Source organism: Gordonia gummivorans (genome assembly GCF_022513585.1).
GTDB lineage: Bacteria > Actinomycetota > Actinomycetes > Mycobacteriales > Mycobacteriaceae > Gordonia.
Map to the genome: position 1 here is coordinate 1 of NZ_JAKWBF010000023.1, position 96565 is coordinate 96565.

Annotated in this window: 65 protein-coding genes and 3 pseudogenes; 33 read left to right on the plus strand and 35 right to left on the minus strand. The window is 66.8% G+C overall.

Annotated elements, in window-relative coordinates:
- Positions 1-212 precede the first annotated feature (212 nt).
- Together MKW15_RS16645 and MKW15_RS16650 are read right to left on the minus strand one after the other, a co-directional pair.
- The gene (locus MKW15_RS16645) at positions 213-818 is read right to left on the minus strand and encodes a DUF1851 domain-containing protein (protein ID WP_240860185.1); all 606 of its coding nucleotides are present in this window, start codon (positions 816-818) and stop codon (positions 213-215) included.
- Positions 819-826: 8 nt separating this feature from the next.
- Complete coding sequence (locus MKW15_RS16650; protein WP_240860187.1) at positions 827-5026, minus strand: RHS repeat-associated core domain-containing protein; 4200 nt, start codon at positions 5024-5026, stop codon at positions 827-829.
- On the opposite strand from MKW15_RS16650, the gene MKW15_RS16655 reads away from it, so the two are divergent.
- The 6 genes and pseudogenes from MKW15_RS16655 to MKW15_RS16680 all read left to right on the plus strand — a co-directional run bounded on the left by MKW15_RS16655 (position 5013) and on the right by MKW15_RS16680 (position 10498).
- The gene (locus MKW15_RS16655) at positions 5013-5318 is read left to right on the plus strand and encodes a hypothetical protein (protein ID WP_240860189.1); all 306 of its coding nucleotides are present in this window, start codon (positions 5013-5015) and stop codon (positions 5316-5318) included. The genes MKW15_RS16650 and MKW15_RS16655 overlap by 14 nt on opposite strands.
- Before the next feature lie 20 nt (positions 5319-5338).
- Complete coding sequence (locus MKW15_RS16660) at positions 5339-6712, plus strand: LLM class flavin-dependent oxidoreductase (RefSeq protein ID WP_240860191.1); 1374 nt, start codon at positions 5339-5341, stop codon at positions 6710-6712.
- Between the two features lie 128 nt (positions 6713-6840).
- Complete coding sequence (locus MKW15_RS16665; protein ID WP_240860193.1) at positions 6841-7899, plus strand: FecCD family ABC transporter permease; 1059 nt, start codon at positions 6841-6843, stop codon at positions 7897-7899.
- Positions 7896-8951: pseudogene (locus MKW15_RS16670) on the plus strand (FecCD family ABC transporter permease); the annotation flags it as partial. The gene MKW15_RS16665 and the pseudogene MKW15_RS16670, both read left to right, overlap by 4 nt.
- Before the next feature lie 127 nt (positions 8952-9078).
- Positions 9079-9327 carry an ATP-binding cassette domain-containing protein gene (locus MKW15_RS24685; RefSeq protein WP_374247447.1) on the plus strand — a complete coding sequence of 83 codons (249 nt, stop codon included), beginning with the start codon at positions 9079-9081 and terminating at the stop codon, positions 9325-9327.
- 118 nt (positions 9328-9445) lie between these two features.
- Positions 9446-10498 (plus strand): alpha/beta fold hydrolase, encoded by a 1053-nt coding sequence (locus MKW15_RS16680; RefSeq protein WP_240860195.1) that lies wholly within the window; start codon positions 9446-9448, stop codon positions 10496-10498.
- Between the two features lie 182 nt (positions 10499-10680).
- On the opposite strand, the gene truA is transcribed toward MKW15_RS16680, so the two are convergent.
- The 8 genes from truA to infA form a co-directional block, all read right to left on the minus strand.
- A complete protein-coding gene (truA, locus tag MKW15_RS16685) occupies positions 10681-11589 on the minus strand; it encodes a tRNA pseudouridine(38-40) synthase TruA (protein WP_374247444.1) in 909 nt (302 codons plus the stop codon).
- 22 nt (positions 11590-11611) lie between these two features.
- Positions 11612-12268 carry a 50S ribosomal protein L17 gene (gene rplQ, locus MKW15_RS16690; protein ID WP_240860197.1) on the minus strand — a complete coding sequence of 219 codons (657 nt, stop codon included), beginning with the start codon at positions 12266-12268 and terminating at the stop codon, positions 11612-11614.
- 60 nt (positions 12269-12328) lie between these two features.
- Positions 12329-13381: a DNA-directed RNA polymerase subunit alpha gene (locus tag MKW15_RS16695; protein ID WP_240860199.1), complete on the minus strand. Its 1053-nt coding sequence runs from the start codon at positions 13379-13381 to the stop codon at positions 12329-12331.
- Between the two features lie 93 nt (positions 13382-13474).
- Positions 13475-14080 carry a 30S ribosomal protein S4 gene (gene rpsD / locus MKW15_RS16700; protein WP_240860201.1) on the minus strand — a complete coding sequence of 202 codons (606 nt, stop codon included), beginning with the start codon at positions 14078-14080 and terminating at the stop codon, positions 13475-13477.
- A 22-nt stretch (positions 14081-14102) separates the two neighbouring features.
- On the minus strand, positions 14103-14510 hold the full coding sequence (rpsK, locus tag MKW15_RS16705) for a 30S ribosomal protein S11 (RefSeq protein WP_124710627.1): 408 nt from the start codon (positions 14508-14510) through the stop codon (positions 14103-14105).
- A complete protein-coding gene (gene rpsM / locus MKW15_RS16710) occupies positions 14510-14878 on the minus strand; it encodes a 30S ribosomal protein S13 (RefSeq protein ID WP_006338093.1) in 369 nt (122 codons plus the stop codon). Before rpsM ends, rpsK begins: the two co-directional genes overlap by 1 nt.
- 197 nt (positions 14879-15075) lie before the next feature.
- Positions 15076-15189 carry a 50S ribosomal protein L36 gene (gene rpmJ, locus MKW15_RS16715; RefSeq protein WP_005207978.1) on the minus strand — a complete coding sequence of 38 codons (114 nt, stop codon included), beginning with the start codon at positions 15187-15189 and terminating at the stop codon, positions 15076-15078.
- Between the two features lie 77 nt (positions 15190-15266).
- Positions 15267-15488, minus strand: coding sequence for a translation initiation factor IF-1 (infA, locus tag MKW15_RS16720; RefSeq protein ID WP_005170487.1), 222 nt, complete (start codon positions 15486-15488; stop codon positions 15267-15269).
- A gap of 1103 nt (positions 15489-16591) precedes the next feature.
- On the opposite strand from infA, the pseudogene MKW15_RS24730 reads away from it, so the two are divergent.
- The 3 genes and pseudogenes from MKW15_RS24730 to MKW15_RS16730 all read left to right on the plus strand — a co-directional run.
- A pseudogene (locus MKW15_RS24730) lies at positions 16592-16996 on the plus strand (variant leucine-rich repeat-containing protein); the annotation flags it as partial.
- Between the two features lie 325 nt (positions 16997-17321).
- Positions 17322-17711: a phage holin family protein gene (locus tag MKW15_RS16725; RefSeq protein WP_240860203.1), complete on the plus strand. Its 390-nt coding sequence runs from the start codon at positions 17322-17324 to the stop codon at positions 17709-17711.
- Positions 17708-18418, plus strand: a complete 711-nt coding sequence (locus tag MKW15_RS16730; protein WP_240860204.1) for an SIMPL domain-containing protein — start codon at positions 17708-17710, stop codon at positions 18416-18418. The genes MKW15_RS16725 and MKW15_RS16730 overlap by 4 nt, the downstream gene beginning before the upstream one ends.
- Here MKW15_RS16730 and MKW15_RS16735 read toward each other — a convergent pair.
- Both MKW15_RS16735 and MKW15_RS16740 read right to left on the minus strand, forming a co-directional pair.
- Positions 18403-19257 (minus strand): LLM class F420-dependent oxidoreductase, encoded by an 855-nt coding sequence (locus MKW15_RS16735; RefSeq protein ID WP_240860205.1) that lies wholly within the window; start codon positions 19255-19257, stop codon positions 18403-18405. The genes MKW15_RS16730 and MKW15_RS16735 overlap by 16 nt on opposite strands.
- Positions 19258-19285: 28 nt before the next feature.
- Positions 19286-21085, minus strand: coding sequence for a hypothetical protein (locus MKW15_RS16740; RefSeq protein ID WP_240860206.1), 1800 nt, complete (start codon positions 21083-21085; stop codon positions 19286-19288).
- Between the two features lie 44 nt (positions 21086-21129).
- Here MKW15_RS16740 and dtd point away from each other — a divergent pair, with 44 nt between their 5' ends.
- Together dtd and fdhD are read left to right on the plus strand one after the other, a co-directional pair.
- A complete protein-coding gene (dtd, locus tag MKW15_RS16745) occupies positions 21130-21582 on the plus strand; it encodes a D-aminoacyl-tRNA deacylase (protein ID WP_240860207.1) in 453 nt (150 codons plus the stop codon).
- 57 nt (positions 21583-21639) lie between these two features.
- Positions 21640-22527: a formate dehydrogenase accessory sulfurtransferase FdhD gene (gene fdhD, locus MKW15_RS16750; protein ID WP_240860208.1), complete on the plus strand. Its 888-nt coding sequence runs from the start codon at positions 21640-21642 to the stop codon at positions 22525-22527.
- On the opposite strand, the gene MKW15_RS16755 is transcribed toward fdhD, so the two are convergent.
- From MKW15_RS16755 to MKW15_RS16805, 11 genes are all read right to left on the minus strand, one after another.
- Positions 22478-24595 (minus strand): bifunctional lysylphosphatidylglycerol flippase/synthetase MprF, encoded by a 2118-nt coding sequence (locus tag MKW15_RS16755; protein ID WP_240860209.1) that lies wholly within the window; start codon positions 24593-24595, stop codon positions 22478-22480. The genes fdhD and MKW15_RS16755 overlap by 50 nt on opposite strands.
- A 98-nt stretch (positions 24596-24693) precedes the next feature.
- Positions 24694-25488 carry a type I methionyl aminopeptidase gene (gene map, locus MKW15_RS16760; RefSeq protein WP_240860210.1) on the minus strand — a complete coding sequence of 265 codons (795 nt, stop codon included), beginning with the start codon at positions 25486-25488 and terminating at the stop codon, positions 24694-24696.
- Positions 25489-25510: 22 nt separating this feature from the next.
- Positions 25511-26065: an adenylate kinase gene (locus tag MKW15_RS16765; RefSeq protein ID WP_240860212.1), complete on the minus strand. Its 555-nt coding sequence runs from the start codon at positions 26063-26065 to the stop codon at positions 25511-25513.
- Positions 26062-27387, minus strand: a complete 1326-nt coding sequence (gene secY / locus MKW15_RS16770; RefSeq protein WP_240860214.1) for a preprotein translocase subunit SecY — start codon at positions 27385-27387, stop codon at positions 26062-26064. The genes MKW15_RS16765 and secY overlap by 4 nt, the downstream gene beginning before the upstream one ends.
- A 183-nt stretch (positions 27388-27570) precedes the next feature.
- Positions 27571-28011 (minus strand): 50S ribosomal protein L15, encoded by a 441-nt coding sequence (gene rplO / locus MKW15_RS16775; RefSeq protein WP_240860216.1) that lies wholly within the window; start codon positions 28009-28011, stop codon positions 27571-27573.
- A gap of 2 nt (positions 28012-28013) precedes the next feature.
- Complete coding sequence (gene rpmD, locus MKW15_RS16780) at positions 28014-28196, minus strand: 50S ribosomal protein L30 (protein ID WP_012835380.1); 183 nt, start codon at positions 28194-28196, stop codon at positions 28014-28016.
- A gap of 5 nt (positions 28197-28201) precedes the next feature.
- On the minus strand, positions 28202-28849 hold the full coding sequence (gene rpsE / locus MKW15_RS16785) for a 30S ribosomal protein S5 (protein ID WP_240860218.1): 648 nt from the start codon (positions 28847-28849) through the stop codon (positions 28202-28204).
- Between the two features lie 46 nt (positions 28850-28895).
- A complete protein-coding gene (gene rplR / locus MKW15_RS16790; RefSeq protein ID WP_240860221.1) occupies positions 28896-29300 on the minus strand; it encodes a 50S ribosomal protein L18 in 405 nt (134 codons plus the stop codon).
- A 3-nt stretch (positions 29301-29303) separates the two neighbouring features.
- The gene (gene rplF / locus MKW15_RS16795) at positions 29304-29840 is read right to left on the minus strand and encodes a 50S ribosomal protein L6 (RefSeq protein ID WP_240860223.1); all 537 of its coding nucleotides are present in this window, start codon (positions 29838-29840) and stop codon (positions 29304-29306) included.
- Between the two features lie 17 nt (positions 29841-29857).
- The gene (gene rpsH / locus MKW15_RS16800; protein WP_004023571.1) at positions 29858-30256 is read right to left on the minus strand and encodes a 30S ribosomal protein S8; all 399 of its coding nucleotides are present in this window, start codon (positions 30254-30256) and stop codon (positions 29858-29860) included.
- Positions 30257-30530: 274 nt separating this feature from the next.
- Positions 30531-31181 (minus strand): TetR family transcriptional regulator, encoded by a 651-nt coding sequence (locus MKW15_RS16805; RefSeq protein WP_012835384.1) that lies wholly within the window; start codon positions 31179-31181, stop codon positions 30531-30533.
- 54 nt (positions 31182-31235) lie between these two features.
- Between MKW15_RS16805 and MKW15_RS16810 the strand changes: the two genes are divergently transcribed.
- Positions 31236-32093 carry a class I SAM-dependent methyltransferase gene (locus tag MKW15_RS16810; protein WP_240860225.1) on the plus strand — a complete coding sequence of 286 codons (858 nt, stop codon included), beginning with the start codon at positions 31236-31238 and terminating at the stop codon, positions 32091-32093.
- On the opposite strand, the pseudogene MKW15_RS16815 reads toward MKW15_RS16810, so the two are convergent.
- Positions 32057-32720 (minus strand): annotated as a pseudogene (locus tag MKW15_RS16815) (hypothetical protein). The gene MKW15_RS16810 and the pseudogene MKW15_RS16815 sit on opposite strands and share 37 nt — an antisense overlap.
- A 127-nt stretch (positions 32721-32847) precedes the next feature.
- On the opposite strand from MKW15_RS16815, the gene MKW15_RS16820 reads away from it, so the two are divergent.
- The 10 genes from MKW15_RS16820 to MKW15_RS16865 all read left to right on the plus strand — a co-directional run bounded on the left by MKW15_RS16820 (position 32848) and on the right by MKW15_RS16865 (position 49399).
- Positions 32848-33609 (plus strand): DUF2127 domain-containing protein, encoded by a 762-nt coding sequence (locus MKW15_RS16820; RefSeq protein WP_240860226.1) that lies wholly within the window; start codon positions 32848-32850, stop codon positions 33607-33609.
- Positions 33610-33652: 43 nt separating this feature from the next.
- A complete protein-coding gene (locus tag MKW15_RS16825; RefSeq protein ID WP_240860227.1) occupies positions 33653-33985 on the plus strand; it encodes a cupin domain-containing protein in 333 nt (110 codons plus the stop codon).
- 177 nt (positions 33986-34162) lie between these two features.
- Positions 34163-35236, plus strand: a complete 1074-nt coding sequence (locus MKW15_RS16830; protein WP_240860230.1) for an endonuclease domain-containing protein — start codon at positions 34163-34165, stop codon at positions 35234-35236.
- Positions 35218-35856 carry a MarR family transcriptional regulator gene (locus MKW15_RS16835; RefSeq protein WP_240860232.1) on the plus strand — a complete coding sequence of 213 codons (639 nt, stop codon included), beginning with the start codon at positions 35218-35220 and terminating at the stop codon, positions 35854-35856. The genes MKW15_RS16830 and MKW15_RS16835 overlap by 19 nt, the downstream gene beginning before the upstream one ends.
- Complete coding sequence (locus MKW15_RS16840) at positions 35856-38990, plus strand: helicase HerA domain-containing protein (RefSeq protein ID WP_240860234.1); 3135 nt, start codon at positions 35856-35858, stop codon at positions 38988-38990. Before MKW15_RS16835 ends, MKW15_RS16840 begins: the two co-directional genes overlap by 1 nt.
- Before the next feature lie 34 nt (positions 38991-39024).
- Positions 39025-40077: a PQQ-dependent sugar dehydrogenase gene (locus MKW15_RS16845; RefSeq protein WP_374247448.1), complete on the plus strand. Its 1053-nt coding sequence runs from the start codon at positions 39025-39027 to the stop codon at positions 40075-40077.
- Between the two features lie 57 nt (positions 40078-40134).
- A complete protein-coding gene (locus MKW15_RS16850; protein WP_240860238.1) occupies positions 40135-40710 on the plus strand; it encodes a DUF4262 domain-containing protein in 576 nt (191 codons plus the stop codon).
- Between the two features lie 218 nt (positions 40711-40928).
- Positions 40929-46940 carry a beta strand repeat-containing protein gene (locus tag MKW15_RS16855; RefSeq protein ID WP_240860239.1) on the plus strand — a complete coding sequence of 2004 codons (6012 nt, stop codon included), beginning with the start codon at positions 40929-40931 and terminating at the stop codon, positions 46938-46940.
- An 80-nt stretch (positions 46941-47020) separates the two neighbouring features.
- Positions 47021-47629: a DUF4262 domain-containing protein gene (locus MKW15_RS16860; RefSeq protein WP_240860241.1), complete on the plus strand. Its 609-nt coding sequence runs from the start codon at positions 47021-47023 to the stop codon at positions 47627-47629.
- Between the two features lie 447 nt (positions 47630-48076).
- Entirely contained in the window at positions 48077-49399 is a 1323-nt protein-coding gene (locus tag MKW15_RS16865; RefSeq protein ID WP_240860242.1) for an HNH endonuclease, read from the plus strand.
- Positions 49400-49586: 187 nt separating this feature from the next.
- On the opposite strand, the gene MKW15_RS16870 is transcribed toward MKW15_RS16865, so the two are convergent.
- Genes MKW15_RS16870 through rplN form a run of 4 tightly spaced genes read right to left on the minus strand, consistent with a single transcriptional unit; the run spans position 49587 to position 51044 of the window.
- Positions 49587-49772 (minus strand): type Z 30S ribosomal protein S14, encoded by a 186-nt coding sequence (locus MKW15_RS16870; protein ID WP_004019490.1) that lies wholly within the window; start codon positions 49770-49772, stop codon positions 49587-49589.
- A 1-nt stretch (position 49773) separates the two neighbouring features.
- On the minus strand, positions 49774-50355 hold the full coding sequence (gene rplE / locus MKW15_RS16875; RefSeq protein WP_055475154.1) for a 50S ribosomal protein L5: 582 nt from the start codon (positions 50353-50355) through the stop codon (positions 49774-49776).
- Position 50356: 1 nt separating this feature from the next.
- Positions 50357-50674 (minus strand): 50S ribosomal protein L24, encoded by a 318-nt coding sequence (gene rplX / locus MKW15_RS16880; protein ID WP_005197643.1) that lies wholly within the window; start codon positions 50672-50674, stop codon positions 50357-50359.
- 1 nt (position 50675) lies between these two features.
- Positions 50676-51044 carry a 50S ribosomal protein L14 gene (gene rplN, locus MKW15_RS16885; protein ID WP_004019493.1) on the minus strand — a complete coding sequence of 123 codons (369 nt, stop codon included), beginning with the start codon at positions 51042-51044 and terminating at the stop codon, positions 50676-50678.
- A 604-nt stretch (positions 51045-51648) separates the two neighbouring features.
- Between rplN and MKW15_RS16890 the strand changes: the two genes are divergently transcribed.
- The 7 genes from MKW15_RS16890 (at position 51649) to MKW15_RS16920 (ending at position 70629) form a co-directional block, all read left to right on the plus strand.
- Positions 51649-65514, plus strand: a complete 13866-nt coding sequence (locus tag MKW15_RS16890; RefSeq protein WP_240860244.1) for a non-ribosomal peptide synthetase — start codon at positions 51649-51651, stop codon at positions 65512-65514.
- Positions 65511-65768 (plus strand): MbtH family protein, encoded by a 258-nt coding sequence (locus MKW15_RS16895; protein ID WP_137809561.1) that lies wholly within the window; start codon positions 65511-65513, stop codon positions 65766-65768. The genes MKW15_RS16890 and MKW15_RS16895 overlap by 4 nt, the downstream gene beginning before the upstream one ends.
- Positions 65746-67014 carry an ABC transporter ATP-binding protein gene (locus MKW15_RS16900; RefSeq protein WP_137809560.1) on the plus strand — a complete coding sequence of 423 codons (1269 nt, stop codon included), beginning with the start codon at positions 65746-65748 and terminating at the stop codon, positions 67012-67014. The genes MKW15_RS16895 and MKW15_RS16900 overlap by 23 nt, the downstream gene beginning before the upstream one ends.
- Positions 67004-67786, plus strand: a complete 783-nt coding sequence (locus MKW15_RS16905; RefSeq protein WP_058252001.1) for an ABC transporter permease — start codon at positions 67004-67006, stop codon at positions 67784-67786. Before MKW15_RS16900 ends, MKW15_RS16905 begins: the two co-directional genes overlap by 11 nt.
- 91 nt (positions 67787-67877) lie before the next feature.
- Positions 67878-68486: an ECF RNA polymerase sigma factor SigK gene (gene sigK, locus MKW15_RS16910; protein ID WP_068972012.1), complete on the plus strand. Its 609-nt coding sequence runs from the start codon at positions 67878-67880 to the stop codon at positions 68484-68486.
- A 7-nt stretch (positions 68487-68493) separates the two neighbouring features.
- A complete protein-coding gene (locus tag MKW15_RS16915) occupies positions 68494-69435 on the plus strand; it encodes an anti-sigma factor (protein WP_137809559.1) in 942 nt (313 codons plus the stop codon).
- A 144-nt stretch (positions 69436-69579) separates the two neighbouring features.
- Positions 69580-70629 (plus strand): alpha/beta hydrolase, encoded by a 1050-nt coding sequence (locus MKW15_RS16920; protein ID WP_374247445.1) that lies wholly within the window; start codon positions 69580-69582, stop codon positions 70627-70629.
- Positions 70630-70654: 25 nt separating this feature from the next.
- Here the strand turns inward: MKW15_RS16920 and MKW15_RS16925 are convergent, their stop codons facing one another.
- Together MKW15_RS16925 and MKW15_RS16930 are read right to left on the minus strand one after the other, a co-directional pair.
- Positions 70655-71005 (minus strand): response regulator transcription factor, encoded by a 351-nt coding sequence (locus MKW15_RS16925; protein ID WP_374100826.1) that lies wholly within the window; start codon positions 71003-71005, stop codon positions 70655-70657.
- A 135-nt stretch (positions 71006-71140) separates the two neighbouring features.
- Positions 71141-71815, minus strand: coding sequence for a helix-turn-helix transcriptional regulator (locus MKW15_RS16930; protein WP_240860255.1), 675 nt, complete (start codon positions 71813-71815; stop codon positions 71141-71143).
- 378 nt (positions 71816-72193) lie between these two features.
- Between MKW15_RS16930 and MKW15_RS16935 the strand changes: the two genes are divergently transcribed.
- Both MKW15_RS16935 and MKW15_RS16940 read left to right on the plus strand, forming a co-directional pair.
- Positions 72194-72949 (plus strand): acetoacetate decarboxylase family protein, encoded by a 756-nt coding sequence (locus MKW15_RS16935; protein WP_058252004.1) that lies wholly within the window; start codon positions 72194-72196, stop codon positions 72947-72949.
- 56 nt (positions 72950-73005) lie between these two features.
- Positions 73006-74022 carry a pirin family protein gene (locus MKW15_RS16940; protein WP_240860246.1) on the plus strand — a complete coding sequence of 339 codons (1017 nt, stop codon included), beginning with the start codon at positions 73006-73008 and terminating at the stop codon, positions 74020-74022.
- Positions 74023-74029: 7 nt separating this feature from the next.
- On the opposite strand, the gene MKW15_RS16945 is transcribed toward MKW15_RS16940, so the two are convergent.
- Entirely contained in the window at positions 74030-74698 is a 669-nt protein-coding gene (locus MKW15_RS16945) for a CE1759 family FMN reductase (protein ID WP_226513844.1), read from the minus strand.
- Positions 74695-75795 carry an LLM class flavin-dependent oxidoreductase gene (locus MKW15_RS16950; RefSeq protein ID WP_226513845.1) on the minus strand — a complete coding sequence of 367 codons (1101 nt, stop codon included), beginning with the start codon at positions 75793-75795 and terminating at the stop codon, positions 74695-74697. Before MKW15_RS16950 ends, MKW15_RS16945 begins: the two co-directional genes overlap by 4 nt.
- A 132-nt stretch (positions 75796-75927) precedes the next feature.
- Here MKW15_RS16950 and MKW15_RS16955 point away from each other — a divergent pair, with 132 nt between their 5' ends.
- Both MKW15_RS16955 and MKW15_RS16960 read left to right on the plus strand, forming a co-directional pair.
- Positions 75928-76461, plus strand: a complete 534-nt coding sequence (locus tag MKW15_RS16955; RefSeq protein ID WP_226513846.1) for a DUF4878 domain-containing protein — start codon at positions 75928-75930, stop codon at positions 76459-76461.
- 183 nt (positions 76462-76644) lie between these two features.
- Positions 76645-77208 (plus strand): DUF4190 domain-containing protein, encoded by a 564-nt coding sequence (locus tag MKW15_RS16960; RefSeq protein WP_226513847.1) that lies wholly within the window; start codon positions 76645-76647, stop codon positions 77206-77208.
- 62 nt (positions 77209-77270) lie between these two features.
- Here MKW15_RS16960 and MKW15_RS16965 read toward each other — a convergent pair whose 3' ends face one another.
- The 3 genes from MKW15_RS16965 to MKW15_RS16975 all read right to left on the minus strand — a co-directional run.
- Complete coding sequence (locus MKW15_RS16965) at positions 77271-77582, minus strand: hypothetical protein (RefSeq protein WP_226513848.1); 312 nt, start codon at positions 77580-77582, stop codon at positions 77271-77273.
- A 282-nt stretch (positions 77583-77864) separates the two neighbouring features.
- Complete coding sequence (locus tag MKW15_RS16970; RefSeq protein ID WP_226513849.1) at positions 77865-78092, minus strand: MbtH family protein; 228 nt, start codon at positions 78090-78092, stop codon at positions 77865-77867.
- An 88-nt stretch (positions 78093-78180) separates the two neighbouring features.
- Positions 78181-96565, minus strand: an 18385-nt coding sequence (locus MKW15_RS16975; protein WP_374247446.1) for an amino acid adenylation domain-containing protein, incomplete at its 5' end; no start/stop codon positions are given.

A 96565-nucleotide genomic window follows, 5' to 3' on the forward strand; every position in this document is an offset into this window, starting at 1 on the left:
CGCCCGACCCGTCTTCGACAACCAATCCGGCAACGAATCATCCAACTTCTCCCGGAACTGATCAGCCTCCGGACCCAGATACTCCGACGTCTGCCCTTCCAGCCCCCGGATCAGACGCTCCGCACTGAAACAATCCTCGGCGAAATCCAGATACTCCCGCCCACACGCAGTATACGAACTCTGACGCTACGGAAATAGCCCATCACGGGCTCTCAACTATCAGCCTCGCCAATCGAGAATCGCACCGAGGCACCCGGATCCACTTGACGCAGCTGCTGTGAAATTTGCGACGCCAATCCCCAATGCACACTTAGGTCGGTCAGCTCCAGATTACTCACGACCAACTCCCCACCCAACTCGAAGGGAACAATCATAGAAGCGCAACTCATCCAGTCCAATTTCGTCCCGGTGTGGACTCGCCACTCGTTATAGAGGTCGAGCTCCAACACCTCAGAACCCATGTCCGGCAGCACCTTGTCGAAAAGATCCCTCAGATCACCCGGCACTTCGAATTCGCCCTCTCCCGGATCCAGAAAGGTCACACCGCCGCCATCATCGAGGGCTCGCGTGTCCCAAGCCCAGAAACGCCCCAACCAATCGCCGCCAACAATCTCGACGTGGCTCGCCAATGCTCGATCTGACTGCGCGACAATATCGCCAACTGCTTGAGATTCTGTCCGCGTGTAGATGCGGAAAAGCCCACCTTCAAGGACAAGACCGCCGAAGTTTTCCGCTACGCTTATCGGACTGTCGTACCGCAGACTGGCGTCAGCAGAAATGCCAGAGCTGCATCGGAACTTCTGGAGAAGTCTTTTCATGTCGCTCCCTACGAAATCGCGATAGTCCCAATTCTTGTTCCATTAGGTAGATTCTTTGTTTGGTGATAAATCTGCGAGCCTAGACTCCGGTTGACAGATCGATCCAGGCCCCACATATTTCCCGAGACGTCCTTACCTCCAAGTTGAAGATCCACGACATGGTCGATGTCCAAGTCATCTGCAACTTTGTTCTTGTTTCTAAAGAGCGACGTCGCGTTCGATCTCTTCACCGGATCCGATTTTACGAGATCTGCGCTATTCAGTTTATCAACCTTCGCGTCGGCCGCTGCCCGCTGCGACGGCGTCCACTCATCTTTGTACTGCAGATTGATATCGACTGGGTTGTCACCACGGCCGTTCACCTGACATGCCAACCCTAGCGGGTCGATCCAGGTGTGGGGGTTGTGGACGTAGGCGGTGGCGTTGGTGGGGTTGGGTGTGATGCCGAGGGGATCGGGGCTGGTGTAGGTGGTGGTGGCCGGGTTGTAGTAGCGGAAACGGTTGTAGTGCAGGCCGGTTTCGGGGTCGTGTTGCTGGCCGGCGAAGCGGAGGTCGGTGCCGGCTCCGGTCCACTGGGTGTGGCCCCACAGGGTGGTGGTGGCATACCCGGCCAGCGTGCCGAAGTCGGGGTCGAGGAGTTCGGTGGGCGCCCCGGCCAGATCGGCGATGATGGCGTAGAACTCGGTGTCGATCCGGTGTTGCGACCAGCCAGCCGCCCCCGGCGGTGTCGGCCCGGCACCCGGGCCGGTGGGTGGGTGGCCGGTCGGCGGGTGGCCGGTCGGGGGCTGGGGGGTGTGGTGGATGACGTGTTGGGCCAACGGTGCCCCGGTGGTGGGGTGGTAGTCATAGAGCCAGCTCGTGGATGCCCCGGCCGGAATCGGTCCTCGGGGGGTGTGGGCGGTGTTGGTGTGCACGATCAGCTCGGGCCCGTCCCACCAGAACTCGACCGTATCGAGCAGGGTCTGATCCCGGTGGTGATGGGTTTTGCTGATCCGCCGTCCGAACGGGTCATAGCGGTAGCGCCACACGCTGCCATCGGCGGTGTGCACGCTACGGATCTGCCCGCGGTCGGTGTAGGTGAATCGGGTGATGTCCGGTTTCCGCGACAGCCGGGTCCGGGTCCGTTCGACCATCTGCCCCGCGGGGTCGTAGCGGTAGCGTTCCCGCCCGGCCCGCGTGATCAGCGTGCCCGTCGCGGCCACCCGATCCGAGCCCTCCACCGGGGCCGGCCCCGACACCGGTGAGGACGCCACCCCCGCAGCCGGGGCAGCGGCGGTCGAGGCCGTCAACACCCCCGCCGGTGAATACGCATACGATTCGGTACCCGCCACACCAGTACGGCCGCCGGAATTGCCGCTGCCTGTAGCGGTGGGGGTGATGGTGGTGACGCGGCCGGTGCGGTCGAGCCCGAACCGCCGCGACCCACGCAACCGGTCATCCACGCCGGTCACGTAGCCATCGGCGCGGTAGGTCCATTCCCGCCCGGCCAGCACCGGCCCCGACACACCCACCCCGGAAGCCCCCACGCCACCGGCGCCACCACCGGGGGTTGCGGGGGTGAGCGAGTGGACGGTGTGGCCGGTCAACCGCGACCGCGCATCCCAGCGTGACGACACCACGTTGCGCCCGACCCGGTAGCCGGTTTCGCGGCCCACCACGTCGTAATCGAACACGAACGACCGCCCACCACCACCAAGCGCAGGGTCAGTGGCCGTGGACATCTCCACGATGCGGCCGGTGTCATCCCACCGGTAACCAGTGCTCCACACCCCCACACCGGCCAGGTCGGGCATACCGGCCGGGTCGGGCACGCCGGCCGGGTTGGGGAGTCCGGCCGGGTTGGGGAGTGCGGGTACGGTGCGAGACACCCGTTGCCCCAGTTGGTCGAATCGTGACCGTACGGTGCGGCCGTTGATGGTTTCCGCGATCACCCGGCCGGCGTCGTCGCGTTCGAAACGCACCCGCGCATCCGGGTTGACCGCGTCGACGAGTTCACCGGCAGCGTTGTAGCCGAACACGGTGGAGCCATCGGTGTCGGCGTGCTCTTCTATCAACCGGCCCGCCACATCAAACACCCGGGAAATGGTGCGGCCCAACCCGTCGGTGGTCGCTACCGCCCGCCCCATCGTGTCGAGCACGAACTCGGTGCGGGACTGGTTGTAGTCGGTTTCAACGACCACCCGCGAATCCCGGTCATAGACAAACGACCACGACAGCCCATCGGGGTTGGTTATCACCATCGGATCGAACACCGTGGAAAACCGTTGCGTCAGCACCCCACCCTGCGCATCGGTATGAGATCGGGCATGCCCGTAAGCCACATAGTCGGTGCGGGTCTGGTTACCGGCCTCATCGACCACCACCGTCTGATGGCCCTCACCGTCATAGGTGTAGTGCCGGTCGGTGCCATCCGGGAAATGCTCCGCCCGCAGCCAGCCCTCCGGCGTCCAGTCCCGCCGGGTCACCTGCCCGCCCGGATCCATCACCGCCACCGGATCACCGAACACGTTGCGGGTGATCGTCCACACCCGTCCCGCTGCGTCGATGGTACGCACCACCCGACCCGCATCATCACACTCGATGTCGGTGACCCCACCGCGGGCATCAACAATCCGGGACAACACCGCACCCGAGGCCCGCACATCCCACCCGTAGCTGGTGCGTGCCCCGCCCGGATCGGTCACCGCGGCCACCGTGCCCACCGCATCGATCTCCACCTCGGTGACCCGTCCCGCCGCATCGATCTGCCGGGCCGGTACCCCCCACCCACCGAACTCGGTGCGCAGCACCCCACCATCGGGCAGTTCGGTGGCCGTCACACACCCGAACTCATCCATCGTGTACCCCAGGCGGGAACCATCCGGACGGGTCCACGACACCAACGCATGCCGACGATCACGCACATAATCAGTAACGGCGCCCTGCGGCGAGATCACCCGCCACACATCCCCCTCCATGGTGTGGCGATACACCCACGGCCGCACCTGCCCCACCAACGCGTCATCGGCGACCAGCACCGCATCCACGGCCGGGTCCGTGGCCCAGTCGACCGGGTTGTCGCGATCAGCCACCCCCGCCCGGCCGCCACTGCCCAGACCGGCCGCCACCACACCACCAGCCCGCAACGCCTCGACAAGCGGCAGAGACACCAACCGATCCAGGCGCTCCTGCACGCGGGTGTCGCCCTCCCCGACAGCCAGTTCGGTCGCGGTCTCCACCATCACCACCACACCACCACCGGCCGGGGCATCACCACCGCAATCCGCGCTGTAGACAAACGCATTCGCCAACATGCCGTGCGTGCCCACCGCCGCGATCACCCGGCCCGCAGCATCGTAACGGTAGAAATAGCCGACACCCTCACGATCGGTCAACGACACCAACCGGCCGGCCACGTCATAGCCATACCGAAACGATTTGCCGCTCGAGTTGCTCACCCCCACCAGGCGGGCATCCACGTCATACTCATAGCCACACACCACCACCGGCGACCCACCAACACCATCAGCGTCGCCATCGCCCGCACCGTCATCGCCCGCACTGCCGGTGACCGACAGCCCGGTCACCCGACCCACCAACGGATCACACGCCACCGCCACCCGCGCACCACCCGAATGCGCCAACGATGCCGGCAACCCCGTGCGCGGGTCATAGCCCACCTCGATCCGATGACCGGTGTGATGCACGATCGCGGTCACCCCCACCGTGATCACCGCACCCCCCACCCCCGCCAACGACGACCCCGCCCACACACCCGCCCGACCACCATCAGCCGCGTCCGCACCGGCCGCGCCCGCACCAGCCGCCTCCGGGTCCCCAGATGCCGCATCGGGACGGCCGGTGCTCACCGCAACATCCACCGCACCACCAGAACTGGTGACCGAAAACTCATACGTCACACCGTCGGGCACATTACGGATGCGGTAGGCGCCATCAACAAACGACAACGGCATCGACCCGAACTCCGCCAACACCTCGCCCCCGTCGACCGGATGCGGATACACCACCACCTGGCCCTCATCACCGACGAACACCACCCCGGTCTCATCGATCTCCACCCGCATGTCGAACACACTGCACCAGCCCGCACCAAACGCGCGGCCCTGCCCATACGCCGACGAATACTCCCGCCGCACCACCAGCGGCAGCACCCCACCAATCACCAGATCAGTCCACTCATCCACCATCGCACCGGTGGCCACATCCACCGGATGCCCCGCCCGCGTGCACTGCGACGACCGCCGCGCCGCGGTCTGCGCCCCCCGCTCCGCAGCCTCCTTCCCCGCCTTGGCCGCCATCGTCATCGGCGGCACCGCGCTGTCGGGCGGTGTCGGGAGCGTCGGACGCACCGTCCTCGGCGTACTCATCCTGACCGTACTGTCCAACGGCCTCAACCAGATCGGCGCCGCCGACTACACCCAGACCATCATCAAGGGTCTCGTCATCGTTGTCGCGGCCGTGTTCACCATGGCCTCGCAGCGCAAACTCATCGTCAAGTAACACCACGTCAGGAGACAACCATGACCAAGCCACTGCGCTTCTCCGCGTTCGTGATGAACACGACTTCCCACATTCTGCAGGGCCTTTGGCGCACCCCCGACGCCCAGCAGACCGACTTCAACTCCCTCGAGCACTGGGTCGGGCTGGCCAAGGAACTCGAGCGCGGCAAGTTCGACTTCATCTTCTTCGCCGACGTCGTCGGACTCTACGGGGACTACGACGGCGGCTATCGCAAGTACGTCGAAGCAGGCCTGCAGATCCCCAGCAACGACCCGTCGGTGATCGCGTCGGCCATCGCCTACAACACCACCGACCTCGGCATCGCCATCACGAGTTCCGTACTGCAAGAGCATCCGTTCAACTTCGCGCGCAAGATCTCCACGCTCGATCACGCGTCCAACGGACGTATCGCCTGGAACATCGTGACCAACGGACTGTCCAACGCGTCACGAAATTTCGGGTACGACGACCTCGAAGAGCACGACGAACGCTACGTGTGGGCCAACGAATACGCCGACGTGGTCTACAAACTGTGGGAAGGGTCGTGGGACGACGACGCCCTTCTGCAGGACAAACAGCGGGGACTGCACGGAGATCCGGACAAGGTGCACAAGATCTTTCACGAGGGCAAGCGCTACCGCGTGGAGGGACCACACCTCGTCGCGCCGTCCCCGCAACGGACACCGGTCCTCTTCCAGGCCGGATCATCCACCGCCGGTCGCGAATTCGCAGCACGCAATGCCGAGGCGCAGTTCATCATCTCCCCGAGCCCCGAGGCCGCCAAGATCCTGGTCGACGACACGCGCGGCCGGTTGCCATCGTATGGCCGTGATCCGCACGACCTCACGTTCTTCCAGGGCCTGCATTTCGTCATCGGCAGCACCGAGGAGGAGGCGCGCCGCAAGGAGGCCGAGCTCGAGGAGAACATCGACCTCGACGCGATGATCGCCCACCTGTCCGGCGCCATCGGCATCGACTTCGGCAGCCACCCGCTCGACACACCGCTCGGCGCCATCGAGACCGAGGGCATCCGCAGCGTCATCGACTGGGTGCGGGAATCCGTCGACGGACGTGAGGCGACGATCGAAGATCTCGGCAGGCTGCAGGGCCGCAATTCACGCGTCGTCGGCACACCCGAACAGATCGCCGACGAACTGCAACGGTGGCGCGATGCCGGAGTCGACGGCATCAACGTCGTCAACGCGACCATTCCCGGCAGCTACACCGACTTCATCGACCATGTGACTCCCGTGCTGCAGCAGCGTGGTCTGGCGCAGACCGAATACGCGCCGGGGACAACACGCGCGAAACTGTTCGGTGGCGACCGACTCAACGACCGGCATCCCGCAGCCCAGTACCGAGGAGCGTTCACGCAGGTCCCGAGCACCGTGTAGGCGTCGCAGCGTGCTCTGATCCCGTTGGTGCCGCGTACTGATGTGACGAAAGTGACGCACTGACAGGTGTGCCTAACCTACACTGGCGAGGGCACCTGACCATGCGAGCGAGCAGTGCGGAGGCGCCTTTGACCGTCGGCACGGCGGAGTCCGCCACACCCTCTGAGTCCGCGGATCCCACGCCGCCGTGGTGGAAGACCATGTCGCGCTTCGGCATTCTGCTGATTCTCGTCGCACTGCTGGCGGTTCTGGTGCTCGTCGGGTTCTTCGTGGGGTCGGGCGATTACACCATCGCCGACGCCTGGAACGCGCTGTGGAACACCGGCGACCCGACGACCCTCGAGGTCATTCGCAACAACCGGGTACCTCGGACTATCCTCGCGGCACTCGTCGGCGCAGCGCTCGGTGCGGCCGGCGCGATCATGCAGGGCCTGACCCGCAATCCGCTCGCCGATCCAGGCATCCTGGGCGTCAACTCCGGCGCGTACTTCGCCATGATCGTCGGCACGGTCGCCTTCGGCATCTACTCCACCAGCGGATACGTCGTATGCGCGATGATCGGCGCCTTTCTGGCCGCAACGCTCGTCTACTTCGTCGGGTCGCGCGGCGTCAGCGGCGCGAGCCCGGAGAAACTGGTGCTCACCGGTGTCGCGGCTGGGTCGATCTTCAGCGGCATCGGCTTCGGACTCACCATGATCAACCCGAAGTCCTTCGACGCGGTCCGCTCCTGGCAGGTCGGCACACTCGACGGACGCAACTGGTCTCAGGTCGACATCGTATGGATCCCGATCTGCGTCGGCGTGCTGGCCGCCATGTTCCTGATCCCCTACCTGAACGGGCTGGCCCTCGGCGACGACTGGGCGCTCGCGCTCGGCATCCCGGTCGGACGGGTCCGGCTGGCCGGATTCGTCATCGTCACTGTCCTGTGCGGCGCGGCCACCGCCGCGGTCGGGCCGATCACCTTCGTCGGGCTGATGGTGCCGCAGGCCGTGCGCATCCTGTTTGGCCCGGACAACAAGTGGCTGCTGCCGGTGAGTGTGGTCGTCGGACCCATCGTGATGGTCGGCTCGGATCTGCTGGCGCGCGTGCTCACTCCGAGCGAACTGCCTGTCGGGATGGTGACCGCATTCATCGGTGCGCCCGTACTCATCGCACTGGTCCGGCGCAAGCGGGTGTCGGAACTATGACCCTCACCCGCGAACCCGAACACAGCGCCGCGTCGGACACCGCACGCTGGCCACGCCGGATCAGGTTCGTACGGTTCGGCGGCATCAGCCTCAAGGTGGATCTGGCCGCGCTGGCGATCTCGGTGGTCGTCGTCGTGCTGGCGCTCGCGGTCGGCGTGTGGTCGCTGGGTGTGAGCACGACGTCGAGCCCACGCGTCGGGTTCGTCGAAACACTGCAGGTCCTCGCCGGTCAGGTGTCGGGACGCTCGGCGGATCTCGTGGCGGCGGCGCTACCCGCCGTCGTCGTGGCGCTGCTCGGTGGTGCGGCACTCGCGTTGTCGGGCGCCATCTTTCAGACCATCACCCGAAATCCGCTGGGCAGCCCCGACATCATCGGCTTCACCACCGGCGCCAACACCGGCGCATTGATTGCCATGCTGCAACTGCATCTCGGTGTCAGCGCCGCCACCATCGGCGCGATGATCGGCGCGCTGGCAACCGCGTTCGCCGTGTGGTTCCTCGGCATGCGCGGCGGGACAAGCGGATACCGGTTCGTGGTGGTCGGCATCGGCATCAACGCCATGCTCGTCGCGTTCAACGGCTACCTGATCTCGGTGGCGAACGTGCAGAACGCCGCCTCGGCGGCAGCGTGGGGCATGGGCAATCTGCGCGACCTGACGATGAAAGACACCATCCCGCTGATCGTTTCGCTGATCATCCTGGTGCCGCTGCTGACGGTGGTCGCACCGCGGATGCGGATGTTCGAACTCGGCTCAGACTCGGCACGCAGCAAAGGTGTCGACATCGACCGCACGCAGATCTACCTGCTGCTTCTCGGCGTCGGATTCGCCGCGGTCATCACCGCGGTCGCCGGTCCGATCGCCTTCGTCGCGCTGGTCGCACCGCAACTCGCCGCCCGACTCTCCCCCAGTCCCGGTATCCCACTGGTGGCCTCGGCTGCGGTCGGTGCCGCCCTGCTGGTCAGCTGCGATGCCATCGCCCGCACCATCCTGGCGCCGGATGTGCAACTGCCCGTGGGCGTCGTCACCACGTCGGTCGGCGGGATCTATCTGCTCGGACTGCTCTTCGTCCAGTCACGGAAGGCGACGCATGACCGATGCCCTCACCGGCAGACTGACCGGGTCCGGACTCGAGGTCGGCTACGACGAGCACACCATCTTGTCGGATCTGGACGTCGTGATGCCCGACGGTTCGTTCACCGTCATCGTCGGGCCCAATGCGTGCGGGAAGTCGACGCTGCTGCGCACGTTGTCGCGACTGCTGGCACCGAACGCGGGCGAGGTGGTGCTCGACGGGATATCGAACGGATTCATCGACCCCAGCCTAGCGTCGAACTGGGCTGGTCTCGGCTCTCACCTGGGCCGACGCGGTCGACAGCGAGAAATTCATCTCGAGTACACGGCAGCGTCGAACTCGGTGTCGCGTTAACTCGATGCAACATGTTGGGCGAATCGTCCCATGGTGGGGTTTACTCGGGGGTAAGGGCGACGCGGTGCGCGCCCGTACAGCCCTGTTCACGACGTCGTGAAGACCGAGGAGATCAACCGTGCCGACCAAGCCCTCGGGTCCGGTGTTGCGTCCCGTCAGTGACACGGACGTGCGCATCGAGTACCACACCATCCACGGATACCGCCGCGCCTACCGCATTGCGGGCAGCGGACCGGCGCTGCTGCTGATCCACGGGATCGGGGACAACTCGTCGACCTGGAACGAGGTAATCCCCATCCTCGCCCAGCACTACACGGTGATCGCGCCGGATCTGCTCGGCCACGGGAAGTCCGACAAGCCGCGCGCCGACTACTCGGTCCCCGCCTTCGCGAACGGTATGCGCGACCTCCTCGTCGTGCTGGGCCACTCGAAGGTCACCGTGGTCGGGCATTCGCTCGGCGGCGGCGTTGCCATGCAGTTCTGCTACCAGTTCCCGCGGTTCGTCGAGCGGCTGGTGCTCGTCGCCGCCGGAGGGGTCACACGCGAGGTCAATCCCGCACTGCGCTTCATCTCACTGCCGGTGGTACATCAGCTGCTGTCGGTGCTGCGGGTACCCGGCGTGATCCCCGGGCTCAAGCTGGCGGCCAAGGGGGTGGTCGAGGCGCCGCTGCCGTCGTTCGTCCCGAATGCGGCTTCCCCCAAACACCTCCTCATCGACCACGAGGACATGATGCGGGTGCTCGGCGACCTGGCCGATCCCAAGTCGTATGCGGCGTTCTTGCGAACGTTGCGCGCGGTCGTCGACTGGCGTGGGCAGTCGGTCACCATGCTGGACCGCTGCTATCTCACCGAACGGCTGCCGGTGCTGATCGTCTGGGGCGACGAGGATTCGGTGATCCCCTACCACCACGGCGAACTCGCGCACGCCGCGATTCCCCACTCGGACTTCGAAACCTTCGTCGGTTCAGGACATTTCCCGTTCCACGACGACCCGGAACGCTTCTGCCGCATCGTCATCGACTTCATGCAGCGCAACGAACCCGTGGTGTTCGACCCGCTCAACTGGCGGCACCTCATGACCGAGGGGCAGCGGCTCGACGAGTTCGTCGGGGACGACGAGACGGTCGAAGAAGTACTCGAGGCCATCGAGGACGAACGCAACGCCACCTGATTCGACGCGTGAGGCAACGGCCCGACGGCGAGCAGGCGGGCCATGGTGTGCCCAGATCCGAAAACCGCCGCTGATTTCCGCGCGGGGGTGTGCCGACGTTGCCATAGTGTCGACGGCGGCTTTGTCTCGGGCGGAAATCTGGGGCAGATTTCAGATGCGGTGGCCACAGCGCCGCATAGAGGTCACGCGCCGCAGCAGCCGCCGGCGCCGGTGTCGGTACGCACATCTCGGGTGATCGCATTGCGGGCGGCGAGTTCGGAATCATCCGGGTAATCGACGCCCACGAGGCACAGACCCCGCGCCTCGGCGACCGGAACCTTGCTGCTGCGTTCGGTTTCCGCGAGCAGTCCGCGGCACCAGTCGACGTCACGCCGACCATCCCCGACACTGGCGACCGCACCCACGAGCGACCGCACCATCGACCAGCAGAACGCGTCGGCGCTCACCTGGCCGACGAGCACCCCGTCGGCCTGCCGTGTCCACGAGAATCGCTGGAGGTCGCGGATCGTCGTCGCACCTTCCCGGCGACGACAGAACGCGGCAAAGTCGTTGAGCCCCAACAATGATGCCGACGCGGCGTTCATCGCGTCGACGTCGAGCGGCCGACGCCAGGCCGCGGTGATACGCGAGACGACCGGCTCGGCACCCCATCGTGCGTCGGTCAGCCGGTACTCGTAGTGCCGACGCAACGCGGAGAATCGGGCGTCGAAATCGGCACTGACGGTGGCGATCTCCTTGACGCGGACGTCGTTTGGCAGCATCTTGGCGAGCCGTCCGACGAGCAGTGACGGGTCGCCGGCGATGCTTCGGGTCTGCAACGCGGAGACGGGAATGTCGGTGTGGCAGACCTGTCCGGTCGCGTGGACACCCGCGTCGGTGCGACCGGCGACCGTGAGACGCACCGGGACGCGCAGCACCGTCGACAACGTGTCCTCGAGCATCGCGCACACCGTCCGCTGATCGGTCTGCCGCGCCCAGCCGGCGAAATCCGTTCCGTCGTAACCGACGTCGAGGCGTAAACGGATCATCTCGCTCCGCTCGGGACGACAGAACCCGCTGCCACCGACATCGGTGACAGCGGGTTCTGTCATGAATGCAGAGTAGCCCTACGGACTACTTCTTGTCGCCGTCCACGTCGACACCCTCGGCCTCGGCCTCGGGAGCGGTGGCAGCACTCGACTCGTCGTCGACGGCCTCGGCAACAGCTTCGGCGTTCTCGACAGCGGCGTCGTCGGCGTCGGCCTCAACGGCCTCCACGACGTTCTCCGGCGCCTCGTCAGACTCGGCAACGGCCTCTTCGGTCGCGTCGAGCTTCTCCTCAGCGGTGACATTCGGCCCGCTCGCTTCGCTCCCGGCGGCGGCCTTCTTCGAAGCAGCGACGCGAGTGGCGCGGCTTGCCTCGCTCGACGCGGTGGACTCACGCACCAGCTCGATCACGGCCATGGGGGCGTTGTCGCCCTTGCGGTTCAGTGTCTTGATGATGCGGGTGTATCCGCCGTTGCGATCGGCGAAGTGCGGGCCGATCTCGTCGAACAGCGTGTGCACGACGTCCTTGTCGCGGATCACCTTGAGCACCTCACGGCGGTTGGCCAGCTTGCCGGCCTTGGCGTGGGTGATCAGCTTCTCTGCGTACGGGCGCAGGCGCTTGGCCTTGGCCTCGGTGGTGGTGATACGACCATGCTCGAAGAGCGAGGTGGCGAGATTCGCCAGCATCGCCTTCTGGTGGCTGGCCGACCCGCCGAGACGGGCACCCTTGGTGGGCTTGGGCATTGATCTTCTCCTAGAAGAAACTCGCGGTCTCTCGACCGGAAGTCAGGGTTTGGGAGAGCCTTACAGCTGCTCGGTCTCTGCGAAATCCTCACCGGAGTCGGCGTCAAACGACGCGTCGTCCGACCACGTGCCGGTGGCGGGGTCGTAACCGGCGACCTGCGACGGGTCGAAGCTGGCCGGGCTGTCCTTGAGCGACAGTCCGAGCGCGTGCAGCTTGACCTTGACCTCATCGATCGACTTCTGGCCGAAGTTGCGGATGTCGAGCAGATCCGACTCGGTCCGGGCAACCAGCTCGCCGACGGTGTGAACACCCTCGCGCTTGAGGCAGTTGTAGGAACGAACGGTCAGCTCGAGATCCTCGATCGGGAGGCTGAACGACGCGATGTGGTCGGCCTCGGCCGGCGACGGCCCGATCTCGATGCCCTCGGCCTCCACGTTGAGCTCCCGGGCGAGCCCGAAGAGTTCGACGAGGGTCTTGCCCGCGGACGCCAGCGCATCACGTGCGCTGATCGAGTTCTTGGTCTCCACGTCGAGCACGAGCCGATCGAAGTCGGTGCGCTGCTCCACGCGGGTGGCCTCGACCTTGTAGGTCACCTTGAGCACCGGCGAGTAGATCGAGTCGACCGGAATCCGGCCGATCTCGGCACCCGACGCCTTGTTCTGCACGGCCGGCACATAGCCGCGGCCCCGCTCGACGACGAGCTCGATCTCGAGCTTGCCCTTGTCGTTCAGGGTGGCGATGTGCAGATCGGGGTTGTGCACGGTGACACCGGCCGGGGGCACGATGTCGGCGCCGGTGACGGTGCCCGGACCCTGCTTACGCACGTACATGGTGACCGGCTCGTCCTCTTCGGAGCTCACCACGAGGCCCTTGAGGTTCAGGATGATGTCGGTGACGTCTTCCTTGACCCCGGGGACGGTGGTGAACTCGTGGAGCACACCGTCGATGCGGATGCTGGTGATTGCAGCACCCGGAATCGAGCTGAGCAGGGTACGACGCAGCGAGTTGCCGAGGGTGTAGCCGAAGCCGGGTTCGAGCGGTTCGATGACGAACTTGGACCGGTCCTCGGCGATGATCTCCTCGGTCAGAGTGGGTCGCTGTGAGATGAGCATTTCGTGTTCTCTCCTTGTGGCCGACCGCTATTTGACGGCCTAGAAGGTGGACCGAAACAGCTGATGCTGCTCGGCGATTACTGATTCGAAGAACTACTTGGAGTAGAACTCGACGATAAGCTGTTCGGTGAGCGGCACGTCGATCTGAGCGCGCTCGGGCACCTGGTGCACGAGGATGCGCAGCGTCGACGGAACCACCTGCAGCCAGCCCGGAACCACACGATCGCCCTGGATTTCCTTGGCGATCTGGAACGGGACGGTCTGCAGCGACTTCGGACGAACGTCGATGATGTCGTACTGGCTCACGCGGTAGCTGGGCACGTCGACACGAACACCGTTGACGGTGAAGTGGCCGTGGGTGACCATCTGGCGGGCCTGACGACGGGTCCGGGCCAGGCCGGCGCGGTACACTACGTTGTCGAGACGGGTCTCGAGGATCTTCAGCAGCTCGTCGCCGGTCTTGCCGTTACGACGATTGGCCTCTTCGTAGTAGCGACGGAACTGCTTTTCCATCACTCCGTAGGTGAAGCGGGCCTTCTGCTTCTCCTGCAGCTGCTGCAGGTATTCGCTCTCCTTGATCCGCGAACGGCCGTGCTGGCCGGGCGGGTAGGGACGACGCTCGAACGCCTGGTCGCCTCCGATGAGGTCGACGCGAAGACGACGGGACTTCTTTGTTGCGGGGCCGGTATAACGAGCCATTGTTTATCTTCTTCCTTTCCCGCTAGACCCGACGCCGCTTGGGCGGACGGCAACCGTTGTGCGGCTGCGGGGTGACATCGGAAATGGTGCCGACCTCGAGGCCGGCAGCCTGCAGGGAGCGGATGGCGGTCTCACGACCCGAACCCGGTCCCTTGACGAACACGTCGACCTTCTTGACGCCGTGCTCCTGGGCCTTGCGCGCAGCGTTCTCGGCCGCGAGCTGAGCCGCGAACGGGGTGCTCTTGCGCGAGCCCTTGAAACCGACGTGACCCGACGACGCCCAGCTGATGACGTTTCCGTTGGGGTCGCTGATCGACACGATGGTGTTGTTGAACGTCGACTTGATGTGTGCGTTGCCGTGCGGGACGTTCTTTTTATCGCGACGGCGTGCGCCCTTCTTGGGGCCTGCGCTACGTGACTTAGGAGGCATTACTTCTTCTTCCCGGCGATGGTCTTCTTCGGGCCCTTACGAGTGCGGGCATTGGTCTTTGTGCGCTGTCCGCGGACCGGCAGACCACGACGGTGGCGCAGGCCCTGGTAGCAGCCGATCTCGATCTTGCGTCGAATGTCGGCCTGAACCTCGCGGCGCAGGTCACCCTCGACCTTCACCGAGGCTTCGATGTACTCACGCAGCTTTGCGACGTCTGCGTCGGTGAGATCCTTCGCGCGGAGGTCGGGGCTGAGCCCGGTGCCCTCGAGGATCTCCTTGGAGGTGGTACGACCAACTCCATAGATGTAGGTCAGTGCGATCTCCAGCCGCTTTTCGCGGGGGAGATCCACACCAGCAACACGTGCCATGTGGCGTTTCCTGTTCTTCTCAGAGGTCTGCTCCTGGTCCGTCTTTCACTCTGCGGAAAGCTCCGGCCTCTGAACCGGAGGTGGGCGCCGACCCGTTTGTCGGTGCTGGTGCCAGGAGGGCTTCACAAGTCTTTGTTCAGCTCTGGTTTCTCGTATTCAGTTATGTGTTCTCAAGCGACCCGGAGGGTTGCGAGTGATCAGCCCTGACGCTGCTTGTGACGCAGGTTCTCGCAGATCACCATGACCCGACCGTTACGGCGGATCACCTTGCACTTCTCGCAGATCGGCTTGACGCTCGGCTGAACCTTCACGTCCGCTTCTCCTTGAATGTCCGGGCACGACGAAGCCGGGCCCGTGCTGCCCTCACCCGTGTTCGGGAAAGGAAGTCTTACTTGTACCGATAAACGATGCGCCCACGACCCAGGTCGTAGGGCGAGAGTTCCACGACGACCCGGTCCTCGGGCAGGATGCGGATGTAGTGCTGCCGCATCTTGCCGCTGATGTGGGCGAGAACCTTGTGTCCGTTCTCCAGCTCAATGCGAAACATTGCATTGGGCAGGGGTTCGATCACTCGACCCTCGACCTCGATGGCCCCGTCTTTCTTCGCCATGTCCTCCGCGATCCTGGCCTGAGTTACCTCTTGGCCGGGTTGAAACCGTGTTTATCCGTTAGGGTGTTGGCACGGTTGCTGACCGCACCATCGGCGCTGGTCCACACCGGAACCCACGTGAACACACGAAGGTATCCGGCACGGGAAGCGCACCGACGATCCATGTTACGCGAACTGCGAGAACAGGCCAAATGCGCACGTTCGTGCCGCCGTCGGATCGGGATCATTTCATCGAATGCGACGGGCAAGCGTCCGCTGCGTCGACTGGCCTAGTGTTGCGCCATGATCAACGACGTGGTCGCCCCGGTGCTGCCATATCTTGGTGTGGCCGCGTTTGTCCTCGTCGGCGTCTTAGGGGAAGAACTTCTTCCCCGGGGTTCGTAGTCGTCCGCGAGAAATTTCTGGGGGAAGACACCAAGGCCAGGGGAAGAAGTTTCTTCCCCTGTTTTTGGGCGCAAGTGCCTGGCATCGCGTTCGGTGGAACGCGACTACCGACAATCGATGACTGAGATCGGGTCCATCAGCGTCCGCTTCCTGGACATACCCGGACGACCACCGTCAGGGGCCCGATCCTGGCCACCGGCCCCGACCTCCACCCTGCCGCCACGATCGCCGTCGCCGTCGGCGCGTGGGTCGCTGATTCGAAGAGTTCGGTGATTCGCGCTCTGACCTGCGCATAAGCGTCCACCACCCCGCCGCTCCGTGAGGTGCCCGAGGCGCCAGCCGAGGGATGCCTCGAAGGGCAGGCGAACGGGCCACGTCAGCGAGGCGCCGGACCACTGAAAGTAGGGGAAGGTTCTTCCCCTACTTTCTGCCCCTGCTTGTTGAGTCGCCCGCGAGAAAATTCGCGGGGAGGACTCCAGGGATAGGGGACGAGTTTCTTCCCCTATTTTTCGTGGATCATCGTCGCCGCGCCGCGCTCCACGGCCCTCTTCCCGCCTCCACGATCGCCGCCGCAGGCGGCGCGTGGGTCGCTGATTCGACGAGATCTCGGGTCGACCGGGACTCGGAGTCGAGAGCACTTGCCCCGCGGAGCTCTCTGAACGGAATTTCCTCTGGTCGGACTCTATTTTCGGCCTCACCACGGTTGCTACGTTGGCGCCATGATCCTGGAGGTCCTGGCCGCGGTCGATCCCAGCGGCACCGACGTCGGCGATGTTCTGGCGCGAAAGGGCGGCGGCAAGGGTTTCAAGGTCTCCGCGCCTCTCATCCTCATCGTCATCGCCGCCGTCATCGGGGTCATCGTACGGTTCGCGTGGGCTCGTCGGGAGCAGATCGCAGGCTTTCTGAACTCCCTGAACTCGGGTACCCCCGGAAGCCGCAGCACTCCCCCAAGTCCCGCCGACGTCCGAGCCGCGATGGATCCGACGACGCCGCCGCAGACATTGGCGCACATGGTGAACAACGCACCGCCGCTGCGGCCGTACGTGGCTTCCAATCCCGCGGCCGAGCCGGACCTCTTGCGCTACCTCGGCACCCTCGGCGATCCCGCGATCAATCAGGCACTCAACGCACGAGGCGTCGGCAACCCGACCGCCCACCCCGGCATGAATGCACCCGTGTCCGGTCCATCGATGGTCAAGGCGCCACCGGCCAGCGGTCCGACACCGCTCCCGCGTCAACCGGTTGGCGCACCGGGCCAGGTCTACCCGAGCGCACCCGTGCACGTCCGACCACCGACCGGCCCGATGCCGGGCCGCGCCCCCGCGTCCGCACCAGCCCGGATATCGCGGCCCCGCCGGACCGCCGACCGGTCACCCCCAGTGGAATCCCGGACCGCCTCGGCCCTGACCACCCGACTCGGGAGTCGCATGTCCTGGCAAACTGTGCGACATGGCAGCGTTTCTTGTTCGTACGGTCTTCACCGGTTTCGCGTTGTGGATCGCGTCGCTCATCGTTCCGGGCATCGATTTCGTCGGCGGTTCCAACAATTGGGAGAAGCTGGGCATCGTCCTGGTGGTCGCGGTCATCTTCGGGCTGGTCAACGCGGTCATCAAGCCGATCGTGCAGATCATCGCGATCCCCTTCTACATCCTGACCCTCGGCCTCATCCACGTGGTGATCAACGCGTTCATGCTGGAGATCACCGCGTGGATCACGCGTAACACCACGCATTGGGGAATCGAGGTCGACGACTTCTTCTGGTCGGCCATCTTCGGCGCCATCGTCATCTCGCTCGTCGGATGGGGCTTCGCCATGATCATGAAGGAGCCGTACGAATGAGGCGCCGGGCAGCCGTCGCCGCGGGCGTGCTCGCGGCCGTCGTGGCGCTGGTCGCCGGTTGCGGCGACGACAGCTCATCGCCACAACGAACCGTCACCGTCGTGGGTACCGGCACCGTGACCGGAACCCCCGACACCGTCCGCGCCGACATCGGCATCGAGGCCACCGGCAGCGATGTGTCCGCGGCACTCAACCAGGCCAACACCAAGGTGCGCGCGGTGACCGACGCCGTGGTGGCGGCGGGCGTCGCACGCAAGGATGTGCAGACGCAGCAGGTGACGCTCACTCCTCAGTACTCGTCACCCGCGCCCGGTGGCACCAGCCAGATCACCGGATATCAGGCGACCAACACGATTCGGGTGATCATCCGGGACATCCCGAAGGCGTCGGGGGTGCTGAGCGCGGCGGTGAATGCCGGCGGCAACGAGACGCGGATCAGCAACGTGACGTTCGCGATCGACGACGATTCGGCGCTGATGAAGCAGGCCCGCGAGACGGCGTTCAAGGACGCTCGCAGTCGCGCGGAGCAGTACGCATCACTGGCCGACGACTCCCTCGGGGACGTCATCACGATCAACGAGACCACCAGCGGTGGCCAGCAACCCGCGCCGACCTACCAGCGCGATGTCGCCGCGGCTCCGGTGCCGCTGGAGCCCGGGCAGCAGCGGCTCACCTTCACCGTGACCGTCACCTACGCGCTGACCTGAGCCCCGATGATCGCCGCCAACTCCTCAACCGGCGTCTCCGACCCGAGCACCTGAACGGCGACGTGGTTCGCACCCGCCGCGAGATGCTCGTCGACCTGGGCCCGGACCTGCGCCGCGGTGCCGTGGGCGACGAGCGCATCGATCAGCGCGTCGCTTCCGCCGTTCTCGATGTCTGCGTCGGTCCAGCCCAGTCGCTTCAGGTTCGACGTGTAGTTGCGCAGATGCAGGTAGGGCTGATCAACCGGCGGACGGCCGACCGCCCGAGCCGCCTCGGGATCGATGCCCAGAACCACCTTGTGTTCCGGTGCGAGCAGCGAATCTGCGCCGAGCGTCTCGCGCGCAATCTTGGTGTGCGACGGCGGCGTCAGGTACGGGTGCGCACCGAGTGCGCGGTCGGCGGAGAGCCGCAGCATGCGCGGTCCCAATGCAGCCAGCACACGACGCTCGACGGGCACACCCTTCGCGTCGAGGGTGTCGAGATAGCGGCTGACCGCGTCGTAGGGCTTCTCGTATTCTGCGGTCGCCTCGGGATGGCCGGCTCCGATGCCGAGGTAGAAGCGGCCGCCGAAGTCGTTCTCGAGGTCGGCGAACTCGTCGGCGATGGTCGCGGCGTCGGTGTTCCAGATGTTCACGATGCCGGTGGCGACGGTGATGTTCTGGGTGGCGGCAAGGACTTTGCGGATCGGTCGGAGGTGCTTCGGCGAACCGCCGAGCCATATGGTGCCGTAACCGAGGTCTTCGATCTGCTGCGACTCCTCCGGGGAGAACCGGCCGAACCAACCCCATGTGCCGTGCGTACCGAAGCGTTCGATGTGTGCTGCCCTGTCCGATGTCGTCATGCTGTGGGCAACCGAGCGCATCCGCGGCCTATTCCGCTTGCAGGACCATGTCTCGCGAACGCATCAGGGATTGCCGCATCTCCGACGTCAGCAAATCGGGCGCGCCCAGCATCATCATCCCGTAGCGCTGATGTGTGGGCGCCCCGTTGGCCGCGAGGATGGGTTCCGCGCGTTTCGCCACGCTGCCCTTGACCCCGAACCAGGCGAGGAAGTCGGTGACGGTGGTCGTGGCGAACTGACCGTTGAGGGAGTCGTTGGCGCGGCCGATCGCCCAGCCGATGGCTGCCGCGAGTCGTTCCGGCGCCACCTTGCGCCGGAAGATCGTCGGATCGTTGCGCGCCGCGCGCGACAGCATCCGACGCATGGCCGTGCGGTGTTCGACGTCGAAGAATGCGTCGGCGCACGCGTCGCACTTGTCGAGGACCTCCTCGACCACTGCAACGATGTCGTCCGGAATGCCTTCGCGCACAAAGTCTTCGTCGGGTAGTGGCGTGTCATCGAGTTCGAAGAGTGCCACTCGACCCCCGACTCTGTCATCGAGCAGTCTGAGCAGTATCGCGGGACCGATCGTGTCGGGTACCTCCGGTTCGGCGGGCGCGACGGCCCTGGGTTGGGCATCGGGCCCGAGGAACGACAACCGGGCAATGTCGGCGATCTCCTCGGCGCGACTATTGCGGTTGCTGTTGTTGATCGCCCGGTGAAACTGCTTTTCGTAGCGCATCACGGCAGCCGTCGTCTCGAACCGGGAGATTGGCGTGGCGCCACGCTGGTCGAGGCAGTACTCGATGAACGCGCGCATCAGGTCCGGGTACCGGGCAAGGGATTCGCGCGTGTCGACGACCTTGCCCGGTATTAGGTCGACCAGCATCCGCTCCACCACCACCGGGCTCCACCGCAAGGGGTCGGGATCGTTGAGCCACATCAGGTTCTCGAGGGCGGACCGGGCGTCGGCGTTGTCGAGGTCACGTCCGTAGGACGACGCGAAGAACGCGTCGGACAGCTCGGCCTGCTCTTCGTCGGACAACGGTCGGGACCCGGATGACACTCCGCCCGCCGGGAGGAGCCGGAGAGCCCACTCGAGGATCGGCCGGCACATCGGCCAGGTGTCGGTCTCGAGGCGCGGCACGATCATGGCACCGAACTTGATCGCGTCCTCCAGCGTCGCGCGCGCGGCTGCCGGGTCGACGGTGCTGATCGCCGCTCCGTCGGTCGCGTCGATCGTTTCTCGCATACGTGCGAGCAGTTCTGCGTGGGACTCGGGGCTCGGAAACGCATCCTTGACCACCGACCCGAGATTGTGGTCGACGAACACGAGGAATGTGACCGGATCACGGCCGATGTCGACCGTGATGACGTAGTCGTCCCCGTCACCGAGTTCGTGCGTGGCGAGGGAGACGCCGGAACTCGCCCGGGCGTCGGCAAGGCTGTTCAACCAGTTCGGCATGGGGTGGCGACGCGTCGCGAGTTCGCTCGCGATCCGGGTACGGAGAGCGTCGTCGGGGATCAGCGATTTCATGACCATCAGCGCGGCAGTCGTCTCGGCGTACGGCAGTCCGATGAACGATTCGACCAGCGGGTCCAGCGCGAGCGCCGCTTCATCCGGGAACAGCGGATTCGCATTGCGCGGGTCAGTGGCCTCGATCAATGCCGCGACGGTCATCAGCAGGTCGATCGGTTCATCGGTGCGCAGAGACGCTCGGATCTGCTGAAACAGCGGCTCGTCGGTGAAGTCGTCGTGTGCCGGCGGAGGAGGCACCGAATGCAGGTGACGCCGACGCGCTTCCCTTTCACGCGAGGTCTGCTTTTTGCGGCGAGACTTCTTGGCCATTGCGCCACCCTATCGACTCGTCGCGTCCCGATAATCTTCTCGGCATGAGAGCGGTCCTCCAACGGGTGAAATCGGCATCGGTCACCGTCGACGGCCGCACCTTCGGCAGCCTCGACATCGAGCCTGGCGGTCAGGGCCTGGTCGCGTTGGTCGGCGTCACCCACGACGACACTCCCGACGACGCAGCCAAGCTCGCCGACAAGATCTGGCGCCTTCGCATCCTCGACCCCGACGACAACGGCTCGGAGCGCGCCGCCGCCGACGTCGGCGCGCCGATCCTGGTGATCAGCCAGTTCACTCTGTACGCCAACACCACGAAGGGCCGTCGGCCGTCGTGGAATGCCGCCGCACCACGACCGATCGCCGAACCGCTGGTCGACGCGGTCGTCGACGCGCTGCGCGGACTGGGCGCCACGGTGGCCACCGGCAGCTTCGGCGCCCACATGGAGGTCTCGCTGGTCAACGACGGTCCGGTGACGATCGTCCTCGACACCTGAATGGAGTCGCAACCGACCAACGACTGCTCTGAGGTCTCCACGAGTAGTCTCGGACCCATGGGACGCATCACCTCCCGACGACGCGTGACGCGACTCCGACGCGGCATGGCACCCTCGACGCGCGCCGACACGCTCGCAGTCGAGGAGCCACTCGAGATCCGTCTGGGCGGAGAGCGTTTCGTGGTGACCATGCGTACCCCCGGCGACGACGTCGAACTCGCGCTGGGATACCTGGTGTCCGAGGGGATCATCACCGGAATCGACGACGTGGTCGGGGCCCGCTACTGCGCAGGCACCGACAGTTCGGGCGCCAACACCTACAACGTTCTCGACGTGACGCTGGGCCCCGGCGTTGCCGCCCCTGATTCGTCGAGCATCCGGGCCACTCCCGTGACCAGTGCCTGCGGGGTCTGCGGTAAGGACAGCATCGAGTCCGTCACCACCCACTCGGCTTTCGATGTGGGCCCCACGTCATTGCGCGTCGACGCCGACCTTCTCTTGTCCCTGCCCGACCGTCTCCGCGCCGGGCAGAACGTTTTTGACAAGACCGGCGGTCTGCACGCCGCGGGCCTGTTCGACGCGACCACCGGCGAGATGCTCGTGCTGCGCGAGGACGTGGGTCGGCACAACGCCGTGGACAAAGTCGTCGGCTGGGCACTGCAGGAGGGTCGAATCCCGTTGCACGGCAGCGTGCTCCAGGTCTCCGGTCGGGCGAGTTTCGAGTTGGTACAGAAGGCCGCGATAGCCGGCGTTCCGATGCTGTGTGCGGTGTCGGCGCCGTCGTCGCTGGCCGTCGACCTCGCCGACGATCGCGGTATCACCCTCGTCGGGTTCTCCCGGGGCGATTCGATGGTGATCTACACAGGCGCAGAACGGATCTCGACCGCCGGTACGGTCACTGGTCCTGATGAGACCGCGCCAGCCGCAGCATCTGGGCGGGCGTAGCGTCCGGCAAGTAAGCACGGCTGATGGCCAGGCCGATGCGGGGCAGGTCTGCCTCGTCGCGGTATACGAGATATACCGGTTCATAGCGGGGGTTGAATTTCTTCTTGAACACGTGCAGCGACCGGAAACCGTAATACGGTTCGAGCGCGGCGCCGAGGGTGTCGAGCACGCGGTCCATCCGCTCGGCATCGGGCGCGTCGTCGCTGTGCGCGAGCGGCGCTCCGGACAGCGAGATGAACTCGGCCCCTTGCTCTTTGAACTCCAGTGCCGAAGACGCGATGAGGTACTCGATGACCGGGCCGAATCCGTCTGTGCGTCGACGCATGATGTCGAGGGTCCAGCCGCGGACCACACCACCGGGTCCGAAGACCGGCAACCACGACAAGACGCCGTGGATACTGCCGTCGCCATCGACGGCAAGCGCGACGCGAACCTCGGGGTCGAGTGCCTCCTCGACGCTGCCGAGCGTGAAACCCATCTCGGGTAAGCCCTTGTCGCCCAACCACTCCTCGGAGATCGCGCGCACCTGCGTCTTCACCGCAAACGACTCGTCGGGCAGCGTCGTCAACCGGAACGAGATGTCCTGCTTACGCGCCTTGTTCAGCGCCGACCGCACGTGCTGCCACTTCTTTCCGGTGAACTCCAGACCCGGTAGGTCGACAATGGTGTCCTCCGCGATTTGCACACTGCGCCAACCCGTTTCCGCCGCAACCTCCGCGGTCCGAGCACCGACGGAGAACCAGCAGGGGATCTTACCGCTGTGTTCGGCGAGGTCGACGAACCCGCGCACCGCGGTCTCGATCTCGTCGTCGGCGCACACCGGGTCCGCCAGGGCAAGGAGCGTCCCGACGTGATTCTGATAGGTGGTCACGGCAGTTCCGTTGGCCGAGAACAGATAATCGTTTCCGGGCCAGGTGATCATCCACGACATCGTGCCGCCGCCGTGTTCGCGCAACAGGTCCTTCACCTGGTCGACGGGCTCCTCCCCGGGCGCGGCGCCGATCTGCTTGACGCGCCACGGGACGCCGAAGGCGAACCGGCCCGGTATCAGGATCGCCAGCACGCCCGCCCACAGCAGAGTGGTACCCACGGTGACGCTCGCGTGTGCGCCGACGTCGCGGATGAACACGATCAGCACCAGCACCACCACGGTCACCGCCACGTTGATGCCACCGACGACTACGGCCACCCACCACGCCCAGCGCTTTCCGCGTCGTAGTTGGTCGGCTATCAGCACGTTGATCACCACACCGATGAGCATCGAGACGAGCGAGTCGTCGTCGGCCGCGTCCGTCGGGACCAGCGGCCCGCTCGTCGGGAAGAACCACACCACCAGCGATGCGACGGCGATGAACACGAGGCCGATACAGGCGAGGAGTCGGACCTCGCGACGCGTGCGGGGCAGGAATCCCTTCTCCCCGACGCTGAACCAACGCTCGCCGATCCACAGCATCACGACCGTCGCCAACACGTATTGCGAACTCGCGAGCGTCCCTTCGAACAGGAACACCGTCGACACCGCGGCCACGAGCAGCGCCCGAAGACGCAGCCGCCATGGCGAGCGCAAGGTCGCCGACGCGACCGCGACAGCACAGACCACCATGGTGATGGAATCCACCGACAGCGCCCGCCCCATCTCCCGCGCCCACTCCCACGAGAGAGATCCGCGCGTCAGAATCCAGAACACCCCGGCGCTGATCAGTTCCACCCCGACGAGACCGCCGACAGAGACGAGAACGGCTCGCCCGGTGCCCAAACGCCATTCGGCCCAACCCAATCCGACGGCGATCAGCAGGAGGGCAACGACGTAGGTCCCCGGGCTCGGTTCGAAGATGCCGGCGGTGAACACCGTCCAGATCCGCCCGTCACCGAGCGCCGGCAGCCCGAAAGCGACGTCGGCGTACCAGCCCTTCTCGGGGGCGCGTCCCCACAGCGCGCCCGTCGCGATGCCCGCGACGAGCACCAGCAGGAACAGGACGATCGTGAAAGGTACTCGTCGCGCACCGGACGCGATGATCGGGAGAACCCGGCCGGCGCTCGACGTGGACTGTTCCTCAGTAGTGGTCATCGCTCACCGCCGCGTCGAAGGGGCTCCCGCGCCCCACGCCCCGGGATTATCGGAGGTCAGCGTAACAATCTGCAGCGACGCCCGCCCGGCGTTCGTCGCTACGCGGGGCGGGTGGTGAGAATCCGGGGCCCGTCGGCTGTGACCGCGACGGTGTGCTCCCAATGGGCCGAGCGCGACCCGTCGTCGGTGACGACGGTCCAGCCGTCGTCGAGTTCGGTGGTCTCGGTGGTGCCGAGCGTGAGCATCGGCTCGATGGCCAGCGTCGAGCCGATCGTCAGCCATGGTCCGCGGCCGGGCTCACCTTCGTTGGCCAGGAACGGCTCCATGTGCATCTCGCGGCCGATGCCGTGTCCGCCGTAGCCGTCGACGATGCCGAAGCGACGACCGAACTTCCGTTCCGCCGCAACCGTTCCCATCTCGATGGCGTGTGAGATGTCGGTCAGGCGTGCGCCGTCGACCATGGCCTCGATGCCGGCTTCCAGGGACAGCCGGGTGGCGTCGGACAGATCGGAATCGGCCGAACTCAGGTCGCCGACGCCGAACGTCCACGCGGAGTCACCGTGCCAGCCGTCGAGGATCGCCCCACAGTCGATGGACACGAGATCACCTTGCGCCAGAACCACATCCGCGCTTGGGATGCCATGCACGACGACCTCGTTCACCGAGCTGCAGATGGAGCCGGTGAACCCGTGATAGCCCTTGAACGACGGCACCGCACCCGCCTCGCGGATGACCGTCTCGGCCACCTCGTCGAGCTCGAGAGTGCTCACGCCCGCAGCGGCGGCCGATCGCGTCGCGACCAGCGCCGCACCGACGATCGCGCCCGCCGCCGCCATGGCGTCGAGCTCTCCGGCGGTCCGGAAGGGGACCCGCTTACGCTTGCGGAAGCCCATGCGAGACAACGCGATATCCGCCTCAGGAGACTCCGGCGCCGAGAGCGCTCAGCACGCGCTGATGCACGTCCTGGATGTCGCCGACCGCGTCGATGTTCTTCACCTGGTCGCCGTAGTAGGCGAGCAGCGGTGCGGTTTCCTTGGTGTACACCGCCATCCGGTTACGGATGACCTCTTCGGTGTCGTCGGCCCGACCACGTGCAAGCATGCGGTCCACGACGACGTCAGTGTCGACCTCGAAGGACAGCACCGCGTCGAGCGAGGTGTCGAGGGCCGCGAGGATGTCCTTGAGCGCGTCGGCCTGCTCGGTCGAGCGGGGGAATCCGTCGAGGATGAATCCCTTGGCGGCGTCGGGCTCACCGACGCGTGCGCGCACCATGTCGACCGTGATCTCGGACGGAACGAGATTGCCCGCGTCGAGGTACTTCTTGGCTTCGACGCCGACTGCTGTTCCCTGAGAAATGTTCGCGCGGAACAGGTCACCGGTGGAGATGTGCGGAATGCCGAGTGCTTCGCTCAGCAGTTCTGCCTGGGTACCTTTGCCTGCTCCGGGGGGGCCGAGAATCACGAGTCTCACTTGAGGAATCCTTCGTACTTTCGTTGCATCAATTGACTGTTGACTTGCTTCATCGTGTCCAGTCCCACACCGACCATGATCAGGACGGCCGTGCCCCCAAATGGCAGGTTCTGTACACCACCGCTGTTACCGATCTCGAGGAACAGGTTTGGCAGTACCGCGATGATACCCAGGTAGATCGAACCCGGCAGTGTGATGCGACTCAGTACATAGCCGAGGTAGTCGGCGGTCGGCTGCCCCGGGCGGATGCCAGGGATGAAGCCGCCGTACTTCTTCATGTCGTCGGCCCGCTCCTCCGGGTTGAACGTGACCGCCACATAGAAGTAGGTGAAGAAGATGATCATCGCGAAGTAGACGGCGATGTACACCCAGTCGCTCGGGTTGGCGAGGTGGTCGGTGACCCACGTCTGCCAGCCGGAGACCTTCTCGGGATCGCGGGTGAGTTCGACGATCAGCTGCGGCAGATACAACAGCGACGACGCGAAGATGACCGGGATGACGCCGGCCTGGTTGACCTTCAGTGGCAGATAGGTCGACGACCCGCCGTACATCTTGCGCCCGACCATCCGCTTGGCATATTGCACCGGGATGCGTCTCTGGCCCTGCTCGACGAACACCACGCCGGCGACGATCAGCAGCGCCGCCACACAGACCAGTGCGAACACCAGTCCGCCGCGGCTGTTGAGGATGGTGCGGCCTTCGGCCGGGATACGAGCCGCGATACCGGCGAAGATCAGCAGCGACATGCCGTTGCCGATGCCGCGCTCGGTGATGAGCTCACCGAACCACATGACGAGGCAGGCGCCGGCGGTCATCACGAGCACGATGATCGACAGACCGAAGATGTTCTGGTTGGAGATGACCTCGCTGCTCGTCGAACAGGTGCTGGGCAGCAGCTGTCCGCGGTCGGCGAGGGCGACGATGCCGGTCGACTGCAGCAACGCGAGCGCGACCGTCAGGTAGCGCGTGTACTGCGTCATCTTGGCCTGGCCGGACTGGCCTTCCTTGCGCAACTGCTCGAAGCGCGGGATCACCACGGTCAGCAGCTGCACGATGATGCTCGCCGTGATGTAGGGCATGATGCCGATCGCGAACACCGACAGCTGCAGCAATGCGCCGCCGGAGAACAGGTTAATCAGCGAGTAGACGGAGCTGGAGTCACCGCGAGAGACCTCGTCCAGACACGTCCGCACGGCCTGGTAGTTCACACCCGGTGATGGGATCGTCGCGCCGAGCCGGTAAAGGACGACAATGCCGATGACGAAGAAGATCTTCTTCCTCAGATCGGGCGTCCGGAAGGCCGCGAAGAGGGGGGAAAGCACTAACTCCTCCTAGGAACGACCACGCGAGGTGCCTTCCGGATCGAGTGACCCGGCCCCCGTGTGCTCGGCAATCGACAGTGATCTATGGGTGCGCCCAGACAACGGTTGAACTCTACCGTAGCGTCGAAAACCGCCGGGTCGGGCACAGCGTGAGGGCTGTACCCGACCGGCGGTCAGACGTTGTCAGAGCTCGGTGACGCTGCCACCGGCAGCGGCGATCTTCTCCTTGGCCGCAGCCGTGAACTTGTTGGCGGTGACGTCGACCTTGACGGTGAGGTCACCGTCGCCGAGCACCTTGACCAGCTGGTTCTTGCGCACCGCACCGGCCGCGACGAGCTCGTCGACGCCGATGGTGCCGCCCTGCGGGAACAGGCGCGCGATGTCGCCGACGTTGACGACCTGGTACTCGACCCGGTTGCGGTTGGTGAAGCCCTTGAGCTTCGGCAGCCGCATGTGGATCGGCATCTGGCCACCCTCGAAGGCGGCGGGCACGTTCTTGCGTGCCTTGGTGCCCTTGGTGCCGCGGCCCGCGGTCTTACCCTTGGAGCCCTCACCGCGACCCACGCGGGTCTTCTCGGTCTTCGCGCCCTCAGCGGGACGAAGGTGATGGAGCTTGATGGTCATTGTTACTTAACCTCTTCGACTGTCACGAGGTGCCGAACCACGTTGATGAGACCGCGGTTGATCGGGGTGTCCTCGCGGGTGACCGACTTGCGGATGCCCTTGAGGCCGAGCGTCCGCAGGCTGTCACGCTGGTTCTTCTTGGTACCGATGGTGCCCTTGACCTGGGTGATCTTGAGTTCTGCCATGGTGATCAGACTCCTTGTCCGGCACGGGCACGCAACATGCCCGCGGGAGCGACGTCTTCGATCGGGAGACCGCGGCGGGCCGCGACCTCTTCGGGACGCTGCAGCATCTTGAGGGCCGCAACGGTGGCGTGGACGACGTTGATCGCGTTGTCGCTGCCGAGGCTCTTGGCCAGGACGTCGTGGACGCCGGCGCACTCGAGCACCGCGCGAACCGCGCCACCGGCGATGACACCGGTACCGGGGCTGGCGGGGCGGAGCATCACGACACCGGCCGCGGCCTCACCCTGAACCGGGTGGGTCACGGTGCCGCCGATGAGCGGCACGCGGAAGAAGTTCTTGCGAGCCTCTTCGACGCCCTTCTGGATGGCCGCAGGAACTTCCTTGGCCTTGCCGTAGCCGACGCCGACCATGCCCTGACCGTCGCCGACCACCACGAGAGCGGTGAAGGAGAAGCGACGACCACCCTTGACCACCTTCGAGACGCGGTTGATGGTGACAACGCGCTCGAGCTGGTTGCGGTCCTGGTCGCGGTCGCGGCCACCACGGTCGTCGCGACGTCCGCGACCACCGCGACGGTCGTTGCCGCCTGCGTTCGGGTTGTTGTTGTCGTTACCGGCGGGTCCGTTTCCGCCGTCACGCTGACGTCCGGGCATCAGAGGTTCCCTCCGGTCATGTTGGTGTAGCTGTAGAAATTGGTCATCAGAACTGCAGGCCTCCCTCGCGGGCGGCGTCGGCGAGCGCGGCGATCCGGCCGTGGTAGTCCTTGCCACCACGGTCGAACACGACGGCGTCGACGCCGGCGGCCTTGGCACGGCTGGCGATCAACTCGCCGACCTTGGCGGCCTGGGCGGACTTGTCGCCACCCGCGGCACGCACGTCGGCCTCGATCGAGCTGGCCGCGGCCAGCGTCTTGCCGGCGAGGTCGTCGATGAGCTGGACGTGGATGTGACGGCTGCTGCGCTTCACGGCCAGGCGCGGACGCTCGGCGGTGCCGCTGACCTTCTTGCGCAGGCGGAAGTGACGGTTGACGGTCGCCGTACGACGACGAGTCGACACGTCCTTGCCGAGCGGCTTACGGACCTTTTTGGTTGCTGTATCACTCATGGCTTACTTACCCGTCTTTCCGACCTTGCGACGGATCTGCTCACCCTCGTAGCGAATGCCCTTGCCCTTGTAGGGGTCCGGACGACGCAGGCGGCGGATGTTCGCCGAGATCTGGCCGACTTGCTGCTTGTCGATACCCGAGACCGAGAACTTGGTCGGGGACTCCACGGCGAAGGTGATGCCTTCGGGAGCCTCGATCGGCACGGGATGGCTGTAACCGAGCGCGAACTCGAGGTCGCGACCCTTGGCCTGCACGCGGTAGCCCACGCCGAAGATCTCCATCTTCGTGGTGTAGCCCTGCGTGACGCCCACGACCAGGTTGTTGATCAGCGAGCGGGACAGGCCGTGCAGTGCGCGGCTGCGACGCTCGTCGTCGGGCCGGGTCACCACGATCGAGTTGTCCTCGGTGGCGACGGCGATGGGCTCGGACACGGTGAGCGCGAGCTCACCCTTGGGGCCCTTGACCTTCACGTTCTGGCCGTCGACGGTGACGTCGACGCCGGAAGGGATCTGAATGGGGTTCTTACCGATACGCGACATTGTCTTTTACCCCTCCCTCACCAGACGTAGGCGAGGACTTCGCCGCCCACGCCCTGGTTGGCTGCCTGACGATCGGTGAGCAGACCCGAGGACGTGGAGATGATCGCCACGCCGAGGCCGCCGAGCACCTTGGGCAGATTGGTGGACTTTGCATAGACCCGCAGGCCCGGCTTGGAGACGCGGCGCAGTCCGGCGATGGAGCGCTCACGGCTGGGGCCGTACTTGAGGGAAACGACGAGGTTCTTGCCGACCTCCGCGTCTTCGGTGCGGTAGTCGGTGATGTAGCCCTCGCGCTTGAGGATCTCGGCGATGTTCACCTTGATCTTCGACGACGGGAGTGTCACCTCGTCGTGGTACGCCGAGTTGGCGTTGCGCAGACGTGTCAAGAAGTCTGCGATCGGATCAGTCATGGTCATGGTTGACCGTCAACCTTTCTCGTAGCGGTTCCCATACAGCGCCGACGAGGGAGAAATCTCCCTGACCTGCGGTGGGCCTTCTACGAAGTGGATAGTTGTGCTTAGGTTCTCGCCGCCGATGCCCTTGGCTTTTCGCCGGCACCGGAGACTATTCAGTTGTGTACTTGAGCGGCCTGCGGCACCTGAGGTGCACAGGCAACCGGTCTAGTGTAGAGAATTCCCAGCACAGACCCAAATCGGCCGCATCAGCCCAACCACGTCGCCGTCATCGCCGTCAGTCCGGCCCGACCAGCAACGCCGCTTTCCACATACATGCGAGGTAGGCGGCATACCGTTCATCGGACCAGCCGCGCTCCGCCACGAGCCGCTGCCACAGCGTCGGGTCGCTGGTCGCCCACATCAGGTCGTGGCACTCGGATTCGCTGATTGCCAGCCGGCCGGTTGCGGCCGCCTCACGGGCCATGTGGCCGATTCCCACGTAGCGTTGCCGATCCATCTCCGCGAGCATGTCGGCCGCAGCGGGTTCGGAGGCTGCTGCTCCGCGGACCGCGAGGACGAGCGGCGCGATGCGGCGCGCGACCGCGGTGGCCATACGTGCCTGCATGTCGAGTCTGCGTGCGAGGTCGGTTTCGCGGCGTATCTCGGCGATCATCGGCCGCTCGTGGAACACCACGTCCTCGTCGTCGCCACCGATGGTGATGTCCCACACCCGCGCGAGCACGGTCGCCTTGTTCTTGAAGATCGCATACACGCTTTCTTTGGAAACCCCTGCCGCCGTGGCGATGTCGACGATCGTCGTCCGGGCATATCCGCGCGAGACGAACAGATCGTGGGCGGCGCCGAGGATCTGCATGCGAGTGACCCGGGCCTGTTCTGCGCGACGGGTCGAGCGATAGACACGACCGGTCTGGACATCCTCACCCATCACGAATACACTCCAACTGTATTGAATACATCCGAAGCGTATCGAGGTGTTGAGATGGACGCGAACATCACAGCGAATACAGCAGCGGCACTGTGGGACGTGGCCGCCGACGGGTGGGCGCGGTACGGTCCCACCATCGAGCGCATCGAGGCCGACCTGAGCGCCCTGATCTGCGCCGCCCTGCCGCCGCTGGCGGGCCTCGATGTACTCGAACTCGGTTCCGGCAGTGGAGAGTTCGCCCGTCTCCTAGCAGCGGACATCGGCCCCGACGGCCATCTGCTGGCCACCGATATCGCTCCGGCGATGACCAGGGTCCAGACCGCCCGATTGGCGGACCTGACCAATACGTCGGTCCGCGGCGGTGTCGATGTCACCGACCTACCGCTCGCTGACGACAGTGCCGACGTGGTCGTGTTTCGCATGGGTTTGATGATGTCACCGCAGCCCGACCGCGCCCTGCAGAGCATCAGATGCGTGTTACGCCCCGGCGGTCGTTTCGTCACCACCGTCTGGGGTCCGCTCACCGAGAATCCGTGGCTCACCAGCGTCGGGATGGCCGCGATGACCCAGGGCCTCGTCGCGGGTGGGCCGCCGGTGGGCCCTGGTGAACCCTTCTCGCTGCCCGATCCCGACATCCTGCGGGACCTGTTCGCCGCCGCGGGGTTCTCCTCTGTGTCGGTCGAGACCCACCGCGGGGTGCGTCACTACCGGGATGACGCCGAGCACGTCGACATGGTCCTCGCCCTGGCTCCGCCCCTGGCAGCCGCGCGCCGAGGATTCTCCGCGGAGCAGGATTCGGCACTGCGCTCAACGATCGCCTCACTGACCGAGCAGTACCGGAACCCCGACGGTTCCCTGGACATCCCCATGTGCGCTCACGTGGCGAGCGGGCGCGCCCCGGAACGGGCCTGACGGGCGTACCGTGACGTCGGGATGACGTCGAGGTTCTTGTCTGCCCCGAACCGTTGCACGCTGTCGAGCATGCGTGTCATCCGGCTCTCGAGTTCTGCCTGATCTCCCCCCATAGAAGGCATGTATGTCGGTGATCGCAGCCATCGGGAACAGCTCTTCGACGATGGCGTCGACGTGCGGGGCATCCGGTGTGAGTGGTGCTTCGACGACGTTCTGGTAGTAGCCGAAGGTCGCCTGGGTGTCGATCGCGACCTGTGTGTGATCGTCGAGCCAGATGTGCAGCCACTCGTCGCGGGTCAGTTCGTCGGGCCGCCGGAGGAACGCGATGTTGCTCAGCGCGTCGATGCGCGAACCGTCGGCCGGCAACAACGGATCGAGCGGGGCACGTTCGGTGACCTCCCACGCGGCGACGCGGTCGGCCATCGGTGCGAGGTCGGCGATCGCAGCATCGAGGTCGTCGGTCCAGATACTCACCACCGCCTCGATCGGCGGGTCGAGTTCACTGATCCGCATCGCGCCGTCGACCGCGTCGTCGGAGATGTTGACCTGAACTCGATGCGCGTTGCGGACACCGTCGGGCACCGCGGCTACCAGATCCACTCGCGGACCCCAGATTGCCGCCATCATCTTGTGCGTCACGGTCGCGACGCTAACCGGCGCCGACGGCCGGCACACCCGAATCACCGTTGACCGTGCAGTCAGTTGGACGACGACCCCGTGCCGAGGAGCCCGGAAGGCACCTACGCTGCATGACGTGAACTGGGAACTGTTCTCCTGCGGGCTACGCGGACACGAGACCTACGCGCCCGACGAGGCAGCGCTGAGCGCACGGCTCCACGTCGAGACCCCCGCCGGCGATTCATGGCGCTGCCTGCGATGCGGCGCGTTTGTCCCCGGCGATCCTCGTCGTAGCGGCCCCGCCGACCACGCGCCCGAGGTACCGCGCGGCCGACTGCTCCGTGACCTCATCATCATGCGACTGCTCGCCGCCGAGCGCGCCATCCGCGGACTGTTCCTCCTCGCCGCCGGCATCGTGGTCATCTCGCTACGACACAGCCAGGATTCCATCCGGTCGAAATTCGAGGCCGAGATGCCGCTGCTTCGTCCCATTGCCGACCAGATCGGTTGGAACATCGACGATTCCAAAGTCGTCGAATGGATCGAGCGATCGTTCACCCTGTCGTCGACGACGATCGTGTGGATCGGCATCGCACTCATCGCCTATGCCGCAACTCAATTCATCGAGGCAGGCGGGCTGTGGTTCATGCGACGGTGGGGTGAGTACTTCGCCGTGGTCGTCACCAGCCTGTTCCTGCCGATCGAGATCTACGAACTCACCGAACGCGTGACCATCGTCCGCATCCTGCTGCTGGCAGTCAACATCGCCGCCGTCGTGTGGTTGATCTGGAGCAAACGCCTCTTCGGCGTGCGCGGCGGCGGAGACGCGTACCACGCTGAACACCACGCCGAGAGCCTGCTGACGGTCGAGCGGGCGGCGGTGGTCGAGGAAGGTTGACGATTCCCGTATCCGTCGGCGCGTCTGGTGGAAGGCTGGACGCATGCAGACGACGCGACTACCCGACCTGGTCGATCAACTGATCGCGACCGCGCGCGAAGCGCACAGCGGGCGCGCCGCGCACACCCTGCACGGCAATTCGGCCCATCACCTCCGGCAGACGGTCATCGCCCTGACCGCCGGCAACTCCCTCTCCGACCATGAGAGCACCCACGAGGCGTCGCTTCAGGTCCTGCGTGGCCGCGTCACCCTCACCACCACCGCCGACCTCGACTGGATCGGAGTCGCCGGCGACCTCGTGATCGTCCCGAACTCGCGTCAAGGCCTTGTCGCACAGGATGATTCGGCTGTTCTGCTGACTGTGCTGACTGGCTGACCGGCCCGCCGCCACGCTGGTACCTCGGGAGGCGCCAACGATATCGTGTCTGACCCGGCCGGTTCGGTCGAACTCGGTCCGGTCGGTCCGCCACGGATCGCGGGAAGCTTCGTTGGACTCTGAGCCGGTTGCTCCACCCGAGCCGATGTCCGAGTCTGCGGCTATATTCAGTCACCGATGAACGTGGTCTCGTCGGCGCAGGTCGCCCCAGCTCTACGCCCGGGACATGTCCTGCGCATCGCTGACATCGATGCAGACGGGCTCGATCTTCTCGTCGACGCTGTCTCCGAGGACCTACCGGTGATCCTCGACTATCGAGGGCCCGACCACCGCAGCGCTCGTCAAGTGGTGTCGGAAGTACTCTGCGCACTCGAGGACATCCTTGTCGGCCTGTTCCCCGGTTGGCTGCCCGACAGCGACACCGCGACGCTGATGGATGTTGCCGACGCCGACGAACGCGCGCGTCACCTGTGCTCGACGACCGGCCTGCCGACCTCGATCATCGTCGAGTTGGCGCGGGCCGCCGCCGCGGGTCGTCGGCCGCCGCAACGCGCGGCACTCGAGGTGCGAGCCGATGGTCTGATGCGGCTGCTCCGGCACACCTACGGCCGACCCGACGTCGTTCTCGCCGTCCGCGCGGACTCTGATCTCACCGCCCTCGCACAGTCCGCGGCAGCCACCGCCTGCGAATGGCTGGCCGAGCACGGAGGTCTGACCGTGTGGCTCACCGCGGACGCCCTGCCCACGGTCACCCGAATTCCGTTAATCCGGCTCGGTGGCGGCCACCTGCCGGTCGGCGACTCGGGTGCGATGAAGCCTGAGCCCGCCGCTCCCGTGCTCACGGTGTCCCGTCGCCCGGGCTCGCCCGCTCCGCACAGTATCGCCGAACAGTCGTTGGAACGTGCGCTCTCGCGACAGCCGTGGGCTCACCAACGGCGATGGAACAGAAGTCCGGCGCTCGATGATCCGTTGGCGCCCACGGTGATCGTGGATCTCCTGTGGATGGCACAGCGCCTGGTGGTCGAGGTCGATGGGCCCGATCACCGCCGCCCGGACAAATACACCCGAGACCGCATCCGCGACAACATGCTCCAACGAAGCGGTCACCTTGTGCTGCGCTACACCAACGAGCAGGTCCTCGAATCCATCGATCAGGTCGTCGACGAGATACGTCTCGTCCTCGGCCAACGGACCGACCCTATGACCTCACCATCAACCGAGGAGCATCCGACGTGGAACACCCGCAACTGACGCCGACACTGAGCGCGATCCTTTTCGTGCTCATGGCCGAGTCGCGTGAGATCGCCAACCCGGATCTCTCGAAGATCGGACCGTCGCTCGACAAACGCGGACGTGACACCCTGCTGCGCCACGGCCTGATCGAATCGAGGAAAGGTGCGCGCAACGCGTGGTATCACGCCCTGACCGACCGCGGATGGTCCTGGTGCGCAACCGAACTCACGGCTAGCCCGCCCAACCGGTCACTGCCGCCGTATCGGGCGTTGTACTCGGTACTCGCCGGCATCGGACGGTACCTCGCAGACGAGGATCTCCGACTGCATGAGCTGTTCGGTCGCCCCCGGCCAGATGAATCAGCCAAGTGCTCAACCGCCGACCCATCTCAGCGTTTCGTTGCGGCCTACCATTCGCTGGCAACCCATCCCGGGGAGTTCGTCGAGATCGCCAAGCTTCGCACCGCCGCCGGAATCGAACCGGAGGCCTTCGACGACGCCGCGATCCAACTACAGCGTCGTGCGGGCGTGAGCCTCATCCCGCAAGAGGATCAGGCATTGCTGACCGACATCGACCGTGCCACCGCGGTCCTGGTCGGCACCCAACGATGCCATCTGTTCGCCATCGAGGAGGTCTGATGGACAACGGAATTCGCCGCGCGCTTGAAGCCATCCGACTCGATTGGGCCGACACTCCCGACGACGTCTGGGGCGCCGCTGCGCCATATCACGTCGGCGGTCTCCATGAGGCCACCCTGGAAGAGATCCTGCGTGCGTTCGGAGACGCGCGGAGATCGGTCGCGGGCAGCCCGATCGGGGTTGCCGTTCGTGGTCCGGCAGGTTCGGGAAAGACGCACCTGATCGGCCAGGTGCGCGAGCGTGTGCATACCGATGGCGGCTACTTCTTCCTGGTGAAACTCCTTGACGGAAGCGACTTCTGGAAATCCGTGGTCATCGCCATCCTCGAAGACCTGAGCCGTCCGACGCCGACGCATCGATCTCAGCTCAACCAGTTACTCGATAGGCTGGCACGCGATGCCGAGGTCGGCGAGGCCACCCGTCGTGCCGTGACAGGCAGTGCGCAGTTGACTCCCGACACCCTCGACGACTTCGTCCACGGCGTCTACACCCGGCACTCCCGGCATCGGCGGCGCTCGCAACACATTCTGCGTGCGCTGGTGCTGCTGGAATCCGACGACTTTGCCACCAAGGACCTGGGTGAGGCCTTCCTGCACCTCGACGTCGACGACGTCGACGAATTGGCTGGATGGGGAATTCGCAACGCACGTCTCGGCTATCAGGAGATCGCCGAGAACATCTCGCGGATCGTCGCTTTCGACGACGCCGCAGTCCTCGCCATCGACCAGATCGACACCTTGATCGAAGCGGGCAAGTCCGCACTGCCCGGAGAAGAGAGCATCGTCGAGAAGGTCGCGCACGGGCTGATGCAATTGCGCGACACCATGAGTCGCACCGTGTCGGTCGTCTCGTCCATCACGGCCGCATGGGAGTACCTCGAAGGTCACGTGATGCGATCGGCCATCGATCGCTTCCGCTTGCCGCCGACCCTGCAGCGTCCCACCGATACCGAATTCGGGCGACTGCTCCTCACGAAGCGATTCACCCCGTGCTTCGACGCCATCGGTTTCACTCCGCCCTTTCCAACCTGGCCGGTGACAGACACCGCATTGTCCGAGACCGACCAGTACACGCCACGCGAGCTGATGATGTCGGTGGATCGACAGATCGCCGGCCAACTTCGCGCAGGCAATTTCAGCGAGATCACCTCGCTCGCAGGCGCCGTCACGACGTCGACCGATCAGATCGAAGAGCCCCTCGTCACCAAGCCTCCTACGGATGATGTTCTCGGACAGCTCGATCGGCGCTATGCCGAGCTGATCAAGACCGTCGACCCGGCACCAGCACTTGCCGGTGAATCCGAGGATCATGTGGTACCGCCGATTCTGCAGGCGGGTCTCGCCGCATGGATCGAAGCCCTGCCGGACGATACCGGCGGCTGGCATCTGGACGCGAAGCCGAGCCCGAAAGCAGTGTTGCACGCACGCATCAAGCAAGTCATCGACCCCCATCGCGACATCGAACAGTCCTGGAGCTTCCGGGCAATCGCGGCCACGAATGCCCGCGCCGTACAGACGCGACTGCAGAACGCCACCAATCAAGCCGGTTTGAGTCTGGGAGGAATCGCGCGGACCCTCGTCATCCTTCGGAGAGAGGCGTGGCCGAGCGGACCCAAGACCGCGTCGATGGTCAACGAACTCGATTCGCGCGGTGGGCTCGTGGTCGCATGGTCGCAGGACGACATCCGTGCCCTGATGGCATTGGCTCAGCTGCGGTCGGAGCGGTCGCCACATCTTCACGAATGGATTGTCGCTCGACGTCCGGTCGACGACATCAAGAGTCTTGCAACTGTACTCACGGCGGCACGCGAATCGACGTCGACGCGGACCACCGACACCGAACAGGACGTCGGCACATCCGAGGCAGAGAGCGAGAAAACGTCGTCGGGAGAGGCGACGAGCGATTCGATCGTCCTGGGCCGCGGGACTGCTGGGGACAGTGTCGTGCTGCCCCTGGCCGCCATGCGCAAACACACCGCAATCTTCGCCGGCTCCGGGTCGGGCAAGACCGTCCTCATTCGTCGAATCGTGGAAGAGGCGGCGCTTCATGGCGTCTCGTCGATAGTACTCGACATCAACAACGACCTGGCCCGCTTGGGTGTGCCGTGGTCTGACGGCGCTGCGCGACAGTGGGCGCCCGGCGACCGTGAACTCGCGCACCGGTACTTTGCCGACACCGAGGTGGCGGTATTCACACCTGGTCGAAACAACGGTCGCCCGTTGAGTTTCCGCCCACTGCCCGACTTCTCGGCCATCGCGGGCGACAGCGACGAGTTCGATGCTGCTGTTGACGCGGCGGTCGCCGCCATCGCACCACGAGCGCGAATCGCGGGCCGAACTGCGAAGGCAACTCGCTCGGAAGCCGTACTGCGACAAGCGATGAACGCTTTCGGCCGACGAGGTGGCGGCAGTCTCGAGTCGTTCATCGCCATGCTGTCGGAACTGCCGGAGAATGTGAGCACGCTGGCCGAGGCGCCCAAGCTCGCCGTCGATCTGGCCGAGAACCTGAAGGCATCCATGGCAAACGACCCCGTCTTCGGCGGCGATGCCGCACCGGCGGATCCCGGTTACCTACTGACGCCAACACCCGGATTTCGGGCCCGTATCTCTGTCATCAACCTCGCCGGGCTCGGAACCGGCGATCGCGCAGCAAGTTTCGTCAACCAGCTGCAGATGGCCCTGTTCGCCTGGATCCGCAAGAACCCGGCTACCGACCGACCACTGGGCGGTCTCCTGGTCATGGACGAAGCACAGAACTTTGCACCTGCGCCGGGCACAACGGCGGCCACGCAGAGCACACTCGCACTCGCCTCACAAGCGCGCAAGTACGGGCTCGGCTTGATCTTCGCGACGCAGTCCCCGACCGGAATCCACAACCGGATCAGCGGCAATGCGTCAACCCAGTTCTTCGGGCTGCTCAATCATCCGACCCAGGTTGCCGCGGCCAAGGAGCTCGCGTCACGCAAGGGCAGCAATGTCTCCGACGTCGGACGTCTGCCAACCGGCACCTTCTACAGCGCGATCGACGGCGGTCCGTTCGTGAAGGTCGAGGCTCCACTCTGCCTTTCCTACCACCCGCAGAGTCCGCCGACCGAAGACGAGGTCATCGAGATCGCCAGACGATCGGCGCGGTGAACACCGCCGATTACGGCATGCTGGAGCCATGGCCATCGATCGGCGCACGTTCCTGACCGCGACGGCTCTGGGCGGTGTCGGGTTGGTCGCCGGGTGCGCGCAGTCGGATCAGCAGGCACCACCCACGACTCCGCCGTCGGGCATCACGACGATCGCCGACGGCCTCAACGTCCCGTGGGCCATGGCGTTCCTCGCGGGCGGTGACGCCTTGGTGACCCAGCGTGACGACGCCGCGATCGTCCGCGTCTCCCCGACCGGTCAGGTCACCACGATCGGCGATGTCGCCGGGGTCGCGCCGCGCGGTGAGGGCGGGTTGCAAGGCATCGCACTGGCACCCGGCGATGAGTCCGGGGTGTACGTCTATTACACGACCGCCTCCGACAACCGAGTCGCCCGAATGGATTTCGACGGCCGACGGCTCGGGCCGCCACAACCGCTTCTGACCGGTCTGGACACGGCCCCCAATCATCACGGTGGCGCTCTGCTGTTCGATGCGGCCGGGAGCCTGTTCGTCGCGGTCGGGGATGCCGCGCAACCCGAGGTCGCCCAGGACGTGCGGCTGCTCAACGGGAAGATTCTGCGGATCGACCGCGCCGGCCGTCCATGGCCCGGCAATCCGTTTGGTAACGCCGTGTACTCGTACGGCCACCGCAACGTCGAGGGTTTGGCCTTCGACAGTGCGGGCCGACTGTGGGCGACCGAGTTCGGACAGAACGAGCGCGACGAGCTCAATCTGATCGTGCGGGGCCGCAACTACGGTTGGCCGATCCACGAGGGCGAATCCGACGACCCCGCCTACGTCGCACCTCAGGTGACCTGGTCGACCGACGAGGCGTCGCCGGCAGGTCTGGCGATTGTCGGCGACACGGCCTATGTTGCTGCGCTGCGCGGACGACGGCTGTGGACGGTCCCCCTGCGCGACGGTCGGGCGGGATCAACGTCGTCGCGCTTCGACGGTGAGCTCGGACGTCTGCGCGCGGTCGAGGCGGCGCCCGACGGCAGTCTGTGGATCTCGACCAGCAATACGGACGGTCGGGGTGCATCGGCCGCCAACGACGACCGCATCCTGCGGGTTCCGATCGGCTGAGCGTTTCTGTCGGACCCCCGTGTTGTCATGGGATCACCTTCGAACAAAGGAGCGACCATGTCGGATCACGCGTCGGCCATCCGCGGACTACCCCGCTGGCATCCCAACCCGCACATCCGGTCGGCGATCGAGACCATTCGCAGGGACGGCTGGCAGGTCACCGCCGTCGACGCCGGTCGCGAGTGCCCGTTCGCCTACACCGCGGGCATGGTCCTGCACGACATACCCGACCTCGCCGTGTACGGGCTCGATCCGCAGACCGGACCCGCACTGCTGAACGAGTTGGCCGATCTGCTCCACCAACACGATTGGCGCACCCTTGTGTGCGCTCGTGCCGAGATCAGCACAGGCGCCTTCTACGACCCGGTCCGGCTGATCGAGATCATCGACAAGGACGATCTGCTGATGGCGAACCTGCTCTTCCCCGACACCCCGGCCCTGCAGGTCGTCTGGCCCGACGAGAACGGCCACTATCCCTGGCACGACGAGTACACGCTCCTGCCCCTGCATCAACCGGTCAAGGGAATCGACGACGCGGGTGACCCCTACCTACGTCCCCCACGTGTCATCACCCCGTCGAGCGGACTCGACCGCACTCTTCCCCGAAAAGCGCGGCGGATGAACGGGCACTGAGGTCTCGCGCTCGTTACCCACAGCCCCAGGTCCGGAGTGTCCATCGGCTCCCTGGGGTGCGAGGAGCCCCAACCGCTCCCTGAGGCGCGAGGAAGGGGGACGACTAGGTAGTCCCACCTCAGGTTCAGGTAGTCGAGTGCTATACCGCCCTGACGTCATCGACGGCAGCGTGAGAGGAGTACCCACGCCGAGACCCGCGTCCGCAGGAGGAACCGACGATGACGAGTCGCAAGAACCGGGCCAGAATCCTCGCCATCGCCGCCGGCATGAGCATCCTGCTCTATGGCGGCAGTCCTGCGTACGCGGAGCCCTCCGACTCGGACGGCGGGTCGGCGAATTCGTCCGAGTCGACCGACAATGACAACGATTCCGACTCCGACGACGACTCGGACGGCGACGCGGATGATGCCGGCGCCGGCTCGGAAAGCACGGACGAGAACGCCGACGCGAACACGGAGCCCGACGCTTCCGACACCGACACAACCGGCGGCCCCGGCGTCACCCCGGACACCAGCGAGAACACAGACAACACCGATCCCCCACCACAACCGGAACCGACACCCGAACCCACGACGACAAACACCGTCGCACCCGACACCACCTCCACCCCTGCGGGCAACGGCACACCCAACGGCGTCCCGGCCCCCGTTGGCACTCCCGACATCGATGTCGCGGGCCCGCCGACCCCCGACCACACCCAGCGTCCACCAAGCCCCGATCACGACCCCCAGAACGACCGAACAACCGCTCGAGCCGTACCGGGCACACCGGCCGATCGCGCAGGCACCCCGCCCGTCGCGACCGGCACGCCGTTGGCTGCCACCGCCACCCTTGCGGCGTCGGAGACCACGCCGACGATCACCGCCCCACCACCGACCACCCTCGCTGCCGCGACGCCGCTCGAACCTCGGACCACCGCACTCGGATTCCTCGCTCTCTTCGGACTTCCCCTCCTCGGCGGCAACGGCAGCGCCCCGGCGTCGAGCCCGGCGTCGTGGACGTTGCTCTGGTGGGTGCGGCGCACACAAAGCCTGCTGGACAACAAGACCCCGACCGCCGGCGACTGGACCAGCCACTACGACGAGGAGTCGGGGACCGCGACCGGCCAGATCGGTGTCACCGACGCCGACGGGGACCGCCTCGTCTATTCGACGCCGACGACCACCACGCAAGGCGGCACGGTCGTCATCGATCAGGCAACCGGCAACTACACCTACAAGCCGAGTGACGCTCTTCGCGAATCCGGTGGTACCGACACCTTCACCGTCACCGCGTCTGACGAGTCCTCATTCCACATCCATGGATTGGCAGGACTTTTCGGCGAGGACCGGCACTCGACCACCACGACCATCACCGTCACCGTTCCCGCTGCCAACCAGCCGCCGACCCTCACCGCGTCACCGCCCAGCGCACCTGCGAGCTTCACCGGCGCCGTGAGCGGACAACTCACCTTCATCGATCGCGACGATGACCAACCGACCTACACCGTCACCGGCGACGACGTCACCCAAGACGGAGACACCTACACCAGCCCCAAGGGAACACTCGTCTTCAACCCCGCCAACGGCGAATACGTTTACACGCCAACGCCGGAAGCACGCGCTGCTGCCGACGAGAACACCACCGATTCCTTCCTGGTGACCGCCGATGACGGCCATGGACATTCGACATCCGTCACGCTGAACCTCCCCGTGAAACCGATAGCAAAGCCGGTGCGGCCCGACCTCCCCGGTGACGCGGTCGGAATCCCCGTCCAGGGGTCCGACGGCGTCATCTATCAGCACAGCCACGACACCGAGACCGACCAGTACTGGGTCAACGTCGTAGAACCCAACGGCACGGTGTCCTCGATATCGTTGCCCGCCAGTCCCTTCGGAAATCCGAACGCCACCGCGACCGGTGGTATCACCCAGGCAAGCCACGACGAAAGCACCGGCACCTACTTCCTCACCGTCGCAGAACCCGGTCAGCAGCCGGTCACGGTGGAACTGTCGGGGCAACCGGTGGGCGCACCGACCATCGTTGTGCACGAGGGCAAGACGGTGATCTATCAGATGACTCGTTCGGCCACCGAATCCGAACCTGAGCCGTTTGCCGTGATGGCTCGCGGATTCGCGCTCTTTGCAGCCGACGCCGGTGACCAGACGTACAGCATCGACGTGGTCGACGGCGACGGCGTCGTGCACACCGTCGAACTCCCCGGCCAACCCGTCGGCCCGCTGACCGTCACCCCCGACGGTGATGCGCGACAGGTTGTTTCGATCTTCGACGACGAATCCGGTGTTACCACGGCCGCGGTGATCGTCGCCCATCCCGATGGCACGTCTGACCAGATTGACCTACCTGGCACAACGTACGGCGATCCGAAGTTCGCAGACGACGGCACGGCGTACGTCGTCTCTACCGATGAGAACGGGGCATTCTCGATCACGACGGTCGACACCGGCGGAGCAGCGCACACCGTCGACCTGCCCGGATTCCTCCTCGGAGACGTGGTCGTCGGGCCGGACGGTACGGCATCGTTGGTCGCAGGCGAGGGCTCCGGAGAAGAAGCCGAGTACTATCTGATCCGCGTCGCACCGGACGGAACGGACAGCGATGTCCTGCTACCCGGAAACTCCGGTGCATCAGCAGTATCGGTCGACGGTAATGGCTCGTATGCAACAACTGTCACGTATCCGACGGACGGCTCTGGCGAGTACGTAACGCATGTGACCGGACTCCTCGCCAATGGCACGTCGTGGACTGCAGACATCGATGGCATGATCGGCAACGACCGCCCCTACCTGAGTGACGGCATCGGATATCAGGTGACATACGCAGCCGTCAACAACTACCTGGACACCACCAGCGACATCACCGCGATCGATCTGGCCACGGGGACAGCAACGTTGGTGGCCGATGATGTCCCTGGCGGCTTGGCCACCCAGTACGGAGAGCCACCTGCCGTCACCGCATCCGACGGCACCACCTACTGGGCGTTCAACAACGTGGATGGAGACGCAGCGGGCACGCCCCTCACAGCCGACACCACGCTGGTGATCGTCGATCGTGATGGCAGCGCCGAGGTCCACACACTTCGTGGCCTCTCCTACCAGGACGGTGGACGAGTACGATTCACCACGAGTGGCGTTCCGTTCCTGGTCACGCGAGACTACTCCCCTCAATCGCAGTCGCTCAGCGGGGTCAACGTGATCTCCCTCGAAAACGGCGTCCCGACAACCACTTCCCTGGCTGCCAGCAACCCCTTCGTCATGGGGGTCACCGACGATGGGACGGTGATCCTGTTCGACTATGACTCGGAGACCGGGGTCAACACCGCAAACTTCGTCCGGACCGATGGAACGATCACTACCGCCGTTCTTCCGAACCGCACCGACGTCTCCAACTACCACGGGTACATCCTGGCGCCGGACGGCACGGTCTATCTGGTTTTCTCGACGTTGAACAGCCCCGACACCACCATCAACGTCATCACGCCGACGGGCGGGCAGCAGGATCTGACGGTGCCCGGAACATACACGGCGGGAGCCTATTCCGTGTCTTCGGTCGACTCCATCTACCTCACGACAGCCCAGGACAACGGCGACGGCACGTTCACACCGGTCATCACCGAGATCTCGGCCCTGTCCACCAACACACCACCGGTGCCCGTCGAGGGATACGCACCCACAGTCGACGCCGCAGATCCTGAGAGCGGCTCGGTCAGCGGCAATTTCAGCGGTTTCGCAGTGTCGACCGACGGCGACGCCCTCACCTACCAGATCACCGGCGCCACAATGATCGCACCTGGCGTGTACACGACCCGAGGTGGCGGCACGCTGCTCGCCGACCCCGAAACCGGTGAGTTCACCTACATTCCGTCACTATTGGCTCGCACAGACCCGTCGACCACATCTGACGTGTTCTACGTGAAAGCCGATGACGGTCACGGCGGATTCGCTGCCGCCGCGGTCGTCGTACCGATCGAGCCGCTGCCGCAGGGCACCTCTGTCGGATCGATCAATTCTCCAGAACTCGACGCCATGACCGATCCGACACTGACCACCGACGATCCGGACGTCACGTTCAATCCGTACACGCATGAGTACGCGTACACACCGACGTGGGAAACACGCCACGCCGCAGCACTTCCCGGTGCCGTGCAGTCTCACACGTTCACGGTGACTGCCACCGACTCGGTGACGGGCGAAACCTTCGAGATCGAGGTGACCGCACCGATCACACCTGCGAACAACGCACCCAGCATCACCGTGGGAGCACCCGAAGCTCCAGCGTCTGACACCGGCGCTGTCAGCGGCGATCTCGACTTCACCGATCTCGACGGCGACGAGATGACCTTCCTCATCTACTCTCCCGACACCGGCCAGTACGTCGAAGGCACAACGCTCGTCGGCGATCACGGCACCTTGGTTCTCGACCCGCAGACCGGTCGCTACACGTACACCCCGACCGTCGACGCACGGTACGCGGCATCGTCTGAACCGCTGTCAGAGCGGCTTCTCGTGGGTGTGAATGATGGACATGGCTCAGGCACCAGCACCGAGCTGATCCTCCCCATCGATCCGATCGCGACGACGGAAAGCGTTGCACTGCAACCCACGCAATCGGACGAGATCCACTACTTCACGACTGAGAATGGGACCATGTACCGGGTCGAATCCGGGTGGGATGGCCAGTACTTCACACAGATCACTGTCGTCGACCTCGATGGCGCGGTCGACACCGTAGATCTAGCGGGTGTGGGAAATCGGGAAACAATGGCGTTCGGCGCTGACGGAACCATCTACTACACCACCTTCGACGATTACTACCTCGTCGGACCCGGCCACCTGAACGTCGTCGCCCCGGACGGAACCGTGGTCACCCATGACACGCCCGGTCAAGCGCAGAACCTCGTGCTCGGTGCGGACGGAAAGGCATATCAGACCGCGTACGACAACGCGACACAACAAACAACGGTTGTGATCGCCGGGCCGGACGGCACGATCGACACAGTCGTCGTCCCCGGCCGATCGGGACCCACCAGCGCCTACAACGCCTCGTCGCCGGTCGTGGCCGGCCGCGACGGGACCGCTTATGTCACAACGCAATCCTTCGAGTCTGGCGGCGGCTACACCACCCACGTCTCGGTGATCCCCGCCGGCGGAGGCGACGCCATCACCATAAGTCACCCGGGAGCGGCAGATGGAAACGCCGTCACGACCACGTCGGGGATCACGTACCAGACCGTGCACAACGCCGCCGGGACCACAGTGATCGTGATCAATCCCGACGGGACCCATCGCTTTGTCGACCTCGACGGAACTCCGTATCTGACCGCGGTGGACGGCAACGACGGTCGGGTCTATCAGACCACGACGATTCCGAACTACGGCTCGCCGGATGGACCGATCACAGTCGTAACCGTGTTCGCGCCCGACGGGACGGTCGAACAGACTGTGCCGATTGAAGGTTCGACGTGGGGACAGGTGGCTGTCACACCCACTGCTGTCTACCAGACCACCGTCGACGGCAGTTATCCGGACCAGACCACCACGGTCACCGCCATCACCGCCGACTCCCCACGTGACCCGATCACCGTCGAAGGCACCGGCAACTCGCCGCAACTCATCGACGAGGACGGCACACTCCTCCTCATCACGCGCGATTCCGACGGGTCGGGAACGTGGCACACCACCGTGACGACGATCCGGCCGGACGGGACCCCCACGAGCACGACGGTGGACGGCCAGTCCAACAGCTTTGTCGTCGCGCCCGATGGGACGGTCTACCTCTCGATGGAGAGCGATACGTCGGCAGAGGAACCGACCACCGTTGTGGCAATAGTCTCCACAAACGGGACGGTCGAGTACGTCCCTCTCGACGGCATCCGATACGGCGACCCGGTTACCGGCGGTGCCAACGCATTTCAGGTGACCCGGGCTGATTTCAGCTCGGCGCGCACCGTCATGGCCATCACTCCCGACGGCGTGTTCCCCACGGAGATCGACGGAGACGTGTCTGGGCTGACCGCATGGCCAGATGGAAGTGCCTACTTTCTCACGACCGACTACTCCAATGAAACACCCACAACACAGTTGCATGTGATCGAACCTGACGGAGTCACCCATCACGCCCTCACAGTTCCGGGCGCACCACGAACCGGTCCCACGTTCACCGAGGATGGCGACGTCGTGCTGACGACGTACACCGCCACCGGCATTCACACCACCACGCTGGAACGCTGACGGCCTCAAGAACAACGTCATGAATCAGTTCTGTCGGACCCACCTGCTCTACTTGTTCCACCTCGAACAAAGGAGCGAACATGGCCGACCACGCTTCCGATCTCCGCGGACTTCCCCGCTGGCATCCCGACCCCCTGGTGCGCGAGACGCTGGACCGCATCCGGCGCTGCGGGTGGGCGGTGACCGCCATCAGCGACGAGTGCATGTTCCACTCATCGGAATGCGAAACACCGGAGTGCTCGTTCGCGTACACCACCGGGTTGCGCCTCCACGAACTGCCAGAGATGGCCGTCTACGGCCTGAATGCACACACCAGCTACGAGGTTCTGAAAGAACTTGGCAATGTGTTCCACCGCTACGACTGGCGTCAAGCTGTCGCGAATTCAATTCCGGTGCAACTGGAATCGCTGGAGGTCCCGGTGGTGATGATCGAGGTGGTGGACAAGTCAGACTTCACTGTCACTAACGTCGTCTACCCCGATGCGCCTGTCCTCCAGGCTGTCTGGCCCGACGACCTCGACACCTACCCGTGGGAGGTGGGCTACAGCCTTCGGCCCGAGCATCAGTACGTGAAGGGCGTGCACGACGCGAACGCGTTGCGCGTCGACGGCCCGCGTGTCATCTCCGCGTACGAGGGGATGAACCGAGCGCAACGACGCCGGGCCGCACGGAACTGGCGTCGAGGATGAACGGCGCACAGTATTGTCGGTGCCCCCGGCTACAGTGGTTTTCAGCAGATGAATGACAGGCATCGGCAGCAGGTTTCGCCGATGCACCACGAATGATGACGACAAGCCCACCCTCAGATGTGGAAGGTTCCGTCATGCCCACAACAACAGCTCCTGCCCTGTGCCGTCGCCACGCATATCGGCGAGGTGCACTTCTTCCACAGCGCCGCCAGCATCAAGCGCCGATGACAGATTCTTGTCGGACCCCCGCGATAGTCTGTGATCAGTTTCGAGATCAGATGACAGCATGCCTCCGTGGCGACAGCCAGATGATGACCGTCCATTCTTGTCGGTGCCCCCGGCTACCGTAGTTCTCAGCAGATGAAAGACACGCATCGGCAGCGGTTTTCGCCGATGTATTTCCAACGATGACGACAAACCCACCCTTTTGATGTGGAAGGTTCCGTCATGCCCACAACAACCGCCCCCGCCCCAAACACTGACAGCCCACAAGTCGTCGACGCCCAGCTTCTCGACCCTGAGGGCTACCTCGGCGTGCTCACCGCGATCCGCGCAGCACTCTGGGACCTCCCACCCGGCGGCACCACACCCAGCGGCCGCCAAGCACACACCGCGATGACCCTGCTCATCGAACTGCGCGCCATCCTCGACCACCACGCCGCCACCATCGCCGCCACCCTCGACCGCCTCGGCGTCGCCCGCCACACCACCAGCAAAACATCGGCCCTGCTCATCGCCATGGGTGTCGCCCCGGCAGTAGCGCACCGCTGGTTACGCATCGGTGCAGCACAGACACCGACGTCGCGGCTACCCGGCTACACCGCCGACGGCGCAATATCTGGGGAACACGCCGACGCCATCATCGGCGGTATCGCCCACATCGGCCGACGCGCGCCCGACGGAATCTGTGACGAGGAGCGAGCAGACATCGAACACACGTTGATCGCGCAGGCCATGTCCGGCGCCACCCCCGCCGAGATCGCCACGAAAGCACGAGAACTGGGCAACACCTACGCCATCACCGCCGCAGGAGTCCCACCCGGAGAGGACCGCACCATCAACGAGTTCACCGTCACACCCACCAACGGCGGCCGCGTCGCCGTGCGCGGCGACCTCGACACCGTCACCGGCGAAAAACTCACCGCCGCCATCGAATCCTTGAACACACCCCGACCCGAACCCGACGGCTCCGACGATGCCCGCGCCCAAGGTGCCCGCAACGCCGATGCCCTCGAACTGATCCTCGACGCCGCCGCCGTCGCCGACACCACCCTGGCCACACCACCCAAAACACAGGTCTCCGTGCTGCTTCCGGCCACCGCCCCCGACAAAGCCAGCCTGCTGTGGCTGGGCCCCATCAGCCCCACCACAGCATCACTGTTGGCGTGTGACTCCACCGTCACCGACGTCGTCATCGACGGAGAAACCGTCCCCCTGCAGATGGGCACCAGCAAACGACTGTTCCCCGCACACCTACGGCGAGCCATCATCATCCGCGACCACTGCTGCATCAAATGCGGCGCCCCCGCTGGGCGCACCCACGTCCACCACATCGCGTTCTGGAGCCACGGCGGCCCCACCGACCTCGACAACGGATGCCTACTCTGCCCGTCCTGCCACGCCTACATCCATGCCAGCGACTGGGACATCATCATGGGCGCCGACCGCCACCCCTGGCTCATACCACCCACCACTATCGACCCCCGACGAACCCCACTGCCCGCCTACAACCGACGCACCATGACCCTCGACGACCGCATCGCCGCCTGACCCCCTGCCGGGGAAGGCATTTCACCGACTTCACCGCGCAGCACCTTTCGCGCACCCGACCCGTCGGGACCGCGCACGCCCTTTGAGAACTCCATAGCGAACCCAGCCACGCCGCGGGTGAAATGCGTTCAGCCCCACCTCCCGACGTGGGAGGTGGGGCTGAACGTGCTATCTGGTTAGCGCGAAGTCACCAGCTGGACTTCTGCACGCCCGGCAGCTCGCCGGCGTGCGCCATGTCGCGCAGGCAGATTCGGCACAGGCCGAACTTGCGGAACACCGAGTGCGGGCGGCCGCACTTGTTGCACCGGGTGTAGGCCCGCACGGCGAACTTGGGCTTCTTGTTGGCCTTGTTGACCAGAGCCTTCTTTGCCATGTCAGTTGTCCTTAACGTTGTTGTCCTTGAACGGGAAGCCCAGGGCACGCAGCAGCGCCCGGCCTTCGTCGTCCGTGGTGGCCGACGTCACGACGGTGATGTCCATACCGCGGGGCCGGTCGATGTTGTCGATGTTGATCTCGTGGAACATCGACTGCTCGTTCAGGCCGAACGTGTAGTTGCCGTTGCCGTCGAACTGACGGTCCGACAGGCCGCGGAAGTCGCGGATACGCGGGAGAGCGATGGACACGAGACGGTCCAGGAACTCCCACATGCGGTCGCCACGGAGGGTGACGCGCGCACCGATCGGCATGCCCTCGCGCAGCTTGAACTGTGCGATGGACTTGCGAGCGCGACGGATCTCCGGCTTCTGGCCGGTGATCTTGGCCAGATCCTCGACGGCGCCGTTGATCAGCTTCGCGTCACGGGCGGCGTCGCCGACGCCCATGTTCACGACGACCTTCACGACGCCCGGGATCAGCATCACGTTGGGGTATTCGAACTCTTTGTTCAGCGTGTCCTTGATCTCCTCGCGGTAGCGAGTCTTCAGGCGCGGCTGGATCTTGGGTTCAGTAGAGGTCATGTCAGATGTCCTTCCCGCTCTTGCGCGAGATCCGGACCTTCTTGCCCGTTTCCTCGTCGACGCGGTAGCCGACGCGAGTCGGGTTGCCGTCGGAGTCCACGACCATCACGTTCGAGACGTGGATCGAGGCTTCCTGGGTCACGATGCCTCCGGAGGAGGCACCGCGCTCGTTGGCCGACGCGGCGGTGTGCTTCTTGATTCGGTTGACGCCCTCGACGAGGACACGCTGGGTCTTCGGGAAGGCCTGGATGACCTTGCCCTTGGCGCCCTTGTCCTTGCCCGAGATGACGATCACGGTGTCACCCTTGTGGACCTTCATGTCAGATCACCTCCGGTGCCAGCGACACGATCTTCATGAACTTCTTCTCACGCAGCTCACGGCCGACCGGGCCGAAGATGCGGGTTCCGCGGGGGTCGCTCTCACCCTTGAGGATGACGGCGGCGTTCTCGTCGAAGCGGATGTAGCTTCCGTCCGCACGACGGCGCTCCTTGGTGGTGCGCACGATGACGGCCTTGACGACCTCACCCTTCTTGACGTTGCCGCCCGGGATGGCGTCCTTGACAGTGGCGACGATGACGTCGCCAATGCCGGCGTAGCGCCGCGAGGAACCGCCGAGCACGCGGATGCACAAGATCTCCTTGGCACCGGTGTTGTCGGCGACTCGCAGGCGGGATTCCTGCTGAATCACTCGTTAGTCTCCTTGACCTGGCTTCTTATGTACGGCGGATTTCCGACCCGACGCACACGGTCTGTTGCCATCGAACACACGCCTGCCTGGGGTTTTGACCAGGTTGTGACACCCGGGCCGTCCGCCCCAGTGGGTTCGTGAGCCGATTCGCGACACAGCGGCGCCGCAGGCAACCCCACAAGTGTAGGGGAATGCCCAGGTCCCGGCCAAATCGATGGTCCCGGCGACCGCGCGGGGGTTTCGGATGACGCCGGGCCGGCAAAGTTTTCCGCGCACTGACCCATCTGGGGTGCACCGCCACGCGAAGCACCCATGAGACGAGATCGACCAGACACAAGCCCGTCCGGCGAGCAATCAGTGCGAGCCGGAAGGGAGCGAAACACGGGGGGCGTGTCAGCGCCGGGGGTAATTCTCGGCTGCCGATCGTGAGCCGAACGGTCACCATGCTCCCCGGGCTCCGCAGTTCAGTCCGACAACTGCGGCCTGACGGCAAGTCCTCGACTCGGGGCCACCAGCCCCGTGAGCGATGACCGGAGTTCGAATCCCCCAGTCCGAGCCGGGTTCGACGCTGCCGTGCGGGCACGCACTCACAGGGGAGGCACGCGTGACCACAGACGACGCGGTCCGGAACACCGTTGCTACCGACATCGACACCGACCTGACGATCCCGATGACCGCCGCTCAGCGCGGCATCTTCTACGCCCAGCAGCTCGAGCCGGACGTGCCGATGACCATCGACGCGTTCGTCGAATTCCGCGGCGACACATCGGGTCCGCAGGGCGAGAGCGGTGACGACCCACTCGTCGACGTCGATCCGGACATCATGCAGCGTGCTGTCACCCTCACCGAGAGTGAGACCGAGGCCCCGCTGCTGCGGCTGATCCCGACCGACGACGGCGAACCGATGATGGTTCTCGACCGGTCGCAGCACGTGGTGCTGGGTCGACAGGACTTCTCTGACGCCGAGGACCCGCGCGCGGCCGCACTGGCCTGGATCGACCGCCGGCGAAGTGCCAGCTCAGACGTCTTCGCCGACAACATCCTCGAGACACACCTGCTCAAACTGGGTCCCGGACACTCGATCTGGTATTGCCACGGTCACCACATCGGCTTCGACGGCTATGCCGCGATGTACATGATGCTTCGTGTCGCCTCGCATTACACGGCGATCGTGAACGGAACGCCGCCGCCGATCGCGGACACCGCGTCGATGGTCGACATCGCCGAGTTCGACCGCGAGTACCGTGCCTCCGCCAAGTTCGCCGAGGACCGCGAGCACTGGGCGTCCCATCTGGCCGATATGCCCGAGATGACCACTCTCACCAGCCTTTCCGCTCCGGCCGCGCCGTTGTCGGTCGTCCGATCGGCGGTCCTCGACGACACCCTCGTCGCCCGGATCCGCGAGCTCGGACACAGCCACCGGGTCCGGCCGGCGTCGGTCATCACCGCTGCGGTGGCCGCCTACGTCGCGCGCTACACCGACCGCGACGAGGCCATGCTGAGCCTGCCGGTCGCGGCCCGCGACCGCGACGTGCTGCGCACCTCGGCGGGTCTGACCTCCAACGTCGTCCCGTTGCGTATCGCGCTCCACGACGATTCCGCCACCGTGACCGATCTCCTGAAATCGGTCAACGCGGAGATCAAGGCCGCCGTCCGGCACCAGAAGTTCCGGCACGAGGACATCACCTCCCAGATCCTCGGGGCAGCGGGGGCGCGGCGTGGCTTCTTCGGCCCGCTCGTCAACGTCATGCTGTTCTTCCAGCACATCGACTTCGGCCCGCTCAAGGGCGAATTGCACGTCCTGTCCACCGGACCGATCGAGGACCTGTCGGTCAACGTCTACGACAGCCTCGACGGCGGGATGACCCTGGACCTCGAGGCCAACCCGAACATCTACCCGGACGACGACATCACCACCCACCACCGTCGTCTCGTCGACTTCGTGACCGCCTTCGTCGGTGCGCCCGGCGACACGAGGATGTCGGATCTGCACCTCTTGACCGACGCCGAACGCGAAGCGCTACCCGAGCGCATGACCGGGGAACGGGTCGCCCACGGCGCCACCACCCTCGTCGACCTGCTCGACGACGCGGCCCGGGCCCACCCCGACGACACCGCGCTCACCGACGCGCAGGACGGGCGATCACTCACCCATCGCGAGTTCACCGACGCGGCAACGCAGCTCGCGGCGGCACTCACCCGGCGCGGGATCGGTCCGGAGAGCGTCGTCGGCGTTCAGCTGCCCCGCAGCACGGACCAGATCCTGGCGCTGCACGCGGTGATCCGTGCCGGCGGCGCATTCCTGCCGATCGACCCGGCCGAGCCGGCCGACCGGCTCGGGCACATCCTCGAGGTGGCCGCCCCCGACCTCGTCATCACCGACACGGTGCTGGCCGAACTGCGTGCCGACAAAGGGGTCGCCGCGGCGACAACGCCCCCGGGCCCCGACACGGCCGCGTACGTGCTGTTCACCTCCGGTTCCACCGGCAAGCCGAAGGGCGTGGTCATCACCCACCGCGCCATCGTCAACCGCCTCGCGTGGATGCAGGCCCGCTACGAGCTCGCACCGGACGACCGGGTGCTGCAGAAGACCCCGTCCACCTTCGACGTGTCGGTCTGGGAGTTCTTCTGGCCGTTCACCACCGGCGCGGCACTGGTCGTACCGACTGCCGACGGTCATCGCGACCCCTGGTATCTGCGTGACGTGATCGCCGAACACCGCGTCACGACACTGCATTTCGTGCCCTCGATGCTCGCCGCCTTCACCGCGGCACTCGACGCCGACGATGCATCGGAGCTGACGAGCCTGCGCCGCATCTTCACCAGCGGTGAGGCTCTGACTCCCGCGACGGTCGGTGCCGCCGCGATGCTGACGCCCGCTCCGATCCACAACCTCTATGGCCCCACCGAGGCCGCGATCGACGTCACCCACCACGACCACTGCCGCGCCGACGTCCCGGTCATCCCGATCGGCTCCCCGGTGTGGAACACCGGTGTCCACGTGCTCGACCACCGCCTGCGGCCGCAACCGCCCGGCGCGATCGGCGAACTCTATCTCGGCGGCATCCAGCTGGCCCGCGGCTATCGCTCCCGCGCGGACCTGACCGCATCACGGTTCGTCGCCTCGCCGGCCGTGCCGGGCGAACGGCTCTACCGCACCGGCGATCTCGTCCGTCTGAACGCCGCCGGCGAGCTGGAGTACCTCGGTCGCACCGACTCACAGGTCAAGATCCGCGGCCAGCGGGTCGAACTCGGCGAGATCGAGTCGACCCTCAGCCGGCTGCACGGCGTGACCGCCGCGGGCGTGGTCATCCGGGACGATCTGGTCGCCGGTGAGCCCACGATCGTCGGTTACGTCACCGGCACCGGACTCACCGACACTGACCTACGAGCCGGACTCCGAACCGCGCTACCGGATCACATGATCCCCACCGCGATCATGGTCCTCGACGCACTGCCCACCACCGCCAACGGCAAGCTCGACCGCCGTGCGCTGCCTCGGCCCGATCTGCGTACCCACCGCGAGTTCGTCCCCGCGCGTACCGCGCTCGAGCGCTTCGTCGTGGCGACCGTCGCCGATGTGCTCGACCTGCGCGACGGCATGTCCGACGAGGTGGCGAACGAGGCTCCCGCCACGGCTCCGGCGTCGGTGTCGCTGAGCGACAACTTCTTCGAGATCGGCGGGACGTCACTGTCGGCGACACGGATGGCCTCGCGGCTGTCTCGCGCCACCGGCCATCGGATCGGGATCCGTACGGTGTTCGACGCCGACGACCTCGCCGGCCTAGTAGCGGCCCTCTCCGACCTGGGCGTCGACACTGATGAGCCGGCCGTCGGCTCCGCCTCGGCCCCCTCCGACGACACCGCCGGGCGGACCGTCTCCGGAGCCGTGCCGCTGTCCCCGGCCCAGCATCGGCTGTGGCTCGCGACACGATTGGACTCCGCGTCCTCGGCGACCTACAACATGCCGTTCACCGTCCGCTTCGTCGGCGCACTCGACACCGACGCACTCCGGACGGCCCTGGTCGACGTCGTCCGCCGACACGAGCCGCTGCGCAGCGTCGTCGCCGAGATCGACGGTGTGGCATGCATCTCTGCGATCGACCCGGACGCGGTCGACGTCGACCTGCCGGTCCTCGCGACCGGTGACGTCGCCCAGTGCCCGGACCGCGACTTCGCCTCGCTCCCCTTCGATCTGGCCGCCGAGATCCCCGTCCGTGCGCGCCTCGTCCGAACCGCCGACGACGATCATCGACTCACGATGGTCGTCCATCACATCGCGGCCGACGGCTGGTCGCTGGCCCCCCTCGCCGGCGACCTGGCCACGGCCTACCGCGCCCGCCGCGACGGCATCGAGCCCGAATGGTCGCAGCTGCCGGTCTCCTACTCGCAGACCAGCGCCGCACGTCACGCATGGCTCGACGAGAGTCCGCATGCCGCAGCCGAACTCGAGTTCTGGCGGGACACCCTCGACGGGGCGCCGGGCGAGACCGAGCTGCCCCTGGACCGTCCCCGAGGCCGGGATTCGGAGGTGACCGGCCGGTCCGGATCGTCGGTGACCTCGACCATCGACCACGACACCTACGGCGCGATCCGGACCATCGCGACCGAGGCCGACGCCACGGTCTTCATGGTGCTCCACGCCTCGGTGGCGCTCCTGCTCCGTTCCCTCGCGCAGTCCTCGGACGTCATCATCGGCACACCGGTGTCCGGACGCGGCGACGCCGACCTCGACGACCTCGTGGGCATGTTCGTCAACACGCTGGCGTTGCGCACCGTCGTCGACAAGGACCTGCCGTTCGCCGACCTGGTGGCACATGTCCGGGACACCGATCTGAACGCGTTCGACAACGCCGACATGCCGTTCGACCGACTGGTGACCGAACTGAACCCGGCCCGTTCGGGCAATGTCCACCCGTACTTCCAGGTGTCGATGGCCCTGGAGGACCGTTCCGCCATCCGGCTCGACTTCGCCGGGCTCTCGGCGACCGCATCCCGCGTGGACACCGGTCGCACCACCTTCGATCTGCAGTTCACGTTCACCGAGGTGCGCGGGGCGACCGGCGAGCCCGCCGGCCTCACCCTCGAGATCGGTTACGCCACCGCTCTCTTCGACCGGGACACGGTGGCCGGACTGGGTTCGCGCCTGGTCCGCATGCTGGAGGCGGCGACCGCGGACCCGAGCGCCCCGATCGGCGACCTGCCGGTGCTCGACCTGCACGAGCGTCTCGATCTCGTCCCGGCAGTCGGCGAAGGCCGCCGTCCGGTCGAGCACCTGACGCGGCTGCTGTCGGCGGCCGCGGAGTCCTCGCCGCACCGCGTCGCGGTGACCGACGGGACCCGGTCGCTGACCTACCGTGAACTCGACGCGGCGTCGAACCAGCTGGCGCGGGCGCTCATCGACGGTGGCGCCGGACCTGAGAACCATGTGGCCGTGGCACTTCCGCGCAGTGTCGAGTGGATTGTCGCGATGTGGGCGATCGCCCGCACCGGAGCCGCCTGGCTCCCGGTCGATCCCGCGTATCCGTCCGGCCGCATCGAACACATGCTGACCGACTCGGGCGCACGACTGCTCGTCACCGATCGGTCGTCCGATCCCGGCGCCGGGCCCGCTCTGAGCACAGTCGTCCTCGACGACCCCGCGATCCGCGACTGGATCGACGCCGAATCAGCGGCGCCCATCGCGGATTCGGAGCGCCGAGGCGTCCTCGACGTCGACCAGCCCGCCTACCTGATCTACACATCGGGGACCACCGGCACGCCCAAGGGCGTCGTCGTCAGCCACCGCGGACTCGCCGATTTCGGCGCGCAACAGGTCACGCAGTACGGGATCACGCCCACCAGTCGGACGATGCACATGGCGTCGCCGAGTTTCGATGCGTCGGTACTCGAGATCCTGATGGCGATCTCCGCCGGGTCGACCATGCACATCGTGCCGCCGGGCATCGTCGGCGGCACCGAGCTCGCCGAGCTGATGCGCGATGCGCGGATCACGCATGCCTTCCTCACCCCGTCGGTACTGACCACCATGACGCCGGACGACGTCCCCGATCTCGAGGTTCTCGTCATCGGCGGCGAGCACCCGAACTCCGAGGTGGTCCGCACCTGGTCGACCGGCCCGAAGCTGTTCAACGCCTACGGTCCCACCGAGACCACCGTGGTGGCCGCGGTGTCGGCGCCGATCAGCCCCGACTACACGACGCTGACCATCGGCCGGCCCATCCGCGGCATCTCCGCGCTGGTCCTGGACGAGCGCCTGCGCCCGGTCGCCCCCGGCGCGATCGGCGAGTTGTACATCGCCGGTGAGCATCTCGCCCGCGGATACCACGGCGTCCGACCGCTGACATCCAAACGCTTCATCGCCAACCCCTACGGCGATCCCGGCGAGCGCATGTACCGAACCGGCGACCTCGTCCGATGGACCTCCGATCACGAACTCGAGTTCCGCGGGCGGGCCGACCATCAGACCAAGATCCGCGGGCATCGCATCGAACTCGGTGAGATCGACGCCGCCCTGGTCGCCGACGAGTCGGTGCGGGCGGCGGTCACCACCACGCATGGCGAGGGCGACCGCGCCCATCTCGTGTCCTACGTGACCGTGACCGCGGGCGCTCACGGGCGGGCCGCCGCGGTGCGAGACCGATTGGCGCAGCGCCTGCCCCGGCACATGATCCCGTCGACGATCATCGAGCTCGACGAGATCCCCACGACCCCGATCGGCAAGGTCGACCTCCGGGCACTGCCCGCGCCGGAGCCGGGATCGGTGGACGGCGACGTGGCGTTCGTCGCGCCGCGCAACCCCCTGGAGCAGGCAGTCGCCGATCTGATCGCCGAGCGTCTCGAGCTGGAGCCCGGCACCATCGGCCGCGATCATGACTTCTTCGACCTCGGCGGCAACTCGTTGCTGGCGACCCAGATCGTCGGCGCACTCGAGAATCTCACCGGCCGACGTGTCCCCGTCCGCGAGGTCTTCGACCACTCGACTGTCGCCGGCATCGCCCGGCTCGGCGGCGCCGACGAGGGTGACACCGCCCTCGTCGAGGCGCGGACGCTCGCCGACCTCCGGCACGATCCGGACAGCCCGGCGCAACCGGGACCCGCGCAACAGCAGCTCTGGTTCCTCAACCAGCTCGCGGGCGGTGCCGACGCCGATCCGGGTCGAGCCGACTCCGACAACGGTTCGTCGACAGCCGATTACGCCATCGCCTTCGCGCTGGATCTGCGTGGCGATCTCGACGTGGACGCCCTGTCCGGCGCGCTCCGATACGCCGTCGACCGCCACGAGATGCTGCGCACCGTCTACCCCGAGCACGACGGGCGCCCCGACCTGGACGTACGTCCCACCGACGAGGTGCAGACCGAACTCACCGTCGTCGAGACGACTTCGACGGAGTGGCCGTCCCAGGCGCAGGCGCTGGCGCGTCGTCCGTTCGACCTGACCGTCGACGTACCGCTGCGCGTCGCACTGCACCGGATCGACGGCGACACCGCGCATCACAAGCTGACCCTCGTGATCCACCACATCGCGGCCGACGGTTGGTCGATGGTGCCGCTGCACCGCGACATCACCACCGCCTACGCCGAACTGCGGGCGGCGGCCGAGAACGGCACCGAAGCCGCGGTCACCGGCACTCCCCCGGCCCTGGACTATCGCGACTACCTGCGCTGGCAGGCCGATCACCTCGAGACCCGGACCGATCTGGCCGACCGGTGGCGACAGGACCTGGACGGGATCGATGTCGGTCCGATCCTCTTACCCGACGCGCCGAGCGGGTCCGCCCGCACCGCGGGCGTGGTCGAGGTCGACTTCGACGCCGAACTACGCAGCCGCCTCTCCGCACTGGGCGGCGGCCGGGCGACCGAATTCATGTGCGTGCATGCGGTGTTCGCCGCGCTGCTGCACCGGCTGAACGCCGACCCGCAGGTTCATGTCGCCGGTTCGGCGTCGGACATCGTGATCGGCACCCCCGTCGCCGGACGCGCCGATCCCCGGCTCGCCGACATCGTCGGCATGTTCGTGAACTCGGTCGTCCTCCGGACCCCGGTCGACGGGAGCCAGGGGTTCGCGGCCCTGCTCGACTCCGTCCGCAGCCGCGATCTGGACGCGCTGGCGGGCGCCGACATGCCGTTCGAGCAGATCGTCTCGATGCTCAATCCGCCTCGCACGGACCGGCATCCGATATTCCAGATCGCGCTGGCGTTCGACGCCGGGGTCTCTGACACCCTCGAACCCGACCACACCAGGGTGGATCTGCCCGGCCTGCAGGTCGTCGCCGAGGAGATCGAGACCGGGGCCGCCCGGTTCGACCTCGAACTGCGAATCCGCGACGGGCGCGCGCGGTTCACCTATGCGACCGATGTCCACACGCATGACCGCGTCAGCGAACTGGCCCGGATGTTCGTCGATCTCGCACGCGCGGTCGCCGCGGATCCGTCGACACCTCTCGACGACCTCACCGGGGCGGCCGATCTCGCGGACGCCGCCGAACCCAAGGTCCGCGACCACGGCTCGATCGAGCCGAGGCATCTTGCCGACATCCTCGCCGACACCGTCATCGACCACTCCGATCGCGTGGCGGTCGAGGACGGAGACCGCACGCTCACCTACGCCGAGATCGATCGGCTCTCCGCGCGCTGGGCGCTCACCCTGCGCGAACTCGGGGTCGGCACCGAGGACGTGGTCGCGATCGCCGTCGATCGCAGCCTGGAATCGGTGGTCGCCACATGGGCCGTGACGAAGGCGGGCGCGGCCGCACTCCCGGTCGACATGCGTTACCCGGCCGAGCGGATCGCCCACATGATCGCCGATTCGGGCGCCATCCTCGGCATCAGCAGCGCCGACCACCGTCGCGATGTGCCGCACGACATCTGGTGGCTGACCCCGGAGGATCTGCGCACCGGAGAGCGCGCGGGCTTCCGGCCCCCGGCCCGGCACCCGGATTCGATCGCCTACATCGTCTACACCTCCGGCTCCACCGGAAAACCGAAGGGCGTCAGCGTGTCCCATCGCGGCCTGGCCGCGTTCGCCCAGACGCAGCGGGAGCGGTACGAGGTCGGCCCCGGCGATCGCACCCTGCTGTTCGCCTCCCCCTCGTTCGACGCATCGATGCTGGAGTTCCTCCTCGCGGTCGAGTCCGGCGCGACGATGGTGGTGGCACCGACGACGATCTACGGCGGCGACGAACTCGTCGAGTTCCTCGACGAGCGCGAGGTCACCCACGCGTTCATCACGCCGTCGGCCCTCGCCGCCGCGGCACCCCATCCGCTCCCCCACCTGAAGACCCTCGGCGTGGGCGGCGAGGCCAGCACTCCGGAACTCGTGGCGCGCTGGGGAACCGGCCGTCGCTACATCAACTCCTACGGGCCGACCGAGACGACCATCGTCGCGACGATGTCGGCGCCGCTGCACCCGGGTGAGCCGATCACCATCGGCACGCCGGTCCACGAGTGCACCGCACTCGTCCTCGACCACCGGTTGCGGCGACTGCCCGACCACGTCCCCGGCGAGCTCTACCTCAGCGGGCCGGGAGTGGCACGGGGCTACCTGGGGCGCCGCAGTCTGACCGCCGGCCGGTTCGTGGCCTCCCCCGACGGAAACGGCGCCGTCATGTACCGCACCGGTGACATCGTGCACCGCGACGCCGACGGCGCGCTGACCTACCACGGTCGCAGTGACAACCAGGTGAAGGTCCGCGGTTTCCGCATCGAACTCGACGAGGTGAGTGCGGCACTGGCGGCCGTGGACGGAATCGACTTCGCCACCACCGTCGTCCGCGGCGAGAGCGCATCGGCCACCCTGGTCGGTTACGTGACGCGCTCCGCCGGGGCGGCCGGCGACCCCGAGTCCGCAGACGCCCCGGAAACAGTGGACACCGCAAAGGTGTTGGAGTCGGTCCGCAGCCGCCTGCCGCGCCACATGGTCCCGTCCGCGATCGTCGTGCTGGACGAGATCCCGCTGACCGGCAACGGCAAGCTCGACCATCGGGCACTGCCGGAGCCGTCGGCGAGCAGCATGTCGTCCGTCGGTCGCGCACCGCGCGGTGATGCCGAGACCGCGCTGGTCGGCATCGTCGCCGACGTCCTCGGCCTCGCTCGCGAGGAGATCGGTGCCACCGACGACTTCTTCCTGCTGGGTGGCACCTCGCTGCAGGCGACCACCCTGGTCAGTCGGATCAACCGGGTGTCGGCCGACGGCCGCCTCCGCGTCCGGGACGTCTTCGACCACCCGACCGCCGAAGCCCTCGCGGACCTGATCAGCCTGCCGGCCGACTGGGCACCGACCGCGGAGTCCGACGAGTCGTCGGGTCGCCCGGTCCGACGGGAGACCTTCCCGCTCGCGCCGGTCCAGCGCCGCCTGTGGTCGCTGGCGGCGGCCGACCCCGCGTCGACCGAGTACCTGATGCCCTTCGTCCTGCGACTGACCGGGGACATCGATCTCGCGGCCCTCCGCGGTGCACTCACCGATGTCGTCGCCCGGCACACCAGCCTGCGGACGGTCTTCGAGGCGGTCGACGGGACACCGACGGGCCGGGTGCTCGACGATCCCGCGGCCGTCGTCGGCTCGCTGACCCCCGTCGTCCCCGCGGACCCCGACGCGCTGATGAGCGAGATCGCGCGCCTCGCGTCGACGCCCATCGACCCGACCACCGAGGCGCCCTTGCGTGCCACGGTCGTCGCCGACCCCGGTGCGCGTGGCGAGACCGCGACGCACATCCTCCTGCTCGTCGTGCATCACATCGCCGCCGACGGCGCGTCGTTGCCGACCCTCGTCGGCGACCTGGCGCAGGCCTACCGAGAACGACGCGCCGGCCGCGCCGAGACCTGGGATGCGGCCGCTCTCGACTATCGCGACCACGCCGTCGAGAGTGCGACGGCGCCCGCGACGACCGACGAGCTGGGATTCTGGACCGATCACCTGGCAGGTGCGCCCGCCGAGAGCACGGTGGAACCGGTCGGCGGCGGCAGACGTGGTTCGGGTGCCCGGTCGGTGAGTCTGCCGCTCCCGGCACACACCCGGGCGGGCCTCACCGCCTTCGCCCGTGAACAGTCGACGACGCCGTTCTCCGTCCTGCACACCGCACTGGCGATCCTGCTGCACCGTCTGGGCGTCGGCGATGACCTGGTCATCGGCAGTCCGGTCGACAACCGCACCGGGATGACCGGCGTCGACCGCGACTACAGCGGCGTGGTCGGCATGTTCGTCAACATGGTGCCGCTGCGCAGCCACCTGCGCAGCGCGGAGACCGTCGCCGCACTGGTCCGCCGGACCCGCGACACCGACATCGACGCCCTCGATCACCGCGGGGTGCCCTTCGACGACATCGTGACCGCGCTCAATCCCGAACGCGCGCACGGTCGACACCCGCTCTTCCAGGTGGCGTTGTCGGTGCATGACTTCGCCGGTGGCGCGCCGACCCCGGTGGGCGGTGCGGATTCCCTCGCCGGGACCGCCGTTCCGATGGACGACGACCTGATGGCCGAGGTGGCCGAATTCGAGTCCCTCGCCGCCAAGTTCGACCTGCAATTCACCGTCACCGGCCTGGGCGCGACCGACTCCGACACCGACGCCGCCGTCCAGATCACCTACGACGCGGCGCGATACGGCCACGACGACGCCCAGATGCTGGGAACGCGGCTCATGCGCGTGTTGCGCGGCATGCTCGGCGACCCCGGACGCGCGATCGGCGACATCCGCATCACCGACCCCCTCGAGGTGGCCGAGCGCACCCCCGCTCTCGGACCGCGCGGCAACGCACCGACGACGCTGGACGTGCTGATCGCCGATGCGGTGCGGCGGCACCCCGACGGGCTCGCCGCGATCGGGCAGCCCACCGCGGACGGCGAGGGCCCCGAGACGCTCACCTACGCCGAACTCGACGCCCGCTCGAACCGGCTGGCCCGGGTCCTCCTGGGCCGCGGGGTGGGGGCCTACTCGCGCTCGGACGACGAGCCGGGGACCGAGGGTCCCGACGTCCGGTCGTCCCGCGAACCGGTGGTTGCGATGGCGATCAGCCGTTCCATCGACTCCCTGGTGGCGATCTGGGCGATCGTGAAGGCCGGCGCCGCATACGTTCCCATCGACCCCGAGTATCCCGCCGACCGCATCGCGCACATGCTCGACGACAGCGGCGCGCAGCTGGTCGTGACGACCTCGTCGTCGTGGGAACGCATCGCGGAGAGCTCGGCCGGGAGCGAGGTACCGACCCTCGTCCTGGACGCCGCGTCGACCCGGACCCGCATGAAGCACTCCTCGCCGGCGCCGATCACCGACGCCGAGCGGGCGTCGACGATCCGCCCGGATCAGTTGGCCTACATCATCTACACGTCGGGATCGACCGGTAAGCCCAAGGGCGTCCTGGTCCCGCACAGCGGGTTGCGCGCGGTGCACGACGAACTCGCGGAACGGATGACCCCCGGACCCACGTCCCGCGTGTTGCACTTCGCCTCACCGAGTTTCGACGCCTCCGTGCTGGAGATGCTGCTCGCGCTGGCCGGTTCGTCGGCACTGACCATCGTCGAACCCCACGTCTACGGCGGCACTGCGCTCAGCGACGTGATCAGGGCGCGCCAGGCGACGCATGCGTTCATCACCCCCGCCGCGGTCGCCAGCATGGACCCCGCCGCCGTGCCGTCACTGCGCGCACTCGCGGTCGGTGGCGAGGCCTACGGAACCGACCTCGTGCGGCGCTGGTCGCCCGGTCGCACGATGATCAACGTCTACGGACCCACCGAGACGACGATCATCACGACCGGCAGCCGGTCGCTGACCCCGAACACGCCGCTGACGATCGGCACGCCGAACAACGGCGTCGGCGCGCTCGTCCTCGACGATCGGCTGCATCCGGTGCCGCCCGGCGTCACCGGCGACCTGTACCTGACGGGCGTGCAGCTCACGCGCGGTTATCACCGTCGGCCCGGCCTCACCGCGGTCCGATTCGTCCCGGCTCCGATGGTCACCGGTCCCCGGTTCGCCGGCCAACGGATGTACCGCACCGGCGACCTGGTCCGCTGGACCGGCGACGGGCAGCTCCTCTACGTCGGCCGCAGCGATTCCCAGGTGCAGGTCCGCGGATTCCGCATCGAACTGGGTGAGATCGACGACGCGCTCGCCGCCGAACCCGACGTCGACTTCGCCGTGACACTTGTGGACGGCACCGGGGCCCAGGCGATCCTGCGCAGCTACGTGACCGCGACGCGCGGGCACGAACCCGATCCCGCCGACCTGCGGCGCCGGGTGGGACGACGGTTGCCGCGGCACATGGTGCCGGTGTCGGTCTCCGTGCTCGAGAACATTCCGCTGACCCCCACCGGCAAACTCGACCGCGCGGCGCTGCCGACCCCGGCCGTCTCCGCCTCGGGCCGGGCGCCGGCCCCCGGGACCGAGACGACCATCGCCCGCGTCTTCGCGGAGGTGCTCGAGGTCGACCTCGACGCCATCGGTGCCGACGACGGATTCTTCGACCTGGGTGGCAACTCGCTGATGGCCACCGCCGTGACCGGCAAGCTGAGCGAGCTCACCGGGCAGCACCTGGCGGCGCAGTCGCTGTTCGGGGCCCCGAGTCCCGCCGAACTCGCCGAGCTGCTCGACGGCGGGGCGCACTCCGACGGGGACACCGGACCGTCGGCCTCCGGTCTCGACACCCTCCTGCCGTTGCGCCGCATCAGCGACAACGTCGGAAACGATGCTCCCGCACCGCTCTTCGTGGTCCACCCGGCGATCGGACTGTCCTGGAGCTTCACCTCCCTGCTGCCCCACCTGCCTGCCGACCGCGCGGTCTACGGCCTACAGCACCCGGCGCTCGCCGGTGATCCGTGCCCGCAGACGATCGCCGACCTCGCCGAGGTGTACGTGGCGAAGCTGCGCACGGTGTCACCGGAGGGGCCGTACCACCTGCTCGGGTGGTCGCTGGGCGGGTTGATCGCCCACGAGATGGCCGTGCAACTCCAGGAGGCCGGCGAGACCGTCGAGCAACTCGTCGTGCTCGACAGTTACGTCGTCGCCGAACGGCCCGACCTCGACACCGAGGCGTCGATCGCAGAACTCATGCGCGAGTTCGGACTCGACGTCCCCGAGGGTGGCGAGGAGGGCACCGAGCCCTCGGTCGCGGACGCGTTCCGTGTCATCTCCGCGGCGGGCGGCGCGCTCGGCGGCTTGTCCGAGGAGACGCTCACGACCGTCCACGAGGTGTTCCGCCACGCCTCACCGCTGGCGCGGAACTGGCAACCCCGGGTCTTCGACGGCGACCTCACCTTCGTCACCGCGACCGTGGACGCGCATGACGGTCCGCCGGCGGTCGCCGACTGGCACAGCAAGGTCACCGGTCGCGTCGTCGAGGTCCAGGCGACCAGCACCCACGCACGCATGTTGCTGCCGGAGAACGTCTCCGAGTGGCTGACCGCAATCGAATCAGGCCCGATCGAACCAGACCCGGGCACACCGGGAATCGCAGCACAGGAGGAGGAATCATGACGAACCCGTTCGACGACACAGAGGGGACCTTCCGCGTCCTCGTCAACCACGAGAACCAGCATTCCTTGTGGCCGGACTTCGCCCCCGTCCCCGACGGTTGGACCGTCGTGTTCGGTCCGTCGGGTCACGACGAGTGCCTCGAGTATGTCGAAGAGAACTGGCGAGACATGCGGCCCGCCAGCCTGATCCGCGCGATGGAACGTTCGCAGAACAGTGAGAGGGAGGCCACACATGGGGCGGCACAGTATGGCTGACATGACGTCGGCCGAAACCACTCCGGCGACCAACTCGTCGCCGACCGGTCCGGCCACGGTTCCCGGCGAGACATCCACCGATGGCGTCGCCCCTGCCCGCAACGCCCTCGAGCTCCGCGGTCTGCGAAAGACCTTCCGCACCGGGCTGTTCGGCCGAGGTCGCCGCGTCCATGCCCTCAACGGCCTGGACCTGACCGTGCCCGCCGGCACCGTGCACGCGCTGCTCGGCCCCAACGGAGCCGGCAAGACCACCACCGTCCGCGCAGTCGCGACGCTGATGAAGCCCGACGAGGGCAGCGTCGTGGTCGACGGCGTCGACGCCCTCGCCGATCCCGGCGCCGCCCGCAAGATCATCGGCGTGTCCGGGCAATACGCCGCCGTCGACGGGAACCTGACCGGTTTCGAGAACCTGCGGATGGTCGGTCAGCTGTACGGACTCTCCCGGGGCGAGGCCTCGGCACGGGCGCGCGAACTGATCGCCGACCTCGCCCTGCAGGACGCCGCCGACCGCCCGATGCGTACCTACTCCGGCGGCATGCGCCGCCGGCTCGATCTCGCCGGCGCCCTGATCAACCGACCGTCCTTGGTCATCCTCGACGAACCGACGACGGGACTGGATCCCCGCGGGCGACGCCAGATGTGGGAGGTCATCACCGAACAGGTCGCGAACGGCGCGACGGTCCTGCTCACGACGCAGTATCTGGAAGAGGCCGACGCTCTGGCCGACGAGATCACCGTCATCGACCACGGGACGATCCGGGCCCAGGGCAGTGCCGCCGACCTCAAGGCCTCCACCGGTGCGTCGATCCTCACCATCGAGGTGCGTTCCGACGGGACCGCTCACGACGAACTGGTCGCCACGACCCTCGCCGAGGTCGGACTCGGCATGCCCGAACGACTCGACGAGTCGGATCGCTCCGACCGCGAACCCGGCCCGGCACACAGCGACAACACACGGTGGTCCCTGCCGGTCAGCGACGGGAGCCGTAGCGCGGTCGCCGCCGTCCGGGCGCTCGACGCCGCCGGAATCGTCGTCGTCGACGCCACCGTCGCCACGCCGACCCTCGACGATGTGTTCCTGGCCCTCACCGAGCGGGACACGCCAGGAAGCGATGGCGGCAGTGACCCCGGTGGCGACACACCGACCACAGCCGATGCCGAGACCACCGTCATCCCGAGGGTGGCCGACGCCGATCCCGACCTGTCCCACGCCCCGACCCGAACGGACCGACTCCATGCTCACTGACACCGCAGTGCTGGTCGAGCGGAACCTGCTCACCGTCAAGCGAATTCCCACCCTGCTCATCAGTGCCACCATCCAGCCGCTGATGTTCGTCTTCCTGTTCGCGTACGTCTTCGGCGCGACCTTCGGCGGGGGTTCCTACCGGGAATTCCTGATGGCCGGCATCTTCACGCAGACCGTCGTCTTCAACGCCGCCTTCACCACGGTCGGCCTGGCCAACGACACCTCCGACGGCATCGTCGACCGGCTGCGGTCGCTACCGATGTCCCGGTTGGGCGTCATCAGCGGCCGTGTCACCTCGGACATGCTCCTGGGCGTCGTCGGCCTCGCGGTGATGGTCGCGTGCGGGCTCGCGATCGGCTGGCGGGTCCAGGGCAGTGCCGGCGACGCCGCCCTCGCCTTCGGCATCATCGGACTGTTCGCGCTCGCCATGGCGTGGGTGGGTGCGGTGACCGGTCTCGCCGCGCCGAATGTCGAAGCCGCACAGAGCATCGGGTTCTTGTGGATGTTCCCGGTCACGTTCCTGTCGAGCGCGTTCATCTCCGCCCAGAGCCTGCCGGGTCCGCTGCGCGCGATCGCCGAGTGGAATCCGGTGACGGCAGTGGCGACCGCGTCCCGGCAGCTCTTCGGCAACGAGGCACCGCCGACCTTCCCCGAGGCCACCGGATGGGTCGCCGACCACGCGGTCGGATACTCGGTGGGATCGGCACTGGTCATACTGGCGGTGTGCATACCCGCCTCGCTCATCCTGTACCGCCGCGCCGCCAACCGGTGATCTGCAGGTCAGTGATCCATGGATTCGCGATCGGTAGCCCCGGGATCGACGATCACCCGAGAAATCCCTACGTCTTCGTTACCGTGGAACCGTGACACCGGACGATGGCAGCGCGGCCACCGACGCGCACCACGGACGCGGGGGCGAAGCACAGATGCTGCGGGAGTTGCTGGCCGCAGCCGCGACAGGCGATCGGACCGCGTTCTCCACGCTGTACGACCGCACGAGTTCACGGATCTACGGACTCGCGTTCCGCGTCGTGCGGGACCGTCAGTACGCGGAGGAGATCGTCCAGGAGGCGTACCTGCAGTACTGGCAGAAGGCCGGCGAGTACCAGCCCGGGCGCGGTTCGGTCATCACATGGATGATGACCATCGCCCACCGGCGGGCCGTCGACCGCGTCCGATCCGAGGAGCTGCAGCAACAGCGCATGTCGCAGTACGGCGCGGTCTCGGTGGAGACACCGCGGAACATACCGCTCGAGGTCGTTGTGCAGACCGACGAGGCGCGTACGCTACGAACATGTCTCGGCACGCTCACGGAACTGCAACGGAGCTGCATCGAGATGTCGTATTTCGGGGGCCTGACCTATCCCGAGGTCGCCCGGCACACCGATACCCCCTTGCCCACCATCAAATCTCGGATTCGAGATGGCCTGCGTCGGTTGAGAACCTGCCTGAAGACGCACGAGGACGCCTGATCCCACAATGACCACATCCGATACGACCGGGGACCGCGGGGCCACCTGGCTCGACGACCACGTCGAATTGTTCGCCGTCGGCGCGCTGACCCCCGACGAGACCAGACGCGTCGAGTCAGAACTCGCCGCACTTCCACCCCACGAGCGGGCGGAACACGACGCCCAGATCGCCGACATCCAGGCGGCCATGGCGGGTTTCGCGACGACGTATGCGCTCGACGCACCGCCCGAACTCCGGGACCGGGTGCTGCAGCACGTCTTCGAGGGTGCGGCGCTGACCCCGGAGGCCTACGTACCCTCGGGCATCGATCCGGGCCCGCAGAACCCGGCCGCCGCGGTCGATCCCGTCCCGCCGGTCGCACCCGCGGGAACGGGCCGATCCGGCGAGAGCGACCTCGCGCCGCCGCCGCCGGTCGAATTGCGGCCCCGCGACTCGCGCCACGGACAGCATCGATCGGGTGGAACCGCGCGGCGCCCGGCACGCGCAACGGCGATCCTGGCGGCCGCGGCGGTGACCGTGGCCGTGGCGCTGGGGGCAGGCGTGCTCATCGGTCGCACCACCGCCCCCGAGTCGTCCACCTCGTCGACGGCGCTCAGCGACTCCCAGCGTGAGGTGCTCGGGGTACTCACGGCCGCGGACGCGTCCGTGAGCGTCGAGCCATTGGCCGACGACCGGGGCACCATCGCGGTGGTGACGTCCGAATCGGCCGACCAGGCGGTCGCGCTCCTGCGGGACCTGCGCACGCCCATCCCGGCCGACAGCACGTATCAGTTGTGGCTGGTGGGCGGTGCACCGCAGCCGGTGCCGGCCGGGCTGATCCCCGGAGACGACACCGCCCCGGTGGTGGTGGACGACGTGCGCGGGTCGAGCGTGCTCGCGGTCACCATCGAACCGGCCGGCGGTTCGCCGCAGCCGACGACACCGATCCTCGCCCAGGTCGCCCTCTAGGCCGGCGAGAATTCGATCCTTCGGGTGACAGCCCTGGCGATCTCCGCTCGTATCGTTCTTCTGTGTGCGGGCGATCCATAGACTGTGGGGCCGGCACGTCGGCGCGTCCGATCCGACGGGATCTCGAGAACGAGTAGGTGCGATGTGAACGGAATCGGTCGTCGGGAACAGCGGCAGCGACATCTCGGCGGGTGGCGAGTCCTCGCCGGGTTGCTGACGGTGGGTGCGGTCATCGCCGGCCTCGCGACCGCTCCCGGGGCGCCGGCGGCCGCCACCCCGTCGTCCCCCGACGGTTCCCGCGTCGTCGACTCCTACACCGATGACCCGCAGCAGGTGACGCTGCTCGTCCACTCCGCCTCGATGAACCGCACGGTCCCGGTCACGGTGCTCACGCCACGGGATCGGACCCGGCCGGCACCCACCCTGTACCTACTCAACGGCGCCGGTGGCGGGGAGGACTCCGCGACCTGGGACGCACGGACCACCTACAAGCGGTACTTCGCCGACCGGCACGCTTATGTCGTCACCCCGATCGGTGGCGCCTACTCGTACTACACCGACTGGCAGCGCGACGATCCCGCTCTCGGCCGCAACAAATGGCAGACCTTCCTCACGAAGGAACTGCCGCCCCTGATCGACGACGAGTTCGACACCACCGGCGTCAACGCGATCGCGGGGATCTCGATGGCGGGGACCTCGGTGCTCAATCTCGCCATCGCCGCCCCCGGGTTGTACCGATCCGTCGCCGCCTTCAGCGGGTGCGCTCGGACCAGCGACCCGGCCGGCCAGCAGTACATCCGATTGGTCGTCGAGGACCGCGGTCAAGCGGACATGACCAACATGTGGGGCCCGCTCGACGGTCCCGGCTGGCGAGCCAACGATCCGTACCTGAACGCGGCGAAACTGCGCGGCAGCAAGGTCTACATGACGACCGGGACGGGAGCACCGGGTGTCCACGAGCAGCTGACCGACCCGAGTATCGCGGGCGACGGTTTCACGCTGGCGAACCAGGCGATCGTGGGCGGCGGGATCGAGGTCGCCATCGACATCTGCACCCGGCAGATGGTCGAGCGTATGCGTGCGCTCGACGTCCCGGTCGAGGTGAACTTCCGCCCGACCGGCACCCACTCATGGGGTTACTGGCAGGACGACCTGTACCGGACCTGGCCGCGTATCGAACGCGACCTGCGCTGAGCGCTCAGTATTCGAGGGCCAGGCCTCACCACTGGTCGAGACCGGTGTAACCGTCCTGGAGTGCTCGCGCGAAAAGGTGGGTTTTCGTCGGCGCACTTCGCCCGACCGCGGTGTACTTCGCCCGGATGCGCGCAAGGTGCGTGCTCACCGTGGACGCCGAGATGAAGAGTCGTGCGGCGGCATCTTCTTTGGACTCGGCGGCTAGCCAGGCGAGCAGAACCTCGACCTCCCGGTCCGACAGACTCGGACGTGTCACTGCCGCTGAGCGCTCGACGGGAACCAGGTAATCAACCGGCTTGGAACGTTGCCGTGGCACGACTCCGTGCCGCGGTGCGGCCGCCGTCCTGGCTCGGAAGATATCTGAAGTGACCGTCATTGTTCCCATCCCCTGTTCAGACCGGCGCTATCTCGTGTGTCCCCGACGCCCCAAATCAATCTGTTCCAACGTTAAGACGGCGTAGTAACTGTCGGTAGACCCAGAAATGGGGACTCGACTCCCGCGGCCATGCCGTCAGCCATGTTTCGTTCGCCCCCAGGCCCCGTCAGGTGTTGACCGTCCCTCGTTCCGATACCGCTGCGGCACCGGGAGCCATCCGTCTTCGACGGCACGCTTGAAGAGATCCACCTTGGTGCGCGTCGGCCGCCCGGCGTCCGCATATTTCTGGCGAATTCGCTTGAGGTACTCGTTGACCGTCTCCGCGGAGACCCCGAGAGCAGCCCCGACTCGGGCCGACGTCTCGCCGGACGCGTACAGCGCCAACACTTTCTGCAACTGAGGCGACAGGTCGACAGTCGCCAGTTCGGGGTCGCCGTCTATGGCGGCAGCCCATTCTGTGGTGAGGACCGCCCGGCCGTCGGCGGCCGCCCGGATGGCGTCGATGATGACCGACTCGTCCGCCGACTTGAGCACCACGCCGAGCGCTCCGGCGCGCGCCGCCGATCTCAACAGCGCCGGATGCTCTCCAGAGGTGTACACGACGGTGGCCACTCCGGCCGCCGACAATGCGTTGACGTTCTCGCGAGGCGTGGTTCCGTCGTCGAGACGGAGGTCCAGCAGGACCACGTCGAGCTGCATGACACTGAGCACGCCGGCAACCGTCGTCGCCGAGCAGACCAACGAGATGTCCGAAACTGGGTCCAACACTCGTTCGATTCCCCAGATCGGGGACCGATGGTCGTCGACCATTCCAACCCGGATCGCTGCATGACCCTCCGACGAATCCTCGTCGATCAAGGTCGTCTGCTCGTCGTTCACCAACACCCCCACGAGGCACATGCGAGACTCTCAGCCTTTACTCAGCTTCACGTTACTGAAACCTCGACCAAAGCTACGTGCCGAGTCGGACATATCACCCGTCGGAGCGCGAAACTGCATCAACTGGTCCCGATCTGACCGCTGGCGTGTCCACATTCTTGGGGACACCACCCGGATGGGTCCCGCCGGGAGCGAAGGCATGCAAGACTAGAACATGTTCTAAAAAGGGTGATCGTGCCGGCGCCAGCCGGCGACAAACCGACCAGCCCCCCCCGACCAGACCCGACCCGACACGCAGGAGCAGAACAGGTGAGCGCACCTTCGACGCACGATGTACTCGGCACCCCGGTGACCATGCCGGTCGAGATCCGGCACGCACGGTGCTTCGTCGCCGGTTTCACCGCCGACACCCGGGCCGTGGCACGGGCCATCGACGCCGAATCGGCACAGCCCGGGACGCTTCGCCCGTTGCGCATCCGACCGGGTCGCACCATGTGCATGCTCGTGTTCGTCGACTACGTCGACGGCGACCTCGGACCGTACAACGAGTTCGGCGTGTGCTTCCTCGTCGAGGATCCGACCACCCCACCCGCCTCACCGATCCGGGCATTGCGCTCCCTGCTGAAGGGGGACGCGCGTGCGCTGGTGCACCGGCTCCCCGTCGACGGCGACTTCACCCTGGCCGCCGGGCGCGGCATCTGGGGATTCCCGAAGACACTCGCCGAGTTCGAGGTCGATCACTCCTCCGCCACCAGACGCGGCCGCCTCGTGTCCGACGGCGCACTCGTGGCCGACCTGAGTGTGAAGCCGGGACTCAAGGTCCCGGACTCCACCGCCGACACCGTGCTGCACGCCTATTCGCAGCTCGACGGGATCACGCGGATGACACCGTGGCGGCTCACCTCGACCACCGGGACCCGCACCCGCATCGGTGGCGCGCGCCTGACCCTCGGCGACCACCCCATCGCCGACGAACTCCGATCCCTGCAGTTGGGGCGGCACGCCCTGATGTCGAGCTCGGTCGATCGGATCACGATGCGTTTCGAGAACCCCACGCTGGTCTGACCGCGATCTCCGCCGGGTTCGCGGACGTCCGTGCCGTCGTCGCGGACAATGGTTCCATGAGCAATCTCGAGACGGACCCGGTCGAGGTCGAGTGCCATGCCGATGCCGGCGTCGCCGCGGGCCCGGGCCTCCTCCACATGGACGTCCTGACCGCGCGCGACGTACCGCTCGGCGGCCCACGCGCGATGACGGTGCACCGGACCCTCCCGCAGCGGTCACGTTCGCTGATCGGAGCCTGGTGTTTCATCGACCACTACGGCCCCGATGACGTCGCGAGCAGCGGCGGGATGGACGTGCCTCCACACCCGCACACCGGACTCCAGACGGTCAGCTGGCTGTTCACCGGCGAGGTCGAGCACCGGGACACGATGGGCAACCACGCGATGGTCCGCCCCGGCGAGATCAACCTCATGACCGCCGGGCACGGCATCGCACACACCGAGGTCTCCACACCCGACACCACCACCCTGCACGGGGTACAGCTGTGGGTCGCGCTGCCGGCCGAGAATGCCGACACCGCACGCGACTTCGCACACCACCGGCCCGATGCTCTCGACCTCGGCGGGGTCACCGCCAGGGTCTTTCTCGGCGAACTGTTCGGCACCCGCTCGCCGGTGCACACGTTCACGCCGCTGACCGGCGCCCAGCTCGACTTCGCACCCGGCGCCGCCGTCGACATCGACGTCGACCCCGAACACGAGCACGGCATTCTCGTCGACACCGGAAGCGTCGAGGTCGCCGGCGCCGACGCCGCACCGCTGGCCCGCACCGAGCTGGGCTACATCGGGTTGGGCGCAGGGCGGATCACGCTCACCAACGTCGCCGAGACCGACGCCCGGGTGATCTTCCTCGGCGGCGCACCGCTGGCGGAGGACATCGTCATGTGGTGGAACTTCATCGGGCGCACACACGACGACATCGTCGGCTACCGGGACCAGTGGGAGGCGCGCAGCGAACGCTTCGGGCAGGTGCAGGGTTACGTCGGTTCGACGCAGCACCTGCCCGCGCCGCCGCTGCCGCACTCACGGCTGCGCGCCCGGGCCAACACCCCGGGGCGCGCCGCCCCCGGGTGAGGGCGCATCACGCCGTTCCGAGCAACCTCGCGAAGTTCGCGATCCCCGCGGCCTCGACCGCCTGCTGCCTGCCGTCGGCCACGGCCGCGCGCGGCGGTTCCCCGTCGGCGGCATTCCCCGGCCCTGTGCCACCCCTCGGTCCGAGGAGCGAGACGAGTTCGGCTGCGGCACGGCCGATCCGGTCGTTCAACGACGCGGTGTCCCCACCGGCGCCCGCCCAGTCCGCCGACGCGGCGTAGACGCCGGTCGGCAGGACGACGGCACGTAGGTAGGCGAACAACGGTCGCAGCGCGTGGTCGAGCACCATCGAGTGGCGCGGGCTGCCGCCGGTCGCCCCGATCAGCACCGGTTTGCCCGACATGGCGTCGATGTCGACGAGATCGAAAAACATCTTGAACAGGCCGCTGTACGACGCGTTGAAGACCGGGGTCGCCACGATCAGGGCATCGGCCCCCTCGACCGCGTCGAGTGCCGCGCGTGCCCGGCCCGAGGCGAAGCCGACCGTCATCGCCTGTCCCAGGTCGGCGGCGAGGTCACGCAGGTCGACGATCTCGACGTCCGAGCGGCCCGCCCCGAGTCCTTCGGTGACGGCGGCGACCATCCGGTCGACGAGCAGTCGCGTCGACGACGGTTCAGAGAGACCGGCATTCACCGCGACGATCCGCAGGGCGGTCACGAGGACACCTCCACATCCTGATCGGCTTCCTGGCGGGCGGCGACGAGCGAGGCGTGCGTCGGCGCGTCGGGAACGTCGTCGGGACGTCCCTCCGCAAACCCGGCGCGCAGGTCCGGTAGCACCTCGCCCAGCAGGTCGAGCTGCTCCAGCACGGTCTTGAGCGGCAGACCCGCATGGTCGACGAGGAACAGCTGACGCTGGTAGTCGCCGTAGGTCTCGCGGAACCTCAGCGTCTTGTCGACGAATTCGGCCGGGCTGCCCACGGTGAGCGGCGTCTGCGAGGTGAACTCCTCCAGCGACGGGCCGTGCCCGTAGACCGGCGCGTTGTCGAAGTAGGGGCGGAATTCACGAACCGCGTCCTGCGAGTTGCGCCGGATGAAGAACTGTCCGCCGAGTCCGACGATGGCCTGGCGGGCCTTGCCGTGTCCGTAGTGCTCGTAGCGTTCGCGGTAGAAGTTGATCAGCCGCTGGAAGTGCTCGTTGGGCCAGAAGATGTTGTTCGCGAAGAAGCCGTCCCCGTAGTAGGCGGCCTGCTCGGCGATCTCGGGGCTGCGGATGGACCCGTGCCACACGAACGGCGCGACGTCGTCGAGCGGACGCGGCGTGGAGGTGAACGAGGTGAGCGGCGTCCGGAACCGGCCCTCCCAGTCCACGACGTGCTCGGTCCACAGGCGGTGCAGCAGGTGGTAGTTCTCGATGGCCAGCGGGATGCCCTGGCGGATGTCCTGACCGAACCACGGATAGACCGGGCCGGTGTTGCCACGTCCGAGCATCAGGTCGACGCGCCCGTCGGCCAGATGCTGCAACATGGCGAAGTCCTCGGCGATCTTCACCGGGTCGTTGGTGGTGATCAGCGTGGTCGCGGTGCTCAGCTGCAGGCGCTGTGTCTGCGCCGCGATGTAGGCCAGGGTGGTCGTCGGTGACGACGAGAAGAACGGCTCGTTGTGGTGCTCACCGATGGCGAACACGTCGAGGCCGATGTCCTCGGCCTTCTTGGCGATCTCGACGATCGCCTTGATCCGCTCGTGTTCGGTCGGCGTCTTACCGGTCGTCGGATCGGTGGTGATGTCGCTGACGCTGAAGATTCCCAGTTGCATGTCGCGCCTCCCTTGTCGTGGTCTCACCTTGCTAACCGGACCGCGGTCCGATTAATTCCGTAACAGGGTGAGTTAGGGTGGCTTACATCCGCCACGGAGCCGAACCGTGGCAGTTGGGATGAGGAGAAACGCATGAAGATCCGGAAATCCGCCGCTGCCATCGCTCTCACGGGCGCCGCACTACTCGTCGCCACCGGCTGCTCGGAGTCCTCCGACACCGTCGACGAGGTCACCAGCAAGGTCTCGACCGCGGTCGAGAGTGGCGTCAGCGAAGTCGAGTCCGCCGCGACGGACGCCGTCGACGAGGTCACCGGGCTCGGTAAGGACGAGGCGCAGTCGATCCTCCGCAAGGCGATCGACCCCGACACCCCCGAGAACGAGATCGACTCGGTGGTCGACGTCACCAACCCCGCCACCAAGCCGGCGATCATCGCCTTCGCCAAGGGGGCATCTGCCGCCGGTTACGGACCGGACGCGTTCACGGTCACCGACGTCAAGGAGGACGGCGACAAGAAGGCCACCGCGACCGTGGCCGTCAAGAGCCCGAATGCTCCCCAACCGGTCGACATCACTCTCTCCTTCGTCGACACCGACGGATGGAAGCTCAGCGGTGACGCCGTCACCCAGTTGGTCAGCATGAGTCAGGGCCAGAGTCAGGGCAACTGAGGTCCCGACGCCGCGACTTCGAGAAGCGTCGCCGAGATACAAACTCACAGGGCGGTCATCTGCAGATTGCGGGTGACCGCCCTGAGCGGTCTCCGGTGACGTCATCTCAGGGCGTGGTCGGCGGTCGCCGGTAGACTCGCGCACGTGCGGCCCGATGGCGGAGGCCGACAGCCAGGAGGTGCCGTGCGCGTCGACAATCCCACCCACGAGATCACACCCGCGGTGACCGATCGTCACGTGCGCTGGCCGGCGGTCAACGATCTCGACGAGCCGAGCCAGACCGTCGAGCCGGCACCCGTCCGGCCTGCGACGCGAGTCGAGACGCGGATGCGCGTCATCGCCTCCGAGCACGCCGCCCTGCCCCCGGTGGGCGATTTCTGGGACCTGCAGAACCCTGATCGATTCGTCTCGAGTGCGGTGTATCCCGCCTCGGCGCCACAGCCCTTCGCGCTTCCTCCGCGCGCGTATGCCATGCCCATACCCACCGGACGGACTGTCGCGCCGGCCGCTTCGCTGGCGCTGACCACCGGACTTCTGTCGGTGCCGGGCATCCTCGTTTTCGGACTCGGAGCACTCCTCGGCATGATCGCGGTCGTCTCAGGCGCCGTCGCGCTCCGACAGATCAACCGCGCTCCGACCACCCGTTACGGAACCGGACGAGCAGTCGCGGGCATCATCACCGGTACCGGGAGCGTGCTCGTCGGTGGGCCGATCCTGCTTGTGGTGTTGCTACTCGCGGGACTCTGAGACTCCGAGTCAGCTCCGTAGACCGATCCGCCGCTCGACGGGTCTGTCCGTGTACGGGCAGGTCAGCTGACTGCGCGTAGACGCCGCGCCGGCGCGGCCTCGTCGCGGTGGCGATCGAGCCAGGCGTGGATCTCGCCGATGACCTGCATGCGCACATCGATCGGTTCGATGTCCGCCAACGACGGAATGCAGTGCATGAGGGCGGCGTAAAACGCCGATGCATGCGACATCCCGTAGTCGGCCAGGACCGTCTCGTAGTCCCCGACCCGATCGGCGAGAACGCCGTAGGTGAGGGCCTCCTCACCCAGGCGAACCGCGGTCAGGTGGGGCGTTATCGCCCCTCGGTTCTCGATGTCATCCAGTAAGCGTTCCATGGTGTGCCTTCCTCCCCCGCCGAAGATGGCGTCGAACGCGACGACACGGCCTCCCCGGCCACTGTGCGCTGCGATCCTTTCGTCCAGTGTGCCTCACTCCACACAACTGTGACCCTTCCGAGTCTACTTTTATGTGGCCGACCCCACACCCGAATCCGCGCCGGATTCCCGTCTGCCATGTTACAGCTGAGGCCGCAGGTGCGAAGGTGTCGAGCGTGGCAGCTGGTGTTCTGTTACCCATGTGCAACAGTCCCACCGTCGTCTCGCTCGGCGGGGTCGAACTCAGGAAGCGGAGTTCTTGTCGGCTTCCATGGCCTCGATCAGGCTCTTGGGGCGCAGGTCGGTCCAGTTCTCCTCGACGTACTTGAGGCACGCCTCGCGGCTGTCCTCACCGAAGACCTTGTTCCAGCCGGCCGGGATGTCGGCGAACGTCGGCCACAGCGAGTGCTGGTTCTCGTCGTTCACCAGCACGAAGAAGCGGCCGTTTTCATCGTCGAACGGATTGGTCATCTCTAACGTTCCTTTCCTAGCGGCGACGATTCTCGTCCCCGATGTTGAATTGACACCTCGGCGAACATGCTCGGCCACCGAGTCTCGATCAGTCGTGTGACCGCCCGGCGAATCCTTCGTCGAGCGTATCGAACAGCACCGGGCCGATCACGGCCAGCGCCTCCGGATTCGCCATGCCTAGATGGTGCGTGTCCACTCGAGTCGTCGACACCGTGCCGGTCACGTACGGCGCCCACGCCTCGGCGACCAGCTCCGGCTCGTCCTTGTCGGCGGTAGCCACGAAGACCTGCACGTCGCCGTCGAAGCGATCCGGCCGGTGACCGATCACCACATCCTCGGCCGAGGCGAAGCTCTCCATGATCCGCTCCACCTGGTCGGCGGTGAACAGACCCATGCCGGCGATCTGCTCGCGGACCACCGCGACCACTTCCTCCGGCGTCGACGCCTGCAGATCATCACCCAGGTCGAACAGTTCACGCCAGCCGCCGAGCAGATCGGCGACGACGTCGCCGCCCGCCTCGTCGACATCGGCTCCGTCGGCATCCGCCCCGTCGACCTCGATGTGGTCGCCGGCCTCCGACGACGGAGCCTGCGCCCCGACGTCGTCCGGTGGCACCGGTGCGGCATCCATGATGCCCAGATAGGCCACCTGCGCACCCGAGGCCTGCAACCGGGTGGCCATCGCCTGCGCAATGATGCCGCCCACCGACCAGCCCAGGAGGTGGTACGGACCGTCCGGCTGCACCCGACGGATCTCTTCGAGATAACGCTCGGCCAGTTCACCGACATCCCTGCGAACCTCTTCGCCGACGGTGACGTGCGGATCCTGCAGACCGTAGATCGGTCGATCCGGCAGGTATGGGGCGAAGCCCCCGTAGAACCAGGCAAGACCGCCGGCCGGGTGAACGCAGAACAAGGGCGGCCGGGTCCCCTGCGCCCGCAGGGTCAGCAGCACCCCGTTGGCTGCCTCCGTCTCGGCGGTGAGGTGTTCGGCGAGCCCGCGGACCGTCGGATCCGCGAACAGCGCCGCCAGATCCAGTTCGGTCCCCAGCTCGCGACGCAGCCGCTCGACGATCCGCACCGCGGACAGCGAGTTGCCGCCCAGCGCGAAGAACGACGCCGTCGCCGACACCTCGGCCACCCCGAGAACATCGGCGAAGGCGCGGGCGATCACGGTCTCGCGCACACCCTCAGGAGCGGAATACTCGACACCGGTCGCCAGCGGGTCCGGTGCCGGCAGCGCGGCCCGGTCGATCTTGCGAGCAGTGTTCAGTGGCATCTCCGACAACGTCATCCAGACCGACGGCACCATGTAGGAGGCCAGTTCCCCGGCCACCGCCGCCTGTACGGCCGGCACGTCCACCGAGTCCGGCGTCAGATAGGCGGCCAGGTACTGCGCGCCTCCTGGACCCGTCGCCAGGGTCACCGCCGAGCTGACCACACCAGGGGCCCGAGTGATGGCCGCCTCGATCTCGCCGAGTTCGATGCGCTGACCACGCAGCTTGACCTGGAAGTCGGTGCGGCCCAGATAGTCGATCTCACCGTCGGTGGTCCACCGCACCAGATCGCCGGTGCGGTAGAGACGGCCACCCGAGCTGAACGGATCGGCGACGAAGCGCTCGGCAGTCAGATCCGGCCGGGACACATAGCCCCGGGCCAGCTGAACCCCACCGAGGTACAGCTCACCGGGAACACCCGGCGGCACCGGCCGCAGACGCGCGTCGAGCACCCAGGTGGTCAGATGAGACACCGGTCGGCCGATGGTCACCGGCTTACCGGCTTCGACCGGCTTGTAGCTCGCGACGATCGCCGACTCGGTCGGTCCGTACAAGTTGTGCGGCGCCGAATCCGGCCACAGTCGCAGAATGCGGTCGACCAGCGGCGCGGGGAACGCTTCGCCGCCGACGTCGAGCGCCCGCATGGAGGCCATCTCGGCGAGCTCCGCGTCGCTGAGCACGTCGAGCATCGTCGAAAGCATGGACGGCACGATGATCGCCGAGGTCACCCCACGCCGACCGAGTTCGTCGGCCAGCGCCCGCGGGTCGCGGTAGACGTTCTCATCGAGCATGAGGAGCACTCCGCCGGACACGATCGGCCGGTAGAACTCGAGTACCGACGGATCGAAGGTGGACGAGACCACCTGCGCGTACACGTCTCGCGAGGTGTATCCGTGCACCACCGCGTCATGCCGCAGCTGTGTCACAACCGATCGATGGGAGACGGTGACACCCTTCGGCTGCCCGGTGGAGCCCGAGGTGAACAGCGTGTAAGCGGCAGCATCGGCACATCCCGGTCCGGCCGCCGAGGAAACCGCCAGACCCGGGCCGGTGGATCGTGCCGCGGCGAACACCTCGTCCTCCGAAAGCTCGCGCACTTCCACTCCCAGTTCCGCGGCCAGCGCCCGCAGTTCCGGCCGCGAGCCGTCCACCACCATCACCTGAACCCCGGCTGTGGTGAGCACATAGCTGAGCCGGTCGAGGGGGGCCTGCGGATCCACCGGGACGAATTGGCCGCCGGCGACGACCGTGGCGTGCACCGCTGTCACCAGAGCCGCCGAACGCGGCAGCGCGATCGCGACCGGGACGTCGGTGCCGACACCGAGCGCGACCAATTGATCTGACACCGCAGCGATCGCCCGATCGAATCCGGCGTAACTCAGTTCGCCGTGTGAGGTGAGCACGGCTGTCGCCTCCGGCGCCGCAGCCACCCGCCTGCGGACCAGATCGGCCAGGGTCTGTTCGTTCGGCGCCTCCGTCAACGCCAGGCCGTGCGACCAGTCCTCGATCCGGCATCTCTCGACCTCCGGTAGCCAGGACACGTCACCGACGAGAGCGCGCGGCTCGTCGACCGAGGCGGCGAGCAGCACCTGCAGTCGGTCCATCATCGTCTCGACCGTCGATGCCTCGAACAGGTCGACGGCATAGCGGACCGTGCCCTGCCAGGACTCCCCCGGAGCGGCGACCGTCAGATCGACCACCAGGTCCACCTCGATCGGCTGATGTTCCTCGCCGAGCAACTCGACCCGCAGATCACCGACCACCGGCACTGCGTCGCGACCGGTCGCCCCACCGTGCTGACGAACCGAGAGCCAGACCTGCACCAGCGGCGCAAATGCCTGCGAGCGAACCGGATTCACCGCATCGACGACCGCCTCGAAAGGCGTTGAGCTGTGCGTGAAGGCGGTCAGATCCACCTCGCGTACCCGCGCGAGCAGGTCGTCGAAGGTCTCGTCTGCCCGCACCGCCGTGCGCAGCACCAGAGTGTTGACGAACATGCCGATCAGCGGATCGATCGCCTCCTGCCCGCGGCCGGCCACCGGGGTGCCGATCGCCACATCGTCGGTGCCGGCCAGCCGGTACAGCAGCACCGCGAGGGCGGCGTGGACCACCATGAACGGAGTGGTACCCGAACTCGCGGCCCGCTGGGCGATCCGCTCGGCCAGGTCGGCGTCGATCTCGAAACGCACCTGTGCGCCCGCCTCCGAGGCGACGGCCGGTCGCGGCCGGTCGCTGGGCAGCTCCAGAACATCCGGCAGTCCGGCGAGGTGTTCGCGCCAGTAAGCCAGTTGAGCCCCGACCACCGACTGCGGGTCGTCCGGAGCGCCGAGCGCCCGGTGCTGCCAGATCGCGTAGTCGGCGAACTGCAGCGGCAGCGGCCGGTAGCGCGGAGCGGCACCGGCAGATCGGGCGGCGTACGCGGTGACCAGGTCCGTCAGCAGCACATCGAGCGACTCCCCGTCGGCGGCGATGTGATGGACCACCACAGCGAGCACCGCTTCGCCGGTCGCGACGGGCCACAGCCGGACCCGGAGCGGCCATTCCTCGGCGAGGACGAAGCCGCCGGAGACCGCGGCTTCGATGGCTTGCTGCGAGTCGACCTCGGCCCAATCGAGGTCGTCCTCGACCCGATCCGCGTCGGCGACGATCTGTACCGGCTCGCCGTCGACGAGAGGGAACGTCGTCCGCAGGATCTCGTGACGTCGGACCAGGTCGACGAACGCCGCGCGCAAGGCGTTCACATCCAGCCCGCCGGACAGGCGCAGGACCGCCGGCAGGTTGTAGGCGGCCGAGGTCGCATCGAAGCGGTTGATGAACCACATCCGCTGTTGCGCGAACGAGAGGGGGATGGTCGCAGGCCGCGGTCGGGCGGCGACGATCGGCGGGAGCAACGCCTCTCGGTTCGCCGCCACGGCCGCCAGCCCTCGGATGGTCGGGGCGTCGAAGACGTCCCGCACCGTCACGTCCACTCCCAGGGCCTCGCCGGCGCGTGCGGCGAGCCGCATCGCCGAGAGCGAATTGCCGCCCAGATCGAAGAACGACTCGGTGACACCGACCTGCTCGACGCCGAGGATGTCGGCGAAGACCTCGGCCAGGGCCTCCTCGGGCGGGGTCTGAGGTGCCACGTACTCGGCGGTGACCGAAGAGAAATCCGGCGCCGGTAGGGCCTTGCGGTCGAGTTTGCCCGCCGAGTTGAGGGCGATGTCGTCGAGCACCGTCCACACCGTGGGCACCATGTAACCCGGCAACGCCTGACCCGCGGCCGCCATCACGGCGTCCAGATCAAGGGCGGTACGCCCACCGGCCAGATAGCCGACCAGGTGCTGTGACCCGCCAGGGCCCTCGACGACGGTGGCGGCCGCGTGCACCACACCGGGCGCGGCGGCGAGCACCGATTCGATCTCACCGAGTTCGATGCGCTGACCGCGCAGCTTCACCTGGAAGTCGGTGCGGCCGAGATACTCCAGACGGCCACCGAGGCGACGTACCAGATCTCCGGTCCGGTAGAGCCGTGCTCCGGCCGGCCCGTACGGATCGGCGACGAAGCGTTCGGCGGTCAGGTCGGCGCGCGCCGCGTAACCGCGAGCCAGCTGCACGCCACCCAGGTAGAGTTCGCCGGCCACCCCGTCGGGGACCCGGTGCAAACGACGGTCGAGCACCAGGGCCGAGCTGTTCCACACCGGCAACCCGATCGCGACCGAGGCGGCAGCCGGATCGACCTCCTCGATCCGCTCGTAGGTGATCTCCACGGCGGCCTCGGTGGGTCCATAGAGGTTGTAGAACAAGATGCCGGGCAGGGCTCGCCGCAGGTCGGTGGCCACCGCCGGCGGCAGCGCCTCACCGGTCGTCGAGATGATCCGCACCGACGACATCGCCGCGATCCGCTCCCGGCCCACGAGCTCGCAGAACACCGACAGCATCGACGGCACGAAATGCACCATCGTGGCTCGCGAGGACTCGATGACGTCGGCGACATACAGCGGATCCACATGGCCACCGGCCTTGAGCACCACCAGCTGGGCACCCACCATCAGCGGCGCGAACAGCTCGGGCACCGAACAGTCGAAGGTGTACGGGGTCTTCTGCAGTACCGCGTCGGTGTGATCGATCGGCAACTCGTCCAGACCCCAGTCCAGGCGATTGACGACGGCCTCGTGGGTCAGCGTGACACCCTTGGGGCGGCCGGTCGAACCCGAGGTGAACAAGGTGTAGATGGCATGTTCGACGCGTAGCGGCGCGAGTCGCTCCGCGTCGGTCACCGGTGCGGCATGCTCCCCGATGTCCGCCGAAGCATCCACCTCCACGACCGGCACCCCGCCGATCCCGGCCGGCACCTCGCCCGCGGCGACGAGCACAACCCGCACATCGGCGGTGTCGATCATGTACTCCACACGGTCGGTCGGTGCCGTCGTGTCGATGGGCACGTACTGCCCGCCCGCCGCGACGACTGCATGGATGCCGACCATCATCTCGACCGATCGGTCGATCCAGACCGCGACCGCCACCTCGGGGCCCACCCCGGCGGCGATCAGCTGTCGTGCCAGGGTGTTCACCCGAGCACCGAACTCCCCGTACGTCACCTCACGGCCCTCGTAGCGCAGCGCCACAGCCCGCGGTGTGCGGGCCACCTGGGCGGCAACCGCGTCAGCAACGGTGCGCTCGGCGATCGCCACCAGCGGGCCCGTCTCGTCGTCATCCGCGGCGACGTCAGTCGCCAACCGCAGGTCGATGTCACCGACCGGCAGGCTCGGCTGGACGGTGACGGCGTGCAGGATGGTGACCAGTCGGGCGCCGAGGGTGTCCACCGAACTCCCGTCGAACAGATCCGTCGCGTACTCGACGGAGACCTCCCACGGTTCGTCGTGTGACCCGACGGAAACCTCGAAGGTCAGGTCCACCCGAGCGGTTCCGGTCGGCGCCGGCAACGGTTCCACGCTCAGATCCCCGAGCACCGGAGTCAGCGCGGCGCCGGCGGTGCGCTCGTTGAAGAAGACCAGCACCTGCGTCAGCGGTGCGAAAGCCTCCGAGCGCACCGGGTTGACGGTGTCCACGAGGACCTCGAACGGGAGGTCGGCGTTGGCGAAAGCGTCCAGGTCGGTGGCACGGACCTCGCCGAGCAGGTCGACGAAGGACTCGTCCCCGTCCACCCTGGTGCGCAACACCAAGGTGTTGACGAACATGCCCACCAGCGGGTCGAGTTCGGCCTGTCCCCGGCCTGCGACGGAGGTTCCGACCGCGATGTCGTCGCTGCCCGAGAGCCGGGCGAGGACTGCGGCCAGCGCCGCGTGGAAGACCATGAACGGGGTCACCGAGTGTGCGGCTGCCAGCTGGTGCACCGCGTCGACCAGTGCGGACGGCACTGTGAACGAGGTCCGGGCCCCACGCTGCGAGGCCACCGGCGGACGTGGACGGTCGGTCGGCAACGCCGACACCTCGGGCAGTCCGGCCAGGCGCTCGGCCCAGTAGCGGAGCTGACCACCGAGGACCGACGACGCATCGTCGGCGGCACCGAGGACACGATGCTGCCACAGCGCGTAGTCGGCGAACTGCACCGCCAGCGGTGCGAACTCCGGTGCGGCCCCGGCGGCGCGCGCCGAATACGCCTGGACGAGATCGGTGACCAACGGCCGCAAGGATTCGCCGTCGGACGCGATGTGATGCGTGACGACGGCCAGCACGTATTCGTCGTCAGCGACCGGCCACAGCCGCACGCGCAGCGGCCAGTCCGTCGTCACGTCGAAACCGGTCTGCACCGCGTCGATCACGGCGTCGTCACTGTCCACGAGGCGCCAGTCCAGACGTGTCTCCACGGCGTCGGCCGGGGCGATCACGGCGACGGCCTCACCGTCGACCGCCGGGAAGACGGTGCGCAGCACCTCGTGCCGGATGACCACGTCCACGACGGCTGCGCGCAACGCGTCCACGTCGAGCCGGCCGTGCAGACGCAGCACCGCCGGAATGTTGTAGGCAGGTGAGACCGCGTCGAACTGGTTGATGAACCACATGCGCTGCTGCGCGAACGAGAGCGGAAGCCGGTCGGGCCGCGGTCGAGCCGCGGTGACGCGCTCGAGTCCGGCACCCCGATCACCGACGAGCTCGACCAGGGACCGTACCGACGGCGCCAGGAACACGTCCCGCACGCCGATGTCGGTTTCCATCGCCGCAGCGGCACGCGCAGCCAGCCGCATCGCCGACAGCGAGTTGCCGCCCAGGTCGAAGAAGCTCTCGGTGGCCGAGACCCGCTCCACGCCGAGCAACTCGGCGAACAGCGCCGCCATGGTGACCTCGCGGTCTCCTTCCGGTGCCACGTAGTCGGCTTCGCTGCCGGTGAAGTCCGGCGCCGGCAGCGCCTGCCGGTCGATCTTGCCGGCCGTGTTCAGCGCTATGTCGTCGAGCACGGTCCACACGGTGGGCACCATGAAGCCCGGTAGCGATTCGGCGGCGACGATCTTGACCGCCTCCACGTCGATCGGGGCCGGCGCGAGGTAGGCGGCCAGGTGCTCGACCCCGGCCGGTGAGGACACCACGCGCGCGGCGGCGTGCACCACACTGGGCGCTCGGGTCAGCACCGCCTCCACTTCCCCGAGTTCGAGGCGCTGGCCGCGGAGCTTGACCTGGAAGTCGGTGCGGCCCAGGTACTCGATCTCACCGCGAGTGGTCCACCGGACCAGGTCTCCTGTGCGGTACAACCGTGACCCCGCCGGTCCGTATGGATCGGCGACGAAGCGCTCGGCCGTCAGTGCCGACTGGCGGGAGTAGCCGCGGGCAACCTGGAGACCGCCGACGTACAGCTCGCCGGGCATTCCGGGCGGCAGCAACCGCAACCGGGAGTCGAGCACGTACCCTTCGGCGCCGTCGATCGGACGGCCGATGGTCACACCGCGGCCCTCCGGGTCGTAGGTCTGGACGGTGGCGAAGATCGTGGTCTCGGTGGGGCCGTACTGGTTGTGCAGGGTCAGACCCGGCCAGAGCCTGGTGACCGCCTCGGCCACCGCCGGCGGCAGCGCCTCGCCGCCGGTGTGCAGATGCCGGATGGAGTCACTCCATGCGGGGTCTTCCTCGGCGAGCACCTCAGCCATGACCGCGAGCATCGACGGCACGATGATCGCCGAGGTGACGCCGCGGCGGGCGACCGTGTCCCGGATGACGAAGGGATCGCGGTGAGTGCCCGGTTCCAGCAGCACCAGCGAGCCGCCGCACATCGGCGGGCGGATGAATTCGAGCACCGACGGATCGAAGGTGTACTCCAGCACCTGCAAGAAGACGTCGTCCGCGTGGAACGAGTAATACGCCACGTCAGCCATCACCTCGGCCATCAGCGCCCGGTGCGGCACCGTGACGCCCTTGGGCCGGCCCGTCGATCCTGAGGTGAAGATCGTGTAGGCAGCATTCTCGCCGTGCACCGGCGAGAGTCGTTCCGCCGGGTCGAGAGCGGGCACGGCATCGGTGTCGAGCGGCCGGTCCGCCGACACCAGGATCACCGGCAGATCCTGCGCACGGGCCGTGTCGGCGACGGCCGTCGCCGACGAGTCCGCCGACACCAGCAGCGCCACCGCTCCGGACATTCTCAGCATGTACTCGGCGCGTTCGCCGGGTACCGCCACCTCGATCGGTACGTACTGTCCGCCGGCGGCGAGCACAGCGTGGATCGCGACCAGCATCTCCACCGACCTGGGCATCGCGAGCGCCACGGCCACGTCCGGGCCCACGCCGGCCGCGATGAGTTCGCGGGCCAGCAGTGCCGTGCGCGCGCCGAGTTCGCGGTAGCTGACCTCTCGCTCACCCAGGATCAGTGCCGTCGAGTGGGGTGTCTCCGAGGCCCGATCGATCAGCAGATCGGCCGCAGTCGCCGGGCCCGGCACGGGCACCGGTGGTACCGACCAGCGCCGGACGTCGGCGGCGGTCGCGTCGTCGAAGAGCTCGAGTTCGCCGATACGGCGGTCGGCGGATGCCGCAACCTGCTGCAGGACCTGCAGGATCACCGACAAGAACACCTGCACCTGCGCCTGGTCGAAGACCTCTGGCAGGTACTTGATCTTCACGCTCAGCCGGTCACCGGCCAGTGAGGTACCCAGGTTGAGCGGATAGTGGGTGAAGTCGTCGCCGTCGACGCCGCGGACGTCCAGGCCGAGCGCTGCGGTGTCGGCCTGTGCAAACGAATCGGCGTCCACCGGGTAGGACTCGTGCACGGTCAACGTGTCGAACAACATCGGATTCCCGGTGCCCGAAAGGATTTCCGGCAATGTGAGGTGCTGATGATCGAGCACCCTCACCTTGTCGGCCTGCAACCCGCGCAGGACCTGACCCACCGTCGCGTCCGGATCAACATCGACAACCACCGGCAGAGTGTTGATGAACAGACCCACCATCGCCTCGACGCCGTCGAGATCAGCCGGTCGACCCGACACCGTCTCGCCAAAGGCCACGACCCGGTTACCGGTCAGCCGGGAGATCAGCACAGCCCACACGAACTGACTCACCGTCGCAACCGTGACACCCAGCGAGCGTGCAACCGCTTGCAATTCGGCGGTCAGCTCGGCATCGAGAAGCAGCGACTCGTCACGCGAGAGCACCTCGATCGCCCCACCATGAGCCGCTGCCACCAGACTCGGCTCCGACACGGGCGAGAGCACCTCACCCCAGACCGCCAGCCCCGCCTCCCTGTCGACACCGGCAATCCGACGAAGATACGCCGCGAAATCGGCGCGCGGAGTGTACGGCTCACCCGTGGCGTAGATGGCCATCAGATCGGCCAGCATCAGCGGACCCGACCAACCATCCAAGATGATGTGGTGATTGGTCACCACCAGCGTCGCAGAGGCGGCCTGACGCACCAACACGAACCGCAGCAGCGGCGGCACCGCGAGATCGAACGGCGTCAACCGCTCCCCCTGCGCGATCTCGGCCAGCCGCGCCGCAGCGGTCTCGTCATCGACATCGCCGAGATCGATCACCGACCACGGCAGGCAAACCGTCGCCGGCACCACCGTCACGATCGCACCGTTCTCGGTCGCCACAAAACCCGAACGCAGCACCTCGTGATGGCTCAGCAACCGCTGACCCGCCTCGTGCAGGCGTTCGACGTCGACGTCGGCGCCGAGGGCAACCTGCACCTGCGTGATGTAGACATCCACCGCGTCGTCGAGACCGGCGGCCAGCTGCGACTGGAAGTACAACCCGCCCTGTAGCGGTGACAACGGCCAGATCGCCGCGCCCGGATACTGCTGCGCAAGCCGGTCGAGATCGACCTGACGCAGGTCGACGCCGGGCACGTCGGACGGCGAGAGGCCCACCTCTGTGCCGATTCCCGCGATCACCGTCAGCTCTCGTGCCCACCGCATCAGCAGGTCGTCGATAGCAGCATCGTCGAATACGTTCTCGCCGAACGTGACCGACGTCGACAGTTGACGACGACCGTCGATCAGCACTCCGCTGACGGTCGCGGTCAGCAGTGCCTGTATCGCCATGCCACCGTTGGGCGACGCCCCGAGGCCCGGTCCACCGGCCGGTCCGAACGGCAGCGACGCCGCGCCGGTCTCGGACTCCCCGGCCCCGCCCGCACCGAAGTAGTTGAACACGATCGACGGCAACGGTCGGTCCGAGAGTTCGGTGTCTCCCCGATAACGCAGCCATCCGAAACCGAGGCCCGAGGTCGGCTGCGCGAGACGCTCTTCCTTCGCGGCCTTGACCGCGTGCACAGCATCGTCGGCCGGGTCGAGATTCATCGGCGTGATCGTCGTGAACCACCCTACCGAACGGGACAGATCGGCGCGAACCGGCGTCGGCCCCTGCTCGAGAACCTCTTCGTAGCGTCCGTGTCCTTCGAGGAGCACCGAGACCGGTGCGTCGTCGTCGATGCCGCGGTCCTGCTGCCAGGAGCGCACCGCCCGGGCCAGACCGGCGAGAAGCACGTCGTTCACGTTGCCGCCGAAAGCTTCCGGCACGGTGGTGAGAATCTGTTCGGTCACCACCGGATCCACGAGGTTGCCGCGACTGCGTGCGGTGCGCATGCGGTCGCGGTCCCGGTCGAGTTGCGCACCGAGATCGGTTGGCTGGGGCCGAACTCGTGCCGACCAAAACGCGACTTCGTCGCGGAAGTCCCCTACCCGTTCGACCAGCTCGTGGTTCCACGCACGCTGCGAGGCGGTCGTCGCACGCACATGCAGCCGATGTCCGGCGGACCGCTGGGCCCACACGGTGATCAGGTCCTCGACGAGGATCTGCCAGGACACCGCATCGACGCCGAGGTGGTGGATCACCACCACGATCCGGCCGACACCGTTGGCATCGGTGACCAGCGCGGTCTGCACGAGCGCACCCCTGGCCGGATCGAGACGGCCCGCAGCCACCGCGTGGGCGGCGGCGAGGTCGCCGTCGAATTCGGCTGTGCCAACCATTGCCGAGGACTCGTGGACCGAGATCGCCGCGGCGGCATCGAACTCACCGCCGGCATACATCCTGTACTCACCGGTGCCCTCGGCCGACAGGGTGGCGCGCAGCATCGGATGTGCCGTCACCACCACGTCCAGAACTTCGGCGAGATCGCCGGCCGTCAGGGCAGCTGGCGCCGCGAGCACCATCGACTGCGAATAGTCCGCGAAATCGCTTGCAGTGTCCGAGTATTCGAGCATCCAGGACACCACCGGGGAGAGCTCGACCTGACCGACCGCACCGCCGGGGAGCTCGGCGAGCTCGGGCAGCGCAGTATGCGCATCACCCAGGGCGGCGGCAATCGCACGCACCGTGCGGTGCTCGAAGATCTGCCTGGGACTCAACGCATGACCGGCCGCGCGCATCGCCGAGGCGAGCTGGATGGACATGATCGAGTCGCCGCCGAGAGCGAAGAAAGACTCGGTCACCGAGACCTTCGGCAGGCCCAGCAGGGCTGCCACGGTGACGGCGAGCTGCTCTTCGAGCTCACCCACCGGCGCTTCGTAGTGCGTTCCGAGGGAGCCGAAATCGGGATCGGGCAGAGCACGACGATCGATCTTGCCCGCACTGTTGAGCGCGAGGTCGTCGACGACCGTCCAGACCGTGGGCACCATGTACCCCGGCAGCGCCGCAGCCACATGTGTTGCGACCGCGTCGAGATCCACCGACCCCGGCGACAAGAATGCCACCAGATGATCGGCTCCGGTCGGCGCCTTGGACACCGACACTGCGGCCTTGACCACGCCGGGCGCACCGGCAAGGACGGCCTCGATTTCACCGAGCTCGATGCGCTGACCTCGCAGTTTGACCTGGAAGTCGGTGCGGCCCAGGTATTCCACCTCACCGGCCGCGTTCCAGCGCACCCGGTCGCCGGTGCGGTACAGGCGCGAACCCGGTTCACCATAGGGATCGGCCACAAATCGTTCGGCGGTCAGGGCCGGTTGCGACGCGTACCCGCGGGCCACCTGGACACCGCCGAGGTACAGCTCGCCGGGCACCCCCACCGGCACCGGACGCAACCGGGCATCGAGGACGAGGGTGGAGGTATTCCACACCGGCGCACCGATGCTCACCACATCGGGGGCCGCAGACACGTCGGCCCAGGAAACCTCCACGGCAGCCTCGGTCGGACCGAACAGGTTGTGGATTCCCACCTCGTCGGGAAGCACCGATCGCGCCTTGGCGACGAGCGCCGGCGGGAGCGCCTCACCGGAGGCGAACACCCACTTGAGGCTGTCGAGCGCAGCGATGCGCGTCGGGTCGACGACGTCGAGGAAGACCGACAGCATCGAGGGCACGAAGTGCACCGAGGTTGCCGCCGACTCCTCCAACAGACCGATCAGATACTCCGGATCGGCGTGTCCGCCCGGGCGGGCCAGCACAACGGTGGCACCGGACATCAGCGGACCGAAGATCTCCGGCACCGAGACATCGAAGGTGTACGGGGTCTTTTGAACGATCCGGTCGCCGCGGGACCAGCCGAAGGTGGCAAAGCCCCAGGCCAACCGGTTGAGTACAGCACGATGAGAGACCGTCACGCCCTTGGGACGTCCCGTCGATCCCGAGGTGAACAGCGTGTAGGCGGCGTGATCGTCCGACAGCGGCGCACGACGCTCGGCGTCGGTCACAGCGGCCACGGTCAGATCTACCTCGCCCGAGGCATCCACGGCATGCAGTCTCACGCCGTCGGGTAGTTCGGCAACGGCAGTCGGCAGCGAGCCGGCAGCAACCAGCACCGTCTGCACCGCCGCGGTCTCCAGCATGTACCGCACCCGATCGCCGGGCGCAGCCGTGTCGATCGGCACGTACTGACCACCCGCGGCCGACACTGAGTGAATGGCGACCATCATCTCGATGCTGCGGTCGATACACACACCGACCGCGACGTCGGGGCCGACGCCGGAGGCGATGAGCGTGCGGGCCAGGGTGCTCACCCGGGCCGCGAACTCCGCGTAGGAGACCTCACGATTGTCGAGGCGCACCGCGACCCGCTTCGGGGAGCGCTGCACCTGGGCGGCGATGGCCGCCGGCACGGTGTTTACCGAAACCGGACACGCTTCGCCGAACGATGTGGCGAGCACCTGCGCCCGCTGCTCGTCGGTCAGCAGGGTCGGGTCACCGACAGCCGAGTCGGGTTCGGCGGTGAGATCGTCGAGCAACCGCACGAAGGTCTGCGCCATGCCGACCACGGTGCGCTCGTCGAAAAGATCGGCAGCGTAGGTGATGGTGCCGGTCCAGTCACCCTCACCGCCGGCCGTCTGACTGAGGGTGATGGTGAGGTCGCGCTGAGCTGCCACCTCGGGCCGCTCGACACCCTCGATCTCCAGCCCCTCGATCTGCACCGACACTCCCTCGAGAGAAGCGGCGGGGTTGAACGAGAGCAGCACCTGGGCCAGCGGCTCGAAGGCCTGTGAACGCTCGGGTGCGAGTGCGTCGACCAGGGTCTCGAACGGCACGTCCGCATGGGCGTATGCGTCCATGTCGACGGCGCGAACCTGTTCGAGCAGTTCGGCGAAGGGCATCGCCGGATTCACCTGAGCACGCAGCACCAGCGAGTTGACGAACATGCCGACCACCGGATCGAGGACGCGTTGACCGCGGCCGGCAATGGGTGTGGCGACGGCGATGTCGTCGGTGCCCGACAGTCGAGCCAGCAACACCGACAGTGCGGCGTGGACGACCATGAACGGCGTCATGTCGAAGGCGGTCGCGGTCAGGACGGTCTGGCCGGCGACCGACGCCGGGACGGTGAACTCGATGATTCCGCCGCGGCTGGATGCCACCTGCGGCCGCGGCCGGTCCGCGGGTAGTTCCAAGACGTCCGGCAGGCCGGCCAGGGCGGTCCGCCAGTAGTCGAGCTGGCGACCGACCACCGAGTCGGGATCGTCGGGCGATCCCAGGGTCCGATGCTGCCACAGTGCGAAGTCGGCGAATTGCACAGGCATCGGCTCGAACTCGGGTGTACGACCGTCCCCTCGTGCCGCGTAGGCACTGAGCAGATCGTTGAGCAGCGGCCCGGTCGACTCACCGTCGGCGGCGATGTGATGCAGGATCACCGCCAGAACCGCAGTGTCCTCGTCTTGGCGCCACAGCCGCACGCGCACCGGTGTTTGCACGGTCAGGTCGAATCCCGAGTCGACGGCACCGACGATGTCCTCGAGCGAGTCAACGATGCCCCAGTCGATATGCTCGGCAACGGTTTCCGCGGCTGCGATGAGCTGTCGTGCGCCGCCCGCAGCCTCCGGGAAGGTGGTGCGCAGAACCTCGTGACGGGTCACCACGTCGACGAATGCGGCGCGCAACGCGACCTCGTCGAGGGTGCCGGTGAGCCGAAGAACGGTCGGCACGTTGTAGGCTGCCGACTCTGGGTCGATCCGGTTCAGAACCCAGATGCGTTGCTGCGCAAAGGACAGCGGAATGCGCTCCGGCCGCGGGGACACCGCGGTGATCGGCGCCGCTGCCGGACTCTTGCCCGCAGCCAGCGTCACCAGCGAGCGAACCGTGGAGGCGTCGAAGAAGTCACGCACCGACAACTCGGCATCGAGCACTTCACCGGCACGCGCGACCACTCGCATCGCCGAGAGCGAGTTACCACCGAGATCAAAGAACGACTCAATCACCGATACCCGGTCCACACCGAGGATCTCGGCGAACACCTGCGCGACAGCGGCTTCGCGCTCACCCACAGGAGATACGTACTCCGCCTGCGCTCCCCCGAAATCGGGTTCGGGCAGCGCTCGCCGGTCGATCTTGCCCGCGCTGTTGAGAGCCAGATCTTCCACGAGCGTCCACGCCGTCGGCACCATGTAACCCGGCAGTGCCGCAGTTACATGAGTACGCAGCTCATCCACGTTCACCGTGGCCGGCGACACGAACGCCACCAACTGCTCACCGCCACCCGGAGCCGAGGCAACTGTCACCGCAGCCTTGACCACGCCCGGCCCGCCGGCCAGCACCGCCTCGATCTCACCCAGCTCGACGCGCTGACCACGCAGCTTCACCTGGAAATCGGTGCGCCCCAGATACTGGAGCCGGCCGTCATAATTCCACCGAACCAGGTCGCCGGTGCGGTACAACCGCGAACCCGCAGGTCCGAATGGATCAGCGACAAAACGTTCGGCAGTCAGATCCGTGCGGCCGACGTACCCGAGCGAAACCTGAGCTCCTCCGACGTAGAGTTCACCCACCACGCCTGCCGGCACCATCTGTAGCCGTGCATCCAAGACGTATGCGGAGCTTCCGGCAACAGGCACACCGATCGGAATAATCGGTGCACCATCGTCCAGTTCCGCGATCGTCGAATAGATGGTGGTCTCGGTAGGACCATACTGGTTGTACAGCTTCATGCTCGGCCACGCACGGTACAGGCGATCAGCCAGCGCCGGCGACAAAGCCTCACCACCGGTCGGCACATAGCGCAACGAACGTGCCCAGTCCCCGTTGTCCTCGCCGACGACGTCGAGCATCACCGCGAGCATCGACGGAACCAGGGTGACCACCGTCACCCCATGCCGTTCGACCAGGGCGCTGATCGCCTTCGGCTCCGTCCGGAGCTCGTCGCCGGGTATCACCAGAGCGGCACCGCTGACGACGCCGCGGAAGAATTCCAGGACCGAGGGGTCGAAGGTATAGCTGAGAACCTGCAGTTGCCTATCGTCTGGCGTGAACCGGTAATTCTGCTGGTCGAAGGCCAGCAGCGCCCAAACCGACCCGTGTGACACCGCGACGCCCTTGGGCAGACCTGTCGATCCAGATGTGAAGATGATGTAGGCGGTGTGGTCAGGACGAACCGGAGACCTCCGGTCAGCGTTCGTGACCGGTCGATTATCGATCGACGTGGCGTCGAAGTCGGCAACCACGATGAGTAGTTCTTCCTCGCGGGCCGCCTCGATCACCGCCGAATCCGTATCGGCCACGGTCGTGACCACGATCTGCGCGGCGGAAAGCTCTATGATGTGGCGCGCCCGTTCGATCGGGGTATCTGTCGCGAGCGGGACGTAGGCGGCGCCGGTAGCTATGACTGCCTGCACCGCAAGCACCTGCTCGAACGACTGGGATGCACACACCGCGACGACCGAGCCCGGTCGCGCACCTTCCGCAATCAACTGCCGCGCAAACGCATTGACCCGGCCGGCGAAATCTGCGTGGCTCACCGTGCGGCCGTCGAAGATCACCGCGGGAGCATCCGTGAATCGCTCACCGGACGACGCTGTCAGATCAGCCAGGTTCGATGCACCGGAACCGGTCAGCGCCAACACATCCGCGGGACCCGACCACGCCACGAGTTGGTCACGCTCCTGCGCTGCCAACAGATCAATGCTGCCAACCAGAGCCCCCGGGTCGGCGGTCAGTGCATCGAGCAGGCGCACGAACCGACCGAGCAGGGCGTCAACAGTCTCACTCTCGAAGAGGTCGGTCGCGTACACCACCGACCCGAACCATTCACCCTCGTCCCGGATGTCGATGGCGACGAACAGGTCCACATTCGCCCGAGGTGACAGGTCCTCGATCGGGGCCACACGCAAGCCGCCGACATCTGCGTCGTCGCCGAGGTTTGCGTCGGCGCTTGCCTGGCTCACGCTCAGCCACACCTGTGTCAACGGTGCGAACGCCTCGCTCCGCACCGGATTCACCGCGTCGACAACGGATTCAAAGGGTGCGACCCCATGCTCGAAAGCACCGAGATCGACGCCGCGGACGACCTCGACGAGATCGCCGAACGAGGCACCGCTGTCCACCTTCGTCCGCAACACCAGGGTGTTGACGAACATACCGACGAGCCGATCCAGCACATCTTGACCACGCCCGGCCAGCGGAGTCCCGATCGAGATGTCGTCGGTCCCGGACATGCGTGCCAGCAATGCCGCGAGGGCTGCGTGCACCACCATGAACGGAGTCGCGCTCGACTCACGCGCCAGTTCCACCACCCGCCCGGCAACGGCGCCTGGGATCTCGAACGAGATGCGCCCACCGCTTTGGGAAGCTACTGCCGGCCGCGGCCGGTCACCAGGCAATTCCAGGACATCCGGGGCGCCTGCCAGTTGCTCGGTCCAGTAGTCCAGTTGTCGGCCCACCACCGATTCCGGATCCTGCGGACTTCCGAGTACCTCGTGCTGCCAGATCGCGAAGTCAGCGATTTGCACCGGCAGCGGCTCGAACTCGGGCGCGTGCCCGGCGACACGCGCCGCATATGCGGTCACCATGTCGACAACCAGCGGAGTCATCGACTCACCGTCGGCGGCAATGTGATGGACCACCACGGCCAGCACGTGCTCGTCGGCACCAACCGGCCACAGCCGCACCCGCAGCGGCCACTGCGACGTCACATCGAAGCCGGCTGTCACCGCCGTCTCGACATCAGCTTGCGAATCCACGATCTGCCAGTCCAGACCGTCCTCGACCTCGTCGACCGAGGCAACGAGTTGGAACGGCACACCATCGACCGCCAGGAACGTCGTCCGCAACACCTCGTGCCGCACAACAACATCGGCCACCGCAGCTCGCAGTGCGGAGACCTCCAACTCGCCCGTCAGACGCAAGACGACCGGGATGTTGTAAGCCGCAGATCCGGAGTCGAGCTGGTTGATGAACCACATGCGTTGCTGAGCAAACGACAGCGGAATACGTTCGGGCCGATGCGAAACCGCAGCGATCGGCGGAAGTGAAGCCTCATGCGTGGCCGCCACCGCAGCAAGCTCACGCACACTCGGCGCATCAAACACATCCCGCACCGACAACGCCACACCGAGAACCTGGCCCACCCGA

Bases quoted from the DNA above. Each gene is read 5' to 3' on its own strand.
- MKW15_RS16645 (WP_240860185.1), bottom strand. From the start codon at position 818: ATGAAAAGACTTCTCCAGAAGTTCCGATGCAGCTCTGGCATTTCTGCT.
- MKW15_RS16660 (WP_240860191.1), top strand. From the start codon at position 5,339: ATGACCAAGCCACTGCGCTTCTCCGCGTTCGTGATGAACACGACTTCC.
- MKW15_RS24685 (WP_374247447.1), top strand. From the start codon at position 9,079: ATGCCCGACGGTTCGTTCACCGTCATCGTCGGGCCCAATGCGTGCGGG.
- truA (WP_374247444.1), bottom strand. From the start codon at position 11,589: ATGACAGAACCCGCTGTCACCGATGTCGGTGGCAGCGGGTTCTGTCGT.
- rplQ (WP_240860197.1), bottom strand. From the start codon at position 12,268: ATGCCCAAGCCCACCAAGGGTGCCCGTCTCGGCGGGTCGGCCAGCCAC.
- MKW15_RS16695 (WP_240860199.1), bottom strand. From the start codon at position 13,381: ATGCTCATCTCACAGCGACCCACTCTGACCGAGGAGATCATCGCCGAG.
- rpsD (WP_240860201.1), bottom strand. From the start codon at position 14,080: ATGGCTCGTTATACCGGCCCCGCAACAAAGAAGTCCCGTCGTCTTCGC.
- rpsK (WP_124710627.1), bottom strand. From the start codon at position 14,510: ATGCCTCCTAAGTCACGTAGCGCAGGCCCCAAGAAGGGCGCACGCCGT.
- rpsM (WP_006338093.1), bottom strand. From the start codon at position 14,878: ATGGCACGTGTTGCTGGTGTGGATCTCCCCCGCGAAAAGCGGCTGGAG.
- infA (WP_005170487.1), bottom strand. From the start codon at position 15,488: ATGGCGAAGAAAGACGGGGCCATCGAGGTCGAGGGTCGAGTGATCGAA.
- MKW15_RS16725 (WP_240860203.1), top strand. From the start codon at position 17,322: ATGGCAGCGTTTCTTGTTCGTACGGTCTTCACCGGTTTCGCGTTGTGG.
- MKW15_RS16730 (WP_240860204.1), top strand. From the start codon at position 17,708: ATGAGGCGCCGGGCAGCCGTCGCCGCGGGCGTGCTCGCGGCCGTCGTG.
- MKW15_RS16735 (WP_240860205.1), bottom strand. From the start codon at position 19,257: ATGACGACATCGGACAGGGCAGCACACATCGAACGCTTCGGTACGCAC.
- MKW15_RS16740 (WP_240860206.1), bottom strand. From the start codon at position 21,085: ATGGCCAAGAAGTCTCGCCGCAAAAAGCAGACCTCGCGTGAAAGGGAA.
- dtd (WP_240860207.1), top strand. From the start codon at position 21,130: ATGAGAGCGGTCCTCCAACGGGTGAAATCGGCATCGGTCACCGTCGAC.
- fdhD (WP_240860208.1), top strand. From the start codon at position 21,640: ATGGGACGCATCACCTCCCGACGACGCGTGACGCGACTCCGACGCGGC.
- MKW15_RS16755 (WP_240860209.1), bottom strand. From the start codon at position 24,595: ATGACCACTACTGAGGAACAGTCCACGTCGAGCGCCGGCCGGGTTCTC.
- map (WP_240860210.1), bottom strand. From the start codon at position 25,488: ATGGGCTTCCGCAAGCGTAAGCGGGTCCCCTTCCGGACCGCCGGAGAG.
- rplO (WP_240860216.1), bottom strand. From the start codon at position 28,011: ATGACCATCAAGCTCCATCACCTTCGTCCCGCTGAGGGCGCGAAGACC.
- rpmD (WP_012835380.1), bottom strand. From the start codon at position 28,196: ATGGCAGAACTCAAGATCACCCAGGTCAAGGGCACCATCGGTACCAAG.
- rpsE (WP_240860218.1), bottom strand. From the start codon at position 28,849: ATGCCCGGACGTCAGCGTGACGGCGGAAACGGACCCGCCGGTAACGAC.
- rplR (WP_240860221.1), bottom strand. From the start codon at position 29,300: ATGAGTGATACAGCAACCAAAAAGGTCCGTAAGCCGCTCGGCAAGGAC.
- rplF (WP_240860223.1), bottom strand. From the start codon at position 29,840: ATGTCGCGTATCGGTAAGAACCCCATTCAGATCCCTTCCGGCGTCGAC.
- rpsH (WP_004023571.1), bottom strand. From the start codon at position 30,256: ATGACCATGACTGATCCGATCGCAGACTTCTTGACACGTCTGCGCAAC.
- MKW15_RS16805 (WP_012835384.1), bottom strand. From the start codon at position 31,181: ATGGGTGAGGATGTCCAGACCGGTCGTGTCTATCGCTCGACCCGTCGC.
- MKW15_RS16810 (WP_240860225.1), top strand. From the start codon at position 31,236: ATGGACGCGAACATCACAGCGAATACAGCAGCGGCACTGTGGGACGTG.
- MKW15_RS16825 (WP_240860227.1), top strand. From the start codon at position 33,653: ATGCAGACGACGCGACTACCCGACCTGGTCGATCAACTGATCGCGACC.
- MKW15_RS16830 (WP_240860230.1), top strand. From the start codon at position 34,163: ATGAACGTGGTCTCGTCGGCGCAGGTCGCCCCAGCTCTACGCCCGGGA.
- MKW15_RS16840 (WP_240860234.1), top strand. From the start codon at position 35,856: ATGGACAACGGAATTCGCCGCGCGCTTGAAGCCATCCGACTCGATTGG.
- MKW15_RS16850 (WP_240860238.1), top strand. From the start codon at position 40,135: ATGTCGGATCACGCGTCGGCCATCCGCGGACTACCCCGCTGGCATCCC.
- MKW15_RS16855 (WP_240860239.1), top strand. From the start codon at position 40,929: ATGACGAGTCGCAAGAACCGGGCCAGAATCCTCGCCATCGCCGCCGGC.
- MKW15_RS16860 (WP_240860241.1), top strand. From the start codon at position 47,021: ATGGCCGACCACGCTTCCGATCTCCGCGGACTTCCCCGCTGGCATCCC.
- MKW15_RS16865 (WP_240860242.1), top strand. From the start codon at position 48,077: ATGCCCACAACAACCGCCCCCGCCCCAAACACTGACAGCCCACAAGTC.
- MKW15_RS16870 (WP_004019490.1), bottom strand. From the start codon at position 49,772: ATGGCAAAGAAGGCTCTGGTCAACAAGGCCAACAAGAAGCCCAAGTTC.
- rplE (WP_055475154.1), bottom strand. From the start codon at position 50,355: ATGACCTCTACTGAACCCAAGATCCAGCCGCGCCTGAAGACTCGCTAC.
- rplX (WP_005197643.1), bottom strand. From the start codon at position 50,674: ATGAAGGTCCACAAGGGTGACACCGTGATCGTCATCTCGGGCAAGGAC.
- MKW15_RS16895 (WP_137809561.1), top strand. From the start codon at position 65,511: ATGACGAACCCGTTCGACGACACAGAGGGGACCTTCCGCGTCCTCGTC.
- MKW15_RS16900 (WP_137809560.1), top strand. From the start codon at position 65,746: ATGGGGCGGCACAGTATGGCTGACATGACGTCGGCCGAAACCACTCCG.
- MKW15_RS16905 (WP_058252001.1), top strand. From the start codon at position 67,004: ATGCTCACTGACACCGCAGTGCTGGTCGAGCGGAACCTGCTCACCGTC.
- MKW15_RS16915 (WP_137809559.1), top strand. From the start codon at position 68,494: ATGACCACATCCGATACGACCGGGGACCGCGGGGCCACCTGGCTCGAC.
- MKW15_RS16925 (WP_374100826.1), bottom strand. From the start codon at position 71,005: ATGACGGTCACTTCAGATATCTTCCGAGCCAGGACGGCGGCCGCACCG.
- MKW15_RS16930 (WP_240860255.1), bottom strand. From the start codon at position 71,815: ATGGTCGACGACCATCGGTCCCCGATCTGGGGAATCGAACGAGTGTTG.
- MKW15_RS16940 (WP_240860246.1), top strand. From the start codon at position 73,006: ATGAGCAATCTCGAGACGGACCCGGTCGAGGTCGAGTGCCATGCCGAT.
- MKW15_RS16950 (WP_226513845.1), bottom strand. From the start codon at position 75,795: ATGCAACTGGGAATCTTCAGCGTCAGCGACATCACCACCGATCCGACG.
- MKW15_RS16955 (WP_226513846.1), top strand. From the start codon at position 75,928: ATGAAGATCCGGAAATCCGCCGCTGCCATCGCTCTCACGGGCGCCGCA.
- MKW15_RS16965 (WP_226513848.1), bottom strand. From the start codon at position 77,582: ATGGAACGCTTACTGGATGACATCGAGAACCGAGGGGCGATAACGCCC.
- MKW15_RS16970 (WP_226513849.1), bottom strand. From the start codon at position 78,092: ATGACCAATCCGTTCGACGATGAAAACGGCCGCTTCTTCGTGCTGGTG.